General features: G+C 34.0%; 100 protein-coding genes and 1 tRNA gene (2 of these 101 cut by a window edge). 44 read left to right on the forward strand and 57 right to left on the reverse strand.

Translation table 11 applies throughout. The annotated features are described in order from the left end of the window. Positions 1-20: the end of a BamA/TamA family outer membrane protein gene (locus DXU93_RS08965; protein WP_123776097.1), read on the forward strand. Its footprint begins 1,672 nt before the window's first position; 20 of the gene's 1,692 nt are visible here — the last part of the coding sequence; its start codon lies beyond the left edge, outside the window; it ends in the stop codon at positions 18-20. Positions 21-72: 52 nt separating this feature from the next. Here DXU93_RS08965 and DXU93_RS08970 read toward each other — a convergent pair whose 3' ends face one another. The 6 genes from DXU93_RS08970 to DXU93_RS08995 form a co-directional block, all read right to left on the reverse strand. Beyond that, on the reverse strand, positions 73-1,164 hold the full coding sequence (locus tag DXU93_RS08970) for a BamA/TamA family outer membrane protein (RefSeq protein ID WP_165851373.1): 1,092 nt from the start codon (positions 1,162-1,164) through the stop codon (positions 73-75). Between the two features lie 78 nt (positions 1,165-1,242). Then, the gene (locus DXU93_RS08975) at positions 1,243-2,190 is read right to left on the reverse strand and encodes an alpha/beta fold hydrolase (protein WP_116880950.1); all 948 of its coding nucleotides are present in this window, start codon (positions 2,188-2,190) and stop codon (positions 1,243-1,245) included. Between the two features lie 237 nt (positions 2,191-2,427). Then, positions 2,428-3,285: a DUF5694 domain-containing protein gene (locus tag DXU93_RS08980; RefSeq protein ID WP_240623445.1), complete on the reverse strand. Its 858-nt coding sequence runs from the start codon at positions 3,283-3,285 to the stop codon at positions 2,428-2,430. Between the two features lie 254 nt (positions 3,286-3,539). Then, positions 3,540-3,941 (reverse strand): hypothetical protein, encoded by a 402-nt coding sequence (locus DXU93_RS08985; protein WP_116880951.1) that lies wholly within the window; start codon positions 3,939-3,941, stop codon positions 3,540-3,542. A gap of 3 nt (positions 3,942-3,944) precedes the next feature. Beyond that, positions 3,945-4,475, reverse strand: coding sequence for a YceI family protein (locus DXU93_RS08990; protein ID WP_116880952.1), 531 nt, complete (start codon positions 4,473-4,475; stop codon positions 3,945-3,947). Positions 4,476-4,565: 90 nt separating this feature from the next. Continuing rightward, positions 4,566-5,105, reverse strand: coding sequence for a Crp/Fnr family transcriptional regulator (locus DXU93_RS08995; RefSeq protein ID WP_116880953.1), 540 nt, complete (start codon positions 5,103-5,105; stop codon positions 4,566-4,568). Positions 5,106-5,815: 710 nt separating this feature from the next. Between DXU93_RS08995 and DXU93_RS09000 the strand changes: the two genes are divergently transcribed. Continuing rightward, complete coding sequence (locus tag DXU93_RS09000) at positions 5,816-8,344, forward strand: WG repeat-containing protein (protein WP_116880954.1); 2,529 nt, start codon at positions 5,816-5,818, stop codon at positions 8,342-8,344. A gap of 354 nt (positions 8,345-8,698) precedes the next feature. Here DXU93_RS09000 and DXU93_RS09005 read toward each other — a convergent pair whose 3' ends face one another. From DXU93_RS09005 to porZ, 11 genes are all read right to left on the reverse strand, one after another. Then, positions 8,699-8,944, reverse strand: coding sequence for a HipA N-terminal domain-containing protein (locus DXU93_RS09005; protein WP_116880955.1), 246 nt, complete (start codon positions 8,942-8,944; stop codon positions 8,699-8,701). Beyond that, on the reverse strand, positions 8,931-9,143 hold the full coding sequence (locus tag DXU93_RS09010; protein WP_116880956.1) for a helix-turn-helix transcriptional regulator: 213 nt from the start codon (positions 9,141-9,143) through the stop codon (positions 8,931-8,933). The genes DXU93_RS09005 and DXU93_RS09010 overlap by 14 nt, the downstream gene beginning before the upstream one ends. 258 nt (positions 9,144-9,401) lie before the next feature. Further along, positions 9,402-10,424: a HEPN domain-containing protein gene (locus DXU93_RS09015; protein WP_116880957.1), complete on the reverse strand. Its 1,023-nt coding sequence runs from the start codon at positions 10,422-10,424 to the stop codon at positions 9,402-9,404. Then, a complete protein-coding gene (locus tag DXU93_RS09020) occupies positions 10,417-11,625 on the reverse strand; it encodes a DUF262 domain-containing protein (RefSeq protein ID WP_116880958.1) in 1,209 nt (402 codons plus the stop codon). The genes DXU93_RS09015 and DXU93_RS09020 overlap by 8 nt, the downstream gene beginning before the upstream one ends. Positions 11,626-12,071: 446 nt before the next feature. Beyond that, positions 12,072-12,827 (reverse strand): DJ-1/PfpI family protein, encoded by a 756-nt coding sequence (locus DXU93_RS09025; RefSeq protein ID WP_116880959.1) that lies wholly within the window; start codon positions 12,825-12,827, stop codon positions 12,072-12,074. Between the two features lie 459 nt (positions 12,828-13,286). Continuing rightward, positions 13,287-14,717: a carboxypeptidase-like regulatory domain-containing protein gene (locus DXU93_RS09030; RefSeq protein ID WP_116880960.1), complete on the reverse strand. Its 1,431-nt coding sequence runs from the start codon at positions 14,715-14,717 to the stop codon at positions 13,287-13,289. A 120-nt stretch (positions 14,718-14,837) separates the two neighbouring features. Then, on the reverse strand, positions 14,838-15,515 hold the full coding sequence (locus tag DXU93_RS09035; protein WP_123776098.1) for a hypothetical protein: 678 nt from the start codon (positions 15,513-15,515) through the stop codon (positions 14,838-14,840). A gap of 830 nt (positions 15,516-16,345) precedes the next feature. Further along, the gene (locus tag DXU93_RS09040) at positions 16,346-17,113 is read right to left on the reverse strand and encodes an exodeoxyribonuclease III (RefSeq protein WP_116880962.1); all 768 of its coding nucleotides are present in this window, start codon (positions 17,111-17,113) and stop codon (positions 16,346-16,348) included. 405 nt (positions 17,114-17,518) lie between these two features. Beyond that, positions 17,519-18,529, reverse strand: coding sequence for an NAD(P)/FAD-dependent oxidoreductase (locus DXU93_RS09045; protein WP_116880963.1), 1,011 nt, complete (start codon positions 18,527-18,529; stop codon positions 17,519-17,521). A gap of 136 nt (positions 18,530-18,665) precedes the next feature. Next, positions 18,666-19,373 (reverse strand): DNA repair protein RecO, encoded by a 708-nt coding sequence (recO, locus tag DXU93_RS09050; RefSeq protein WP_116880964.1) that lies wholly within the window; start codon positions 19,371-19,373, stop codon positions 18,666-18,668. Positions 19,374-19,377: 4 nt separating this feature from the next. Further along, positions 19,378-21,696 (reverse strand): type IX secretion system anionic LPS delivery protein PorZ, encoded by a 2,319-nt coding sequence (gene porZ / locus DXU93_RS09055; protein WP_116880965.1) that lies wholly within the window; start codon positions 21,694-21,696, stop codon positions 19,378-19,380. A 207-nt stretch (positions 21,697-21,903) separates the two neighbouring features. Between porZ and DXU93_RS09060 the strand changes: the two genes are divergently transcribed. From DXU93_RS09060 to DXU93_RS09070, 3 genes are read left to right on the forward strand one after another with little or no spacing between them, the layout of a single operon-like run. Continuing rightward, entirely contained in the window at positions 21,904-23,226 is a 1,323-nt protein-coding gene (locus DXU93_RS09060) for a DEAD/DEAH box helicase (RefSeq protein WP_116880966.1), read from the forward strand. 11 nt (positions 23,227-23,237) lie between these two features. Continuing rightward, complete coding sequence (locus DXU93_RS09065) at positions 23,238-23,888, forward strand: hypothetical protein (protein ID WP_123776099.1); 651 nt, start codon at positions 23,238-23,240, stop codon at positions 23,886-23,888. Positions 23,889-23,906: 18 nt separating this feature from the next. Continuing rightward, the gene (locus DXU93_RS09070) at positions 23,907-24,518 is read left to right on the forward strand and encodes a hypothetical protein (protein ID WP_116880968.1); all 612 of its coding nucleotides are present in this window, start codon (positions 23,907-23,909) and stop codon (positions 24,516-24,518) included. Positions 24,519-24,521: 3 nt separating this feature from the next. On the opposite strand, the gene DXU93_RS09075 is transcribed toward DXU93_RS09070, so the two are convergent. The 3 genes from DXU93_RS09075 to DXU93_RS09085 form a co-directional block, all read right to left on the reverse strand. Further along, entirely contained in the window at positions 24,522-26,624 is a 2,103-nt protein-coding gene (locus tag DXU93_RS09075; RefSeq protein WP_116881120.1) for an amino acid carrier protein, read from the reverse strand. Between the two features lie 103 nt (positions 26,625-26,727). Next, positions 26,728-28,677: an ABC-F family ATP-binding cassette domain-containing protein gene (locus DXU93_RS09080; protein ID WP_116880969.1), complete on the reverse strand. Its 1,950-nt coding sequence runs from the start codon at positions 28,675-28,677 to the stop codon at positions 26,728-26,730. Positions 28,678-28,731: 54 nt separating this feature from the next. Further along, positions 28,732-31,365 (reverse strand): M1 family metallopeptidase, encoded by a 2,634-nt coding sequence (locus tag DXU93_RS09085; protein ID WP_116880970.1) that lies wholly within the window; start codon positions 31,363-31,365, stop codon positions 28,732-28,734. A 191-nt stretch (positions 31,366-31,556) separates the two neighbouring features. Here DXU93_RS09085 and DXU93_RS09090 point away from each other — a divergent pair, with 191 nt between their 5' ends. Next, positions 31,557-32,027: an acetyl-CoA carboxylase biotin carboxyl carrier protein subunit gene (locus DXU93_RS09090; RefSeq protein ID WP_116880971.1), complete on the forward strand. Its 471-nt coding sequence runs from the start codon at positions 31,557-31,559 to the stop codon at positions 32,025-32,027. A gap of 13 nt (positions 32,028-32,040) precedes the next feature. Here the strand turns inward: DXU93_RS09090 and DXU93_RS09095 are convergent, their stop codons facing one another. Next, positions 32,041-32,703 carry a DNA alkylation repair protein gene (locus DXU93_RS09095; protein ID WP_116880972.1) on the reverse strand — a complete coding sequence of 221 codons (663 nt, stop codon included), beginning with the start codon at positions 32,701-32,703 and terminating at the stop codon, positions 32,041-32,043. 241 nt (positions 32,704-32,944) lie between these two features. On the opposite strand from DXU93_RS09095, the gene DXU93_RS09100 reads away from it, so the two are divergent. From DXU93_RS09100 to DXU93_RS09110, 3 genes are all read left to right on the forward strand, one after another. Then, positions 32,945-36,355 carry a LamG-like jellyroll fold domain-containing protein gene (locus DXU93_RS09100; protein ID WP_116880973.1) on the forward strand — a complete coding sequence of 1,137 codons (3,411 nt, stop codon included), beginning with the start codon at positions 32,945-32,947 and terminating at the stop codon, positions 36,353-36,355. A gap of 43 nt (positions 36,356-36,398) precedes the next feature. Then, complete coding sequence (locus DXU93_RS09105) at positions 36,399-38,192, forward strand: tetratricopeptide repeat protein (RefSeq protein ID WP_116880974.1); 1,794 nt, start codon at positions 36,399-36,401, stop codon at positions 38,190-38,192. Positions 38,193-38,350: 158 nt separating this feature from the next. Further along, the gene (locus DXU93_RS09110) at positions 38,351-39,322 is read left to right on the forward strand and encodes a polyprenyl synthetase family protein (RefSeq protein ID WP_116880975.1); all 972 of its coding nucleotides are present in this window, start codon (positions 38,351-38,353) and stop codon (positions 39,320-39,322) included. Between the two features lie 2 nt (positions 39,323-39,324). Here DXU93_RS09110 and DXU93_RS09115 read toward each other — a convergent pair whose 3' ends face one another. After that, positions 39,325-40,506 (reverse strand): OmpA family protein, encoded by a 1,182-nt coding sequence (locus tag DXU93_RS09115; protein ID WP_116880976.1) that lies wholly within the window; start codon positions 40,504-40,506, stop codon positions 39,325-39,327. Between the two features lie 92 nt (positions 40,507-40,598). Between DXU93_RS09115 and DXU93_RS09120 the strand changes: the two genes are divergently transcribed. The 8 genes from DXU93_RS09120 to DXU93_RS09155 all read left to right on the forward strand — a co-directional run bounded on the left by DXU93_RS09120 (position 40,599) and on the right by DXU93_RS09155 (position 49,182). Beyond that, on the forward strand, positions 40,599-40,976 hold the full coding sequence (locus DXU93_RS09120) for a globin domain-containing protein (protein ID WP_116880977.1): 378 nt from the start codon (positions 40,599-40,601) through the stop codon (positions 40,974-40,976). Between the two features lie 81 nt (positions 40,977-41,057). Then, positions 41,058-42,584, forward strand: coding sequence for a bifunctional phosphoribosylaminoimidazolecarboxamide formyltransferase/IMP cyclohydrolase (gene purH, locus DXU93_RS09125; RefSeq protein WP_116880978.1), 1,527 nt, complete (start codon positions 41,058-41,060; stop codon positions 42,582-42,584). A 91-nt stretch (positions 42,585-42,675) separates the two neighbouring features. Then, positions 42,676-43,701: a rod shape-determining protein gene (locus DXU93_RS09130; RefSeq protein WP_116880979.1), complete on the forward strand. Its 1,026-nt coding sequence runs from the start codon at positions 42,676-42,678 to the stop codon at positions 43,699-43,701. Positions 43,702-43,718: 17 nt separating this feature from the next. Then, a complete protein-coding gene (gene mreC / locus DXU93_RS09135) occupies positions 43,719-44,552 on the forward strand; it encodes a rod shape-determining protein MreC (protein WP_116880980.1) in 834 nt (277 codons plus the stop codon). Next, on the forward strand, positions 44,549-45,064 hold the full coding sequence (locus DXU93_RS09140) for a rod shape-determining protein MreD (RefSeq protein WP_116880981.1): 516 nt from the start codon (positions 44,549-44,551) through the stop codon (positions 45,062-45,064). The genes mreC and DXU93_RS09140 overlap by 4 nt, the downstream gene beginning before the upstream one ends. Continuing rightward, complete coding sequence (mrdA, locus tag DXU93_RS09145; RefSeq protein ID WP_116880982.1) at positions 45,061-46,935, forward strand: penicillin-binding protein 2; 1,875 nt, start codon at positions 45,061-45,063, stop codon at positions 46,933-46,935. The genes DXU93_RS09140 and mrdA overlap by 4 nt, the downstream gene beginning before the upstream one ends. After that, positions 46,928-48,328: a rod shape-determining protein RodA gene (rodA, locus tag DXU93_RS09150; RefSeq protein ID WP_116880983.1), complete on the forward strand. Its 1,401-nt coding sequence runs from the start codon at positions 46,928-46,930 to the stop codon at positions 48,326-48,328. The genes mrdA and rodA overlap by 8 nt, the downstream gene beginning before the upstream one ends. Then, positions 48,328-49,182: a CPBP family intramembrane glutamic endopeptidase gene (locus DXU93_RS09155; RefSeq protein WP_116880984.1), complete on the forward strand. Its 855-nt coding sequence runs from the start codon at positions 48,328-48,330 to the stop codon at positions 49,180-49,182. Before rodA ends, DXU93_RS09155 begins: the two co-directional genes overlap by 1 nt. Here the strand turns inward: DXU93_RS09155 and DXU93_RS15045 are convergent. The 11 genes from DXU93_RS15045 to DXU93_RS09205 form a co-directional block, all read right to left on the reverse strand. Then, positions 49,179-49,340: a hypothetical protein gene (locus DXU93_RS15045; RefSeq protein WP_165851374.1), complete on the reverse strand. Its 162-nt coding sequence runs from the start codon at positions 49,338-49,340 to the stop codon at positions 49,179-49,181. The genes DXU93_RS09155 and DXU93_RS15045 overlap by 4 nt on opposite strands. Before the next feature lie 6 nt (positions 49,341-49,346). Further along, positions 49,347-49,865, reverse strand: a complete 519-nt coding sequence (locus tag DXU93_RS09160) for a c-type cytochrome (protein ID WP_240623446.1) — start codon at positions 49,863-49,865, stop codon at positions 49,347-49,349. A 28-nt stretch (positions 49,866-49,893) separates the two neighbouring features. After that, positions 49,894-50,760, reverse strand: coding sequence for an ISAon1 family transposase (locus tag DXU93_RS09165; protein WP_449374871.1), 867 nt, complete (start codon positions 50,758-50,760; stop codon positions 49,894-49,896). Next, on the reverse strand, positions 50,750-50,983 hold the full coding sequence (locus DXU93_RS15365; protein WP_449374872.1) for an ISAon1 family transposase N-terminal region protein: 234 nt from the start codon (positions 50,981-50,983) through the stop codon (positions 50,750-50,752). Before DXU93_RS15365 ends, DXU93_RS09165 begins: the two co-directional genes overlap by 11 nt. Positions 50,984-51,370: 387 nt before the next feature. Beyond that, positions 51,371-51,889, reverse strand: coding sequence for an ExbD/TolR family protein (locus tag DXU93_RS09175; protein WP_116880986.1), 519 nt, complete (start codon positions 51,887-51,889; stop codon positions 51,371-51,373). Positions 51,890-51,891: 2 nt separating this feature from the next. Then, a complete protein-coding gene (locus DXU93_RS09180) occupies positions 51,892-52,695 on the reverse strand; it encodes an ExbD/TolR family protein (protein ID WP_116880987.1) in 804 nt (267 codons plus the stop codon). 6 nt (positions 52,696-52,701) lie between these two features. Next, entirely contained in the window at positions 52,702-53,184 is a 483-nt protein-coding gene (locus DXU93_RS09185; protein ID WP_116880988.1) for a hypothetical protein, read from the reverse strand. Between the two features lie 43 nt (positions 53,185-53,227). Then, positions 53,228-54,100: a MotA/TolQ/ExbB proton channel family protein gene (locus tag DXU93_RS09190; protein ID WP_116880989.1), complete on the reverse strand. Its 873-nt coding sequence runs from the start codon at positions 54,098-54,100 to the stop codon at positions 53,228-53,230. Between the two features lie 76 nt (positions 54,101-54,176). Beyond that, positions 54,177-54,269, reverse strand: a tRNA-Ser gene (locus DXU93_RS09195). Between the two features lie 422 nt (positions 54,270-54,691). Next, positions 54,692-55,072 (reverse strand): hypothetical protein, encoded by a 381-nt coding sequence (locus DXU93_RS09200; RefSeq protein WP_116880990.1) that lies wholly within the window; start codon positions 55,070-55,072, stop codon positions 54,692-54,694. A gap of 64 nt (positions 55,073-55,136) precedes the next feature. Then, complete coding sequence (locus tag DXU93_RS09205; protein ID WP_123776100.1) at positions 55,137-55,514, reverse strand: hypothetical protein; 378 nt, start codon at positions 55,512-55,514, stop codon at positions 55,137-55,139. A gap of 295 nt (positions 55,515-55,809) precedes the next feature. Here DXU93_RS09205 and DXU93_RS09215 point away from each other — a divergent pair, with 295 nt between their 5' ends. Next, positions 55,810-57,822, forward strand: coding sequence for an LTA synthase family protein (locus tag DXU93_RS09215; RefSeq protein WP_116880993.1), 2,013 nt, complete (start codon positions 55,810-55,812; stop codon positions 57,820-57,822). Between the two features lie 93 nt (positions 57,823-57,915). On the opposite strand, the gene DXU93_RS09220 is transcribed toward DXU93_RS09215, so the two are convergent. Continuing rightward, the gene (locus DXU93_RS09220; protein ID WP_116880994.1) at positions 57,916-58,767 is read right to left on the reverse strand and encodes a glycerophosphodiester phosphodiesterase; all 852 of its coding nucleotides are present in this window, start codon (positions 58,765-58,767) and stop codon (positions 57,916-57,918) included. A 199-nt stretch (positions 58,768-58,966) separates the two neighbouring features. Between DXU93_RS09220 and pheS the strand changes: the two genes are divergently transcribed. From pheS to DXU93_RS09245, 5 genes are read left to right on the forward strand one after another with little or no spacing between them, the layout of a single operon-like run. Beyond that, the gene (gene pheS / locus DXU93_RS09225; protein ID WP_116880995.1) at positions 58,967-59,998 is read left to right on the forward strand and encodes a phenylalanine--tRNA ligase subunit alpha; all 1,032 of its coding nucleotides are present in this window, start codon (positions 58,967-58,969) and stop codon (positions 59,996-59,998) included. Between the two features lie 2 nt (positions 59,999-60,000). Continuing rightward, positions 60,001-60,372: a bacillithiol system redox-active protein YtxJ gene (gene ytxJ, locus DXU93_RS09230; RefSeq protein ID WP_116880996.1), complete on the forward strand. Its 372-nt coding sequence runs from the start codon at positions 60,001-60,003 to the stop codon at positions 60,370-60,372. Position 60,373: 1 nt separating this feature from the next. Next, positions 60,374-61,456, forward strand: coding sequence for a glutaminyl-peptide cyclotransferase (locus DXU93_RS09235; protein WP_165851376.1), 1,083 nt, complete (start codon positions 60,374-60,376; stop codon positions 61,454-61,456). Between the two features lie 13 nt (positions 61,457-61,469). Continuing rightward, a complete protein-coding gene (locus DXU93_RS09240; RefSeq protein ID WP_116880998.1) occupies positions 61,470-62,945 on the forward strand; it encodes an ArnT family glycosyltransferase in 1,476 nt (491 codons plus the stop codon). Continuing rightward, positions 62,929-63,879 carry a glycosyltransferase family 2 protein gene (locus DXU93_RS09245; protein WP_116880999.1) on the forward strand — a complete coding sequence of 317 codons (951 nt, stop codon included), beginning with the start codon at positions 62,929-62,931 and terminating at the stop codon, positions 63,877-63,879. Before DXU93_RS09240 ends, DXU93_RS09245 begins: the two co-directional genes overlap by 17 nt. Before the next feature lie 6 nt (positions 63,880-63,885). On the opposite strand, the gene DXU93_RS09250 is transcribed toward DXU93_RS09245, so the two are convergent. Beyond that, entirely contained in the window at positions 63,886-66,465 is a 2,580-nt protein-coding gene (locus DXU93_RS09250) for a lamin tail domain-containing protein (protein WP_116881000.1), read from the reverse strand. Between the two features lie 214 nt (positions 66,466-66,679). On the opposite strand from DXU93_RS09250, the gene DXU93_RS09255 reads away from it, so the two are divergent. Continuing rightward, the gene (locus DXU93_RS09255; RefSeq protein ID WP_116881001.1) at positions 66,680-67,684 is read left to right on the forward strand and encodes an aspartate-semialdehyde dehydrogenase; all 1,005 of its coding nucleotides are present in this window, start codon (positions 66,680-66,682) and stop codon (positions 67,682-67,684) included. A gap of 81 nt (positions 67,685-67,765) precedes the next feature. On the opposite strand, the gene DXU93_RS09260 is transcribed toward DXU93_RS09255, so the two are convergent. Next, positions 67,766-68,218: a hypothetical protein gene (locus DXU93_RS09260; protein ID WP_116881002.1), complete on the reverse strand. Its 453-nt coding sequence runs from the start codon at positions 68,216-68,218 to the stop codon at positions 67,766-67,768. A gap of 1 nt (position 68,219) precedes the next feature. Further along, entirely contained in the window at positions 68,220-69,029 is an 810-nt protein-coding gene (locus tag DXU93_RS09265) for a hypothetical protein (protein WP_116881003.1), read from the reverse strand. 230 nt (positions 69,030-69,259) lie between these two features. On the opposite strand from DXU93_RS09265, the gene DXU93_RS09270 reads away from it, so the two are divergent. After that, positions 69,260-72,115, forward strand: a complete 2,856-nt coding sequence (locus DXU93_RS09270; RefSeq protein WP_116881004.1) for a PD-(D/E)XK nuclease family protein — start codon at positions 69,260-69,262, stop codon at positions 72,113-72,115. 466 nt (positions 72,116-72,581) lie between these two features. Here the strand turns inward: DXU93_RS09270 and DXU93_RS09275 are convergent, their stop codons facing one another. The 11 genes from DXU93_RS09275 to DXU93_RS09330 all read right to left on the reverse strand — a co-directional run bounded on the left by DXU93_RS09275 (position 72,582) and on the right by DXU93_RS09330 (position 81,523). Next, entirely contained in the window at positions 72,582-73,253 is a 672-nt protein-coding gene (locus DXU93_RS09275) for a hypothetical protein (protein ID WP_116881005.1), read from the reverse strand. A gap of 61 nt (positions 73,254-73,314) precedes the next feature. Continuing rightward, positions 73,315-73,839, reverse strand: coding sequence for a M23 family metallopeptidase (locus tag DXU93_RS09280; protein ID WP_116881006.1), 525 nt, complete (start codon positions 73,837-73,839; stop codon positions 73,315-73,317). Between the two features lie 176 nt (positions 73,840-74,015). Then, complete coding sequence (locus DXU93_RS09285; RefSeq protein ID WP_116881007.1) at positions 74,016-74,546, reverse strand: GNAT family N-acetyltransferase; 531 nt, start codon at positions 74,544-74,546, stop codon at positions 74,016-74,018. 914 nt (positions 74,547-75,460) lie between these two features. Further along, on the reverse strand, positions 75,461-76,183 hold the full coding sequence (locus DXU93_RS09295; RefSeq protein WP_123776101.1) for a hypothetical protein: 723 nt from the start codon (positions 76,181-76,183) through the stop codon (positions 75,461-75,463). A gap of 99 nt (positions 76,184-76,282) precedes the next feature. Continuing rightward, positions 76,283-76,840, reverse strand: coding sequence for a hypothetical protein (locus tag DXU93_RS09300; protein WP_116881010.1), 558 nt, complete (start codon positions 76,838-76,840; stop codon positions 76,283-76,285). Between the two features lie 264 nt (positions 76,841-77,104). Next, positions 77,105-77,950 carry a hypothetical protein gene (locus tag DXU93_RS09305; protein WP_116881011.1) on the reverse strand — a complete coding sequence of 282 codons (846 nt, stop codon included), beginning with the start codon at positions 77,948-77,950 and terminating at the stop codon, positions 77,105-77,107. 91 nt (positions 77,951-78,041) lie between these two features. Further along, positions 78,042-78,329, reverse strand: coding sequence for a helix-turn-helix domain-containing protein (locus DXU93_RS09310; protein ID WP_116881012.1), 288 nt, complete (start codon positions 78,327-78,329; stop codon positions 78,042-78,044). Further along, the gene (locus DXU93_RS09315) at positions 78,319-78,663 is read right to left on the reverse strand and encodes a type II toxin-antitoxin system RelE/ParE family toxin (RefSeq protein WP_116881013.1); all 345 of its coding nucleotides are present in this window, start codon (positions 78,661-78,663) and stop codon (positions 78,319-78,321) included. Before DXU93_RS09315 ends, DXU93_RS09310 begins: the two co-directional genes overlap by 11 nt. Before the next feature lie 150 nt (positions 78,664-78,813). Next, a complete protein-coding gene (locus DXU93_RS09320) occupies positions 78,814-79,368 on the reverse strand; it encodes a hypothetical protein (RefSeq protein WP_116881014.1) in 555 nt (184 codons plus the stop codon). Between the two features lie 396 nt (positions 79,369-79,764). Beyond that, entirely contained in the window at positions 79,765-80,652 is an 888-nt protein-coding gene (gene ygiD / locus DXU93_RS09325; protein WP_205679251.1) for a 4,5-DOPA-extradiol-dioxygenase, read from the reverse strand. Between the two features lies 1 nt (position 80,653). Then, positions 80,654-81,523, reverse strand: a complete 870-nt coding sequence (locus tag DXU93_RS09330) for an SDR family oxidoreductase (RefSeq protein ID WP_116881015.1) — start codon at positions 81,521-81,523, stop codon at positions 80,654-80,656. 121 nt (positions 81,524-81,644) lie between these two features. Between DXU93_RS09330 and DXU93_RS09335 the strand changes: the two genes are divergently transcribed. After that, positions 81,645-81,998: a winged helix-turn-helix transcriptional regulator gene (locus tag DXU93_RS09335; RefSeq protein ID WP_165851377.1), complete on the forward strand. Its 354-nt coding sequence runs from the start codon at positions 81,645-81,647 to the stop codon at positions 81,996-81,998. A gap of 346 nt (positions 81,999-82,344) precedes the next feature. On the opposite strand, the gene DXU93_RS09340 is transcribed toward DXU93_RS09335, so the two are convergent. From DXU93_RS09340 to DXU93_RS09350, 3 genes are all read right to left on the reverse strand, one after another. Continuing rightward, positions 82,345-83,571: a type II toxin-antitoxin system HipA family toxin gene (locus DXU93_RS09340; protein ID WP_116881017.1), complete on the reverse strand. Its 1,227-nt coding sequence runs from the start codon at positions 83,569-83,571 to the stop codon at positions 82,345-82,347. Positions 83,572-83,573: 2 nt separating this feature from the next. Further along, positions 83,574-83,849 carry a helix-turn-helix domain-containing protein gene (locus tag DXU93_RS09345; RefSeq protein ID WP_116881018.1) on the reverse strand — a complete coding sequence of 92 codons (276 nt, stop codon included), beginning with the start codon at positions 83,847-83,849 and terminating at the stop codon, positions 83,574-83,576. Between the two features lie 127 nt (positions 83,850-83,976). Next, positions 83,977-84,468 carry a GNAT family N-acetyltransferase gene (locus DXU93_RS09350; RefSeq protein ID WP_116881019.1) on the reverse strand — a complete coding sequence of 164 codons (492 nt, stop codon included), beginning with the start codon at positions 84,466-84,468 and terminating at the stop codon, positions 83,977-83,979. 571 nt (positions 84,469-85,039) lie between these two features. Here DXU93_RS09350 and DXU93_RS09355 point away from each other — a divergent pair. From DXU93_RS09355 to DXU93_RS09365, 3 genes are all read left to right on the forward strand, one after another. Continuing rightward, complete coding sequence (locus DXU93_RS09355) at positions 85,040-85,816, forward strand: enoyl-CoA hydratase/isomerase family protein (RefSeq protein WP_116881020.1); 777 nt, start codon at positions 85,040-85,042, stop codon at positions 85,814-85,816. A gap of 587 nt (positions 85,817-86,403) precedes the next feature. Then, a complete protein-coding gene (locus tag DXU93_RS09360; protein ID WP_116881021.1) occupies positions 86,404-87,888 on the forward strand; it encodes an oligosaccharide flippase family protein in 1,485 nt (494 codons plus the stop codon). 35 nt (positions 87,889-87,923) lie between these two features. Continuing rightward, positions 87,924-89,267: a heparan-alpha-glucosaminide N-acetyltransferase domain-containing protein gene (locus DXU93_RS09365; protein WP_116881022.1), complete on the forward strand. Its 1,344-nt coding sequence runs from the start codon at positions 87,924-87,926 to the stop codon at positions 89,265-89,267. Positions 89,268-89,274: 7 nt separating this feature from the next. Here DXU93_RS09365 and DXU93_RS09370 read toward each other — a convergent pair whose 3' ends face one another. Then, entirely contained in the window at positions 89,275-90,126 is an 852-nt protein-coding gene (locus tag DXU93_RS09370; protein ID WP_116881023.1) for a hypothetical protein, read from the reverse strand. 202 nt (positions 90,127-90,328) lie between these two features. Between DXU93_RS09370 and dut the strand changes: the two genes are divergently transcribed. Genes dut through DXU93_RS09395 form a run of 5 tightly spaced genes read left to right on the forward strand, consistent with a single transcriptional unit; the run spans position 90,329 to position 95,597 of the window. After that, positions 90,329-90,763 carry a dUTP diphosphatase gene (gene dut, locus DXU93_RS09375; protein WP_116881024.1) on the forward strand — a complete coding sequence of 145 codons (435 nt, stop codon included), beginning with the start codon at positions 90,329-90,331 and terminating at the stop codon, positions 90,761-90,763. A gap of 3 nt (positions 90,764-90,766) precedes the next feature. After that, the gene (locus tag DXU93_RS09380) at positions 90,767-91,777 is read left to right on the forward strand and encodes a sugar phosphate nucleotidyltransferase (RefSeq protein ID WP_116881025.1); all 1,011 of its coding nucleotides are present in this window, start codon (positions 90,767-90,769) and stop codon (positions 91,775-91,777) included. Further along, complete coding sequence (locus tag DXU93_RS09385; RefSeq protein ID WP_116881026.1) at positions 91,777-93,510, forward strand: tetratricopeptide repeat protein; 1,734 nt, start codon at positions 91,777-91,779, stop codon at positions 93,508-93,510. The genes DXU93_RS09380 and DXU93_RS09385 overlap by 1 nt, the downstream gene beginning before the upstream one ends. Beyond that, complete coding sequence (locus DXU93_RS09390; RefSeq protein WP_116881027.1) at positions 93,491-94,303, forward strand: DUF4292 domain-containing protein; 813 nt, start codon at positions 93,491-93,493, stop codon at positions 94,301-94,303. The genes DXU93_RS09385 and DXU93_RS09390 overlap by 20 nt, the downstream gene beginning before the upstream one ends. Then, the gene (locus DXU93_RS09395) at positions 94,248-95,597 is read left to right on the forward strand and encodes a murein hydrolase activator EnvC family protein (RefSeq protein ID WP_116881028.1); all 1,350 of its coding nucleotides are present in this window, start codon (positions 94,248-94,250) and stop codon (positions 95,595-95,597) included. Before DXU93_RS09390 ends, DXU93_RS09395 begins: the two co-directional genes overlap by 56 nt. A 143-nt stretch (positions 95,598-95,740) precedes the next feature. Here the strand turns inward: DXU93_RS09395 and DXU93_RS15050 are convergent, their stop codons facing one another. Beyond that, a complete protein-coding gene (locus DXU93_RS15050) occupies positions 95,741-95,902 on the reverse strand; it encodes a hypothetical protein (RefSeq protein ID WP_165851378.1) in 162 nt (53 codons plus the stop codon). A 78-nt stretch (positions 95,903-95,980) separates the two neighbouring features. On the opposite strand from DXU93_RS15050, the gene fumC reads away from it, so the two are divergent. The 3 genes from fumC (at position 95,981) to lysS (ending at position 101,741) form a co-directional block, all read left to right on the forward strand. After that, positions 95,981-97,375, forward strand: a complete 1,395-nt coding sequence (gene fumC / locus DXU93_RS09400; protein ID WP_116881029.1) for a class II fumarate hydratase — start codon at positions 95,981-95,983, stop codon at positions 97,373-97,375. Between the two features lie 370 nt (positions 97,376-97,745). After that, a complete protein-coding gene (locus DXU93_RS09405; protein ID WP_165851379.1) occupies positions 97,746-99,863 on the forward strand; it encodes a M43 family zinc metalloprotease in 2,118 nt (705 codons plus the stop codon). Between the two features lie 162 nt (positions 99,864-100,025). After that, positions 100,026-101,741, forward strand: a complete 1,716-nt coding sequence (gene lysS / locus DXU93_RS09410; RefSeq protein WP_116881031.1) for a lysine--tRNA ligase — start codon at positions 100,026-100,028, stop codon at positions 101,739-101,741. A gap of 133 nt (positions 101,742-101,874) precedes the next feature. Here the strand turns inward: lysS and DXU93_RS09415 are convergent, their stop codons facing one another. Further along, positions 101,875-102,084 (reverse strand): hypothetical protein, encoded by a 210-nt coding sequence (locus tag DXU93_RS09415; protein WP_116881032.1) that lies wholly within the window; start codon positions 102,082-102,084, stop codon positions 101,875-101,877. 233 nt (positions 102,085-102,317) lie between these two features. On the opposite strand from DXU93_RS09415, the gene DXU93_RS09420 reads away from it, so the two are divergent. The 5 genes from DXU93_RS09420 to alr all read left to right on the forward strand — a co-directional run bounded on the left by DXU93_RS09420 (position 102,318) and on the right by alr (position 110,805). Beyond that, the gene (locus DXU93_RS09420) at positions 102,318-105,485 is read left to right on the forward strand and encodes a hybrid sensor histidine kinase/response regulator transcription factor (protein ID WP_116881033.1); all 3,168 of its coding nucleotides are present in this window, start codon (positions 102,318-102,320) and stop codon (positions 105,483-105,485) included. A gap of 133 nt (positions 105,486-105,618) precedes the next feature. After that, a complete protein-coding gene (locus tag DXU93_RS09425; RefSeq protein WP_123776102.1) occupies positions 105,619-105,972 on the forward strand; it encodes a hypothetical protein in 354 nt (117 codons plus the stop codon). A gap of 168 nt (positions 105,973-106,140) precedes the next feature. Further along, the gene (locus tag DXU93_RS09430) at positions 106,141-107,820 is read left to right on the forward strand and encodes a DUF262 domain-containing protein (RefSeq protein ID WP_116881035.1); all 1,680 of its coding nucleotides are present in this window, start codon (positions 106,141-106,143) and stop codon (positions 107,818-107,820) included. 130 nt (positions 107,821-107,950) lie between these two features. Further along, complete coding sequence (locus tag DXU93_RS09435) at positions 107,951-108,526, forward strand: thymidine kinase (protein ID WP_116881036.1); 576 nt, start codon at positions 107,951-107,953, stop codon at positions 108,524-108,526. Then, complete coding sequence (alr, locus tag DXU93_RS09440) at positions 108,523-110,805, forward strand: alanine racemase (protein ID WP_116881037.1); 2,283 nt, start codon at positions 108,523-108,525, stop codon at positions 110,803-110,805. Before DXU93_RS09435 ends, alr begins: the two co-directional genes overlap by 4 nt. A gap of 71 nt (positions 110,806-110,876) precedes the next feature. Here alr and asnB read toward each other — a convergent pair whose 3' ends face one another. Then, a complete protein-coding gene (asnB, locus tag DXU93_RS09445) occupies positions 110,877-112,709 on the reverse strand; it encodes an asparagine synthase (glutamine-hydrolyzing) (RefSeq protein ID WP_116881038.1) in 1,833 nt (610 codons plus the stop codon). A 36-nt stretch (positions 112,710-112,745) separates the two neighbouring features. Continuing rightward, the gene (locus DXU93_RS09450) at positions 112,746-113,375 is read right to left on the reverse strand and encodes a hypothetical protein (RefSeq protein WP_123776103.1); all 630 of its coding nucleotides are present in this window, start codon (positions 113,373-113,375) and stop codon (positions 112,746-112,748) included. A gap of 141 nt (positions 113,376-113,516) precedes the next feature. Here DXU93_RS09450 and dusB point away from each other — a divergent pair, with 141 nt between their 5' ends. Next, positions 113,517-114,515, forward strand: a complete 999-nt coding sequence (gene dusB / locus DXU93_RS09455) for a tRNA dihydrouridine synthase DusB (RefSeq protein WP_116881040.1) — start codon at positions 113,517-113,519, stop codon at positions 114,513-114,515. A gap of 38 nt (positions 114,516-114,553) precedes the next feature. Next, on the forward strand, positions 114,554-114,745 hold the full coding sequence (locus tag DXU93_RS09460; protein ID WP_116881041.1) for a YwbE family protein: 192 nt from the start codon (positions 114,554-114,556) through the stop codon (positions 114,743-114,745). Here the strand turns inward: DXU93_RS09460 and DXU93_RS09465 are convergent. Continuing rightward, positions 114,740-115,343, reverse strand: partial view of an FkbM family methyltransferase gene (locus DXU93_RS09465; RefSeq protein ID WP_116881042.1) — the 3' portion only. The gene runs 233 nt beyond the window's last position; the window shows 604 of its 837 coding nt (coding positions 234-837); the start codon falls outside the window, past its right edge; its stop codon occupies positions 114,740-114,742. The genes DXU93_RS09460 and DXU93_RS09465 overlap by 6 nt on opposite strands.

Consider the following 115,343-nt stretch of genomic DNA (forward strand, 5'->3'; position numbering starts at 1 on the left):
GATATGTGACTTATTTCTGATGCTGTAGGAATTAAGCCTAAAGCCTACTACTTATAGCTTATAGCGAAAAACCTAAAACGCCTCTCCGATTGTAAAGTAAAAACCGGTAGTTAAATCACTCGAAACACCGAAGTCTAGTCGGGCATTGATTTTTCTTTCTTCATCTATTTTAATTCTCAACCCTAATCCTGCGGTAGTACGAATATACTTCCATTGCATGTGATCCAATTGATCTGCAACAATAGCATTTCCCGCAAAAGCGACCATTCCAAGTCGACCATAAACGGGTGTTCTATACTCTGCTTGCCATCCTATTTTTTGTTTATCCATCCAGTAGCCATCATAGTAGCCACGCATTTGACTGTTTCCACCTATACTTGAAAGGTGATAAAAAGGAGCATCTCCATAGATGAATCGTCCATAAACATTTGCAGCAATAACTCTGTCTTTTTTCAAATCAAAATAGCGAATAACATCGATTGTGGTGAGGTCATAAGTGAAGTCACTTCCTACCCAATTGCCAAATCGTTCGTAGCTCGCACGGATAGAGTATCCCGTTGTAGGATAGAAATTATGATTTCTGGTATCGTATTTAATTCCCAAGCCTAATCCACTAATGATCCCTCCTTGACTTCCTGTAATCGTATTTTGAATCAACTGTCCTCCTTCTGCCCTTTTCACAATGTCAAAATCGTCAAAAGTGTAATGAATACCAGCATAAAAAGAAGAAAACAATTCGTAGTATCCTTTGAAACGGATGCGGGGATAATTGACAGAATATTGTTCGACATTTCTTGGCGTATTTCCTATTCCATAAAAATTGTAGAAGTAGCGGTAATAACCAAATTCACCATTAAAAACGAGCTTATTTTCCAACAACCACAAATCGTAAGATGCATAAGTAAGCACTTGTTTTTCGAGGGTGTAAGCAGCACCAACATTAATTTGAGAAGGTCGTAAAATGGTGTCATTAGGATTGGTCTTAAAACTAAAGAATCCAGCACCTCCAAACCCTAATCGCGTCTCTGGACCGTAAAACAAGATAGGAATTGCTACGATTCTAGGTTTATAGACTAATGCATCTGATTCGTTTTGTTCTTGCGCTTCCACTTGACGAGGCACAACAAGAAGCAATAACACAATTAAAATTAAATAGGTTCTCAAATTGCTATTTTTGATGTAAATGTACGAAATCTTAAAGTGCCAGAAAGGTGTTTTTTATTTGCGTAATGATTATTTAGATCAATTATCACCCTTTAAAAAAGTCACCATTTTTTCATTCACAGTTTCAGATTGATCAATAGATAAAAAATGTCCTGCGTTTTGAATAATTTCGCCTTTACCATGAGATAGTTCGATGGCCTTTTCAATCGTACTTTCATTATTCAGCATATCTTCATCACCAATTAAAACTAAAACAGGCATTTTTAGAGACATTAATTCTTCATTAGAGAACGGTCGCATACTCGACATGAATTTGTTTTTGGGAGCTATTTCTAATCCCAATTTATATTGTTTAATGTAGGTATCGCTAATTAAATCTGAATTGCTAGACATACTCTCTAAATTTTGCTCAATTCGTTTTTCCTCGGATGAAAATATCATGGCAATATTTTTAAATAAATCCTTACTCGGTTTAATCCAAGTGAAGGTTTGAGCAGGACTTAATAATATCAGGCTTTTTATATTTTTTTTATTATTCAAGGCTAGTTTAGTGGCCAACCATCCACCTTTAGAAGCGCCAATTAAGTGATAGTTTTCTAACTCCAAAGCCAAAATAACATCTTCATACCAATCATTAACTTCTTCAATACTTTCAATATCATGATTTAAATGAGATTTTCCAGGCTCTAAAATAAAGTCAATTGCAAATACGCGATGATCTTCGCTTAGCGACTCAATATTAGGATACCACATCGTTGAACTGGCATTCATACCATGAAGTAAAACAACTGGATCTGCTTTTTTTGGACCACTTACAATTACGTGAGCAATTCCGTACGTAGTTGGAATGTATAATTCTTCAAAAGACGAACTCCATAGCTTTAATGTTTCGTTGTATGCATTATAGTAAGCCTCCTTTGAATTAGATGCTTTTGAAATGTACTCTGGTGTTTTTTTATATTTATCGTACTTACCTGAACAACTCATAAACAAGAAAAAAAGAGGTATGAATAATAATAGTCTCATGGATGTGATTAATTCATTTATTATAAAGAAATAAACTTGAACTTAACACTCAAATATAACTTAAACAAATTGAACAAACTCGATTTGAAGAAATATTACACCTCATTTTCAAAAGAATAAATGAAATTTTGCTAAAACGAACGGTGTTTTAAAACCGTTTAAACAGCTGGGAAGTTAAAACGCTTGGTATGAGTTTAGCTTTTACAAATGGAACCTGTTTTGAACTGGACTTATATTCTATTTTAAATATTCTAAGGTGTTGACCATCTCAAATTTTGGACTTCTTTTCATAAACTCTCTTAAAAAGGCAGTATGAGCAGTCCCCATGAGTATAAATACCCTGTCGTCTTTTGTCATAGGAATTCTGTTCAAATTGGAAAATATTTTCATATTTCTGTGGTAAAAGATCGCTGCATTATCCGCGCCTTCAAATCCATCATTTATTCCTACATAGAGTAATTTATCAGCATTAGTGTTTATTGAGTAATCAAGATGATTGGGCTCATTTATTAATTTTAATTTTTCAAGTAAAGAGAGTGTTTCATATTTCGCTTCTCTTTTAGCAAGTTCAGGAAATTCTTTAAATGGCTCGTTTGTAAGTTGTAAATAGGTCTTGGAATCAATAGCGTTTTCAAGATCTGGACTGTTTTCAATAAAATCCCCAACACTATAATTATAACCCATATGATTGTCTATTCCATATATTTTCTTTACATTATTTAATCTTCCAACCTCAAAGCCGATCATACTACTTTCTCCATAATTTGTATTCAGTTCATCAGGGTTTTCTAAGAAATCTTGATACGCTTTATTAATCTCATCGTTATATTTGGGCAAGTTCTCGATACAAATAATTGTAGGTTTAAATTGAGCTAACATTTTAGAAATCTCTCGGATTTCTTTTTGTGATTCTTTACTATGTTCATCGAATTCTGTTTTGTTAGCGTCAGGAGTATACCCAAAGTGAAATGTTCCAAAGTTTAATACTTTTATTTTATCACTTTTATGTTCAGTTGACTTGTCGACTTTTAATTGATTATCCGGTGTATTACAACTAAAAAGTAAAACGGTGAATAGTAAGTAGATTTGCTTCATGATCGGTTATCTTAATTAAATTGGCTATAAAGATTCTGTGTACAAATTCCACTCAAATATAACTTTTACAAGTTGAACAAACTCGATTTATACGAAAATTAATTCTTCATTTCGAAAGAATAAGTAAGGTTAATTTTAAGATTTTGTTGAAAAATCATCATTGATTATACAACTATTGAGATATAAAAAAACGCGACCTAAAACGTATATTCAGACCGCGTATAAACAGATGTAAAACTATAATTGAATCTATTCTAATCATAAGCTTCTTTTGCTTTTTGGAAGAATGGAGCTAATCCGAAGAATGCCATCGCTGGGAAGAAGTGCATTGGAATAACCAGCCCTGGGAACATTTCTGGAAACTCAACTTCTAAAGGGAGGCTCATTGCCATTACAGGTACAATACTCAAAAATGAAAGCACCATAATGAGGATGTTCAACACACCGTAAAGATTTGGCTTTTTAACTTTATCGAGAATGATGTATCCTACACCCATCAGCACACTTCCAATGATTGATGAAAATACGATTGCAACTTCATCTATGACTGCAGTGAAGTCAAGGAAATAGAATTCCGAATAGATGTTAAAAAAGATGATACCTGCCACAGATGCTAAGATTCCAGCAACTCCTCCGTGAATTAAATGCTTTTTCATGGTCTATTTTGTTAATGGAATTGTTACATCCAACGAAATTTTGTCAGAAACTTTTTTCGACATTCCTTTCATTGTTCCTACTTTAAAATCTAAACGCTGCACAGAGAATTTAGATTTGATGGTGTTATCACTGAACGAAAAAGGAATCGTCATTTCTTTGGAAACACCGTGAATTGTCATTATCCCCTTTACTTTCATTTGATTCTCCTCTTTAAATACTTCAGAAGAGTTAAAGGTAATTGTAGGATACTTCTCTGCATCGAACCACTTGTCACTTACTGCGTGCTTGTTTTTCATTCCATTTCCGGTATTGATGGAATTTACATCTATCGTGAAAGATAATTTCGATGCTGAAAGATCATTTTGGTCCAAGATTACATCACCTTCTAAGGTTTTGAATACACCTTCAACTTCAGTTCCTGAAAATTTAACGGAATGTTTATCCGAAACTTTCCAGTTGATTGTGCTCGCAATTGTGAAGGCAGAAAAAAGAATTAATGCTCCTGCTAAAAATAAATAATTGATTGTTTTCATGACTTTGTTTTTATTAAAATTAATTGATGCAACAAAAGTCGGGACATTTTAAAGCCTGTGCATTAACCTAAATTAAGAAATCAAAAAAAGCTATTTATTTCTGCTCATGTTACCTCGAATTTTACTGAGGGCCTCAGGGGTGATGCCAAGATAGGAGGCTATCATTTTTTGAGGGAGACGGTTGGGCAGTTGTGGATATGTTTCTAAAAAGTGCAAATAACGTTCTTTTGCGGAAGCGCTCATCATTAAAATAATTCTACGCTGCATCACGGCCACTCTTTTCAATAACGGCTTAATTACATCTTGAAAATCCATTTTCTTGAAATAATCAGCCATTAGCGCTTCGCGATCTAGAGGTACAACAATAGAGGGCTCAATACTCTCAATATACAACAAAGCTGGTTCATTAAATTCGATGGACTCGACATCCGTAATGATCCAACCTTCTGAAGCAAACATAAAATTGTGTTCCCTGCCTTTTTCATCAATCGTGTAAGCACGTAGGAGACCTTCTTTAACATAAAAAGTCTTTATAGATTTATCGCCAGCATGCTGGATTATTTCACCCTTTTTGTAAGACTTTGTTGGGGTGCTATCGGTAATTTCAAATATTTCAGCGAAATTGTTCATATCATATATTCATTTATGCTCAGGTAAGGGTAAGTTTTTGAATAATCCATTTTCTAGGCTACCTCTATTTGTTAATGCTCAAAACTTTCAGGACTCTTGATAATGGTTCTTGTATTTGTCCCCAACAGGAGTCTGCGCACCCCCCCCCCTATTTCTCTCAAATATAACTTTTACAAGCTTAATAAACTCGATTTGAAGGAAGATTATTTATTGATTTTAAGAGAAAGGATAAGGTTTATTTTTGTGGAAAGGTGTTTAAAAACCGATTGAATAGCTAGGAAGTTGGGATACTTGGTATGAGTTTATCTTTTACAAAAAAAAAACTTAGTTAATTTGCCAATGCTATTATTTTCGAGCTAAGAATTCTTTCGCAGTCAAAATAGGAATTTTTGAGTTTTTAAGGTCTTTTTTACATTTAGGGAAATATCATAGTTTACTACAAACATTTAGATAAACGTACTGTGTCTAGCCAATCCTTCCCATCAAATATAACCATATTCTTATTTGAAAAGCCAAGGAATTCAAGCATTTTCAATGGCTTATATGGGAGATTCAAGACAACGGAATTATTAAGCGAATGTACTAATCGCATAACTATTGATTTATAATATTGCTACAAAAAAACTTCACAAGTTATTGATTAGAAGCATGTGCGAATGTTAAATCCATAAAATATGCATAATTTTAGGACCTAAATTAAAATTCTTAGCATGCATAAATTCATAGGCTCATTATTCTTTATTTTTATTTGTATTATTTCGTTTGGACAAGAGGTAAAATATAAAGGTTACATTGATTGGAATTCTAAAAATCAGTTTTGGGGACTGATCAAATTTGAAGAAGGAAAAGAGTCTGATACTGTTCTTAGAGATGTTTTTGAATACATCGATATTCGCAAGAACTCCATTGTCACTATTGAGCATTTAAATAAAAAAACGCAACAAGTTGCCACAAACATTAATATATATGATTACGATTTAAACTTATTAAAAAAATTCTCCGGTAAGCATGAGTATTATTACCACCAGATTTATATAAAGAAAGGAAATAAGACGAGTGTTTATGATGTTGACGCTAATAACTATATTTTAAAGGATGTTGTGAACGTTCAAAAAATTGATAATGTTGGATTTATCAGCAATCATAAACAAGAAGCCATTCTATACGATTTGGATGGAAACATTTTAGTAAGAACTCAAGGTAAAGGAAGCTTTGAATTTGATAAAGAGTACAACTGGTTTGTTTTAAAGAGAAATAAGGAATATGATATTTATTCACAAAACGGAAAGCCAATTGCAGCAAACGTAAAAAAGGTTACGCTTATTGAAAACAATAAAGAATTCAACTACAACAATCCCAATAACAATCTATTAATCAGTTTAACTCACGCTAATCTCACAGAAACAATTCTATTAAACACAGTTCACCAAGAAAAAGATGGCTATGGAAATTTACCTTATGATAACACTACCTTATCTTACCGTGTATTAATTAAGAAATTTCCAGGGACGTTTATTAAACAAACTAATCACTATGATAAACTTATTGTCAAAAAAGGAGAGGTTATGATGTTGGTAGACTCGAGTGGTAAGCAAATATTCAAAGAAAGCTTTCAAAAAATATATCCACAATCTTCTGACACAAAAGATGTTTATTTAGTAAAAAATAATGACCAATATCACTTCTTTTCTGGGAATAATAACCTCGTCACAAATAAAGATTCTATTGAATATTTTGACGAAGTAAAAGTGGTTGATGGAAATTACAATACTTACATGTACTTAATGAGACAAAAAGGTGTTGAAAAATACTATTTATACAATTCATCTGGTAAAAGATTAATTGAAAATCCAATTGAAGATGCCTTTTTTGGAGAAGAGAACCTTTTTCTAATAGCAAAGAATAATGGAATGTTTGCCTTTTCAGGTTTTGGTGATAGATTCACTTCATTTAAATATACGGGATACAATACCATCAATTATTTTGATTATGCTTTGGTGGAAGTTTTAGAAGGTGACAAAGCTAGTTTGTTTGTCTCAGACTTGGATTCTGTTATTCTTGCAGAATATAATTTCTCTCGAATCAAAGGAATTGAGGGAGATTCCGATATGATAAGTAAAACAGTAAGAGCTTTTAAAAAAGGATCTAACGAATTTGTGTTAGTTAGTATATTATTTTACAATTACGAAAACGATATTCAACTTCCATTCAAGATCATGGAAAACATCAGTTTTGAAGACTACATTTTTGATGCTAATCTCGTTGAAGAATATTTCTATGAATATGCTCCCTTGCTCGTGAAAAGTAATAGTAAATGGGGAATTATCAATATGAATACATGGAAAATGATTCTAAACCCAGAGTACGACAAATTAATATATAACGATTATAAATCATTGAATAAAGGTAGTATTGTGCTCAAAAAGGAGGGGAAATACGGACTGTTTAACATGTCGGGAAACCTTTCAATTTTTTCTAATAAAACAGTCAACAAAGATTCTTTAGGAAATGAAGATCGTGGCGTTTTAGAGCCAATATTTGAAGAAATCGAATTTCTTGATGAAGAATTTATGGTGACTAAAAAGGATGGCTTGTACGGGATTTGTTCATTAAGTTCAAACACAGTATGGTTCAATACTATTTTAAAAGATAAACCAAATAATATATATGAACTTATTGATTTGGATGATATTATCAATGCTCCTAACGCAGTAGTAGAAGGAAAAGAAATGCAGTGCTATTCTCAGTATGGTACAGTAACATGTTACGACAAGATTTACGCACCGGAATGGGGAAAGGAAGAGCAAATCAGAATAGCGCATAAAGAAGACTCCTTATTTGTGCTGAATTACTATGGGGGGATAATAGTGAAAGGAATATTTGAAAATATAAGAAGACATCCGAACCAAGATTACTGGATTACCAAAACAAATGGTAAATGGGGAATAAGGGGATATGACCTATCAGAAATCATAATTGAAGAAAAATATGATGAATTAATTAGTCAGAATGATGATAATGTAGATTTTCTTATGGCTCGCATAAATAAAAAGTATGGTGTAATACAAGGAGGTAAAGAAGTTATTCCTGTAGAATTCGATGAAGTAAAATTTGATGAGGATTATATATTTTTTCGAAAGGAAAAATTATGGGGTGGTAAAAAAGTATGGGGAGGAAAATCAATTCCCGCAGAACAATCATCAATTGATTCTGTGCGAGAGATACTTGAAAATCAATAATAGAATTTAAGGTATTTAAATTAAAGTGCTAATCTAATAGCTTGCCGAAATGGCTCCATTGAGCGTGCCGAAATGGGCTCTATTGAGCGTGCCGAAATGATGGACAACTTATAACGCAGCAACCTCACAACCGTAGGGCGTAAAACCACCAATTTACCCTTTAAAAACAGAAAAACTCGATGGTTTACAGTATTTGCAGCCTAAAAACACATGAATAGTGAGAATGAAACTTAAGAAATTCTAGAGCGGTTTTGGGTAAAAAGAACAGCTATTGTCAAAATCAATACTTAAAAACGCATTATCTCAGCAAATCAGAAGCTTAAAAGTGTTTCTGTTTGACAAAACAGCTTGTTTTTAAAAATAGAAAGTCCAATTTTTTTGAGCGATATCTAATAACCAGCCCTCTGGGATTAATCCGTCAAAAAAAGGGAACATCGTTTTGCTTTCGAATGCTTTGTCTGCAAGCGGTAAGGTTAAACTAACAGGTTCGGCTTCTTTTAATTTTAGATAAGATTGGTCATATAAAAAATGAAATCCATTTTCATCTTCTGTAAGTATTCCTGCCATTTCATCATACATATATACTTTAGCTTTCTTCATCTCTTTCTGATTGTATTGGACCCAGTTCATGGCCAAATAATGATAATATTTGATTCACTTTATCCATTTGCAAACTTTGTTTTCCTTGTTCAAGGTCTCTTACAAACCTCAGTCCTACACCAGCTTTGAATGACAAATCTTCTTGAGTTAACCCAAGATGTTTTCTTCTTTTTTTTACAAATTTGCTTAGTTTGTTCATCTCATCTATACCTTTTCGGGTATAATTTAACTAGTTACAACGGTTGGGGCTATAAGTAGTGCGTGGGTTAGCACTTAACTTTGCAAGTACACAACAAACTGAAAATCCAATTTTCAGAAGTACAATCACACCTTTTGGTATTGAATCTCCATAGTTTTTTTAGGCTTCGAAACCGCCACCAAAGGCTGAGTTCAACACCAAGCATGATGAATTCAACTTACTTGACCTCATTGATGCTTAATTGTTAGGGTTAGTTTTTTATTCAGTTATTAATTTAAAATTCATCGTGTTTTTAATTTTTTTGTCAACTAAGATTCCAATGTCAATATTGTCATTTTTCTCTGTATTTTCAATACTTATATTGTTATGTTGAATATCTTTAATATTTGCTAAAAAAACATTTGGTAAATGATTTTCTGATTTTACTAATATTTTGGAATTCTTGTCAATTTTTTTGCCCTTAGTATTAAAACACAATATTTCTTTATTAAAAATGCTAATTACTTCAATTTCATTATTATTAGATTCAAATATTTTCGATAAATAGTTGTCGTTTATTAATTCAAATAATGATGTGGCAAAAATTTTCATAAAATCGATATACTCAAATAGAATCGATTTATTAATCAATTGAACATTGTTTACTCCGTGTGCAATGTCATTTCTTAAGTCGCAAATATGTTCAAGAATTGGAAATACAATGCTGTTTTTTTTGGATGCAAAATCAGAAACATTAATTGTTAGAAAACCTTTTAATGGCTCATATTGTCTAATTAAACTTGATATGTTTTTAATACCTATTTCAGAAAAATAGATATCAATAACTGTAATTCTAAAGTTTGCGTTATGGTTTTTAAAAGCATCAATATTAATAACTGAAGAATTTTCATTTATATTTTTATGTAAAATTTCAATTAATTTTTCAGGTTTAACATTTTTATTTTTCCGATAATCTAACTGCTTAATAATTTCTAAAGTTTTATTCAAATTATTTTTTTGAATTTCTTCTGGAAGTAAATTATAACTTGTGACAATTGAACAAATCTCATTTAAGTATTTTACAAAAAGTTGTTCTACGAAATGTTCATATGCACCATAAATTGAGATGATATGAGAGTTAAAATCGAATTGCTTAATTTTTGATATCGTTAATGATTTTAAAACAGAGTCAGGTTTTAATTTTTCAATTTTAGATTGATTTTTATAACTCGAATTCTGAAAATCTATATATAATTTAAGCAAATCCATTTCCTTTTGGAAATCACTTAAAATACTATGCATTGATAAAACTATTTAGATATTCATTTAGAACTTTAATTCTTTCTAATACTTTAGTTTTATTAGTATCACGACCTTTAAATGAATCATACTGTGATTTATGAAAATCTGCTAATCCAGTAATGATTTCTCTTTTTTTAGCTAAAATCTCAGCTTTTTTATCTAAATTATTAGCTAATACTTGCATCATTGGGTCATACAATATTTTAGTAGGTCTTTCGTAGTGAAACCATTTGTCCTCTCTGCTTCTATGAAGCCAAAAAGCCTTTTCATCGAATAATTCAAATGCAAACTTTATGGTATCATTGAATAAATCTTTTAAATTATTTAAGACATCTTCATTAAATTGTTCATTGCCCTTTTTTAAGAATTCATCTAAAAAATATTCCATTGTGTTCCCTTGCCATTGGTCAATTTGACGATAAGCAAAAAATCTAAGAACGAGTTCAGCATCAGACATATCTTTAAAGTATTTGTCTTCAATGACTTCTTGTCTAGCTTGTCCTGTTGCTATTTCTGTTTCGTCAGGTTCTGGAATATTCCATAATTTGCAGAAATATTTGTTACGTGAAAGACTTATTGTCAAGTTGTTTAATCCACCTGGAAATAGGGCATTCCTTATTTCTTGAGCTTTTAGTTTTTCTCCACCACTATTAATTCTTTCGAAAACTAATTGTTTTAATCTGTTTGCTTCAGATTCAGATTTTGCAGTTTCTTGCAGTAATATTATTGACGATATGTATCTTCTGTCAATTCCTTTTCTTATTTGTTCAGGTAATTGAGAGTATTTTAAACCATTTAATTCTTTCCACTCGACCAAATCTTGTAATGCAAATTTGTCTTCGTAAAACTGAGATATTGCAGTAAGTCTTTGAAGGCCATCCATCACTTCGTAAACAGAATATTCTCTTTCATAAAGGAAGATTGGTGGAATCGGCACATTCATTATAAACGATTCTATTAGCTTCGATTTTCTAGTTCCATCCCATCTATGTCTTCTTTGAAATTCTGGATTCAGAATATAATCTTCACTATTCACCATATTTACAATGGTGTTTAGTGGATAACGAGCTTGTTCAGTTATAATTCGTACTTCACCTTTTTTATACTTTTCATTAATTTGCTCATTGGTTAATTTTATTTCATTTCCAGTAGCTTCTTGAAATAAATCAACTTTTTCATTTTCGTATAATTCGTTATTCATATTCTGTTATTTTATTGAATTTTGGTCGTTCTGTTCAAATTGCACACAACGGCAGTCTGTCTCAAAACCACCAATTTACCCTATAAAAGTAGAAAAAATTGACGATTTACAGCGTTTTCAACTTAACAATAAATGAATTGTGAAAATGAAGCTTAAAGAATTCAAAAGCGGTTTTGGGTAAAAATAACAGCTTTTGTCAAAATCAATACTTAAAAACGCATTATCTCAGAAAATCAGAAGCTAAAAAGTGTTCCTTCTTGATCAATCAGTATATTTCTAAAAACATAAAGGCAAATTTTTAGAAATACAATCACAAGTTTTCTTATTGAATCCCCATAGTTTTTTTAGGCTTCGAACCCGCCACCAAAGGCAGAATTCAACACCAAGCACAATGAACTCAAGTTTTACTTGAGTTTATTGATGCTTAATTGTTGTGCATAGTGCTTTTAGTTTTTCCAATTTTGAAGTCGGTCAAGATATAAATAACTTTCCACGAATTTTTTATGGTCCGAACTCGTCATTTTCTCCAATAAATTCAATGCTGAAATATAACTTGCTAAATTTCCATTTGACGAACTGAATTTTCCGTCCTCAACAAAAGTTACCAAACTATCGTTTTGCACTTTTAAATTCGGATATTCCTTTTGTAATTCTTTTCCGCCACCAATCCACGTTACAATTTTATATCCATCTGCAATTCCGGATTTTCCGATTAATTGAGCTCCAGCACAATTGCTTACAATATATTTAACTTCTTTATTTTTCTCTTTTATGAAATTTACGATTTTTTCGTTGTGGACTTGTGCGTACATATCGTAAGCACTTGGAACAAAAAGAGCAGTTAATTTCGGACAATTGTCAAAAGTGTAATCAGGAACGAAATGCATTCCTTCTTCAGATGTTATTGGATTTTCAGTTTCGGCTATTGAAATAACATTGAAAAGTTGTTTTCCGTTTTCGGTCGGTTTTGCGAAAACATCAGAAGTTGCAATTACTTCGCTTTGTAAAACTCCATTATACATCAAAAGTCCGATTGTTGGCAATTCTGGATTGAACGGTTTTAGATGTTTTGTAAGCGTATCAGTTTTCTGTTCCGCTTTTTCGATTTCAATATTTTCAACTTTTGTTTTTGATTTGTCGTTGTTACAACTTGTCAAAATAGTCGCAAAAATCAATGTTATAAATCCAAATTTTCTTATCATTCTCGTTTTTTTTTGTATTGTAGGCAACAGATTGCAAATAGGCACAGGCGGCTAACACGTGTGAATGTTTGCCGCTTGGGCTTATTTGTTGTTATGAGCACTTTTCAATTTCTTATTTCTAACTCTATTTCTTTATAATTTCCTTCGACAATGATAAGACTGCTTTGATACTCTGATTTATCCAGAGGAACTACTTTCAGTGTGAATTTAAAGTATATTATACACTTTACACCAAGGAGTATCTCATTTTTTTTTGTATGACGGAACTGTGTAGTTGCAACTAGATATTATTCAAGTTATTTGAACGGGATTATTGCTAATATTTTCGAATACAAAGAAACTTTCGAGAGAAGAGGTATCCATTACTTTTCCCAAATCCATTTTTATTGTGGAATACAATAAATCTGCCATTAGGCTAACTACATTCTGAAAAGCTGGAAGTACAATCAAATGTATGATTCATTTAAAAGTGACAGGTTGAAGTTTCCATTTACCATCAACTATGAATAAATTGGAACTTTTATTGTTAACTTTTAATTCAAAATGTTTAGCATCTATTTTGGTTAATGAATCAACACTCAGTTTTTCTAAAGTCTCATTAAAATGTTTGATTATTTGATTTTTATCCGTTTTAGAAAAGTAATTACCAGTTCTGATTTGATTATCCTCTAAAACGGTAATAAGAGTTTCTAGTTCATCATTTCTATAAACACATAAATATTTCATAGCATATATAATATCATCATTTTCAAATGCCGCAATTAGAGAGTTGAATAATTCAACAACACTTGATTGTGGATACTTAGATATGTCCTCTTCAATATTTTTAAATTGATCTAATTTTTGATTTTGTGGCTCGATATAATTTGGTTCTGCTTTTCCTTTTGGGAAGGATGCTGTTATATTAATACATGGCACTTGCAAAGTATGACCTTGCTTATCCACTTGTTGCATAAAATACGGTATCAGAGTATCATGAAGTTCATGTTTGTATTTAGCCTGGTATACAACCCATTTGAGCCACTCACCTTCAAATGGAAGTTTATACCAAATTTTATGCTTAGCATTTTGGTAAAGTTCGTATCTGGCTCCAAGTACAACACCATCACCACTTTTAGCTTTGGTAACGAGCGTGTCTTTGTGATCTTCACCATTAATCACAGTTGCCTTATAAATCAAGGTATCTTGGTAACGTTTTGAATCCGTATTGTCAAACCATTCAACACCAACAAAACACCCATTTTCCCCTATAGTTATGCGTTCATCAATTAAATCAAACTTCACCCACTCATTCCCCTTCGTTCCTGACTTCACAATGTTAGAAGAAGTGAGTTCTTTATCAGGTTTAATTTCTATCAAATTAACATCATAAACGTGTATTCTAAAATAAGCATCGGGATAACCATTATCTGTAATGTACACATTGACGTATTTTAATACCCCAGGAGCTGAATATTTATTTGGAATATGAACTGCTTGTATAGTTCCATTTTGAGATGTTATCCCGTATTGGGAAAATAATTTTCTTGGCTTTTTTGTAACACCAAGTTTCTTCAATTTATACTTGCCTTTTTTTTGAACAACAGCTACTTCTTCTAATTGTTGTTGTTTTGGAATTAAATGTATTTTACTCGAAGAATGTAAATTTTTTATTGCAATTTTTTTTGTCTCAAAACCAATACTTGAAATGATTAAAGAATCAGTATTAAAACGTAATGTATCCAAAAAAAAGTAGCCGTTGTGATTGGAGATTACATTTTTATCATTCTTAACAGTACGTATATGAGTAAACGGGACTGGTTCAGAACTTAAACTGTCAACAACTTGAATTTGAGCAAATTGACAACAGTGGATAATTAAAAAAATAGATAAGGTCAATAATTTAAACATAAAATCAGTATTTGAAAAAAGATTATTAATAAATTTAATTTCACATTTTTTAAGTTTCAGTAAATAACAGTGGCTGCATGTTAAAAGCAGCCACTGTTCAAATTTAAATACCTTCAGGTTTTAACAAGGAACAAGCTCAGTATGTGATCCTACTTCTATCCAAAAGATATACGTCTTAGTGGTCTTATTTTGAAGTTTTAAGAGGTCATCACATGGTCCAAAATCTTCAGTTGTTCCAATAAATGGCCTCGCTGGAGGGAATGGTCCAAAAATGTCAGTATCGCCATTGTCAGAGAAAAAAGTTGTTTTATTACCTAGTATCTCATGATATGGTGCAAAAACAGCTGCAATTCTTACAATTATATTGTCGTCTGTTGAAATGCCATTTGGAAAGCTCTCTTTTGAATATTCTCCAAGTTCAGAAATGGAAAGGATACCATTCTCAATATTTATTGTAACCTCATATTCAGTATTGGTAGAAGCATCATTTATTACGAATTTGGATTCATTATTAACATTGAAATAATCTACGGTAATTTCAAAGTTAGTTGTGTAGTCGTGCGAAGTCACCTTGTACTTTTCAGATGAATGATCATATTTTATCTCTTCTAAATTCGCAGCTTGGGCAAGACTTGTAACCTGAGTGGTAGGATTCGAAAATCCTGATTTCTGTGGCAAATCTTTAGCATCTTCAACTTTAGATGTACTGTTGTCTTTTAATATTTCTTCTTTTTCACAAGAAGTAAAACCAATTCCTACTAAGGCAAGGAGCAAGCCTCCATAAATTAACTTTTTCATAATTATAGTATTTAATTTTCGCCCTACTTTGTTTTCGGGAGTGTTCAGGTCAACTTTTTCTCCCGCTACAAGCAAAATATTCTTGGCAGTCGCTAAATCGGTCTGTTTGGTTTCTTACTAAAGCAGTGTCCTTTACCGTTATTGAGTGCGTATTACCTTGCTCATAACAATTGGCTAATCGTATTACGATTAGCCATACTGTATCTTTTCCTTCAAATATAGCATTAATTCCATAAACAAATCCCAGTTACTCCACGCATTTTCATTAGCTTATAGGAAGATGATGAAATTAGACCATTCGCATAGCCGTATAATTATTCGAATAATATACGTTTAATTCTACGGCTAAAACCCAAACTCGAAGCATCGTTTCCCACCCCGACGAAGACCGGTAGCTACATCCCGAATTAATCACCAATTTCCTATTCCAAAGCCAAACTGGCTGCTACCTTTGATAATGCTCAAAATTTTTATTCCTCAAAATTGGATTTACAATTCTAAACAATAAAAACCTCTGTGCTCACCAAATCTATTGCCATTTTGGCTTTTCATTTACAAAAACTCGTAATTAATTCGGGATATGAACTTCTTTTTGTATGCTGGTAAATCTGTTTACACAGCGACCTTGTGAAGCTCGTGAAAATGATATAACCAGCACAAAAGAAGGAATAAACTTGAGGACGTAGGCGGAAAAGGTGGTCTAGAAATAAGTTTTAAGTTATTCCATGAAGGCCTATGCTTAGAATTATTGACAAAACTGAGGAATTGTATTTAAAATCCTCCCCCTTTATCCCCTTCCAAAGGGGGAACATCAGAGCCCTAAACAAGCCTTACCCCAACTCCAGTAAAACTGGACAATGGTCTGATCCCATCACGTCATTTAAAATGTCGGCATTCTTGATATTGGATTTTAGGGATTCGCTCACTAGGAAATAATCGATTCTCCAGCCTACGTTTCGTCCTCTTGCTCCACCGCGGTAACTCCACCAAGAATATTTAACTTCTTCGGGATGCATTAATCGGAAAGTATCCAATAATCCATGACCTGTAAAGGCATCCATTCCATCGATTTCTTTTTGGGTGTATCCTGCTCCTTTATTGTAATTCGCTTTTGGTCTGGCGAGGTCAATATCTCTATGGGCAACGTTGAAATCACCACACACAACAACAGGTTTTTTGGCTTCAAGGTCTTTTAAGAAGTTTAAGAAGGATTGGTCCCAAGTTGTGCGGTAATCTAATCGTGATAAATCATTTTTGGCATTGGGAACATAAACAACCACAACATAGTATTCTTGAAATTCAGCAGCAATCACACGTCCTTCTTGGTCATGCTCTTCTACTCCTATTCCATAAATGACATCCAGAGGTTTTTCCTTGCTCAAAATAGCGGTTCCAGAATATCCTTTCTTCATTGCAGAATTTGACACAATATGATAATCTTCTTTAAATGAAACGAGGGCTTCCTGCACTTGATCGTCTTGTGCTTTCGTTTCTTGTAAACATAAAATATCTGGGTTCAAAGCTTTCATATCTGCTTCGAAATCCTTTTTCATGATTGCACGAATTCCATTTACATTAAAAGATATTAATTTTGCCATAATTCTGATTTTTTGTCGTGTTTTACCTTCTGTTTCACCCCTTCAGGGTTTGTAACCATGGATTTACATCCTTAGTTACAAAAATTTCATCCTTTCAGGATTATTTAAAGTTCTGAAACAGAACGTCTAACTCTATTTCTTGTGTTTTACCTTTTGTTTCACCCTTTCAGGGTTTGTAAATCATATTATTCATTTTAACCAAGGATTTTCATCCTTGGCTAATAAAATTTCATCCCTTCAGGATTATTTTAACTTCTGAAATAGAAAGTCTCATTCTATTATATTGCGCTAGAAAATCGAATAGCAAGGCGCACTTATTTTTTTATTATAAGGAGTTGACAAATGTCAATGACTGAATAAAAAATAGGTGCAACGCCGATAGTCGATTTTATAGCGCAATATAATTTAGAAGCCTTTTACTCCATTTACTGTGGTGTACTTTAAAATATTCTTTTTATCAGGATAAATCCTTGCAAAAGCAGACTGAACAGCGATTGTTCCTTCATGGAATCCACACAAGATTAATTTTAATTTTCCAGTGTAAGTATTCACATCACCAATGGCATAAATACCTGGGATATTTGTAGAATAATCTGTTGTGTCAACTTTAATGGCATTCTTTTCAATTTCTAATCCCCAGTTGGCGATAGGACCAAGTGAAGGTTTCAAACCAAACAAAGGAATAAAGTGATCTGTTGCCAATACTTCTTCCCCTTCTTTTTTGTGTTTGATGGTCACGTTTTCCACTTTTCCATCTCCTCCAATTCCAACAACTTCACGCTCTGTAAGTAAGTTGATTTTTCCAGCTTCTGCCAAATCCATCACTTTTTGAACAGAATCTAAGTGTCCACGGAAAGAACTTCTTCTGTGTACTAAAGAAACTTTTGATGCGATATTTTTCTCTGTAAGGAAGATTGCCCAATCTAAAGCAGAGTCACCTCCTCCAGCGATTACACATTCTTTACCTCTGTAAAATTCAGGATCTTTAATGATGTATTCTACACCTTTATCTTCGTAACTTTCTAAGTTTTCGATAGGTGGTTTACGTGGTTCAAAAACACCCAATCCTCCGGCAATCATCACTACAGGAGCTTCGTGTTTTGTTCCTTTATCTGTAGTTACGATAAATTTATCTTCAGCTACTTTTTCGATATCTACTGCAGCTTCACCTAGAGTAAAACCAGGTTTAAAAGGCGCTGCTTGTTCCATTAAGTTATCTACAAGATCACCAGCCAAAACAGACGGGAATCCTGGGATATCATAAATTGGTTTTTTAGGATAAATCTCTGAACATTGTCCTCCAGGTTGTGGTAATGAATCTATCAAATGACATTTCAGCTTCAACAATCCTGCTTCAAAAATGGTAAATAGTCCAACTGGACCTGCACCTATAATTATTATATCTGTTTTAATCATATTTTCTATTCTATATCGTAAATCGAATTGACATACAAATTTAACTATTCTTTACTTAACAGTAATCAGCTTAGATTGTTTTCCTTTGAAAAGCTAATGAATTTACCGTAAAGAGGGGAGAGATATTCGTATTTATTTACTCAAAAATTGTTTGCATTACAGCCATTGACTTTGGGGTTTTAAATCCATTGATGTGTAATTTAAAATAATCGATAAGATGATCTGTAATTTGAGAACGCAGTAATCTATGAATACTTAGCGCCAGAAATTCATTTTTATCACTATTTAAAAGTTCAATTAAAAGGGCAACTGTTTCATCATTTACAAAGAGGTGACTACTTGGTGTTTGATTGGCAATTACTCCATCTTGCAGGTCGAAAATTGCTCCATTTGGATCTGCAACATGAATTCCTATTCCAATTTGGTTGGCGAGTTTAAGCAAGAACCATAAGGGATAATTGGTGTATTCTTCTGAATTGTCTAACCATTTAATTTCGTGTTCTAAAAAGGCAAACATACTTTCATCTTGATCGCTACTTTTTAACACTTGAGCCAAAACTTCGGTAATAAAAAATGCCAATCCACTTTTGATGGGATGATAGGGAATGCTTTGCGGATTGTATAAGGAATTGATTTCTGTAATCTTTCCCAACTCACTATCCTCTCTGCGATATGCTGTGATTTCGACAAGACTTAAGGCTTGCAACATATTACCTTTTTTCTTTTTTCCACCTTGAAAAATATAGGCTTGAAATCCGTTTTCTAGGGTGAAAAAATTAAGGATTAAACTTGTTTCGCTGTAATTTAGTTTTCTTAGTAAAACCCCGTGTTGAATGCTTTTCATTTACCTAGTTTATGAGTACGACTTTCCCTACTTGTCTACCTTTCACTTCGGCATCATCAACACTCGTCCAGATCAAATAAACACCTGTTGAAGCGCGTTCACCATCCATTGTTTTTCCTGACCAAGTTGCAGTTCCACCATTTGAAATGGTTTTATAAACGAGTTTTCCTGAGATATCTGTGATTTTTACATCAGAATTATAGGCAATTCCTTGAATCGTAATAGGACCGGAATATTCTGGATGAACTGGATTTGGGAATACATTTACACTCTCATAATTCAAGTCTCCTTGTGAAGCATCAGAACGGTAAGAGATCATTCCTTCTTCTGTTAAGAAAAACACTTCTCCAGTGGTATGATTAATTGCAATATCCATGATTACATTACTCAACAATGGACTATTTGAAGTGGTGAAGTTTTGTTCTACTTCTAATCCATCTGGAGAAAGTAAGAATACACCTGCGTTTGCTGTTCCGACCCACTTTCGATTTGCACCATCAATTTGAATAGAGGTTATATGCGTTGTACCTAAAACGATTTCTACATTTTCTCCAAACTCAATCAATAGTTTTTGGAAATTATACTCTCCAGCAGAAGCGTTAAAGACATTTGCCGCGTTATAAAGCACACGCATTCCTTCGGTTGTTCCAACCCAAATATTTCCATCTAAATCTTCTTCAATGGCCTCTACATCAGATGTTGGTAAAGCTCCTGAATTTGCTCCTGTATTCAGTACACGATAATTGTCGTCACTTGCGTCGTCGATATTCTCTCCTTCATTAAATGCTAAAAGTCCAACACCTTCTACGGTCATCCATTTTGTATTATTGCCATCAATGATTAAACGCTTGGTTATGCGATTGGTAAAACCGCCTCCCACATTAAATTCGAACCAAAGTCCGTCCTCTGTTCTTACTTTTAAAGGTTTACTTGCGTTGGCATTGGCAACCCATAAATTCCCATCGATATCATATTCAATGTCAGAAATATATCCCCAACCAACATTTCCAGTTTCTTCAATTAAGCTATTGGTAAAACCGAATGTATCCGTAACCACTCCATCATTTGTAATTACTAATGGAACTCCAGCATAACTTCCGTAGGCTACTTCCGCTGTATTTTTAGGATTAATTGCTGCTGAGATAAAACCCCAGGATTGAGCACCTTGTAACATCGCTTGATTTGAGATTATGGTAGATTGCCATTCTTCATTTTCCATGGTTGTTCCACCGTTTCTTGTAAACATTGGTGAGTTTCCATTGAATCCTCCACCAGCAATGGCTAGCTTCCCTTTTTTCCACTTTGCACGAAACATACTGTTATATCGTGGCCCGCTAAATCCAATAAGGCTCGAGTTAAAGGCGTTGGTTGCTTTCACCAATCCAGAGTTTTGGTCTGCTATATAGTAAGTTGACCCCACCAAAATTGCATGACTAGGTTCTGGAAATGATGCACCTTGATATTGATAAATATTATCAACTTGTGTTAGGTTTTGATCATAGCTAAAAACCGAACCAGAGCAAGAAACCAATAAGTTACTTTCAAATCCATCTAAGCCATTAATTTCTATTGCATCAAGTAATTTAGTAGGTATACCATTTACAATTTGGAATAAAGTATCTCCAGCGTAAAATTCATGATTAAATGAAACGAATAATTCTTCATTGAAAACTTCAAGCTCATTATATCCTCCATCAGCGGTATAATCGTTTACGTTGGACATTGCCTCCCACTGACTTGGATCAGCTAAAAAGGCGTTTTCTTCCTTAGCGGCATAAATACTGCTTTCTGTCAATACATAAATACTGTCTTGATGAAAAGCGATATCCAAAAACAGATCTCCATTGGTAGTAGGATTGTAAGTATCTCTAATTTCATTTTTATCGAGATTCAAGACAACAATACCCACGCCAGTCGCAATAAACGCTTCGTTATCTTTTACTACTATTCTGTTCACAGATTTAATTCCATTGACAGTGGATTGCACAATTGCGGGAAGATTAAAAACACGATTATTTTTGATTAAATCAAGGTTTCCACTTTCGTAACCAACAATCAAGGTTTTAGAAACCTCATCGTATGCAATTGCAGAAGGCGCTACATCAGAAAGGTAATTGGCCACGGTCCAAATGCTTTGTTCTCCTGCCTGAAGGTCATATTCCAACATTCCATTTTCCAAAATCGAAAAAATAGCTCCATCTCCTTTCACTACATCAATACCAGAGTTAGGTGAAATATGCATTCTCCATTGCTCCATTCCTACTTGGGAAAATACAGCGAAAGAAAATGACAATACAGTAAGTAATAATCCTATTTTTTTCATGTTGATGAATTAACGCTTAAAATTAATTTTTATTTGAATTTTGGACTTAAATAAAAAATGAATCTGGTCAAAATTATACGAAAATATGAATTGAACCGAAGGAAGTTGAAATCATTTATTTCGTAAAAAGTGCAACAAAGTACCAACATTAAAAAGGAATTTACGTTAGTAAAAGTGAATCTATTTGTTTATTGCTAACTTTAGACCATGAAATTTACAACGCTCGGACTAGACGAACAACTTATTGAGGCAATTGGATACATGGGATTTGAAAACGCAACCCCAATCCAAGCGCAATCCATTCCAGAAATATTGAAAGGAAAAGACATCATTGGATGTGCACAAACTGGTACCGGAAAAACGGCAGCTTTTGTTTTGCCGATCTTGCATAAAATTGCTCAAAAACCGACAGACAAAATCAACACCTTAATCATTGTTCCAACCAGAGAATTGGCGGTTCAAATTGAACAACAAATTCAAGGACTTTCTTACTTTATTTCTGTGAGTTCAAAAGCTATTTATGGTGGTGGAGACGGAAAAGATTGGTCGGAACAAAAAGAAGCTTTGGTAACAGGAACAAATGTTATTGTTGCTACACCAGGAAAATTACTGTCGCATTTAAAAATGGGATACACAGATTTTTCTTCCTTAGAACACTTGATCTTGGATGAAGCGGATCGTATGCTAGACATGGGATTTGTTGATGATTTAAAAATGATTTTTAAAAATCTTCCAAGTAAACGTCAGAACTTGATGTTCAGCGCAACAATGGCCAAAGAAATCAGGAATTTTGCACGTACTTTATTAAAAGATCCGGTTGAAATTAACTTGGCGCTTTCCAAGCCTGCCGAAGGTGTTAAACAATCTGTTTATTTATGTTTTGATGAGCAAAAAAATGCATTGATCAAAAGCATGCTCGCCGAACGACAAGACTATAAACGTATCATTATTTTTTCTTCAACGAAAGAGAAAGTCGGTACGATTGTGAAATATTTAAAGCAAAACAACTTTAAAGCCAGCGGTATTTCTTCCAACTTAGAACAAGATGAAAGAGAAGAAGTGCTCAGAGGATTTAAATCGGGAAGAATTTCACTTTTAGTGGCTACCGATGTGATGAGTAGAGGAATTGACATTAAGGAAATCAACATGGTCATCAATTATGATGTACCGAGAGATGCTGAAGATTATGTTCACCGTGTAGGAAGAACAGCCAGAGCGAATACTAAAGGAGAAGCGGTTTCTTTGATTAATCCTAAGGACATGCCGAAACTTTCAAAAATCCAAGATTTAATTGGTTCTGAAATCCCTGTTTCTAAACTTCCTGAGGCACTTGGTGAAGGTCCTGAATGGAGAGAAAAGCCAAAATCAAAGCCGAAGAAAAAGTATAAAAAGAAGTGGAACAATAAAAAATCAAAGTCTGGAGGACCAAAGAAAGGTGGTGACCCCAAAAAAGGGAAAGGTCCAAAACCAAAATCTTCAGGTGATAAAAAAACACCTAATAAACCAAACAATAACAGTCAAACAAAATAATTAATCAGCAAATGAAAAACGCATTCTTCATCCTCTTTACAATGGCATTCTTCTTTTCATGTACCAATGAAAAAGCAACTGATGGAAAAACAAATGAAAACGAAAATAAATCTGCATCAGAAGTAACCACAGTTGACAGTTTACCAGACGCAAAATGGAATGGCGAATACATGAAAATTGACAGTGCTGAAAAAAAGGAAAATAAACGTAAGAGCAGAGGTTCGGAGTTCTACAGTATGGGAAGCGTTAAACTTTCAATTGGAGACAAAGCACATGACATCACCGTCTTTGAGCGTAAAAAGAATGGTTTAACCTTTACCACTGAAAGCATTCAAGCTTTTATCACAAGTGCCTACAACGAAAACATCAAAATTCGATTTAACAAACAAAAAATCGTTACAGAGCATCGCGTAAAATATACCGCTGATCCTACTGAGCAAGCAAATCAATCTTTTTCAATGACAATAAATATGGGAGATCAAGAAAAAGATCAAGAATATAGAATGGAAAAAGGGACTGCCGAAATCTTGGATTTTTCACCGCGAACTGGTGTATTGCATGTAATGTTTGAAGGAACTTTCACGGACAAAGACGGAAATAAACAAAAAGGTAAAGGTGCGATTAAAATGAATTTTGAAGGCGCTGTGATGACGGCAGGATAGTCGTTAAATTACTACACCATGAAGGATTTCAATCAATTAATTCAAGAATTTGAACAGCTATTAAAATCTGATGACTTAGTAATGATTAAGTTTTATGAATCAAATATTGATTTAATTGAAAACACTCCCTATCAACCCCAAGAATTTGACCAAAAACTTAAAATGACAGGTGAATATGGACTAAGTTTAGTTTCTGCCGGACTATATTCCAAGGCGACTAAAGTTTTAAAATCCGTTATTCAACAATTCAAAATAATCGCTGAAAGAAAGGATAAAGATCCTTATGAAATCACTTATTTTGAGCATTTACTATGGAATTACGGAGTGGCCCTATGGGAAATAAAAAATACAAAAGAAACAAAAATTGTTTTTGAGAAATTGGTTAAACACTATCCAAAAAATGAAAAATACCATGCATGGCTGAATGGACTAAAAGCCAATAAAATACAGAAAATCAACAATGTGTTTCTTGTTATTGGAGCCTTTTATTTAGTCGGAAATTATACCTTCTTCGATAAATTAAATGAAGATGTTCAAAACATCCTCTCATGGTTGTCAATTCCTATTCTAACTACCTTTCTTGCACTCGAACTTTACATTTATCTCTTGAAGAGAAAAAAAGCCAATTAAAAGTTACTTATCCTTAAACTTCGGATTAATAAATAGTTCTCCATTTTTAAGTTTAGAAACATAGCTTTTCAAATCGCCACGAACTTCTGAAGATAGAAAGTACAATCCTATGATATTTGGGAAGGACATTGCTAAAATCATCATGTCTGAAAAACTCAGTACTGCACCTAAACTCACGGAAGCACCGACAACCACAAAAATCAAGAAGAGCACTTTGTAAATTACTTCAGATTGTTTGCTTTTTCCAAATAAGAAAGTCCAAGAACGCATTCCATAGTAGGACCAAGAAACCATCGTAGAAAATGCAAAAAGGAAGACTGCGAAAGCTAATATTACAGGGAACCACGAAACGACACTTCCAAATGCATCAGAAGTTAATTCAACTCCTCCAATACTATCTACTTCATGCATTCCTGTAAAAATCAATACTAAGGCTGTCATTGTACACACCACCATCGTATCAATAAAAGGTTCAACCAAAGAAGTAAAACCATCGGCGATAGGGTTATTTGTTTTGGATGCACTGTGGGCAATTGCTGCAGAACCTACTCCAGCTTCACTTGAAAACGCTGCACGTTGCAATCCAATGATCAAAACTCCAATAAATCCACCTTTTAAAGCATCAGCTGATAAAGCACCGTTGAAAATTGCAGCGAATGCGTTTCCAACATTTTCGATATTGGTACCTATCACAATCAAACAACCCACCACATAAATAATGGCCATAAAAGGCACCACTTTACTGGTCACTTTTGCAATACTGTTGATTCCTCCCAAGATTACAGCACCAACCAAAAGAGCAAAACCAACACCGAATAAGAAACCATATTCTTTCAAGAATGGAATTTGTTCGGATACAATTGAAAAAGCTTGATTTGATTGTAGCATATTTCCACCTCCGAAGGAAGCTCCAACACCAAGTATCGCAAACAATGTTGCAAGAACTCTACCCAACCATTTTAAATTTTTCTTTTCTAAACCATACCTTAAATAATGCATTGGTCCACCAAAAATTCGTCCTTCTTTATTGATGTGACGGTATTTTACACCTAATGTACATTCAACAAACTTAAGTGACATGGCAAAAAATCCTGCGATAAACATCCAAAACGTTGCTCCTGCTCCACCTAAAGAAATCGCCACGGCTACACCGGCAATATTTCCTAAACCAACAGTTGCTGAAACCGCTGTTGACATAGCTTGAAAATGAGTAATTGTTCCTGGAGCGTCTGGATCGTCATATTTTCCTCGGGCAAGATCAATGGAGTGTTTAAAACCTCGAATATTGATGAATCCTAATTTAAATGTAAAGAAGATACTTCCAAGAATCAGCCAAATCACAATAAAAGGTATCGCATTGGTGATCACATCTCCGTTAGGATGTTTTAATGGAATAGGTTCATCATATTCAACTCCTGCTAAAAAATGAGCTCCTTGCTCTATCACATCTTCTTTGTCATTAGGATTATAGATTTCCTTTCCTTCTTCAACGAGATGCGATAAAGTTCCATTAGTTGGAGAATAAACTTTTATTTCACGACCTTGATTGGTTTCTATCACCGCAATTTGATCGCCTTCCTTCACTTTTTCATTTTCGGCAACTGTCCAATCCTTTAAAGTGTAAACTTCTTTTGTTTCGGCATCCCAATCGGGAATAGAGATTTGCTTTTCCTCAGAATAAGCTACTGGATCATAAATTCCAATGGCTGCAAAAGGATCCCAAAACAATATATTTCCTAAAACTTCTACAGCAGGCTGAACATTACTATTGAACTTTTCGGTTATTGAACTGGCTTTAATTGTAAAAGACTCTTCAACCTTATTTCCATTAGCGTCTGTAACAGTTAATTGATACTCCAAACCTTCAATTAAATCGAGAGAACGAGATGAATCTAGGCTTGTTAATTGATTAGACCATTTGTATTGATAAGGTTTTACTCCACCTTTAACTTTCGCTGTTGCAATACCATTGTCGATTTCTCGCGTTGGATTTTCTAGTTTGATTTCAACTTGTAATTCTTGATTTCTGCTATCTAATGATTTTTGCGCTTGAGTATTTAAGTTAATTCCAAGTAAACAGAATAAAAACAGTAAATAGTTCTTCATAAAAGTTATTTTAATTTTATTGTCCAATGACGATAAGGGTAAAATAAAATCTTTTATAGAAAAAACAGAAAAAAACACCGTTTTTGTGAAAAAACGTCAATTTTTACAAATTTTCGAGCGAATTTGTGTCATTATCCCAAGATTCCATGACCTCATCCAACTCGGTTTTTAAGGCGTCATAATCTTTTAGAATTGCCGCAGATTTTTCTTCATCGGAATAATCTAGATTAGCAACAACTTTATCCATTTCTTCGATTTCATTCTCCAATTCTTCAATGCGTTTTTCTGCTTTTCGAATGGCGTTTTTCAATCGCTTTTGTTCTCTTTTCTGTTCTTTTTCTTCGGCGTAAGAAAGTGTAGATTTTGACTTCTCCTCTTTTTTCTCTTCCACTTTTGGGTTGGCTTTTTCTTTCGCACTTTTCCCCAATTGTTGTGCTTGTTCGAAGGCCTCAGATTTTTTTGCTAAGTATTCCTGTACAGTATAATGGTGAATTTTCAAACTTTTGTTTTCAATATCCCATATTCTGTTGGTTAATCCTTCCAAAAATTCACGGTCGTGAGAAACAATGATAAATGTTCCGCCGTATTGCTGTAAGGCTTGTTTTAAAACTGCCTTACTTTGAATATCAAGGTGATTGGTTGGCTCATCGAGAATTAAAACATTGGATGGACTCAACAACAATTGACAAAGAGCTAAACGCGTTCTTTCTCCTCCTGACAATACACCCACTTGTTTATCTACATCTTCTCCACTGAACAAAAACGCACCAAGTATAGATCTTAGTTGTTTTCTAATTTCACCTTTAGCTACTAAATCTACAGTTTCAAAAACTGTTCTTTTTGGATCTAGTTTTTCTGCTTGATCTTGGGCAAAATAGGTCACCTCAACATTGTGGCCATAAGTCACTGTTCCTTCTCCATCTTCAGCTTTGGTAATTCTCTTTAATAAAGTAGATTTACCCACACCATTTGGACCAAGTAATGCGATTTTTTCACCTCGTCCAACAGTCAAATTAATGTTTTTGAAAAGATTCAAGTCCCCGTAAGATTTCCCCAAATTATCCATGTCCAACACCGCTTTTCCAGGCTGAACACTTAATGGGAACGAAATCTTCATATTGGCGATTTCATCTGTTTCTACTTCAATCAACTCTGTTTTATCGAGTTTTTTCATCAAAGATTGCGCAAAAGAAGCTTTACTTGCTTTGGCACGGAACTTATCAATCAGTTCTTCTGTCCTTTTGATCTCTTTTTCTTGCTGTTTTTGTGCATTGATTAAGACTTCAATTTCTTCCGCTCTTCTTTCTTTATAAATAGAATAAGGATAAGGGAAGTTCAATATTTTACCTTTTGTGATTTCCAAAGTTTGCTTGGTCACATTGTCCAAAAAGTACCTATCGTGAGAAATCGTAATTAATGCTCCATCGAATCGCTTCAAATAATCTTCCAACCAACCAATTGAAATAATATCCAAGTGATTTGTAGGCTCATCCAAAAGTAAAACAGAAGGATTATTAATTAAGATACGCGCCAATTCAGCACGCATTTTCCAACCTCCAGAAAATTGATTGAGCGACTTTGTAAAAACACTTTCTTGAAATCCAAGCCCTTTTAATGTTGACGTGATTTTCTCTTCCCATTGATAACCTTCAAAAAGATTGAATTGTTCATTGGCAAAATTCAAATCATCCAACAATTGTAAGTAAGAATCACTTTCGTAATCCGTTCGTGTTGTCAATTGATGATTAATGTCGTCGATTTGTGTTCTGATTCTATTCAAATCATCATTCGAAAAATCGAGGTAATCAAAAACACATTGATTGGTATCAATGACAATATCTTGAGTTAAGTAACCAATCGTTGCGTCCTTCACTTTGTGAATTCGACCATCAGTAGGTTGTTCTCTTCCAGAAAGCAAGCGCAACAAAGTTGATTTTCCTGCACCATTTTTCCCTACCAATCCGATTTTATCACCGGCATTGATTTGCAAACTAACCTCTTTAAACAAATACCCTTGTGGTAAATGAAAACTTAAATTCTCAAGATTTATCATGCCGCAAAAGTACTAAAAAGATGTTGGATGAAAGATGAAATTACACAAAGGGTCTTAGTTCATAATCTCATCCAACTTTTCTTTGTATTCCTTTTCTTGATTTATTGACTTCTGAAGCAGTGTCGCTTCACCTGATTTCCCAGCTTCTTCCAATTTAGCTTGCTCCTTTTCCAACTCGTTTATGTTATAATTCACTTGATTAGAAAGACTTCTATAAACCATTGGAAAAACAGCACTAATGTATGCTCCTTCATCTTTCGAAAGCGTTTCAAAAACATCAAAATATTCCATTCGTGTTTTAAAATCTTGAACTTTATAATGATTAGCGAAGTTGAATACACCACCGATTAAATCATACCCTGAGATTTCTCTGTTTAAAATGGTATTGGCCATAAACGCTAGGTTAGATGTATCTCCATGGTTTTTATAAATGCTAATCAGTTGTGATTTTAACGGAGAAGACTTTTCATTTTCTAAATTTTCGGCATATTTCAAAGCAGTTTGAATGTCACTATCCGTTCCATTTGTCAAGCCTTTCAACCCTTTTGAAATCACTAAGTATGAACTATCAACTTCAATTGCATTGGTCAATACAGAACGTGTTTCGTTGGCGTATTTATCTTTAAAAAAGTCTTGAGACAATGCTAAAAGTGCAGCGGCACGTACTTGAGATTTTTCATCAGAAGTTGACATTGATTTTAACTTTTCAAAGGCCAAGTCATGTTGTTCTACTTTTAATCTATTCAATTTAGAAATTGCTAATTCACGGATATACCAAAAATCATCTTCTAATCCATCCAAGATCAATTGTTGACCAGCTTCTGTTCTCAAACGTACTCCCTTGACCAAAGCTTGTTCTCTATCTTTATAACGTGGTGCATTGTAATATTGGTGAATGTACCATTCTTTTGGTTTATCATGATTAAAGTCACCTAATATCGTTCTGTCTTCGTCCACAACAATATTTTCCAATTCACCATTGAATTCGAAAGTAAATCTATTGATGTTTTTATCTACAATAACTTCATGGGTTGTTTTTTCTCCGTTGGCATAAACTCCAATTTTCATTGGCAACTTATATAGCGGTGCTTTATCTAAATCTTGTTTTTGTTCAATTTTCACCACAACTTCGCCTTCCTTCACTTCTTGAGAAATATCAATAATTGGATGATGAGAAGACAAGAACCATTGTTCAAAAAACCAGTTTAAATCTTCTCCTGAAACTTCTTCGAAGGCCAATCGTAAATGGTGAATTTCCACAGCTTGAAAAGCATTATCAGTAAGGTATTTATTCAATCCGGCGAAAAACGCTTCGTCTCCTAAATAATAACGCAACATGTGTAAAATTCTTCCTCCTTTATTGTAAGAGTGAGCATCAAACATATCCTCTTTCTCTTCATAATCAAACCAAATCATATCATGGTGTCCCATTTGTTCTGCTGTTTGGTAATAACCGTCGGCTTCAGATTCTGCAACATAATCTGCATGATCTCTACCAGAATAATGTTCGTCCCACAAATACTGAGAGTAGTTAGCAAAGGCTTCATTCAATGGTAAATTCGCCCAACTTTCACATGTTACAAGGTTTCCAAACCAATGGTGAAATAATTCATGGGCTATAATTGAATGGTCATTGTGGTCGATCAATTCACGCTTTGATTTATATACGAAATCACCAAAAACTACAGCTCCTGTATTTTCCATTGCGCCAGAAACATATTCTCTCACAACAACTTGATGATACTTATCCCATTTATACTCTACACCCAAAAGTTCAGAAAAATAGGCAATCATTTCAGGAGTTTCCCCAAAAATCGCTTGGGCATGTTCCTCCCATTCTGGTTCAACATAATAATGCAATGGAATTTCTGTTCCATCTGGTTTTACATAAACATCTTCTATTACAGCAAATTCTCCTACAGCCATCATAAATAAATATGGAACATGTGGTAACTCCTGCTTCCAATAATCGGTTCTTGTTCCATCGTCATTTTGAGTAGAAGAAATAAACATTCCATTAGAAAGTGTTTTGTATTTATCTTCAACAGTAATGAAAATCTCTTGTGTAGTGTTTTGATTTGGTCGGTCAATTGTAGGAAACCAAACAGAACTTGCCTCCGTTTCACCTTGTGTCCAAATATGTGGCATTTGTCTTTCATTCTCCCCTAGAGGATTGATGAAATACAAACCTTTGTCACTCGTAATTGCGCTAGAGCCACCTTGTTCTTTCTCTTCAGGTTTTGCTGTATAATTAATAACTACGGTATATTCTTCCTCTCTGGAATATGTTTTATCTAATTTTATCCTTAAAAATTTAGCATCATTGTATTTATAATCAAGCGCTTCTCCATCCATTTCAACACTATGAATATCCATTGCTTTAGCATCTAAAATAAGGCTATCCGTAGCATAAAAATGAGGCGAACAAGTAATTGTTGCAGTTCCATTCAATTGTGATTTTCCCCAATTAAAATCTACTTCTAATTTAGTATGTATTAAATTGGTTAAGATTGTAGCGGAAGGATTGTAATGATCACGCTCAATGACGATTTCTTCCTTTTCAACTGGTGCAGTTTCACTAACCTCCGGTTTCGTGCTTTCTGCTTTAGTTGTTGTGGTAGTATTTTTACTTGTCCCACAAGAAAGGAACAAAGCGGTAGATAAAATTAAAGTATATGTCTTTTTCATAAATCGAATAAAATTTTTGGATAGAAGTGGTTGGTGGATTAACAAAATTAACTTTTTTATTAGGACAATCAAATCATGAATCACTGAAAGTCATGATTAAAAAGATGCTGAATAGAATTGTTGTATGCATTTGCGTAATTAATTCCACTAGAAAAATTATATTTGTGGTGATTGATTAAAAAAACCTCAAAATGGCAGAAGCAAAATTTATCGTTGACGGAAATGAAGTAAAAGGAGAAAAAGGATTCAGTTCAGTAGAATGGATTGATGACACTTATTTTACTATTCACTTTATGGGGAAAAAGTTTCATGGAGAAATCGTTGAAGCGGCAACGGAAGATCAGAAGATGACCATCAAGGTAAATCAACGCACATTTGAGGTTAAAAAAGAACGTCCAATTGACGAATTGATTCGTGAAATGGGATTAGACAAAAAGAAAGTCAAAAAACTACATCAGTTGAAATCTCCAATGCCGGGAAGAATCCTTAATTTTTCAATTGAAGTTGGTGATGAAGTAACTTTAGGCTCTCCGCTATTAACATTAGAAGCCATGAAAATGGAAAATGTGATTAAAGCTGAAGGAGAAGGAATCGTTAAATCAATCGTCAAAGACAAAGAAACAGTTGTAGAAAAAGGTGAGTTGATTATTGAGTTTGAATAATTAAAACTCACAATTAGCTAGTAATCAATCGCAAGGCTTCCTTTTTAGAAAGTGGTTGTAGTTCATGTTTGGCTACAAAATCAATCACCCACTTTTCATTCATTCGACTGTTTTCTCGCAGTACCCAACCAATGGCTTTTTTGATAAAGAATTCTTTTGAGTGGTTTAATTTCAGGATAATTTCTTCCAACAATTCAAGATCTGTATCCTTTTTATATTTCAATTGAAAAAGCAAAGCACTTCTTTGTAACCAAATATTTTCAGATTTCAACCATCGATCAACAGCCGGATTTATTTCTTCTGGATATTGTTTAAAATAATAAGCCAAGGATTTTGTTGCTATGAAATCAATTGTATCCCACCACGAATTTCGAACAATCAACCATTCAATCAATTTCAAATCTTCTTTTGCTAATTTCTTCATGTATTTGGCCAACAATTCTTGAGCAAAATAATGCAATTCGCGTTGAGGTTCATTCCAAAGCTGTTGAACAAAATCAAAAGCTTCCGCTTTGGTTGGCAAATTCTCTTTAAGCAAAAAGGGTTTCTGTAAATCTCTACGAAAAGGTGTTTTTAGTCCAAAATATTCAAACCTATTCTTCATATAGGCCGATTGCTGTTTTGCAATTTCAGCATTTCTTTCATTCTCAAAAACCGAAATAATTGGATGTTTCATTGCTCAAAAATAATCATATAATTTCGAAAAATAATCTTGATTTTCTCGAATTTAAATAGACATGAAACCGGACAAAAACGTTACAACCTCATCCTTCAAAACCATTCGAAAAACCACCAAAGGCCTTAAAAAACAAGCCGTAACAAGCTAAAAACCACCATCTGTAGGCTATATGTAGTCGCCACCTCCACAATTAATTATGTATAATTATCATTAAATTAGCATCAAATTATAAAACTCTATGAAAAAAAGAATCGTTAAAAGAATTTTAGCGTTATCTCTATTGGTGACGTCACAATTCTCTTTCGGCCAAAACCCTGGCGATACAACAATTGTACAAGGTTTCAATTTTAACAGTACTGTTCGAGACACTCAAATTGTATTTCCCGATTTTAACTCAAACGAAGTAGAAAGAATTTGGATGAAATACACAATGCGTTGTAAAGACGGATTAGTATCTCCAGGTGTACCAGGACAAACGAATATTGGATGTGGAGAATGGGATTATTCATGTAATACTTACATCACTGATTCAACACGTATTGATTCAATCAAGGCGAAAATTGACGAATTTATCGTTTACCCTCAAGCCTCTTCGAACAATACATACAGCACAACAGGAAGTTACAATTTGTATGAAAACAACCATTATGATGTTCAAATTACATCAACAACAAACGAAACAAATGCTGATGTAACTACATCTGCAGGACAAACTTCTTCTGCATTATCTCATACAGAAAGAGGAGGTAGATCGTTTGTTTTACTGACAGCTTCACAATTAACAACTGCAGGATTAACAGTTGGAGATATTGATGCATTATCTTTGTATAGCAATGGAAGTACAAACAATTTGAATCACTTAGTATTCAAAATGAAAGAAGTTGCTTTCACGGATTTAGATAATGTTGGACTTACAGACTTAACTGGAGGTACGGAAGTATTTCACGGTGATTGGGCTTTAAGCAATGGACAAAATAAAATCCCATTTTACCAAGCATTTAACTGGACTGGAGGAAATTTATTGATTGAAGTAATCTCTTCTTCTAACAATGGTACAACAGCAGTATCTTTAGATGGAACAGACGTTAGTGCAACACAAGCATTAAACAATGAGGAAAACCAATATGCAACACTTTTCCCAGGAAACTATATTCAAGCCGACAGTTATCTAGGTGTTGGAGGATCAACAAACAGAACTGTTGAAGCATGGATTAAAACAACAGGTACAAATGGAACAATTCTTTACTGGGGTACAAATGCTGAAGGAGAAAGATTTACTGTAAAAGTAGATACAGACGGTAGGCCAAGACTTGAAGTTCAAAATGGTTCTGTAAGAGGTAATTTCTTAATTAACGATGGTGAATGGCATCATTTAGCGATAACTACAGAAGGGATTAGTCTGACAGGAACTAAGATGTATGTTGATGGAACATTAATCAACAATATCGATATGAACAATGTTATTGTGAACACAAATTTGAGTGCTCCAGTTCATATTTCTAAAGGTCACAATAGCAAGTTTTTCAATGGAAGTATTGATGATGTAAGAATTTGGGATGTTGATTTACCACAAACAACAATCCAGGAAAACATGAATACACGCGTCAACAGCTCACACCCAAACTACACAAACCTTCAATTAAACTATGTTTTTGACTCATCAACAGGAATTGTTGAAGACCAATCAGGAAACAACAACGATGGTCAATTCATAAATGGAGCTGCATTTGGAAATATCTCATCTAGTAACCATATGTTTGATTTTAAAAGCAACACCGTAATTCCAGATATTACATTACATCAAGCCGACTATGTATTATCAATCAACAATACCCAAGAATACGATTCAATTTTAAAAGATCATTATACAGTTGCACACAATATTATAGATCCAGCAAATGGGACTTACTCCTCTGACATTATAACCACCTACTTCACCTATTATCCAGATTCAAATACTGTTTATGACATCAATGGAAATGTAACTGGAAATACACTTGCACAAAACTTATTTACAATCAATAATACAATTGTAGATTACTACTTGCGTTCACCAAGTCAATTAGAGATTTTATCATTGGTTACGCCTTATGGAATCAACTTAGACCTAGGTGATGATGGTGTAGCGTGGTATTTTGATGTAACAGACTTCTACCCTGTCTTAAAGAACAATCGAGGTCTTAAAATGACAAGAGGAGGACAATGGCAAGAAGACATAGACATTAAATTTTTGTTTGTGCACGGAACTCCTACCCGTGAAGTGTTAGACCTTCGTCAAATTTGGAATGTAGACAAAAGAAGCTATGCTGTTATAAATAGTGATCAATATTACGAACCAAGAACAGTTGAACTTCCTTCCAATACGGTTGAAGCCAAAATCAAATCAGCCATCACCGGTCACGGTCAAGAAGGTGAGTTTATTCCTCGTCAACATTATCTAGACATCAATAACGGACAAGAATATAAAGAATGGCAAGTTTGGATGAAATGTGCTAACAATCCAATTTACCCTCAGGGAGGGACATGGATTTATGACAGAGCAGGATGGTGTCCAGGAATGCCAACTCAAGTCGAAGAACTAGATGTTACAAACTTTATCACAAATGATCAAATCGAGGTGGATTATGGGATTACCTCAACTTCAGGAACGTCTAACTACATTGTAAATCACCAAATCATTGCTTATGGTGCAAAAAACTTTGCTACAGATGCTAGAATCCAAATGGTAAAAGAGCCAAATGATGCAATTTCACACCTGAGAACAAATCCAACTTGCAGTCAGCCAGTGGTTACAATTCAAAACTCGGGAAGTAATACGATCACTTCAATGACGATTGAATATTCTATTAATGGTGGAACGCCAGAATCATTCGATTGGACAGGATCAATTGACTTCTTAGACGAAGAAGAAGTTGTTTTACCAGCAACGGTATCTTTTTGGAGTGCAGCCAATCAAAATTCTTCAAATAGATTTACAGCAGAAATCGTATCTGTGAATGGCGCAAGCGACGAATATGCGCATAACAACGCCTACACGTCAACATTTGATGTAACAGATATTGTTGAACCAGAATTCGTTCTAGAAGTCAAAACAAACAGTGCTGCAAGTCAAAACAACTATAGAATTGAAGATGCAGATGGAAACATCATTATGGAAAGAACAAGTTTATCAAACAACACTACATATACAGATACACTTGGTTTAACAATTGGATGTTACCGTTATATCATTGAAGATTCAGGAGAAAATGGAATCGATTTTTGGGCAAACAATGAAGGAACGGGTTACATGAGATTCACAGACTTAAATGGTGGAATCATCAAACCTATGGAGGGTGACTTTGGAACAAGTTATATTTATGAATTTAGTGTAACTGAGGATCTTTCAACTGCAAACCAAACAAAATACACTCCTTCAATTAACATTTCCCCAATTCCATCAAACAATCAAATCAAAATTGAGATGAAAGGTATTGAGGACGGAACATATACCATTTACAATGTTCAAGGCAAGGAAATTAAAAATGGATCAGTCCAAGACTTGATTTCAAATCCAACAATTTCTATCAATAATTGGGATAATGCAGTGTATTTTATACACTTTAATTCAAAAAACACAACAACAGTAAAGAAGTTTATTAAGAATTAATTTCTCAAGGATTAAAAATCCATTATTTTAGCCCAACAGAAAAATGAAAAGAGGCCTTTTAAATATCATTTTTCTGTTGGGCTTCTTTATGACCTCAACAGAAAGCTTTGCTCAAAACAAAGAGCAACTATCAGACAGCTATAATAAATTCAAGGAAAGCCTCAAACAAGAAGATCTTGAAGTTTTCAAGAAAGACTTCGAACAATTTGCGAACCAAGCCATTGAACAAGATCAAGACTCTTTATTAATCGAAGGAGTGCTTCTTGCGGGAAGATATTTTAAAAACAAAAATGAATACATCACTCGAATAAAGTGGTTCCAATACGCTATTGACTCTCTATGTCAATCTGGCGCCGTGAAATGTGTTAACATACAACGTGATTTCGCAGCAATTTATAGCTATATCGGTCAATATGACAAAGCCAATGAACTTCTATTCGAAGGATTAAACTATTTAGCCGATAACAATCACCCACTAATGGCTGTTTTCAACCATAGTTTAATTGCAAAAAATTATATTAAAAGTGAGCAATATGAACTTGCTGAAAAACATTACCTAAAAGCAATAGAACTTAGTAAGTTGAAAGAAAAAGTATTCTTCACAGTTCACACTTACAACAATATTGGTGTATTTTACGAGAATATCAAAGATTACGAAAAAGCAATAACCTATTACAATAAAGGGATTGAGTTATTAGAAAACAGAAATTTAACTACAAAACTTAGGACACAACTGGTTCTACTTAAAGGAAACCTTGGCGGAGTACTTCTCAATCAAAAAAGTGAAGAAAAAAGGGGATTGACATATTTATATGAAGATTTGAACTTCAACCTCAAACAAAGGGAATTTAATATTGCAATAAATGCGGCGAGTAGACTCGCTTTACATTATAAATCAAAAAAGAAATATACCAAAGCTATTGAAGTTTTAAGTTATTGTTTAGAAAACATTGACAGTTCATACATCAAAAATGGACACAGAAATAACACTACCAATCTATATGATTGGCTTTTTAAAATGAACCTTCAGAATCAAAACAATAAAATGGCACTACACTACTTTGAAAAGTATGACGCGCTAAGAACAAAAAACCAAGAAATTCGAAAAGAAAACCGTTACAAAATTGAGAAAACCTTGCTTGAAAATATATTGACTGCACAATTGAATATTCAAAGGCAAGAAATCAAATTTAAAGACATAGAAAACAAAAGATTAAAACAAAAAAATGAAGATTTTTTCTATCGGATTGTTTTGGGTTCTATTTCATTTATAATTTTATCTGTGGTCATTATATTTTATAGTCGAAAACGCATTGATTTAATGCGTACAAAAAAAGAACTGGCAGAAAACAAATTTGAAGTTGAAAAACTGGAAAAGGAAAAAGCAAAAATTGAATTGAACTATAAAAACAAAGACATTACAGATTTTGCAATTGATATTTCGAGAAAGCAAGAAATTCTTACAGAATTAAAATCAAAATTGAATGAAATAATCGAGAAACAACCAAAGGATACTCCAACTAGCGCCGAACTTAAAAGCTTAATACGTTACGCCAACAACAATCTAATTATTGATGATCAGTTAAACAAATTCCAACAGAATGTAGAGGAAGTCAATTACCAATTCTTTGACGTTTTGAAAGAGAAATATCCAGAGCTAACTGAACTTGACAAAAATATTTGTGGATTAATTAGATTGGGATTATCCAATAAAGAAATAGCAACCATGCGGAATGTAAGTTACAAAGCAATCCGTATGTCTCGTTATAGAATTCGTAAAAAACTTAATTTGCCGCCAGAAGTAAACATCGTAGAATTTTTAAAATCGATAGAGTAATCATCATTTTTATTTAAAAACACGACAGCCTGATATTCTTACACAGACACTGTATTACAGCTCTTTATCAACCACTCCTTTTCACTATCATCGTCTTTTATTCGTTCTCTTCCAATGAATAAATGTTTTACCACTCATTATTTATATATTTGCATACAATGATAAAAGTGAGCGATATTAAAAGTCCTATTGCACCAGAACTAGAAAAGTTTGAGGAGCACTTTAAGGAAAGTATGAATTCTAAAGTTCCACTTTTAGATAAAATCACCCATTATATCATTAAAAGAAAAGGTAAGCAAATGCGACCGATGTTTGTCTTTCTTTCTGCAAAAATGTTGGGCACAGTCAATGACGACACCTTCAATTCTGCTTCTTTAATTGAGTTGTTACACACCGCAACCTTGGTACATGACGACGTGGTAGATGACGCCAATGAGAGACGAGGATTTTTCTCAATAAATGCCTTATGGAAAAATAAAATTGCTGTACTTGTTGGTGATTTCCTCTTATCAAAAGTGCTTTTAATGAGCATTGAAAATAAAAAATACCGCTCCTTAGAAATTGTTGCACGCGCCGTTCGAGAAATGAGTGAAGGAGAATTATTACAAATAGAAAAAGCCCGTCGTTTAGACATTGATGAAGCGACCTATTTCGAAGTAATCAGACAAAAAACAGCTTCATTAATAGCAACATGTTGTGAAGCTGGTGCGGTTTCAGTTGAACGCGAGGACGAAGCAGAAAGAATGCGACTTTTTGGGGAAAAAGTTGGACTGGCTTTTCAAATTAAGGATGATATTTTCGACTATGGAACACCCGGAAAAATAGGTAAACCAACTGGAAACGATATCCGCGAACAAAAAATGACGCTTCCACTTATTTACACTTTAAACAAGGTAGATTCAAAAACCAAAAAGGAGCTCATCAATATTGTGAAAAGACACAATGAAAATCCAAAAAAAGTAAGACGTGCAATGCAATTGGTTATCGAAAATGGAGGTATTGATTACGCCTATGACTACATGATGAGGATTAAAGATGAAGCATTAAAATTACTGGAACCAATCCCTGATTCTCCAAGTAAAAAATCTTTAATTATGTTGGTAGAATACACAACCAGCCGAGAAAAATAAGCTTAATTTTTATTCGTAATTCTGATTTCAACCCTTCTATTGGCCTGAACTTGAGGAATGGATTCAGCTTTTGGGTATAGCATTTGCGAATTCCCGAATCCTTTGATCGTCATACGCGACTTATCAACTCCACTATCTACAAGGTATGAACGCACTTTTTGAGCACGTTTTCTAGACAGTATTTTGGCCCGAAAAGTGTTTTTACCAAGTAAATGAACATGTCCTTGAATTTCAATTTCTACTTTCGGATTCAAGACCATAAAATCTTTTAATCTTCTTAATTTCGAATAAGCAACTGGCAATAAGACATCAGATTGAGAAACAAATTCAAGACCTTCCAACTCTATAGATTGATTAGAGTGAATAGGAAGTAAATAAATCACTACAGTATTGGTATCCAATTGTCTCAAACTAATTTCTTCATCTTTGAAATAATACCCTTCGAGATCAATTTTTAAATTCATTTTTAATTGCTCCTTATATGGAAAAACAAAATCAGAAACCATATACAATGCATTATTGCTTTTGGTTTCAGTAAGTATAACTTTCGCTACAACAGGCAGTTTCGTTTCAGCATCACGGATTTCAACATAAAAAGCTTCCTCAGTACGATTTTCTCTAAAATCGTATTTCTTTTTCATAGACTCAATTTCTTCAGCAGAGATTTCTTGCGAAAATGAAGTAATAACTTGAAAGGAAGATTTTTCCTTTTGCTCTGAATTTACACACAAAACAAGTTCATGATCACTGTCCAACTGTACAGAATCCATTAAAAAATTAAGCAAAGATTCTCCATTATTTCTCCCTTGATAAATAGGTTTAAGTGTTCCATCTACAATAGATTGACAGTCATAATTTTCTGTCAACAAATAGGCTGAATATTGAAATGGGAAATCAACACCTTCTAGTGTAATGGATAAATTTCCAGGAATATCTGATCGACATGCAAACCACAAACTATTTTTTTCCTCAGAAATGATTTGTTGATGCTTAGAGAATTCGTCAACATCTCCTCCATGCCCCTGAAATTGAACATTTGAAGAAACATTCGTCTCTATTTGAATCGCACCTATACAATCTCCTATATTATACAATCCAAGCTCTTCATGGTTTTCTAACCTCTCATCCTGCCCCATCAAAAATGCGGAGATAAACAGAAAATAAATTACAAATCTAAAAGTCATTAATACTTTACTTAAAATTATAAGAAGACAATTGGGATATCATCGGGATATTAAAATTGTAGTTTAAGACAAAAATAATTAAATTTGAAATCATGCAACATAACTTTGAAAATACCCTCTATGAAAAATTAGGAGAATCTAAAATAAAAGCCCTTGTAGATGCTTTCTACGAACGTGTTTATCAAGATCCTGTTTTAATTCCTTTGTTTAATAATGATATTACTGAAATAAAGGATAAGCAATTTCGGTTTTTAACTCAATTTTTAGGAGGTCCCCAACTATATATCGAAAAGTATGGCCCACCAAGAATGCGCATGAGACACATGCCTCACAAAATCGATCAAAAGGCAATGGTTTGCTGGCTTGCATGCATGAAGGAAGCCATAGCAACATTAGATATTTCTGAAGATTTAGGCACAGAATTATATCATAAATTTCCACAATTAGCACATCACATGGTAAATAGTTAAATTCTTCCATCAAATTGCTACTAAAAAGAGACCTATTTCGGTTAAACTATTTATTTTTGTACGCTTAATATCAAATGGGTTATGAGTAATACAAAAATTAAAAGTGCAATCATCTCTGTTTTTAATAAAAACGGATTAGAACCAATCGTAAAAGAACTTAACAATCAAGATGTTAAGATCTATAGTACTGGAGGAACACAAACTTTCATTGAAGATTTAGGAATTGAGGTTGAACGCGTAGAAGATTTAACATCTTACCCTTCCATTTTAGGAGGTCGTGTAAAAACATTACACCCAAAAGTTTTTGGAGGAATTTTAAATCGTTCGAACAACGAAAGTGATCAAGCACAACTTGCCGAATTTGAAATACCATCATTCGACTTGGTAATTGTAGACCTTTACCCTTTTGAAGAAACGGTAGCAGCAGGAGGAACACACGAAGAAATCATCGAAAAAATAGACATCGGTGGAATTTCTTTAATCCGTGCAGCAGCGAAAAACTACAATGATGTTACTTTGATTTCTACAAGAACTCAATATTCAGATTTCCTTTCAATTTTAACAGAGCAAAAAGGAGAATTGACAATTGAGCAAAGAAAATCATTTGCTAAAGATGCATTCAACGTAAGTTCTCATTACGATACACACATTTTCAATTACTTCAATGAAGACAATGACGCTGTTTTCAAACAAAGTATTACTGATGCACAAGTATTGAGATATGGTGAAAACCCACACCAAAAAGGAATTTTCTACGGCGGATTAGATAGTGTTTTTGACAAACTACATGGTAAAGAATTATCTTACAACAATCTTTTAGATGTTGATGCAGCTGTAAATTTAATGGAGGATTTCAAAAATGACGATCCAACATTTGCGATATTAAAACACAACAACGCTTGCGGTTTAGCTACAAGACCAACTATTCAACAAGCTTATGAAGATGCTTTAGCTGGTGACCCTGTTTCTGCATTTGGAGGAATTTTAATTGCCAATTCAAAAATTGATACAGCAACTGCTGAATTGATCAACAAATTATTCTGTGAAGTGGTTATTGCTCCAGCTTATGATGAAGAAGCAATTGAAATCTTAAAATCAAAAAAGAACAGAGTTATTTTGGTTCAAAAGGCTTTTGAATTTCCAAAAAAGCAGTTCAGAACGATCTTGAACGGTGTTTTAGAACAAGACAGAGATTTAATTACAGACCAAATTGAAAACTTCGAAACGGTAACGAAAGTTGCACCAACTGAGGCCCAAAAATTAGATTTAGCTTTTGCAAATAAATTGGTTAAACACACAAAATCAAACACAATTGTAATCGCTAAAGATGGTCAATTATTGGCAAGTGGTACTGGACAAACTTCTCGAGTTGACGCATTAAATCAAGCGATTCACAAAGCTAAATCATTCAACTTCGATTTAAATGGTGCTGTAATGGCATCTGATGCATTTTTCCCTTTCCCTGACTGTGTAGAAATTGCAAACAAAGAAGGAATCAATACAGTGATTCAACCAGGAGGATCGATTAAAGATGAACTTTCTATTAACTATTGTGATGAGCACGAAATGGCAATGGTCTTTACAGGAAATCGTCACTTTAAACATTAACAAAAAATAATTGAAAATAGTAGGTAATTTTCGCTAATTTTGGGAAAACATTTACTATACTTAAAGACACTTTTAGCGCGGCATAAACGATATGGGATTATTTGGCTTTTTAACACAAGATATTGCAATAGATTTAGGAACTGCAAACACATTGATTATCATGGATGATAAGGTGGTTGTAGACGAGCCTTCTATTGTTGCAAGAGACATACAGAACGGTAAAATCGTTGCAATCGGTAAGAAAGCACAACAAATGCATGGTAAAACCCATAAATTGATTGAGACAATTCGTCCACTTCAAGATGGTGTGATTGCTGACTTCCAATGTGCTGAACAAATGATTCGTGGAATGATTAAAATGATCAAAAAACGTAAGAGTTTGTTCAATGCTTCATTGAGAATGGTAATTTGTATCCCTTCAGGAATTACAGAAGTTGAGAAAAGAGCTGTTCGTGATTCTGCTGAACATGCCGGTGCTAAAGAGGTCTATTTAATTCACGAACCTATGGCTGCCGCAATAGGGATTGGAATTGATGTTGAAGAGCCAATGGGTAATATGATCATTGATATCGGAGGTGGTACATCTGAAATTGCAGTTATTGCTTTAGGAGGTATCGTTAGTGATAAATCAATTCGTGTTGCTGGAAATGACTTTACCAAAGACATTGAAGAATACATGCGTCGTCAGCACAACATTTTGGTTGGAGAACGTACTGCAGAGCAAATTAAAATCGAAGTTGGATCTGCTTTACCTGAGTTAGATACTCCTCCTGAAGATTTTGCTGTACGTGGTCGAGATTTAATGACAGGTATTCCAAAGGAAATTGTCGTAAGTTATGTTGAAATTGCTCATGCTTTAGATAAATCAATTTCTAAAATTGAAGAGGCCATCTTAAGTGCACTTGAAATGACTCCTCCAGAGCTTTCTGCTGATATCTATAAAACGGGTATCTATTTAGCTGGTGGTGGTTCGATGTTGCGTGGACTTGACAAAAGAATGTCATTAAAGACAAAATTGCCAGTTCATATTGCTGAAGATCCATTAAGAGCTGTGGCAAGAGGTACAAGTATAGCATTGAAAAATATAAACCGTTTCCAATTCTTGATAAGAGATTAAAAAAGTCAAAATAATTCATGCTAAAGTTCATAGCATTTTTCAGAAGATTTAGGGTTTTCCTTGTCTTCCTTTTCTTCCAAGTTGTTGCACTAAGCTCTTACTTTTCAGTAATGAGTTTTCCAAGAACTAAATTCTTTAATTCATCTTCAGCGATAGTAGCAACATTATTATCTTGGGAAAGAGATGTTGTTAAGTATTTGTATTTAGACGAAGCAAACCGCAAACTACAGGCAGAAAACGCTCTTTTAGAAAAGCGCATTCAAGATAATTTCATTTCAATTGATTCCAGTACAGCAAAAATAAATGATACTTTAAACAAATTGAGTTTCGAGCATATTCCAGCTACAGTTATCAATTCTTCTCATGACTATGCCAATAATTATTTTACAATCGATGCGGGTAGTGAAAAAGGAATTCAAAAAAAGATGGGGGTTGTCTCTTCGGATGGAATTGTCGGCATCGTTTATGACGTATCTAAGTCTTTCGCAATAGTCAAATCTATTTTAACCAAAGACATAAATATCAGTGCATCTATTGATGATTCCTATGCCCATGGTTTAATAAAGTTTGATGCAAAAGACCCTAGAAATGTAATGCTCACCGGTTTTTCGAATGATATTGAAGTCGAAATTGGATCAAAAGTTATGGCCCGAGGAAGTGGAGGATACTTTCCACAAGGCGAACCTATTGGATTAGTAAAGAAAGTTGAGCCTGTTGAAGGAAAACCGATGTGGGATATCACAGTAGAACTACATCAAGATATGAGAAAATTGAGGTATGTTTATGTGATTAAAAACATTCATCAATTGGAATTAAACAACTTAGAAAAAGATATTGAACAATTACAATGAATTCAATCTTGAAAAATATCATTCGTCTCATCATCTTTGTACTTGCGCAAGGATTGATCTTTGGTCAACTCAGTTTTGGCTATGGAATCCATCCGATGATATATCCCTTGTTTATTTTAATGTTGCCTTTTGACACTCGTCCAGTAGTGCTTATGATTTTGGCTTTTATTGCCGGAATAGGAATTGACTTTTTTATGAATACCTTCGGACTTCATGCAAGTGCTTCCGTTCTAATTGCCTACCTGCGCCCAGCCATATTTAGACAATTCGCTCCACGAGATGGCTACGATGTATTAAAAGAACCTATTGCACGTGAATGGGGATATCCATGGTTCATCAAAGTTTCATTGTTGACCATTATTGTACATCATCTTTGGTTTTTTAGCTTGGAATATTTCAAATGGTCGTCCTGGAATGATATTCTACTGAACACCCTTTCAAGTAGTTTAATTACCTTAATCATCTTTATTTTAATTCAGGTTTTATTTTTTAAAAAATCTAAAACAATATGAATTTAGAAGCAAGAAGACTGGTTTTTATTTTACTATTTTTATTTGTGGGCGTCGTCTTCACAGCGCGACTATTCTACATGCAAGTAGTTGATGACAAATGGATTGAACGAGCGGGGGAAGTTGCTAAAAGAAAAATCACCATCAAGCCGCCACGTGGAATTCTATATGATAGAAATCGTAAAAAAATTGTTGCCAATAAAACCTATTATAATCTAATGTTTGTTGAGGACGACATTGAAGATTTTGATACGGTGGCTTTTTCTAAGTTAATTGGAATGAGTGTTGACTCCATTCATTTAAGATTTGAAGAAATACGAAAAAACCTCGACAGAAAAACGAAAAGTAAAGCAACGGGCAATGACACCATTGTAAATGACTATCGTACCTACATGCCAAACGCATTTCTGAGTGAATTATCTGCAGATGAAATTTCAAGAATAGCAATGGATTTACCTGATTTTAAAGGATTCTATGAAGAACCTATGAGTATGCGTGACTATCCATACAATAGTGGGGCTAATATTTTTGGTTACCTCAATGAAATTAGTGGAGAAGAATTGAATAAAGACCGTCAATTTTACAATGTTGGAGATTTTATTGGTCGTTCAGGACTTGAGAAATATTATGAACATGAATTACGGGGGAAGAAAGGAACAAAAGTTATTCTTGCTTCAGCCCGAGGTAAACTAGTTGATAATTTTGCCGATGGAAAACTAGATACCAATGCACAACAAGGCCCTCCTTTACATTTAGGAATTGATATCGATCTTCAAGCGTATGGAGAAGAATTAATGAAATACAAATTAGGGTCTGCAGTTGCAATTGAACCTTCAACTGGTGAAATTTTGGCTATGGTTAGTGCTCCAAGTTACGATCCCAATCGAATGGTTGGAACGCGAAACATACGTAGCAATTACATGAAGTTATACAAAGATACACTGAAGCCATTTTATCCTAGACCACTGGCTGCAGAATATCCTCCCGGTTCTATTTTTAAGGTCATTCAAGCCTTGGTTTGTTTAGAGGAAGGAGTAATTGAAGAAGACGCAACATTTCCGTGTACCAAATCTTGGGTTGGATGCCATAATCATCCAACTGCAAATAGTGTATCAAAGGCCATTCAATTTTCTTGTAATCCTTATTTCTATTACGCAGTTAAAAAACTTATTCAACAAGGAAAATATGAAAGCAATTTTAAAGATGCTGCTGTTGGATTAGAATTATGGGAAAAATACATGCATAGTTTTGGTTTAGGACAAAAACCAGAAACGGATATCTATGGATTGCGAAGTGGTGTGATTCCTAACGTTGATTTTTATGACCATTGGTATGGAAAATTAAGATGGGCTTTTTCTACCATTCGTTCAAACAGTATTGGTCAAGGAGAGGTTAAACTTACACCTCTACAAATGGCTAATTTGGCTGCAATTGTTGCCAATGATGGATATTATTACGAACCACATTTGGTGAAAAGTATAGGCGATCAAGGTCCTGCCGAAAAATACAAAGTAAAGAAACACACGATGGTCGACCCAAAACATTATGGTGTAGCCAAAGAAGGAATGCGAGCAGCTGTAAATGACCCTTATGGAACAGCAAGAAGAGCAAGAATTAATGGAATTACGGTTGCTGGAAAAACGGGAACAGCTCAAAATCCACACGGAGAAGATCATTCAGTTTTTATGGCCTTTGCTCCTTATGATAATCCAAAAATTGCGATTGCTGTATTTGTTGAAAATGCAGGATTTGGAGGGACGTGGGCTGCACCAATCGCCAGTTTGATGATGGAAAAATATTTGACTGGAGAGATATCTGACACGTTGAAGGAGCAAAGAATTCTTGACAAAAGATTTACACACATCAATGAATAATTTAAGAGACAAAACTGTTGGATGGGATTGGCTAACTATTTTAATAGTTTCTGCTTTAATTTTGATGGGAATCACTAATATTTATTCGGCTGCATACAACCCAGAACGTCCATTTCTATTTGATTTAAAAACAATGTATGGAAAGCAAATCATGTGGATTGGTGTCGGACTTTTCCTTGGGATTGTAATTTCACTTATTGATGCAGAATATATACGTAAACTCACGCCTATTGCCTTTGTTACCGTCATTATTCTTTTGGTGTTAGTCTTATTCACAAAACCCATAAACGGAGCACGGTCTTGGCTCGGAGTAGGGCCATTTGGTGTCCAACCTTCCGAATTTTCAAAGTTTACAACAGCTTTGATGCTTGCATACTTATTTTCACAAGACAGAGGAAAAATCATTACCAAAAAGTCTTTATTTCTAGCCTTAGGAGTTGTTTTCATGACTATGCTATTGATTTTGATTCAGAATGATACTGGAACATTCCTTGTTTTTACAGCATTCTTTTTTGTCATGTATCGAGAAGGAATCACCTTCGATCCTATTATTTTATTCTTTTCCAATCGAATTTTAGGAATGAGATTTAAACAAACATGGGTCGGAATTCACTTTATTCCAGTACTTTTTATCGTCATCTCTTTTAGTATCGTTACACTTTATCTTACAGATTCAAAACATACCTTTTCCTTTCTCCCAGGTTATGATGTCCCAGGTTGGATATTAATTTTATCTGTGATCACCCTTATCTTAACCATAGCCTTTTTCTTGAATCAAAACTTCTCTTCTCAGCGTTCGAAAGGTAAATTAAGATCTGTAATCTTAATCGTCTATTTTGTATCGATTGGATTGGTCGGAGTGGTTTCTTATACCTATTTAAACGTTCTACAATCTCATCAAAAGGACAGAATAGATTTGTGGTTGGGTAAAATTCAAGATAAAGATGGAAAGGACTATAACAGAAATAGAGCCTTAGCTGCTGTAGGATCCGGTGGATTTTCAGGTGTTGGATATCATGATGCTATCTTATCAAGTCCAAGAAGTCAGCACGTACCAGAAAGCGAAACTGATTTCATTTTTTCCGTTTATTCTGAAGAATGGGGCTTTTTGGGATCAGCAACCTTAGTCGCTTTATTCACAATTCTGATGATTCGTATTGTTGTGATTGCAGAGCGGCAAAAAAGTCGATTTGCCAGAGTCTACGCAAATGCTGTTGCCATGATTATTTTCTATCACTTTTCAATAAACATTGGAATGAACATAGGGATAATTCCGGTGATTGGTATTCCTCTACCCTTTTTCAGTTATGGAGGCTCTTCTATGATGTCATTTCTTATCATGATCCTGATTTTATTGAAATTAGATAGTCAACGTAAAGAAGTTTTGGCCTAATGAAAGAAAAATTTAAACTTTTAAACCCTTTTTCACAAGCCTTGATGCTCGTGATTATCGGTGTTGTTTCTTTTATTCTACTTTCAATCATCCTAAACTTAGCTTATCAAACTGCATTTCCGGAGTTACCAATGAACAAGGTTAATGAGCTAATCGAAAGTTATCCTATCCATTATATGATTCTCAACTTTCTACCTTTACAAGTTGGCTTTTTTCTTATTCCTGGTATAATTTATTGGTCTCTTTCAAGACTGAATAAAAGCATAACACTTAAAACTAACTCTACAGTTTATGTTTGGTCTATTTTGTTGTTCCTATGTGCATTTTTTCTATTGCCATTTTTTAGTGAAATCAACATTGAAATCGTCCAGTTCAATTTTGAATCATTATTAAAACAAAAAGAACAATCAGATCTTCAATTAAAAAAATTAGTTGGTGAAGTAGGTTCAACATCATTTTATGTTGCGATTTTAACAATAGGTCTACTCACTGGTATTGCAGAAGAATTGGCCTTTAGACGTTTTCTTTTCCATCACATGTTCACCAACACCCAATCCCTAAAAAAGGCTTTATTCTCAAGTGCGTTTATCTTTGCGCTTTTGCACTTTAATTACCTACAAATATTACCTCTATTCACTTTTGGATTAGTCCTTGGCATGATGTATTACGTTACCGGAAGTTTAATTCCTGGAATAATTATGCACGCCGCAAACAATATGATTAACGTATACTGGTTAGCCAGTGATAACTTTCCTGAATGGATGGAAGAAATTAATTTATACACAACAATTCCAGCAACAGCAGTATTACTATTGCTGGTCATATTATACAAAAGGAAAAAAGGTAATATTTAATATAAGCCTTTTATAAACTCATAATCTTTCTCCATTTCATTTTCAACCTTTGCCAAATGTTGTTTCGAAATCTTAAATGTCAATAAATTAATATCAATTAATAACTTCACTACATATGCAGCCATTACGACTACAGAAATAACGATAAAACCTTCCATAACTTTTTATTTGATAATATATTTTGATAATTCTTGTAATTCTTCATCTGACAATTGAGGAAATCCTGGCATTTGAGGGAAGTCTTCGCGCTTCTTACCGGGTTCTCTTATCCAATCAATTAATGCTGTTTCATTGTTTATATAGATTTCAGCCATTTCAGCAATAGGAGGACCAACCAAAACCTCTTTCTCTTTATGACAAGCAGTACAATACTGACTAAATATAGCAGCTCCTTTAGCATACTCCCCTAATGATTCATCTACTAGGAGTTCATTAGATTCATCAACAGGATTTTCTCTTGCTTTCTTACTTAATTTCGCGAAGTTATCTGTATGAACTGCTACTAATTCTTGATGTTTCTCTAAACTATAGTGACGATACATTTGTCTACTCCCTCCATAAAAATCATAAAGGATCAAGACTAATTGTTGGGGATTAGGCATAAATTTCAGATAAACGGAATAAAAAAAAGTCAACATTTCTAACACCTCTAAATTGAGATCTGAAGGCTTTAATTTTAGCATAAAAAGACTCTGCTGAAGCATTAGTGCTTCAGTTCTCAAAGTAATTTACAATCGTTTGATAGTTTAGATGGAATGTATTAACGATTGTATTAAAACTCTTAAACTGGGATTCTTCAACATCTTTATACCAATGCGCTAGCTTGGTTAAAGCCACTCTTTTTTCCGTAGTATTGTTATAAATCAGTCTAAATTTTTGAGATAAGTCGTATGCAGTTTTAATCCTTGGGTATTCCTCAAATAATATCTGTGCTCTTAGCTCCTGATTCTCTGTCCACTTTTCACGACTTTTATATAATAAATATCTTCCTCTAGCCAACAATTGTTTTCGAGTATCTCCATTACTATAAGTTTCTGGAATATAGTTTAGTCCTTTCAATTTCGCCTTGATGAGCTGTTCATTTTCCTCGTCCATGGCTTCCCATCTATGTTTAATTCCAATTTCTTGAACAGCTTCCGCACATAGTTTTTGAACATGAAAACGATCAATAACCTGAGTTGCGTTTGGGAAGCACTTTTTTGAAATCAGCTTCATACTATTAGCCATATCCAAGGTGATCTCCTTGACTTTATTACGTTTAGAAACATCTATTTTGTTGATGTGTTCAATAACTTTTTCCGCTTTGGTACCTTCGACTATTGCAACTATAGAGCCTTTTATACCCTTTGATTTTTTATTGGTGAGAACTGTATAAAGTTCACCTTGAGACAAAGCAACTTCATCAATTGATAAATATTTTCCAATGTTTTCGGGGTAAATCAACCATTCAGAAGCATGGGATTTATCCTTCCATTCATTAAAGTCACTTAAGAAATCTCGATATTGTCGTTGTAGTTTTTTACCAGAAACCCCAAAGAAATTACCAATAATGCTACAGTCTACGGCCTTAGTATTGATTAATTTCTTTTAAAAAAGACGCGAATTCCACAGTCATTCTCGTCCCTTTAGCTACAACATTCCAGTCTCGTTGAACCACCTTTCCACTAGCTTTATCAGTCCATCTACGTCGTTTCACATGTAAATAAACTAACTTTCCTCGCAAAGGAAAATCTTGTATGACAACTTCTTTATGAAATCCTTTAGATACTAAGGATAAATCGCTGAACTCTTTAGGTTGAATACTTTTTCCTCAAAATACAACGCTAACTTATCTGTTTTCTGCTCAGAACGAGTAAAGTCAAAATGCGCTACGATCATCTCGGGTAAATCAACTTTAATAAATCAAGATAGTTTTCCATTTGCTCTACTTTAACACAAAGAAATGAAATTTAGTCTAATTCCTCCCCAACTTTTGTGACTGATCCCTTTTGTGACTGATCCACACTATCACAGCTAAACAAGAAAATTGATAGGACAACGAAACCAAATACTTTAAGCATGTTTTTCTCATTTTAAACAAAATTAAGAATTTAAAAACTTAATAAAGTCATTGTTATCAATTTGTATGACAAAAAAATTCCATCTACTAGAGAGCAGATGGAATTGTTCAATATTAAATCAAGAGTATTTATTGTACCCTAATGCTATAATTGCTTTTGTTCCCCATTTCTGCTGCAGAGTATGCAATAGAATTGAAGTTGTTATCTCTTAAGATTTCACGAGCAGTAAAGATAATACCCATAGGTACTTTTTCATCTGCCTTAAAACAAGTGATTACATTCTCTTTAGGGTCAGTCATCTCCGCTGGCTTATCATTAAATTTAGCCAACTTCCATTTACCGATATAATTAATTCCATCAGGGTGAAGTAGTCCATCATATTGAACTGCAACACCTTTATCGAATTTTGAAGCGTCTCCTTTGATAGGTGTCCCAAGGTAAACAAAATCAACTGTTGATCTTTGTTTAAATGGTGTTAAATCAGTTACTCCTACACCTTGTGCTGGGGTAATTTTCACCAATGGATCTATCTCTTTAGTTGTTGTTGCAACCATGAAGAAGAACAATAACATGAAAACGATATCTGGAAGAGAAGATGTATTAATCGCCGGAGCAGATTTCCCATCCTTTTTTCTAAATTTTGACATAGTTAACGTTTTGGTTTAACCTCAATTAATCTTAGAGGATACAATGTTTCTATTAATTCGACGTGTTCTTGATAAAGACGCAACTCTGGAGTGTCTTCTAGCTTATTTTGTTGAATGTAACGGTTCATTGCCGTCCATGTTATTCCAAATAAAGCCATTGCCTCTTCGTCACGTAATTCTGTTACTGCACGTTGAACTTCAGACTGAACAGCAACATACGCTGAGTAGTCGGTATCGACAAATGATTCAAGACGAATATGAGCCTCAAAAGCTATCTCTGGCATCTCTTTTTTACCACTAAACTCGGTATAAAGATTCATCATTTCTAGCTTTTCATTCCATTTTTCGATCGCTACAAGCGTTTGATCAATCATTTTAGATGTTTTATCGTCAATCACCTTACGGTTTTCAAGTGCATCTAATCTGTTTTGCTGTGTAATCAAGTTATTTGAATACAATTCTTTTGTACCAAATGCATAGTAAGGATAATCTAAGGCACGATCTGTTTTTCTATCTCTATTCACAGTATAGAAATGCTTGATTCTACTGTTAAGAGTAGAAATATCTTCAGGTTCGATAATAGAATCACGTGCCTGAATTACCTGTTTACTATTGATAACAATCTTATAGATATTCTTTTCTTCAACCGGTGGTGGTTGAATTTTAGATTCAACTTTCTTTGGTATTTTACGCAAGTAAGCCGTGTCCTTGTCCATTGTTGTTGTAACAAGAAAAAAGATTAGCAATAAGAAGGCGATATCCGCCATCGAACCTGCATTAATTTCCGGTGCTTCTCGCTGTGCCATTACTGTTTAGTTTCTAAATAATTTAACAATTAGTCCCATGAACATCGCCAATACAGAACAAATACCCAATCCAATGATCGCAGTATAAATTCCGGCATGCGTAAAGTTCATTGTGGCTTCACTTGCTGTAATATCCCCTTGTACATTTAAAGATTCAACTGTATCTGTAGTTCCCATAGAATACAATACAAAGAATAACAATGCGGCTACAATAATTCCTAAAATAGATTTTACTGCTTGAAGCGGACGTGTAACGAGCAAGATAACAAAGAACAATAGAACCAGTATAACGGCAAGAATAATTGCGTAATAGCTGATATTCATAACTCCATTAAACGCGAAGCTTTCCATAAAATTTTGCTTTACCGTATCATCACTATCAGCATTTACTCCTGATGTCATTACGATAAAACCGAATATCAAAGCAGGAACAGCAATTACAACTTTTATTATAAGCCCTAAAATGTTCAATTTCTTTTCATTATCCATGATATATGGTTTTTTTAATGTGAATAAATTCGATGAATAAAAATTACTTAGAAGTAACTTTATATTTAATCATCATGTCCACCAATGAAATTGATGAATTCTCCATTTCATTTACAATTCCGTCAACTTTTGCAACGATGTAATTGTAAAAAATCTGTAGAATAATCGCTGAAATCAAACCAAATACTGTTGTTAAAAGTGCTACCTGAATACCACCAGCAACTGTAATTGGAGATACTTGACCATCCTCAACAATTTTCTCAAAGGCTTGGATCATCCCGATTACCGTACCCATAAACCCAAGCATTGGTGCTAGTGCGATAAATAACGAAATCCATGAAACACCTTTTTCTAAAAGTCCCATTTGAACTCCTCCGTAGGCAACAACAGTTTTTTCAACCGCTTCAACACCTTCGTCAACACGTGCAAGTCCTTGGTAAAAAATAGAAGCAATTGGTCCTCTTGTATTTCTACAAATTTCTTTAGCTCCTTCAATATCACCTTTTGCAATTGCTGCTTCAACTTCCTCTAAGAATTTCTTTGTATTAATAGAAGACAAATTAAGGTATACAATTCTTTCGATACATAATGCAATACCAATAATCAAAGCGATCAATACGATACCCATCCAAAATGGATCTCCTTCAATAAACTTCTTCTTAAGTGTAGAAGTAAAACCTTTTTCAACTTCAACTTCTTCTTGAGCCTCTACAGTTTCCTCTACAGGTTCTTCCTCAACTACAGTTTCTGGCTGAGCGTCTTCATTCATCAATGAATCTCCCTCTACTCCTTCTTCCTGAAGTTCTACACTTTCTTCATTTTGATTTACAGCTTCTTGTTGGTCTGCAAATGATACCGAGCTAAATCCGAATGTAAACATTCCGATGATTGCTAAAGAACTAACTATTTTTTTCATGTTCCAAAGATTAAAAATTAATCGTTTTAATAAATTATTTAATATTCCTAATTTAATCAAAAATACACAAGTTTGATGGCGGAGAGAGAGGGATTCGAACCCTCGGTTCCGATACAATCGGAACACTCGCTTTCCAGGCGAGCCAGTTCAGCCACTCCTGCACCTCTCCTTATTTCAAATTGCGTCTTTTCGACGGGCTAAAGTACAAAAAAAAATTTATTCTGAAAGGAAAGTTCTGTTCTTCTTGTCATATTCAACAAATAATTAGAAAAATATGACGAATCTTTAGGAATACACTGGAAACATAAGCGTTTATTAAAAAAATATTAAATTTTCTTAATCATCATTTTAACTTTCATATTTCAGCTTTAAAAACAATAAAACGAGCCTAGAATAGCTATAATATAAATCGTATTAACCCTGAGTCTAATAAAAAAACACTTCAATTGAATCTTTCGCTATTGCACACAAAAACAATATGATGACGAAATTAAAAAAGTGAACGATTATGTTATAAATTAACAACTTTAAAAGCATAAAAAAAACCCTAACCAATTAAGGATAGGGTTTCATTCAATATTATAAATCTAACTACGGCTGAATAAAAACAGTAGCTACGTTTGATTCTTCTTCTTCAATTTTTATAATTCCTTCTCCTTCTTGATCTCCTTTACTTGCAATAATATCTAATACCGCAACCCCAGCTTGACCAGTTTGATAGATGTCATTATAGTTGAAAATCGCAATACCTGAAGAATTTGTATATGCTGTATCTCTTCTTTCGACTGCTTGTTGTGGAATTGTCGTAGATGTTCCGTACAAAATAACACGAGCACCAGATACGTATGAATTCGAAGTATCACGCACCATGATTTTTGCCGTTGTGTCAATTTTCTTATCGCATGAACTAAAACTAAAACCGATAAAACCAGTCAGTACTATAGTTAACGCGAAAATGATATAATTTTTCATTGTAATATGCTTTTATTTCTTTTAATAATCTTGTGTGTTTAACGAAAAACGAAAGAAAAAGTTGCTATTCTTCCAAAACAATTGTCTCAGTAGATGTCAAATATTGTTTCGCTCTCGCTTTATCTTTTGTGTAAAATTCTGCAGTATCTTTAGCATACACTGAAAAGTAAGCTACTTTATCATCCTTTTTACCATACTGATCAAACAATTCCCCTAAATTAAAAATCGCAACACCTGACTCGTTAGTAATTGTTTCTGATTGATATTCAGGAGTACCTTGGTCAACATCACCAACAATCATTACTCTTGCATCTGGTGTCAAAACATTATTGCTTGAACGTACAAAAATCTTTAAAACAGATTCGTCCTCATTTTCACAAGATGTCATGAAAACAGCACTAAATCCTACAATTAGAGATAAGAATATATTTTTAAATTTCATAATACCACTTTTTTTAATGACGCTAAGTTATGGAATAAATATTATTATTCTCAAAGGAAGGAAGAATTTTCCCAAAAAAATAAAATTTAACAGTGTATTAAAAGTCAGATACTTTAATAATAAAGCCGTTTCAATTCAGCTAAACTAGCTCTTTAAATATCCGAATGCCAACAACCAGGAACTAAAAGCGCTTTACATTGAGGTTTTGTACTAAAACAACTTATCTATTAAAATCGTATATTGTTCTCCAAAATTTAATTATAAACTAAAAACTTTCTAAAATCCATTCAACTTTATGCAAAACTTGCGCTCAACATTTGTATCTTTCCTTAAAAGCTATACTTCGCTATTTATTCTACCTATTTTGTTTTTAGTGGTTTTTAGAATTATTGAATTCACGCTTCTTATAGAAAATGTACAGGTATTTCATAAACCGTTTAGAAGTTTTACATACAGTGTGGAGTTTGACCTGATATTTTTAGCCCTATACTACCTCAGCTTCTTTTTGATTTTCTATCTACTTTACAAAATTTCAAGAAGATTATTTCAAGTCACATTCAGTGCGTTATTTATTATTTTGACTTTTATACATTTGGCTTTAAATCAATTCTTTTATACCAGTGATATCCTACTAGATAAAACCTTTTTCTATTTTAGTTTAACAGAATTGAAAATCATTTTAAGTGGAGAATCAGGAGGGGTTTTTAGTACATTCTTTTGGCCATACCTCATTAGCATCATCCTTGTTGCTTTTAGTTTTTGGTATATAAAACCTCAATTAGAGAAGAACAAGACCTTGCGCATAATCGGACAATCATTCACTATTCTCTCATTATGTTTATTTCTTTTTCGAGGTGAAGTACATCCAAGAACACTTCCACACTATAGTCATTATGAAAAACAAATTCACACCTCTAAACTAAGTTACTTTTTCACAAGTCTTTATCAATTAATATCTCCGGAAGAGTCGAAAGAAAAAAAGCCTTTTGAGGCAATCGAAACCTACAAAGAAATAATTGGTAGAGAAAGCAATTTGACAAATGAGGACTATCCATTTACCTATTCATCCGATGATCTCATAAAAAACAATTGGGCTGAATACATAAATGATCATGAAAAAATAAAAAATGTGGTTTTGATCATCTCGGAAGGTCTTTCATCGAGGTTTTCAGGGGAGGAAGCAAAATTTGGAAGCATGACTCCTTTTATTGACTCTTTATCCAAACAATCGCTCTACTGGCCCAATATGTTAAGCATAACCGACCGAACACACGGAGTGTTTGCCGCAGCTTTGGCAGGCTTGCCTCATGGTTTTGAACGTGGCTTTTTAAATTACAAAGGAAAACAACCTAAATACAATTCTGTATCGAAATTTTTGAAGGATAAAGGCTACTCCACAAACTTTATTTATGGTGGCTGGTCTCATTTTGACAATTACCATAGCTTCTTAGTAGAAAACAAATTTGATGGCATCGTAAACGAAAGCTACATTAATGAACATTTCAATTTAAAGACATCGAATTCAGACCAAAAATTTTCATATGGTTATCATGATCAATCTACAGTCGATGCATATTTTCAATTTATGCAAAACGCACAAATAACTTCTCCTTATTTTAATCTTTACCTTACCTTAAGTCTACACACGCCATATGATATTCCTGACAAACAACATTATATTGAAAAAGCGAAGAAAAATCTAACCAATTTGGATGCTGATTTTTTTGATCAAAATAAAGAGATAATTTCTACAGTGTATTATGCAGATCAATCATTAAAGAAATTCTTCAAAAAATATGAAGAGCGAGAAGATTTCGAGGAAACTATATTTATGATTATGGGAGATCACAGCGTAACAGCACTCGATTTACACAGTGAATTGGGCGGATATCATATTCCTTTTATTCTTTACTCCCCAAAAATAAATAAACCACAAAAGTTTAATGAAATCATTTCTCATTGGGATATTCCTTCAACCATTATGGATATTCTTCCAAATTTAAATTGGAAAACAAAGAACAAACTTACCCATTGGCTAGGGAATGGTGTGTCTTTTAAAAATGATATACGTTCTAAAAATCCAATTTTTCTAGGAACATTTAGAGGTGATATTATTGGTGTTGTATGGGAAGAATATGCTTACATACATGAACGTCTATACCGCATTAAAGAGGGACTTGAACTGGAACCATACGAAGATGTTAAAAGAGAAAAACGCTTTTCAAAACTACTGGAAACATATATTATCTTGAATAAGTACAGTATTAAAAACGACAAAATAACTCCGTTTTTCAAAACATCAAATTAAACCTTATTGTACGGAAAGTGAAATAAGTTTTGTCAAAACAAAATACTATCTTTCAAACAAATAGATGAACATTATCTTCAATCTAATGGAGAATCAATCAGCAAACTTCAGTTTACTGATTTGCATAGAAAATGGTTTCATATCCATGGCTTTTTGGAGCAAAATGGAATCATTTATCGGCCATACTTGAACTTCTAGCCCTTTGTTTTTTACTTCTTCAACCGCCTCTTTAGAAATTGATTCGTCAAACAAACTAAAAGAAACACCATCATAGTCATGCTCAATGGCACGCATTGAAACCTCTTCAAAATTTTCATAACCAATCAAGTGACATCGAATATTTGAATTCGAATTTTTCACCTCATCTAAGAAAGTGGTGTATGCTGTTTCAACGATTATCTGATTTTCCAAATTGTAATGCTCAACCATTCTAACAAGCTCCTCTCCCATTTGAGTAAAATAAGTTTCAGGAGCATTTCTGGAAGGAAAACAGAGCGAATCAAAATATCCTTTTACATCCAAAGACAAAAATGATTGTTTATATTCTGGTTTACATAACAGTTTCAGGACCTCCTCAAGTTTATAAATCCTATCTTTAAGATCACCTCTACATTGTTCGATACTTTCTATTGTCACGTCATTCGTCGTTGGTATACATATAGGATGAGTTTGCACAATATCACAGAAATGTCCTAAATTATCGTCATGATACAACCAAATCGTACAATCTTTACTCATCTGTATATCCACCTCACAACCATCTAACATATCCAAAGCATTAACTACAGAAGTTAAGGTATTTTCAATATATTTTCCATCATACACATCTGCTCCACTTCCACGATGACCAAAAAACAAATTTTCAGTTGTAATTGGTGAATTATCCTTTGTTTTGCAAGCGCTTGATAGCAACAATATTAAAAATAGATATTTGAATTTTGACATAGCACTAAATTACTAAGAATAAATTAGTCAACCTTTAAAGTTTTTGTAGAAAAACAGTTCTAATTCAGTATTTTTAATCCTCTTAAATTAAGGAATACCCAACTTTTTGAAATGGAAGTCGTAATATGAAAAAATACTACTAAATTTGCAGTAATACAAGTACACTTGTATTCAATTTAAAGTAAAAGAATAAGGTAAAATGTCAGATCTACAACATAAGCTTGAAGAGTTATTAAATGAAGTAAACTCAGCTTCAATCACTGATTCAGCACAATTGGAAGAATTTAGAATTCGTTTTCTAGGTTCAAAAAACTGTCTAAAACCATTGTTTTCGGAGTTAAAAACAGTTCCGAATGAAGATAAAAAAATGGTAGGTCAGAAAATTAATGAACTAAAAAACACCGCTCAATCAGTTTTTGATCAGTTTCAAGATCAACTTTCGAATGAAACACAAAACGAAGAAAAGATTGATTTCTCTAGACCAGGTGAGCCAAGTGAAATTGGTTCTCGACACCCAATTAGCGTGATTCGTAAGGAAATCATTTCTATTTTTGAGCGTATTGGCTATGGTGTTTCAGAAGGACCAGAAGTAGAAGATGATTGGCACAATTTCTCTGCATTAAACTTCCCGGAAGAACATCCAGCAAGAGACATGCAAGATACATTTTTCGTTAAGACAGACGATGAAGAAATGGCCCTAAGAACGCACACTTCTTCAGTTCAAGTACGTGTGATGGAAAATAGCAAACCACCAATTCGTACAATATCTCCTGGACGTGTTTTTAGAAATGAAGCAATTTCTGCACGTGCACACTGTTTCTTTCATCAAGTGGAAGGATTATTTATTGATAAGGATGTTTCTTTTGCCGATTTAAAACAAACGATTTTGTTTTTCGCACAAGAAATGTTTGGAAAAAAAGCAAAAATAAGATTAAGACCTTCTTACTTCCCGTTTACTGAACCAAGTGCAGAAGTAGATGTCAGTTGTACAATTTGTAACCAAGAAGGGTGTAACGTATGTAAATACACAGGATGGCTGGAAATTTTAGGTTGTGGAATGGTAGACCCAAGTGTTTTAGAAGCTGCTAACATCGATCCAAAAGAATACAGTGGTTTTGCATTTGGAATGGGAATTGAAAGAATTGCTCAATTAAAATATCGTGTAAACGATTTACGCTTATACTCTGAGAACGATGTTCGTTTTCTAAAACAATTTAAATCTACATTATAATTATGGGACTTTTCTCTTTTGGCAAAAAATCGAATGATAATAAAATCAACTGGGTGAATATTTCATCAGTTGACGAGTTAAATCAAGCAATTGCAGATACGCAAAACAAAGCGGGTGTTTTCTTTAAACATTCAACTAGATGCAGTATTTCTTCAATGGCATTAAGTCGATTTGAGTCACAATGGGAGGAAAATGAAAACATACAATTATACTTCATTGATTTAATTGCAAATCGTGACGTCTCTAATTTACTTAGTGAACTATCAGGAGTTATGCACCAGTCTCCGCAGGTTATCGTAATTCAAAATGAAAAGGAAGTGTACAATGCTTCACATAATGGAATTTCGGCAAGTGAAATAAAAAATGCACTTTAAAATGATGAAAAAGCTTTCTTTCTATTCTGTTTTAATCGCAGTTTTATCTGTATTGGTATTTTCATGTACAGAAGAAGATAAAGTCGTAACGGGAAGTTTGGTCCCTGCAAGATTTGAACTCCCTTTCAACAATACTAGTGTTCAAAAAGGAGAAACAATTGAAGCAGTCATCAGTATTGCAAACCCGTCAGATTTAAAGTCTATTAAAGTCTACAAAAGTGACTCTATTATTTTCGAGGGACCTGTTTCCAAAAATAAAATGAACTTTCAGTTAAAGACCAACAATTGGAAATTTGGAACCAATCAACTTTCGCTTGAAACCATTACCAATAATGGAAGAAAAAGAGTCGATCACCGCATCATCAAACTTTTACCAGACATATATCCTAAAGAGTATTCAGCAGAAGTACTCACAGTATATCCTCATGCCACAACTTCTTACACTCAAGGCTTAGAGTTTGACAATGGTCAACTTTACGAAGGTACAGGTGGAACGGGTGCAACAGGAAAAAGCATGGTTGCTAAGGTTGATTTGAATTCTGGTAAAATTCAAGAACAAAAATTACTAGACGAAAAATATTTTGGAGAAGGAATCACAATTTTAAATGACCAACTGTATCAATTAACTTGGCAAGAACATACATGTTTTGTTTACGACAAAAACACATTAGAACAACAAGAGACTTTCACTTACACTGGTGAAGGTTGGGGATTATGTAACGACGGCAATCAACTAATTATGTCTGATGGTTCTGAACGTATTTATTTTAGAGATCCTAAAACATTTGGTTTAAAAAGAACCATTGAAGTGTACACCAATGAAGGTCCAGTAAAAGGACTAAATGAATTAGAATACATCGAAGGAAAGATTTACGCGAATGTTTACACTAGAAACAAAATCGTGATTATTGACCCAGCAACAGGTGTTGTAACAGGAAGAATCGACGCAAGCATATTAGCCCTAGATTATCGTAAAACAGGTGAAGTTCTTAATGGAATTGCCTACGACAAAAACAGTAAGCAATTATTTGTCACAGGAAAAAACTGGCCAAATTTATTGGAGATTGGTTTGGTACAAGAATAAAAGCTAAAGTGATTTGAAATTTAACTCCAAAAATCAAACCTATCTACAATACCTACTCTTAGGTATCATTGTTACGATACCTTTATTTTCATACCTAGGAACCCTTCCAATTCGAATTTGGGATGAGTCAAGATTAGCCATTAATGCCTATGAAATGCTTCATAATAATGACTATATCGTAACTCATTATGAAGGTTCTCCTGATATGTGGAATACCAAGCCTCCATTGTTAATTTGGCTTCAGGTATTATTCATGAAATTGATTGGTACAAATGAATGGGCTGTTAGACTCCCTTCGGCTATTTCAGCATTTATTACATGTTGCATTATTTTTCACTTCAGCAAAAAGAAATTATCCTACTCAACATTAGGTTTTATTGCTATCATCGTTCTTATTACTTCTCAAGGATTTGTTGGATATCATTCCGCTAGAAATGGAGACTACGATGCATTACTTACACTCTTTACAACATTAAGTGCTTTATTGTTTTTCAATATTTGCGAGAGTAAAAAATTCAAACATCTATATTGGTTATTTCTGATTCTCGCCCTAGCAGTGCTGTCAAAAAGTATCTCAGGATTACTTTTTCTACCAGCATTTTTCCTATATGCTTTATCTCAAAAACAAGTACTACCTCTTTTAAAAAGCAAGCACTTCTATGGTGGAGCACTTCTATTTTGTGGAATGATAGCTAGTTATTACGGAATAAGAGAATTAAATAATCCGGGCTACCTAGAAGCTGTTTATCAAAATGAACTTGGAGGAAGATACTTAGAGGTCATTGAGAACCATCAACATGGATTCTGGTATTACCTAAAGAATTTAACAAGTTATCGTTTTGAAAACTGGTATATGCTCGTACCATTCGGAATACTATTTGGGTTATTAAGTAAAGATCAACTGATCAAACGCTTAACATTATTCTTAACGCTTCTTACAATGACTTATTTCTTAATTATTTCAGGAGCACGAACTAAACTTGAATGGTATGATATTCCAATGTATCCTTTCATGGCTATCTTAGCTGCTATTCCAATATATCGAGTTTACACGCTACTTAAATCTACATTATCCAATACAAACAAAATAACTTCTAAAGTACTTCCTATCTTATTCTTTGTTATTGTTTGTGCAATTCCATACCACACAACATTCAACCGAATCAATCGTGGAACTGAAGAGCTTTGGGATGAAGAGTTTTATTCACTTAGCAATTACCTACAAGAAGCTGTAGATGGGGAGCATGATTTAAATAACAAGTCAATAGTTTACCATGGCTATAATGCACATTTGTTATTTTACGTCAACATTCTTAATAATCAATCAATAAATCTTAAGTTTAAGGATTGGAAAAATTTATCTGCAGGGGACGTCGTAATTACAAATCAAATCGACATCAATAAAAATATTGAAGAAAATTACAATCATGAAGTGTTAGAAACCCAAGGATATATTAAAACACATATTATTTATGGATCTAAAGACTGAGCAACCTGTAATTTCGATTATTGTACCAATATATAACGAAGAGGAAATTATTCCTGAGCTATATGAACGCTTACAAAATGCCGCTTTAAAAATTTCTGAAAACTATGAACTTATTTTCGTTAATGACGGAAGTAGAGATAATTCATTATTCGAATTGATTAAGTTAACAGAAAAAGACCATCGTGTTTATTATATCAACTTCAGTCGAAACTTTGGTCATCAAATAGCAGTTACTGCAGGTCTAGATGCATCGAAAGGTGATTGTGTAGCCATTATCGATGGAGATTTACAAGATCCACCAGAAGTCATTCCAGAACTTCATTCAAAATACAAAGAAGGATATGAAGTTGTTTATGCTAAACGTAAAAAGCGTAAAGGAGAAAGTGTTTTTAAATTGGTCACTGCAAAACTTTTCTACCGTATACTCAAACGAATCACCTCTGTAGATATTCCTGTTGATACTGGTGATTTTAGATTAATTGATAGGAAAGTGGTAGACTACCTCAAGCAAATGCCGGAGAAAAACAAATTTTTGCGTGGACAAATTGCATGGCTAGGATTTAATCAAACTGAAGTTTTATTTAACAGAGATAAACGAAAGTATGGTAAAACAGGTTATTCAATCAGTAAAATGTTTCGCTTTGCAATGGATGGAATTACTAGCTTTTCAGACAAACCATTACAGTTTGTAACGAAACTCGGTTTTTTCTTTTCTATGGTTTCTTTCATCATAATACTTTATGCTTTTTATTCGCATTTTATTCTTGGCAACACAATAACAGGATGGACTTCTTTGATCATTAGCACAATGTTTATTGGAGGAATTCAGCTGATTTCCATTGGTGTCATCGGAGCATATGTAAGTAGAATAAATACGAATATTATGGATAGACCCCTTTACATTATTGAAAAGAGTAATCTACCCAAAAAATGATAGGCCCTACAATCGCCCAGCCAATGTCACCACCTTTTTTATCGTTTCAATCTTACTTGATTCTAAGTCGAAGATTTCAAACATAATAATGTAAGGTCCGATTGAAGCTTTTGTTCCATCTTCGCGGGTTCCCTCCCATTTTACTGTACCTTCATTTCCTAGTAAGTGATTTTTAAAGACTTCTTTAATCATTCTACCTTTGTCGTCATATATCACTATATCACCCATTAAATCAGGTGAAGAAACTTCATAGGTCAATAAAAGCGCATCCTCAAATCCATCTCCATCTGGAGAGAATGATTTTGAAGACAAACTCAATGTTCCGCCTTCTTGATTCGGATTGATGTTTTGAGAGTTCACTCTTCCTGGCGTAGCAAATCCAACTGTTTCACTTGCACTGTGCCAATTTGCAGCCGAATTTGACTCCTCTTCTGCAGAAAAACGCTCTAAACTCACACCTTTATCATCATTTATTAACGAAAAGTGCCATTCATCGGTATACGCTACTTTGTCCATTACAGTATCATCATATATCAAATAAACAGTTGAAGAATCATTGTTGTAACTTGGTAAACTCGACATTTCGATAAATTTACCCGGTATCGCAAAAGGATAATTCATAATTTGAAAAGTAGTGTCAGTTGTTAACACCACATAATCATCTGGACTTAAAACATAAGATTGTTCAACAGCTTTTTGACTTGCAACAGTATCGTCATCAAACTTTGCTAATTCCCAATCCAACAAGTCAATGAATTTATCTGATTTATTGTAAATTTCAACAAAGTCTGCTCCTCCAGTTAGTGGATTAAACAAGATTTCATTGATGATTAAATCTCCTTTTTCAGGTGTTTGTGGTAAAACAAAAGATCCACTGTAATCATTTGAATTTCCGGAACAATCTGAAAAACCAATCAAGTCATAGGAATATAATTCTCCAGGAACCAATGCTTCCACAAATTCAAAAATCACTTCACTTGGATATTTTTCATCTACAATTCGTGTAGCAATTGTTAAAGAAGGATTAGATGAAAAACTAGCATTTTCAATACTCAAGGAATCTAACCCTTCAGAAAAGAACAGTTTTAAACGATTCGGTAATTCTGTTTCAAACCCTACCACTATTGGAGCGTCTTGATCAGGAGCGTTACTGTACACACTGTTTTGGGTTCCTGGCGTTCCACCATTTAGATCTACAGAAGCCATCCAATTATCAGCTGAAGAACATGGTAATTCAGGGTTTATTCTTTCAATACTCCATCCCCCGTCTTCTTTGTTTTCATCTTGATACCAAGCATTAGTGTAGGTTAATTTATCTACAATTATTCCATTCTCTGTTTTTAACTCAATATCATCGCCTGCATTGTTTAGAGAAGCCCAACTTGTAACTCCAACACCTTGTGGATAATCCGTTAAACCGCTCGTTGGCACCAAAACAAGGTATTCTCCTGGCAACAACCAAGCATCTTGAATTGTACCTGTCGAATTATTGTCACTCAATTGCCAATTTTCTAAATGGAAATATTTCTGACTTCTATTGTATAGTTCAATGTATTCTACTTCTGCCAAACCAACAACTGGCGATTCGTCTGCTAAAAATTCATTGATAATAATGTCTCCAAATTCAGGTATTTGGGCTACAACATATTGGAATGTTTCTGTTTGTTGCCCCATGGCATTTCCAGAAATATCTTCTACATTTTCACTCGTCAACGTATAGACATCTCCTACATTAAAAGGTGTAGAAAATGTAAGTATAAACTGTGAAAAATTACTTGCGTCTTGCTGAACATTATTTGGCGATCCGATTCCATTATCTACTGTGTAATTATTAAGGTCTTCACCCGAAATTTGATCAATTCCTTCATCAAAAGTCACTGTTAATTCCGTAGCAGAGATTGCCGCAACACTCATTAAATTTGGCGGTGTGTTATCCACTTGAATTGCCCCAACATAAATATTATCAAAAGCAAATTTATCGGCACGTGTTGCAGAATATTCAAGGTTTACACCAATATGCTGCCCTAAAATATTAGCTGTATAATTTGCAGATCCTTCTAATTGATACGCTGTTCCACCCGTCATGTCAACGAACAATTCCCAGTCGTTGTTGGCATGATAAATTACCTTAACTGCCATATCAAAATCTCCTGAAACCAAACCAGCAGAACTCGTTAAAATGGTCGTTTCTGTTCCTCCAACACGTTCTATCAAATAAATAGGGTCGCTGCTTCCATTTTCTCCAATTTGAAGGAATATTCCATCAGGATCTGTTGATAAATCGGCATCTGTTGATGTTAAAAATGTTTCGCCATTATTACTTGCCGAAGGGGAAAAATCATAGTTCAAGTTAAAGCGCCATTCGCGGTCTTCAAGTTGAGAAAGGTTATGTGGTGTCGATAAATAACTTGTTCCGGCAGCTCCAGCATCCAATTGTAAAGCATTGTTTCCGTTGACAATAAAATCAATTCCATCTCCAGTCCACGTAGGATTATTGGTGAAATCTCCATCATCAAAATTGTCAGAGGTTTGTCCCCAAGAAAACAAAACAGAGAAAGCAGAAAAAAGCAGAATTAAATGTTTCATAATTAAATTTATTCAGTAGTGCAATCTACAAAATGTATTACAAATATAACCCGCTTTATTCACCAATCTTGTATTTTAAGACCTTAAACATTGTATATTCATTTATTTAGATGCGTTTCATTTAGTTTTAAGAATCCGGGGTAAGCGTATTCCATTCACTGATTCTGTTTTAAAAGAATGGAAAATCCTTACTTTTGTAAAAAACAGAAAAAATATGAAACTTGCAATTGTTGGAGTAACAGGAATGGTGGGTCAAGAGATGCTAAAAGTAGTAGCAGAAATGAACCTACCAATAACAGAATTAATCCCTGTAGCATCTAAAAAGTCGGCTGGAACAAAAATTACTTTTGGAGGTCAAGAACACACAGTAGTAGATCTAGAAAAGGCGCTTGAGATGAAACCCGAGGTAGCACTTTTTTCTGCTGGTGGATCAATTTCTTTAGAATGGGCTCCAAAATTTGCAGCAATTAAATGTAGGGTCATTGATAATTCTTCAGCCTTTAGAATGGATGAGGACAAGAAACTAATTATTCCTGAAATCAATGGAGATGAATTAACAGCAGATGATTACATTATTGCAAATCCGAATTGCTCTACGATTCAAATGTTAATAGCACTGGCTCCATTGCATGAAATGTACACTATCAAACGCGTAGTTGTTTCTACTTACCAATCAATATCTGGAACTGGAGCTCAAGCGGTGAAACAAATGGAAAATGAGCGTGAAGGTATCAACGGAGAAATGGTTTATCCTTATCCGATTGATCAAAATGTTTTACCTCATTGTGATATTTTCATGGACAATGGCTATACTAAAGAAGAAATGAAATTGGTGAATGAAACCAAGAAAATTTTGGATAATAAAATTGCGGTAACGGCAACTGCAGTGCGTGTACCTGTACAAGGTGGGCATTCAGAAGCGTTGAATGTGAATTTTGAAAAAGATTTCGATTTAACCGAAATTCGCAAGGCTTACCATGAAAATCCAGCCATCACTTTACAAGACAATCCTGAAACGAACACCTACCCTATGCCTTTGTATGCTAAAGGAAAAAATGATGTTTATGTTGGCCGATTAAGAAGAGATGAAAGTCAAGACAATACTTTAAACATGTGGGTTGTTGCAGATAATTTAAGAAAAGGAGCAGCGACAAATACTGTTCAAATAGCACAAAAATTGATCGAGAAAAAAATTATTGAGATTGGGAGGTTTGCGTAGGTTTAAATGAAGAGTGAAGAAATATAAATGAAAAATGATAAATGAAAAATTGTGTTGACGCACCTTTTTCATTCTTCATTCTCAACCTTTCTCCACACGTATCACCGCTTTTTGACCTTCGAAACCAAGGGTGTTATAGCTTTCAAATGTTTTGGATTTACGCTTGTTTTTGGTTACATCGTATTCTCCGCTGAATTTAAAGGTTTGTTGCTCTACTTCTTCGGTGTAAAAATCTTCGCAATCTTCAGGGGCTACAACACGAGAAATGGTGAATGTTTGGGCTTTATCGTTAAACTGCCAATAGAACCGACTTTGCGTAGTGTCACTCGTCCAAGTACCTTCACAGACTGTTTCGTAAATATCACAGTCTTTGATTTCCCATGTGGGAATTAAGGTTTGACTCACGCCATCAACAGAAAGTTCTTTCACTTCCCAGTTGCCTGCTTTCATAAGGTGTTTGGAAGCACGTTTGTTTTTATCGCATGCGGTGAATAAAAATGCTGTTGTAAGTAATAAAAATGTTAGTTTTCTCATATTAATATAATTTTCTTCCTTTGTATTGCCACTCTTTTTTAGTTACATCTCCATTAGCTTCTATAACACTTGATCTAAAGTCAAGAACACTAACTCCATCCATTTTGTTGAGAATTTTTACACCTACACTTTTGCAAAAATCCTCGCTAGTAAACCATTCTGTTAGTAGAGTTCTATAAGACCAATATTCAACACCTTTACTTGTGTTTTGCAATTCACAATTCACACCACTGCCATCTGGATTTCCAATATCTGTAGTTCTAACGCCAAAATAATCTCTAAAGTTAATTGTTACTTCAATGCTGTCTGACAGACCATCTCCAAAAACTTTATAAACACCTTCTAGCCCTCCGTGTTCAATATTTCCCCATGTTCCATTATATATTGGATATTTAGACACATGAAAAGTTTTGGTTATTGAATCATAACCATCGTCATTCGGCAAACAAGTTTTATTTGGTTCTTTTTTCACCACCAAAGTAATAGGAATATCATGACCTATCCATTGGTCTGAAAAATATCGACTAATACTTTTTGTGTCAAATTCCTCAATTCCGATATACCAAGTATATTCAGCGTTATCTTCTAAGGCTCTAAATTGAACATTACTATCATGCAAACTGGTATCTGTTTCAACATAAATATTTGAAATTGGTCCAGTATATTCCTCAATCACAAAATCCGCACTCACCTCACTTGCACAATCACAAGGGTCTTCTGCGTTTAAAATTTCGGGTTGTTCTTTTTTACACGCAAATAATGCAAGTAGAAAGAGGAATGATAGTAGTAAAAATTTTAGTAATGTTTTCATAGCTTTTTGTTAATAATGAATGAAAAATGATAAGTGAAAAATGAAAAATAGGGTTGACGCACATTTTTCATTCTTCGTTTTTCATTCTTCATTGAATTCAAGACATAAAAAACCCAAGTTACGTATTATTTCGATAATTCTAAAATCAATTCCTCTAATCTTTCATTTTTAGTTTTTCGTTCATAATTATTTAGAAATCCTTATTTTTCGGTAAAATTCCAGAACACACCATGAGTTATTTTATCGACCGTATTGCACAGCACATTTTTGAAAAAGAATTACCCCTTGAACATCTCACTATAGTTTTACCTTCACAAAGGGCAAAAAAATACTTGCAAAGGGCTTTATTTAGTACTTTCGGAAAACCGATTTTCTCTCCGAAAATTATTACGATGAATCGTTGGGTGCAGGAATTGTCTCCACTTCCAATTATTGAGCCTACCCATGCTTTGTTCAAATTATACGACGTTCACTTAAAGGTGGATCTTGAAGAACCTCAAACTTTGGATGAGTTTTTTAAATGGGGGAAAACATTACTCAGTGATTTTGATGAAATGGATCGCTACCTCATTGACAGTAAAGATTTGTTTAGGAATTTGGCCGACATCAAAGACATAGAGAATTGGAGCTTCAATAGTGAGGAAGAACTCACTGAGGGACAACAACGATTTATGCGTTTCTGGGATTTATTATCTGATTATTATATCGAATTCAACAAAAAACTGGCAAAAGATGGTGAATTGTACATGGGGAAAGCCTATCGTAATTTAGCAACTAATATTGATACTGTTTTTAACGAAGATAAAGAAAGGAAATTCATTTTTGCGGGATTCAACGCCTTGTCACCTGCTGAGATTTCAATTATGAAACAACTCCGAAATATGGGGAGAGCGGACATTTTTGTTGATGCTGACGAATATTATCTCAACGATAAAAACCATGAAGCGGGAAGATTTATTCGTGATTTATTTCATGAACTCAAGGTAAAAACATTGCCAACCGTTGTCAATAAAATTAAAACGGAAGCTAAAAACATCAATATTGTTAATTGCGCTCAATCCACAGGACAAGCCAAAGTCAGTGCAACAATTTTACACCAAGACATTCCGCATCATGAACTTTCAGAAACATTGTTATTGCTGGCGGATGAAAAATTGGTGGTTCCGGTGATGAAAAACATACCCAAGAATGTTGGAGAAACTAATATCACACTGGGTTTACCATTAAAAAACACGGCGATCAAATCGTGGGTTGACACTATTTTTACAGTGCAAGAGCATTTTCAGCAATTCAAATCAAAACAAATCTATCATAAGGACTTTGTTCGATTTATCAAACATCCTTTTATCACAGGCTATTGCACCCAAGAAGAATTGAAAGCCATTGCTCAAGTGGAAAAGACCATTTTGAGCAAAAACTGGACCTTTATTTATCCGCAGAAATTATCGCTTGGTCAAAGAATTACAGATTTATTGGAAATGTTTTTTAAACCTTGGAAAGCGGATAACAATATAGATGCTTTAGCCCAAATAAGGGAATTAAACCAACAAATTTTCCAAGGATTGAACAATGATAAAAATGCGATTGAACGTTCTATTCTCTTTCACTTTGATCGTTCTTTAGTCAAATTAGAATCTGTTTTAACAACGTTTAAACCCCATTTAAAACTAGGAACATTTAAATCCCTGTTTAATCAACATTGGGTCAATGAAAGTATCGCATATTATGGAAATCCACTAGACGGATTGCAAGTTATGGGATTATTAGAAACACGTTTAATTGACTTTAAAAACATGATCGTCGTGGGACTAAACGATGGAAGTATGCCGCCCACCAATCCTGTTCAAACCATTATTCCAATGGATTTAAGAAAGTACCATCATTTGCCAACGCCAAGGGAAAAACAAGGACTTTTTGCGCATCACTTTTACCGCTTATTGCACCATGTAGAAAATTGCTGGATTACCTATTCCTCTGCCGATAGAGATATGGGTGGCGTAGATGAACCTTCGCGTTACATCATGCAATTGCAACTTGAATTGTCAAGAGTAAATCCACAAATAGCATTTAAAACATTTGACTATACCTTATCTAATGAAGAAGAAGAAAGTGAAGTGCTCACGATTCCAAAAACGGAAGCCGTAAAAAACAGATTGGATGAATATTTTATGAAGGGAACATCGGCTTCAGCAATGAAAACAGCTTTACGTTGTCCGATGGATTTCTATTATAAATATCTCCTTGGATTTGGGGAAGAAGACAAAGTTGAAGAAGAAATTGAAGCAAGCACCTTTGGAAATTTTATCCATGAAACATTGGAAACCTTATATCTTGATTTTGCACAATTTGATGATAACGGAAATAAACGCGACAACCACAAATCCTTGTCATATATCGATATAGATGAGATGATTCTCAAGCAGAAAGGCGTTATGAAAAAACACTTTTATGACCACTTTAATTTGAACGAAAATCAATCCATTGAAGGTAAGAATTATTTGAGTTTGGAAATTGCACAACACCTCACAGAGCGATTTTTAAAGAAGGAACGAAAAGCGTTAAAAGACAATGATGGTCATTTATTCATCGTTGGATTAGAGATGGAATTAAAGTCAACATTACAACTCAACATTCATGGAGTGGAAAAGACGGTTAATTTTGTTGGGTATATTGACAGAATCGATGATTTTGATGGGAAAAAGCGCATTATTGACTATAAATCCGGAAAATGTACCGAGGCTGATGTGAAAATCACCAAAGTATCAAAAAAACTAACAGAAGAAGAGGATATCGTAAATGAGCTGATTAAAAAATTGAAAAGTAGTAAATATGCATTCCAAATGTTAGTCTATAACATGCTTTTCCACGATAAATTTGGGCATTATCCAGAAAAGGTTGGAATTATTTCCATGGTAAATTTAAACGATGGACCTTTCTATTTAAATAATCAAATGACCGAAACCACAGAAGAATTAATGGATTTGTTTAGAAAGGCATTAACCAAAATCATCAGTGATTTATACGATGATGAAATAGACTTTGAACACGATGCGAAGAGTGAGTATTGTGGGTATTGTGGAGGATGATTTATGATTGCCTAAGAATAGCATTCAACTTCGAAACAAGCATTACTTGAAGATTAGCTTTTTACTTTTTGGCATCACCCCAAAAAGTAAACAAAAAAGTCTAGCGCTTAATATTTTTTATTGACTTCACTCCTACAAGTCGATAAAGCCAGTGATCTCCGCCGCAAGCTATGGTCCCTGCACTAACGCTTGGTCTTCAAAAGCATTGCTTTTTCTCTGTCATTATTAACGACTTATAGTTCGTTACATCTTCAAAAAAAGATAATGCGCGTCCGAAATCAAATTAGCATATCAATTAAGAAATATAATTTTCAACGAAGCGATTACTGTGACCCCGAAAATATTTGGAATCAACCCACAGTAATAAATGAGGAGTAATAACGTTTTTTGGCGCATATTTTTTGGAAAAATCGTGACATAAAAACAGTTGAAAATTGTTGATGTGGTGTTATAAATAGCCAACTATTTAAAATGGAATTGTTGTAATTCTTTGTTTAAAAACACCCTTTTCAATAATCCATAAAACTGAATAGCCCCCAGCACCATCACTATTTAATGCAGAAATATAAATTGAATTATTCCTTTCATCATAAAAAGCAGAAGTAAAGCCAAAATTGGGTTCAAATAAATTATCAGTTGGTAAGATTACTTTCTCATTATTTAGCTGTAAACTGAATATTCCATATTTCATTTTTGGAATTTCTCCATCTGTCCCCCAGATTTCTTTACCATTAATTTTTTCTAAATATTCAGCTTCATTTATTTCATGATATTGTAAGCTATTTGATTTTGCATTAAATGCTCTTTTTGTTATTTGAATACGTATTGAATCCAAACTGAAAACTATTGAAGTATCAGTTAATTGATTAGAATAAAAAGGATCAAAATTTTCAATAATTCTCACACGAGATTTATGAACATAGCCGCTTCTGTTTTGCCGACTTAAATCATAATCAATTCGAAACCATTCTCCTTCCAAATCAAAGCAGTAAACTATTTCTTCACTCGATAAGGTGTCAATGATATTCTTGGCTGAATTTCTAATATTAACATATCCGTCTTTGTCCTCAATAATTCCAAACTGTCCAATAATTGTTAGGTTTAATGTAAGTAAAAGCACTGTTAAAATTCTTTTCATAAACTTGTCACTAATTTGTTAATATGCTTGATAGCCTGCTTTCTTCCTATTCAACATGGTTTCAATCTATTTTAATCCAGTTGGCTACCTTCATTTTATTTCCTTTGAAATACAATTCATAGTTAAGAACCGTATTTAGGTTTTTTGTTTTCACTACTCCAATGTCCTGTTTTTCATTTACATCCTCACCTTCTTTAACTGAAACAGATTCTAAGTTGGAATAGACTGCTCCATATTTACCATGTTTTATTACAACTGTATAAGCACCTTCTGTTTTTAAAACTAAGGCCACCTTTCCATCTGCTACAGAAATAGCTTGAGTATTTTCTTTACACGTTACTTTAAGAATTTCCTCTTTAGGATTTCTAGTTGAAAAAGAATTCTCCTTTAACTTTTGATTATACTGCTCAACACAGCAAACATCTAGAGAAATATAACTTTTAGCGGGTACAATTAGCCGTCCTTTCTTTTCTTCAAATTCAGTAGTAAGTACACTATCTTCAATATTTACTTCAATTAATGAATCCTGTTGAGCGAACCCAGTAAATATTATCAAGTAAAATGATAAAAAAGTGATTATTCTCATTTTCTTTAGAAACTGTAATTTCCGAAATAATACAATACTTAAATTTCAAATGTAGTTAAAAAATGGGCAAATCACCATTCAATTTGTTACAAATTGAAGTCAGTGAAGTTAACAGATAGGGCTAGTATTGGGTATTACAACCACTTCTTGCTCTATTTGTTACCTATTTAGTGTATTTATTGCTTCCATTCACGCTTTAACAAAGCATAAATAAGATCATCCACCCATTCACCATTTATAAAAAGGCTTTCTTTAAAATGGGCTTCTTTTCTAAAACCTAATCTTTCTAAAAGTCGGATGGAAGCACTGTTTTTTGGATCAACCGAAGCTGTAATCCTATGTTTATTTAGTGAAGAAAATAAATAATCAATTGTAATTTTCATTGCTTCAGTCGCGTATCCTTTTCCGTGGTGTTGTTTACTTAATGTACAGCCTAGTTCACATTGAAATCCATCATCTCCAATAAAATGTATACCTAAATCTCCAATAATTTCGTTGGATTCTTTTTCAATGATAACCAATTGAAACCAAGATTCAGGTTGATTGAATTCCGTTGGATTTTTAGCGATAAAGGCATCTACTTCATGCAATGCTTTTGGCACAAAACCTTGATATTTATTCGTTACAGCGTCTCGTCTGTAACTAAAGACTTTGGCGTTGTCTTTTGCCTCGATTGGTCTTAATTTAATGTTGTTTGATGCTATCATTTATTTTGAAGATAAGTTAGCTAAACTGAGTTTCAATGAAGTTTAAATTTAATCAGAATTTCTTTATTTCTAGTCGTCACAAAAAGATTCTTGTCCATCACAATAAGTATGAAGTCTTCCCTTGTAGGTCACACTGAATTGATCATTCAATTTAAATGCATAACCTCGTAAATAGATACAAGGGATTTCTTGATCTAAACTTTTTTTCTCTTTTATCTTAAGAAAATTTTTATCGAATGGAGAGTCTCCCATCAATTCTATATTACCATCATTATCAACACTATAACTTCCTTGAAACTGAAATTTATTTCGAAATACAGAAAAATTATCCTTTTGTAATAGAGAAAGCTCTATGAAATAAGTTGAATCAGAATTAAACCTGGATCCAATATGGTTGTATCGATTTTAAGACGTGTCAAGGCTAGCGCTAATTGTTTTATCTGTTGACTTGAATTCGCATTCAAAGGAACAGTATGAATATTTCAAATACGGATTTCCACTAGAAAAGTATTCCTCGGCTTGCTGTGCTGTTGTGGAAACTGCAATAATTAATGTGAAAATTATACTAAATATTTGTCCCATAAGTAATCTCCTTAAAGTCTAGTGTTTGGTGTCGCAGCATCCCGAAGGGTGTTATGCTCTATACGTTTTGTTGAACTCAACCTTCGTTAGCTAAAGTACAAAACTCTTCGTACACATCAATAACATAAAACATATTGATACGGAAAAGAAAAACAATCGAAACCGGTATCCTCCTACAGATGATGGGACAATCTATGAGTACTTCGTAGTTCAGCGATTCCCATTTCGAAATGTTGGCCGACTTGGCGAAGCGACTTCACAACCGTAAGGCGTAATTGGCACGACGAATGCTTAGTTATTGGCATGTCGTTTTATTTATTTTGTAAACTACTTTAGTTATAAAAAACTCCCTTACTATCTAATTTATCAATTAATATCTCAAACAATCTTTTAGCATAAACCTGGCAGTTGTCAAAAAATCCAACCTTAACAGTGAAGTTTGAAGTTTCGTCCATTTTAATCAATTTCTCCTTCACAAATAGTAAAGTGTCGTCCTTTGTCTCTTCATCCAACGGGAAATTTAAATAGAAATTGGCATTTTCACCTTCATAAACTGTATGTGTAATTAAAACAGCATAGGTTTTTATTGAATTTCTAAGGAGTCTCGATATAATTAGGAAATCTCCACCTTCTTGAATTGTATCAATAATATCCTTGTCAAAGTCATAAGTCCCTTTCAAAAGATTGATGATCTTTTTTGTACTGCCATTCACAGATAAATCTGGCAACACATTGGCTACTTTTTCATAGCCAAGAATTTGTTTACTTTGATATAATGCTCTAAAGTACTTTGAGATAAATTGCCGGAAGACAAATAGGAATGTTTTGCATTTCAAATTGATATTTAACTGAATAGGGTCTTCTAATAAGTTTAGATATCTAATTTGTGGTTTCTCTCTCCTTGTGCCAATTAGATTCTTTTTTTTCTCTAATCCATTTTTAATCTCATCTAGAATAATGTCAATTTCTGCATTCAGTATTTGTATTTTGCCCAAGTTAGTTTCCAAATCCTCTTGAACTCTTACATCAATTGAAATATTGTTATCTGCCATCATTTTTGAATTTTTATTCTTGTGTGCTTTGGAAGTAATACACTTAACGTTCTGCATTAGGGAATGTGGTGCTTTCTCGAGTGTAATTGTGCGCCATATTGCTTACTGCGTGTTATGTGTATTTTTTAATTCAACTTTGTTTTTCAGTTCATGCCATTCAGACCAAAATTTAAAGTATGCTACTTTATCATATTCATCGTCCGGCAATATTCTATCCTCACTGTTATTAAAGAGGTATTCAACTGCATTTACTAATTTTAACACCTCATTTTTATATACAATCCAGGGTAGCGTTATAGCTTGATTGGGAGTTATCAGTCTAACGTTATCATTATCATGTTCAACCCACCAATTACTTCCTAAATCGTATGCGCCTCCAGTTTCAATGTGCACTCTAGAATTAGGATGATGGTCAAGATGATGACCCTCAAATGGCACTAAAACATCTCCAACTTGATGGTTGGAAGTATGATTTTCGAATAGTGTTCTTAATAAATGTAATCCGGCAGCACTTAAATTCCACCAATTGTCACGCTGCATCATTGATTCATTACCAATAATGACATTAATATTACCATGGGCGCATCTGTCCAAAGCACCCATTTCATCATCGATCCAGTGGACCTTTTTAATATCTATTTTAAAATTTTGGTTTGTCATGGTTCATTACACATAACAGTTGGTTATACGCATTGCGTATATATCATCTTTATTTCAACCCAAATTTAACAATTAAAACGAAACATCAATTCTTTGATCATTTTGATTTACAAGGTAATTCGCGATTCATAAATGATAATAGTCGTTTGTAAACGCACGCTCAATATCAAAGCGTAAATCAGCAAGTTAATCTTCAAAAACAAGGTAATAAATCGTTTTCACCATGTGTTTGTCAAGCTTACTTGTGGGTTTCTGGCTTTATTTTTAATATTTCATTTCTCGTCTTTCAAAATACCAAGTTATATAGTCATTCACTAAAGCTTCATTTGAAATGGTTTCTTTCAACAAGAAGTTTTTTGGCAGTAATTCACTCAAACTTTGGTTAATCTTGAGATTAAGTATGGGTTGTTCAAGAGTCAATGAAGTGTCACTATGATTGTACCAAGGTTGCTTAACTGGGTTTGGATATTTTCCTTCAAATCTGTACTCTGCCGTGCTGGTTGATATCCAAATATTGATTATGTTTGAATAATCAGTAACGATGACGTAACCTGAAGTGTCAAATCTTTCTTTCAGGTAGATTTTCAGCGTATCCATGGATTTACAGCTATTAAAGAATTCATCATTTTGCTCTTTAGTTGAATACCTTCTCTTAAACTGCCATGCAATATCATTCCGTTTAGCAACCTTGCGAATTTGTTTTTCAGTGATAAAGACTTTCAGTTCTGTTGTGTCAACTTGCGTGAATAAGTTCCTATTACTGACATTTGTTGATAATGCAGTCAATAGTGATTCAATTTTGTTCAAGTCGGTCTCCTTTCCAATTTCGGATTTGTAAACATTAGTCTCAAGAGTTATCGTGTCAGGTTTAAAAGTCCGTCTGTATTCGTCTCGATAAAATTGGTGTATTACGTACTGATTTTGATTACTGTCAAAAGTGAATGAGATAATATCTGCTATTCCTTTCGTTGTTCCCTTATCGTCAAATTGATACACACTTCTGTGGGACTTAATAAAAACTGTATCAACCAACTGTCCGTTGAATTGCAGTTGCTGTCCGAATACCGAATAGGACAAAATGGTAAATATTAAAGTCAGAGTGTTCTTCATTTTAGCTTGCTGCCAATGGTTCGCAAAAAGGCAAAGACCCCTACCCAAATATAATCTTTATGCCTATTTTGTTTACTTGTTTATATGCCTATCATCCAATCGAAATGTTTAGATTTTTACCTAAACCTATCTCGATTAACTTATTATACGTTGAAATTTGGATATCACTTAGACCTCTTTCAATCCGAGAAATATAACTTTTCTTAGTACCTGTTCTTTTAGCTAATTCTTCTTGAGTGAGTTTAGCTTCTTTTCGCGCTTCCTTTAACATAATCCCAAGGCGAAAAGCAAGTGATTCCGCATCATATTGATCTCGTTTTTCAGTCCCTTTTGGTCCGTAATTCTCATCAAGAAGCTGACTTAATGTTTTAGTTTTCATCTTCCTTTAGTTTTAAATATTCTTTCTTCAATTTTTCAGCGAGTTTAATTTCCTTTTTAGGTGTCTTTTGGGTCTTCTTTATAAAACCGTTTGTCAAAACTATTAAGTTCCCATCATCCTGAAAACAAAGAATTCTGATACTTTTTTGCGAAGTAATTATCCGTACTTCATAAATACCATTAGTGTTTTCAAGTTTTTTAAAGAACTTATTTGGAACTCTCTGTTCGAACCGAACCAAGTCCAGTACATATTCCATCTTAGTTTGAACTTTAGATTCTTGAACACTATAAAAGTCTAAAACCTTGTCGCCGAAAAATATTATTTCTCTTACCACACCAACAAAGTTAACTAATTAGTTCACTTTATCCAATTTTTTGAGAATAATTCGAATCCTTATACATGGCATACAACGTCCTAAAATAAGCAAAGTAGCGCAAACCTTGAGCCCTATCGACGGTATTTTGTTTATTTGTTGTTATGTACCTTATTTAATTTCTTCAAAGCTGCAACCTTCCAGTCCTGCTTTTGTTATCGCAACTTTCAACTTTTCTGATACACATAGTATTGAGTGTTTTTTTTCTTTTACGAACTGAACGTCTGTTTCACAATCGTCTCCAGAATCAGGGAAAAATAGATATCCATAGTTATCAAATCTCTTTCTTCTCTTTATGAGTGGTACCTCGAAGAATAAATTCTTAGGCAACTTATGATCTCTAAAAGTACCGAGCAGTTTTTTACTCATAAACAATCCACGCCTGCTATTTATAAAGTCTCCTTCTATCAAATCTTTCGGTGTATTAGATCCGATTAAAACTGCTTCACCCAGATATGTTCCTTCAGAGGGTACTTCTTCTGATGAAAATAAATTTTGTAGTTGCCGAACTAAAGGAACGAAATTCGATTCTAAAGAAACCGAAAATGACCCATCTTCATTTTTAATGATTTCTGATTCTGGTTTTGGCCAATGAGTAAACTCCCAATCATCTATATATGCGACCTTTTCATCGCTCAGGTCTGGCTCTATTTGGTATAACTTCACGTCTAATTACATTGTAGTTTTTGAGTACAAGTGGTACACAACAATTGGCTATCAACCATGGTCTATATCCAACCTGTATCTTTTCCATCAAATTTAACAATTAAAAGGAAATATCAACTCTTTGATCATCTTGATTTATAAGGTCATTCGCGATTCGTAAATGATAATAGTTGTTTGTAAATGAATAATTCTACGGCTATCATTATTGGTGAGGTTTATGACTCGGCAAGAATTACTCATGAATTGTCTCAACTATAAATTGAAAATTACATGAGTATAAAGCAGTAGTGGGATTAAATCACTTCCCATTTGGAGTAAAATATACGAATTAAAAAGCAAAACGATTTGAGTTTAAACCCAAACCGTTATTGCATTTATACCTTATTGTTTGCTTTTTTATCCAAACTTTACACTTGTCATAGTCAGTGAACCACCTATAGGATTATCGTTAAAGATTGTGGTATTATCCTTTTCGTCTCTTAATCCTAATGTGTACAATAAAGGCAAATAATGCTCAGACGTTGGAATAGCTAGGTTAAACGCTTCTCCTTGCTTTTTGAAGTCAATTAAATTTTGATGATTTCCCTGCAAAATCCATTTCTTCATTTTGCTATCTGCTTCTATTGCCCAATCATAACCGTAGTTCTCATTAATTTTTCTAAAATCAACTTTTCTTAAATTATGAACCATATTACCACTACCTACTATAAGCACGCCTTTATCTCTTAATTTTTTTAATTGTTGCGCTAACTCGTAATGTTGCTGAGGCGTCATATTATAATCCAAGCTAAGCTGAATAACAGGCACATCTGCTTCTGGAAATAAATGCTTAACTACAGTCCAAGCTCCATGATCCAAACCCCATTTATCATCTAAGTGAACACTTCCTAATGGGTTTATAAATTCTGAAATTTCTTTAGCCAGTTTTGGATGTCCAGGCGCTGGATATTGTACATCATAAAGTTCTTTAGGGAATCCACCAAAGTCATGAATCGTTCTTGGATTTTGCATGGCTGTGACAAAAGTTCCGTTTGTTTCCCAATGGGCTGAAACCACAATAACAGCATTGGGTTTGTCCAATTGCTGCCCTTGTTTTTTAAACGCTCTAACAAATTCATTGTCTTCGATACCATTCATGGGCGAACCATGTCCTAAAAAAAGGACTGGCATTCGCTTAGAAGAATCAAAAGAATCCGTTATGTTTTCTAATTTATTTAACGCTGATATCATAGGAATACTTAAAGCTGTTAGTCCTGCAATCTTTAAAAATTTTTTACGCTCCATTTTAAGCGTATATCTTGGTCAAAAATTCTTTAGCTGTAGTTGGTTTTCTTCCCAATAACTTCTCTAATGAATTGTCTGACATTTCTAATTCACCATTGGCTTGAGCTACCGAAAATGCGGTGAATATTCCAATATATTCATCAGGAACACCATAAGTTTTCAGTGTGGCCTGATAATCTTCTGGTGAAGGCGATTGATAGGTGATGTCTTTGCCACTTATTTGTGCAATTGTTTCAGCTACCTCATTATATGTAATTGCTTGATTGTTGACTAATGGATACTCCTTATTCTCGTGCCCGTCTGAAGTCAATACTACTGCTGCTGCTTCTGCCAATTCTTGTCTTAATACTAAACTGGATTTTCCGTTTTGTGCAGGTTGCATAATAACGCCTGTTTCCATTACTTGTTCTCCTATAAACATAGGCAACATGTCCATATATGTGGCGTTCTGTAAAAAAGTATATGTCATACCACTTTCTTTTATCCAGTTTTCAGTTTTTAGATGTGAATCCTGTAAGAATGCGATAGCAGAATCATCTCTCTCCTGATTTCTCATAAATGAAGTATAGACAATATGCTTTACTCCAGTTGCTTTGGCTGCTTTAACCACATTTTGATGTTGAGCGGCACGATCTTCTATTTCACTACTCGAGACAAATAATAATTTATCTACACCTTCAAAGGCTTTTACTAAAGAGTCATAGTTACTATAATCTCCTATTTTAACTGTAATTCCATCTGCTTTATAATTGTTTGCCTTTTCCAAACTTCTAGAAAGAACCGAAATATCAGAGGTGTTTACACCCTTTGCTATTAATTGCTGAACGGCATGTTTACCAAATTCGCCTGTTGCTCCTGTTACTAATATCATTTTTTAAAACTTTTAATCGTTAATAATGATACAAATGTATTACATTTGCTATACAAAATATAGTAAGTTATTAATTAATATCGCTATACTTTTGTATAGTTAAAGTTTAAAATTTTTGATAATGAGTGATTTGCAAACTATTTCTGAGATAAAAAAATGCCCTGTACAGTACGTTTTGGCGATTAATGATACTTTAAACGTAATAAGTGGAAAATGGAAGTTACCTATACTTGCTTCTATTCTTTACGGTAATCATAGGTACAAAGATATACAGGCCAATATCGATAAAATTACACCTAGAATGTTGTCTAAGGAGTTAAAAGAATTAGAGCTTAATGGTGTCATTATAAGAAACGTTTATGATTCAACACCAGTTCGCATTGAATATAAAATGACCGAATCAGGAAAAAATATTCTCTCAGTTCTTGACGCAATGGTTGACTGGGGTGTGTCCCATAGAAAATCTACACTCTAACAGTTGTTGGTAAAGTTTCAGGTGGCAATTCACAGCTAAGCGATAATATTAAAAGTATTTACACACTATGGATCAGCATAACCTGTCGTCTAAATCATCTGTGAATTTGAAAATTTTCCATACTTTATGTTTCGACTGACCTTTGAGCACAAAATGTGAATATACACAATCAAGCATACCCAACTTACATATTTTCTCAAACATAACAATTAAAACGAAACATCAATTCTTTGATCAGCTTGAATTTTGAAACTCCTGAATGTTTAAAAATTGAAGTGGAATCCAATCTTGATATTGATTGGAATTATTCACCTTAGGTTTTTCAAATCACTATACTTTTATCATTTTAAAACCGCTCAAAAATTACTTTCATGCTTCTTTCAATAGTTTTAATGGAATCGTTAGAAACTCCCGACAGTCCAGCATATTTCCTCCAATCTTTAACAACGCTTTTTACCTCTTCAATTATTTCCTTCGCATTGTTTATTGAAAACACATCTGCTAATTCCATTAATTCTTTCTTTCCAGGGTTTACATAGTTTTTAGCGCAAGCCGTGCTATGATAACCTTGAGATGAAGAAGAAAATGTTAAATCATAAGCAGGTGCAAGAGACCATTTCCCTTCATCATCCATCAAGAAAGCAAAGTTTTTAGAATGGTCCTCACGGTTATGTGCCATTACATTGAATACCGCTCTTCTAAACATTTGCTCAACAGCTTGGTTACTTTTTGTAAGCTTTTGAGTTTGAAAAATTAAGTTTCCATAATCCAAGGTACTGCGCTCATAATCATCATGCAAAAGACCAGCAGATGAAATCATGTGAAGTTTATCATTCCCAAGACGATCGAATCTTTTGGTTCCAAAATAGCTATTGCCTTCTTCACTAATGAAAATTTTACTTTCAGACATTTCAATTCCAGAAGCCAACGCCATTTTATAATAGGCCGCCTCAATATTGGCGACATCTTTCGGATCTACATTTGCCGCGAACTTGATAATCCAATGTTCGTAACCATCAGGAAGGATAGCAACACCACTGATAAGAGAATCTGTCTTCGGATTATATCCGGCATATACTTTTGGACGTGCCCCACCAGGACTTCCTCCTCTACCGAAAATCTCATCAATTACGGCACTACTTTCACCTAAAAGAATATCAGAGACATTGTCATTCAACACATCTAAATCAATGCTAAATGTCTCATTTTCTTCACCAGAACTTGGTCTGTATATGAGTGCTCCTAAACTATTCTTCCCTGAAAATGTCAAATGATCTAATGCGTTTAATGATTCATATGCAATTTGATCAGCACTTAAGCGTTTTTTTATGAGTAAATTTCCCCAAGCATCTGGTAATGAATCAGCGAATACACCAAAAAGTCCATTGAATGGGTTTTGTTGCGCGAATTGAGGTGTGTTGTTGAATTTCAATTGATTTGGCGAGAGATTATTACCTGTTTTTAAATAAGTGTCACTGTATTTGAAGACAATCTTTCTATCCACCAAAACCAATTGGCCCACAAGTTCTTCTTCTCTATTAAATTGTAAAAAAACGTCGAGTTTTGTTGTCATAACTAATAATCAAATAATTTCTTCATACGCTCCATTTCATCTGGAAGCAGCAGTGATTCAAATTCTTCCAATCGGCCTAAGGCATTACAAATTTTCAATAAAGATTCAAGCGAAATAATTCCTGTGGTTTCAAATTTTCGAACACTCGCATAGGCCACTCCAGATCTTTCGGACAACTCCTTCTGAGTGAAACCTTGCTCTTTTCTTAAATCTATGGTGTTTTTCGCCAAAAGAAGCATTACTTCTTTGGGTGTGTTTTGATCTCCGTACTCTCCCATTTCTTATCTTAGAATTTAAAAGTAAAGATAAGGAATTAAATCAGATTATCGCTATTATAATAGCAATATGTGTAATTTAAGCACATTATCGATACCCTGATAGCGATTTTTAAATCACTTACAAGGTCTAAATTCCCATAACCATCCAAACATCACAAGCAAAATGCCCGGAATCTCCCAATGGTTTTTCTACTCTTTCAAATCCGATTTTCTCATACAAAACTATCGCTTCCTTTAAGCTAGGGAAAGATTCTAAATACAAATGAGTATAGCCTTGTTCTTTTGCGTAAGCGATGCATTTATTCATCAATTGTTTGCCAATTCCCTTTCCTCGGTATTCGTTTTTGAGGTAAATCTTCACCAATTCAGCATAGCCGTCCGGAAGGTTATTGGTTGGAAATATGCCACTTCCTCCAATAATTTCACCATTCAATGTGGCAATGAAATACACGCTTTTATCGATGTTTTCAAAGGATTCAAATAAAGCATCTGTTGTTGGATCCGTGTAAACTGTTCCTGGTTTAGCTAAATCATATTCCTCCAATGACTGACGGATGATTTTAGCAATTTTTGGATTGTCTTTAGGTTGGATTTTACGGATGTGAATATTGTTTTTCATTATTGCTTATTGGAGAAGCAAAAGTAGTTATTTTAGGGTGGGTTTTGTGTTAAGGAATGATTTTTAACCGCTGAGATTTTAGCTTGCTAAGTTTTACTCGTGTTTGCTCAAGACTGTTTTAACCGCGGAGATCGCAAAGTTTTCGCAGAGTTAAACAGAGGTTTTAGTTCGCTAAGTTTTCAACTGCGTTGATCGTTAAAACCATCATTCTCGTTCTCTTTCTCACTCTGAAACGCTGTATGCTCTTGCTCTAAACTCCAAACTGTTTTAACCGCAGAGATAGCAAAGTTTTCGCAAAGTAACGCAAAGATTTGGTGGTGGTTGAGTTCGCTAAGCCTTCAACTACGTTGATCTTTAAAACCATCATTCTCGTTCTCTTTTTCACTCTGAAACGCTGTATGCTCTTGTTCTATGCTCTAAACTGTTAACACCGCAGTGTAAAAATTCACCTCCTTTGAAATCCATAAAAATCTGCGTTCCATCATACACATCATACATTCGTAATCTGTTATTAGCAATTTCCCCATTCGTAATTAATTTCGATTCCTTATTTTAGCACAAAAAACGAATTATGAGTTACGAAAATATAACAACAGACCAAAAGGAACGTGTTCATTACATTACAGTGAATCGTCCAAAACAAATGAATGCACTCAACAAAGCAACAATCCAAGAATTGCACGATGCGTTTAAAGCGGCTAATGCAGATGCTGGAACACGTGTAATTATCTTAACAGGAAGTGGTGACAAAGCTTTTGTTGCTGGAGCTGACATTAAAGAATTTGCAGATTTTGACACTGAAAACGGTAAAAAATTAGCTGCTGAAGGTCAACAAAAATTGTTTGATTTTATTGAAAATCTATCTACTCCTGTTATTGCAGCGGTAAATGGTTTTGCTCTTGGTGGCGGACTAGAATTGGCCATGGCTTCTCACATTAGAGTTGCTTCAGAAAACGCTAAACTAGGTTTACCTGAAGTTTCGTTGGGCGTAATTCCAGGATACGGAGGAACACAACGTTTGTCTCAATTGGTTGGTCGTGGAAAAGCAATGGAAATGATTACAACAGCAGGAATGATTACAGCAGATGATGCTCAAAACTGGGGATTGGTAAATCATGTTGTTGCACAAGCTGACTTAATGGCTTTGGCAGAGAAAATCGCAAGCAAGATTTGTAACAATTCTGGTGATGCAATCGCTTCTGCAATTAAAGCGGTTAACGCCAATTACACTGATGGAGTGAATGGTTTTGAAACTGAGATTACTGAGTTTGGAAATTGCTTTGGTACGGAGGAGTTTGTTGAAGGGACTACTGCTTTTATTGAAAAACGTAAACCTTCCTTCAAGTAGTTTTTGTTTATTTTGGCAATAGCGGCGTTGAACTCTATTTTTTAAACAGTTATTAACCATTAGTTAACGCCTTCGGTTTAAAAAATAAAGTCCGCCTTGCTATTGCCAAAATAATTCAAAAACTACAATATAATCTACATAACGCCGAACTCTAATTAAAAAACAGCTGCTAACCATTTGTTAGCACAGCGCGTTAAAAAAATAAAGTCCACCTTGCTATTGGCTAAATAATTCAAAAACTAATCTCCATGAAAACCCGAAAACTCTGATTTTTTTTAAACAATTACTAACCATTTGTTAGCGCCTTTACTTCGGTAAACTCAGAACAGCGCATAAAAAATAAAGTTTGCCTTGTTCTTGAACTTTATAATTCAATAACTAATGCTCTGTCAAACAATTTCAATCTCGACTGAAATTCTAAAAGTAACTCTTCCATTTTGCTTTATTTAAAAAGCAAAATATCATTAAAACTGCTTTAACAAAAAAGCACAAAGACCAATCGAATTAGGATTCCAAAACCACAAAAAAAGCTTCAGTTTATCCCATTTAAAAGAATCCAATTATCTTAGCGTTAATATTAAACGCAAATGAGTAATCCATTAAAGAAATTAGCAGGACAAACAGCCGTTTACGGACTATCAAGTATTGTTGGTCGTTTGCTGAATTACTTGCTCGTTCCTTTGTATGTAAGCGTCTTTGTTAACACTTCCGATTATGGAGTGGTTTCAGAACTTTATGCTTGGATTGCTTTCTTGATGGTTTTATTAACCTTCGGGATGGAAACCGCATTTTTCAAATTCCTTTCGGATCACCCCAATAAAAAGGAAAGCATTTTTAGAAATTCGATGCTCAGCGTCAGTGTCATCAATCTTGCATTTTTAGTCTTAATTTTACTTTTTAATGGATGGATTGCAGACAAAATGCTCTTCCCTTATAATCCAGAATACATCATTTTATTAGCGCTGATTGTCGTTGTTGATGCCACATCAGCACTTCCACTTGCCAAACTTAGGGCGGAAGACAAAGCCAAAAAGTTCGCCATTATTCAATTAAGCGGAATTGGTGTAAACATTGGGTTAAACCTTATCTTAATGCTGTTTGTTTTTCAACCAGAAACACAAAATCCGGAAGTGGGAATTCGCTTTATCCTGATTGCTAACCTAGTAGCTTCACTCATCAAACCCGCATTTTTATACCGCGACTTTTTAAACCTGAAATGGATTTGGGACACGACCTTAGTAAAGTCAATGTTTAAATATAGTTTCCCACTTGCCTTGGCAGGGTTTGCATTTATCATCAATGAAACGGTGGATAGAATTCTATTAAAACACCTCACCTATCAAAGTAATATTGGAGAATTTACAACTGAAACCGCTCTAAAAATTGCAGAATCTCAAGTAGGAATTTACAGTGCAAGTTATAAATTAGCCATGTTAGTCACGATATTTTTACAAGCTTATCGCTATGCTGCTGAACCATTTTTCTTTGTTCAAGCGAAAAATAAGGACCGAAATAAAACCTACGTTAAAGTCATGAATTACTTCGTTGGAGCGGTTTTCTTAAGTTTCTTAGGTGTTGCGCTAAACCTCGATATTTTCAAATATTTTATTCCAAATCCTGATTATTGGGAAGGACTAAAAATTGTTCCAATCCTTCTATTGGCCAACGTGTTTTCGGGTATTTACATCAATCAAAGTATTTGGTATAAGTTGAGTGGTCAAACAAAGTTTGGCGCATACATCGCACTTGGTGGAGCAGCGATAACACTAACATTGAACTTTATTTTTATTCCAATTTATGGCTACATGGCCTGTGCTTGGGCAACCTTTATTGTTTATGGTTCACAAATGGTGGCTTCCTACATGCTCGGACAAAAGCACTACCCAATTCCTTATAATTTAAGAAAGTTTGGATTGTACAGCATAACTGCAATTCTCATTTACTTCTTACTATCTTGGATTGATATAGAAGCCGGCATTCTTCAAATTATCGTTCATAATTTCTTCATTCTATTATACGTTGCATTGGTCTATTGGATGGAAAAACCACGGACAGTTGCAAAAACCAATTAATTCAGATTATCTTTGCACCTTATTATTTCTAAAAGTTGGCAAAGCAAAAAGTTCATAATCGTTTAGTTTTTATTGATATTGCACGTTCTATCGCAATATTGATGATGTTAGAAGGTCATTTTATTGTAATGGCACTCACAGAAAACCACCGTGGAAATGACATATTTCTTTATGACATTTGGCGTTTTACCAGAGGACTTACAGCTCCACTTTTCTTCACGGTTTCTGGTTTAGTTTTCACCTATCTTTTAGTCAGAAAAAAAGAACCCTTTTTCAAGAACATAAGGGTAAAAAAAGGACTCACCAGAGGAGTAAAACTGATCCTTTGGGGATATGCTTTGCAATTGAATTTGTTCTATCTAATTAAAGGATTAGACGAAAATGGATCCTATACTTTTAGCGGTTATGTTTATATATTTCACGTTTTACAATGTATCGGAGCTTCGTTGATTACCGTCATTTTACTTTATGGATTGCAACGCATCATAAAAGTGGTTCCCTTAACGTGGTGGCTTGGTATTTTTGGTGCTTTAGCCTTTATTTTGCGCCCAACAATTTATGCCTTAGATTGGTCAGGTTTTCCAGAAATAATTGAAAACATATTTGTTGTCACTTCAGACGACCGCTCATTTAAATCGATTTTCGCTTTATTTCCGTGGGTTGGTTTTGTTCTTTTAGGAGCAATGCTTGGAGCCTACGTGAGTAAAAACCCTGGTCAAGTTTACACGCACCGTTTTACCTTAATTCTATTTATTTCTGGTTTATTCTTAAATGTTTGTTCTGATTTAATTCTTGGTTTTCTCCAACCCATATTATTGCAACTTGGCGGCAGACCATGCTACGGATTAGGTTATCTCTTTGCACGTTTTGGTCAAGTAATGTGGGTTTTGGCACTCATCATTTTCCTTGGCAAGCACAAACGTTATTTACGCGTGTTGTATCACCGAAAATTTGCTTATCTCAAAAATTGGAGTATACCCATTGTATCTGGAATTCTAGGAATATCCATCATCGCATACACACTTTTCACAGGTGATAAAACTTACCTTTTCCCTACCTTTACGTTAAATGCATTGGGCCATTTGTTGCTTTTTATTGGTGTAGTCATTACCACCGTAAAGCTGGTCAATTGGAATTACGATTTATTCATTAAAATTGGACAAAACACACTTTCAATCTACATTGTTCATGTCATCATTTTATACAATGGATTGTTTGGTTTTGGACTCAGCACTTATATAGATAGAAATCTATCCCCGTGGTTTTCTATCGTTGGTGCTATTGGATTTATTTTGGTTTTTACCTACTTTGTAAAATACATTGAAGTATTTCAGAAATACTATAATAAGTTATTCTTCTGGGAGAAAAAAAGCAAGTAATAATTAGTTACACGATTACAAACTCTTTTTTGTGAATCACTTTATCACCTATTCTAAGCTGAACACTATAATTTCCGCTTTCCCATCCTTTAACTTTCAGTGAAAATTTGAAACTATAATTCCCTGTTCTTGAAATAGGGGAACCACCATTTAAGGTTCTGTGTACATCTCCATTTTCTTTACAAATTTCCATTTTTAGAAGACCAGTATTAGACACAATATAATCAAGCATACCTTCTACTTTTGTCATCTCTTGAACAATATTTCTATTGGCGTCAATCGAATAAGAAGGATCTGAATTGTACCATACATTTTCCTTTCCAGTAATTGAACAAACGTATTCACGCAAAGCATCAACAGATGCTTCATCATTATGAATTCCTGATACATTCATATCATCTGATACAGCCCAAACTGCAGTTTGAATAATATTATCCTCTATTGATTTTCCATCGAGATAATTCGCCAGTTTAATTAACTGATCATTTCCCTCTTTGGCCAAATAAAAACTACTTCCTTCTGATGGAGAGAGGTTATCTTGTTGAACACAAAACCCTTTGATTATATGTTCAGTACTTCCATTTTTCAAGACTATTAACTCCTCCTCTACTGTGATTAAATCTTGATCTTCCCCATTCTCACTAATAAATCGGGTTCCTGCTGGAATCACAATACCTGACAATCTCCCAAGCTTGTTAATTTTTAATATGATGGCTTCTCCAGAATGATTCCCGTTAGAAGTAGCTGCTAATTCAATTTGATTATTTTTTATGGCGTCAAAAACGTTGATGTTGGATTTTGAATTAACATTAAATGAGATGGTAAAAATCACTAAAAAAAAGATGGCTGCTATTTTCATAATAAAGGTTTTAATTTATAACACAATAAACAGCAATAGGTTACAAACAATAAACAACTTTTTTCTTTAAATCCTGCAATTGATTATTGCCTTCAATAAAACCCAACGATTCACCAAGAATGTCAGGAAAAAAAGCTACTTTTGAAGATTATATAAATTTGTTTGAGCACAAAACATCTTTTTAATTTACAAAAGAAAATAAATGAAAGTTAAAATCATTAATCGTTCAAAACACGATTTGCCAAAATACGAAACTAAGGCTTCTGCTGGAGTAGATTTACGTGCAAATATCGACGAGCCATTCACACTACAATCATTGGAAAGAACCTTAATCAAAACAGGTTTGTTTATGGAAATTCCAGAAAAGTATGAAGCACAAGTTCGTCCAAGAAGTGGATTAGCAATCAAACATGGTATTACAGTACTCAATAGTCCTGGAACTATCGATGCAGATTATCGCGGAGAGATTGGAGTCGTTTTAGTGAACCTTTCACAAGAACCCTTTGTAATTGAAGATGGTGATAGAATTGCTCAACTTGTTTTTTCAAAAGTAAAACAAGCTGAATTTATTGACACAGTAGAATTAACAGAAACCGACCGCGGAGAAGGCGGATTTGGAAGTACAGGAAAAAAATAAATCATGAAAATAATCGTACCAATGGCGGGAAGAGGTTCTCGCTTAAGACCACACACCTTAACAGTACCAAAACCACTTGTACCTGTTGGTGGAAAACCAATCGTTCACAGACTTGTTGAAGATATCGCAGGTGTTTGTAGCGAACCAATTGACGAAATAGCTTTTGTTATTGGTGATTTTGGTGAAGAAGCAGAAAAAGAATTAATCGCTGTAGCTGAAAGTCTTGGCGCAAAAGGAAGCATTTATCACCAAACAGAACCTCTTGGAACGGCTCATGCTGTTTTATGTGCAGAGGAAAAGCTTGACGGTCCTGTTGTTGTAGCATTTGCTGACACACTTTTCAAAGCAGATTTCAAAATCGATCCAAATGATGATGGAATTTTATGGGTAAAACAAATTGAAGACCCAAGCGCTTTCGGTGTAATTAAAATGAATGACAAGGAAGAAATCGTTGACTTTGTTGAAAAACCACAAACTTTCGTTTCTGACTTAGCCATGATTGGAATCTACTATTTCAAAGAAGCTGCCGATTTAAAAACAGAATTGAATTACTTAATTGAAAATGACATCATCAAAGGTGGTGAATATCAATTGCCAGATGCTTTGAGAAGATTAACTGAAAAAGGTAAAATCTTTAAACCTGGAAAAGTTAACGCATGGTTAGACTGTGGAAACAAAGTTGTAACTGTTGATGCAAATAAAAACATCTTGAATTTTGATCAGGAGAAAAATGCTGATTTAGTTGACCCTTCAGCTAAAATCAACAACAGTGTGATTATTCCACCGTGTTTTATTGGCAAGAATGTTGTTTTAAACGACAGCGTTGTTGGTCCACATGTTTCTATTGGAGCCAATACAGAGGTGAATGGAAGCGTTATTAAAAACACAATTATTCAAGCTGATTCATTGATTGAAAACATTACGTTGAAAGATTCAATGATTGGAAATAAAGCAAATATTAGAAAAACACCTCACAATTTAAGCGTTGGTGATTATACCACAATGGATATTTAATGAAAAAACTAGTCTTCATATCATCTTTAGTTCTGCTTACAGTGACGCACTCCTTTTCACAAAAGGAAGAGTCATTGAAGGAGCAAGCTATAGATGATATTGAATCCCTATCTTCAAAAAACTATCCTTATATCGAACAGTTTCACGAAGCAGTTCGTGAAAAAATGTCGGGTAATTACGAAGAAGCAAAACGACTCTTAGACAATTGTTTAACTATAAAACAAGATGATGATGCAGTATATTTTGCATTGGCTGAAATCGCAAAAAAAGAGAACAATGCTTCTGTTGCCTTACGTAATTTAAAAAAAGCCTACGCCATAGACTCTTCTAACATTGCGTATTTACAGGAATTGGCTTTCACTCATTTTGAAAGAGCTAATTTCGAAGAAGCTGAACTTTTGTTTAAATCATTAATTGAAAAAGAACCTAGGAATTTGGATATTCGCTATGGCTACAGTAAAATTTTGATTTATAACAAGGCTTATGAACTAGCAATAGACGAATTAAATACGCTTCAAGATCAAGCTGGGATTGTTCCTGAATTGATGAATATGAAGGCCGACTTATATGTTGAGCTAAAGCAATTTGACAAAGCTGAGGAAACGCTTTTAAAACTCAAATCAGAATATCCAAACAATAAAGATGTCATCGATAATATTGTACATTTTTACAAAAGTCAAGGTGAAGAAGAAAAAGCAAAAGAACTCATAAAGACATTAGCAGAAGAAAATCCAACAAATAAAACTGCGCAACTAGCCTTGGCCAATGACCTTTATGAACAAGAAAAATTCAGCAAATTTCTTGAGCTCACACTTCCTATTATCGAAAGTCAAAATATTAGTGTTAAAGAGAAATTAACTGTACTGAATCAAATCAGGGAAGTCACTAAAAAAGATGATGAAATTCGATTAACCGCGGCTAAATCATTATTCGAATCTCACCCAAAAGATGTTGAAACAGCCGAACAATATGTCAATGCACTTATTAATCAAGGAGATTCAAAAAAGGCATTAACTATTGCACGCCAATCCGCTAAAGACAATCCTGAAAATTATGATGCTTGGCATAGGGTCTTGATTATCGCTACAGTTTTCAATGATTTTCAAGCACTTTATGATGATGGTAAAACGGCACTTGAATATTTCCCTAGTCTACCATCTCTTTACTTTTTCACAGCTGAGGGTGCCTTAAAACTAGATAAACCTGATGAGGCGATGCAACTACTTGCTGGAGGAGAGATTTACATTTTAGACGACACACAACGTGAGGCCTTATTTTCGATGCGTAAAGGAGAGATTTTCTTCTATAAAAAGGAATATAAAAAAGGTATTTTGGCCTTTGAAAAAGCATTGAGTGACAATAAAAAAGAGGTAAGCATTCCATTAAGCTATGCGCGATGCTTAAGCGAAGCCAATATTGCTACGGAGGTTGCACAAGAATTACTATCAACCATTCCACCAGAAAGTCAAAGCACAGATTTCTACATTGCAAAAGCAAAATTGGCAATGCACAAAGGAGAACTAAAAGAAGGAATTGATATACTAGAAGACGGTATTAAAACACTTTCAAACAATGCTGAACTTTATGATTTACTTGGAGACTTGTATTTCAAAAAAGAATCAATCAACAAAGCCAAAGAAGCCTGGAACATGGCTTTAACCAATGAATCAAGGAACAAAAATTTAACTAAAAAGATAAACGAAGAAAAACTATATGCTCCAAAATATTACTAAATATATTTTCTTTTTTGCACTCGCATTATTTTTTACAGCTTGTGGAACAAAAAAGAATGCAGAGGTAGAAAATACTGTCAAATTACCAAAGGTAAAAGAAGAAGTGTTGATCAACCGATTGGATAGTCTTTCAAAGCAACGACCTGAGCATTTCTATACAAAATTGAGCTCCAAATATTCAGATAGCAAATACAATGTTTCATTCAAAACTTCAATTCGAATGAGAACAGACAGTGCTTTACACGCATTAATTACATTTGCTAGAATTCCGATTTACAATACAATGGTCACTCCCGACACCTTAACAATGGTTGATAAAAGAAACAATTGTTATATGAAGGAAGACATGAATTACCTTAAAACGACATTTGGTGTTGATTTTAAACATGAAAACATTGAAGAATTGATTCTTGGAATGCCTATTGCCTGGGATTCTTCTATAGAATATCAACAAGTAAAAGACCCATACAACTATGTCGTATCTATGCTTTCTAAAAGAGAAATAAGAAAACTTGATGGGGATGATGATGTAAATGTTCGGTATTTCATGACAGAAGACACCAAATCATTAAAGAAAATGATTATCGACAGTCCACAAGATTCAACAACAATTAGCGTTAATTATTACGAAAGAGAAATGGTTAACGGTTATAGTATTCCTTTAGAAGGAGACATCACTGTAGACACCCCAAACGACAATCTGTTCATTAATTTCGAGTACAATAAAACGAGTGTAAATGACCCAAGAGTGTTATACTTATCAATTCCAAGCAAATATGAAAGGTGTGAGTAAAATTCTATTTTTATTGCTTATTGTTACTTCTTTTATGTCGACACCATTGTGGTCTCAACCAGGATCTCAACGGCTAAAAAATGAGCAAAAAGCTTTAGAAAAGCAGATTTCTACCACCAAAGACTTACTTGAGAAAAGTAAGAAAAACACCAAGTTATCACTTGAAGAAGTCAACCTTATTGAAAGACAAGTTCAATACAGAGAGCAATTACTTCGCAATATTGATAACCAAATCCGTTCGTCGGAATTAAAAATTGAACAGAAGGAAGGAAGAATACAAGAACTTAATGCTGAAATTGAAAGGCTAAAAAAACAGTATGCTGATTTATTACTTTATGCCTATAAGAAACGAAATAAATATGGTGACTTAATGTTTATTTTTAGTGCCAAGACAGTTGAAGAAGCATTAAAGAGAAAGTTATACCTCGAAAAGTTAGCGGAAATTCAGAAAAAACAGATGCGTTTAATACAACAAAATACTGTTTTGTTAGAAGAAGAAATCATTGCGCTGGATGAAGAAAGAGCACAACAACTTCAATTGGCTGAACAAAAGAAAATTGAACGTGCAGAAATCATCAAAACCAAAAAGGAAAAGGAAAAAATTTACAAGCGTTTTAAAGAACAAGAAGATGAATTGTTGAAAGAACTAAAACAACAAGAAAAAGCGAAAGAGAAATTAAAACAAGAAATTGCCGCAGCGATTCAAAGAGAAATTGCAGCTGAAAGAGCACGAATTGAAAAAGAGCGTCGTGAAGCAGAAGCAAGAAGAAAAGCAGAGGAAGCGAAAAATGCTGCAAATACACCTACAGTAGAAGCGGAAAAACCGAAAGAAAAAGATTTCTCTTTAACTGCAGAAAATGTCCTTATTGGAAAAGATTTCGCATCAAACAAAGGAAAGCTACCTTGGCCAGTAGAAAAAGGAACCATAACACAAAATTATGGTAAAAATAAGCATCCGAGTTTACCAAACGTTTATACTCAAAACAACGGAGTTGATATTAGTACACCACGAAACGCAAATGTTCTTGCGGTATATAAAGGTGAGGTAACCAGTGTAATTAACATTCCTGGGGCAGGAAAGGTAGTAATCATTAAACACGGAAATTACAGAACGGTATACTCTAATCTACAAGATGTATATGTTACAAAAGGAAGTATGGTAGATACAAAAACCAAGATTGGTTCTTTGTTACCGAATCCCTCAAACGATATTTCTGTAGCTCACTTTGAAGTACATCATGTCAAAGGAAATTCTGTGAGTCAATTAAATCCAAACCTCTGGATTTCTAAATAATTCTATTGAAAATCATCAGTTAAAATCCTAGGAATAATCTTCCTAGGAATTTGCTATGTTTTTTAGTTATAAAATTGAATAAAAACCAACAAAAAAAGGGAATTCAATGAATTCCCAGTAGCATTACTTTCTAAAAACAGGATTTAAACTGTCTCTTGATCTTCTTCAAAAATTTTCTTTGGACGCAATTGCTCAATTGCACCTAATGTAATCCAATATGGAATTACGAAAGCCATAAGGAAAATTAACAACCAAAAGGCCATTCCCCCAATTAAAAGAAACATAACAATACCGAAAATACTCATGATATATTATTTTTGTAAACTATTATTGTAAAGTACGCCGTAAAAATAAAAAAATAAATCAATATAAAACGATATCCTATGGAATATAGAATAGAAAAAGACACGATGGGTGAGGTAAAAGTACCTGCTGACAAGTATTGGGGTGCTCAAACTGAGCGTTCTAGAAACAATTTTAAAATTGGACCAGAAGCTTCAATGCCTTTAGAAATTGTTTATGGTTTCGCTTATTTAAAGAAAGCTGCCGCTCACACTAACTGTGAATTAGGTGTTTTATCAGAAGAAAAACGTGATTTGATTTCAAAAGTTTGTGATGAAATCATAGATGGTCAACACGATGATCAATTTCCATTGGTAATCTGGCAAACAGGTTCTGGAACGCAATCAAACATGAACACGAATGAAGTTATCGCCAACAGAGGACATGTTATAGAAGGAAAAAAACTGGGCGAAGGAGAAAGAACTTTGGCTCCGAATGACGATGTAAATAAATCTCAGTCTTCAAACGATACTTTCCCTACAGGAATGCACATCGCTATTTACAAGCGTATTGTTGAAACAACTGTACCAGGAGTGAAACACTTACGTGATATTTTAGACCAAAAAGCAAAAGCATTTGCTGATGTTGTAAAAATTGGACGAACTCACTTAATGGATGCTACACCACTTACATTAGGACAAGAGTTTTCAGGATACGTTGCGCAATTAGACCATGGTTTAAAAGCACTAGACAACACAATGGCTCATCTTTCAGAAATTGCATTAGGTGGAACTGCTGTAGGAACAGGAATCAATACACCAAAAGGATATTCGGAATTGGTAGCAAATAAAATTGCAGAGTTTACAGGTTTACCTTTTGTTACTGCAGGAAACAAATTTGAGGCTTTAGCAGCTCACGACGCATTAGTTGAAACACACGGAGCACTAAAGCAATTGGCCGTTTCTATCAACAAAATTGCAAATGACATTCGAATGATGGCTTCAGGACCGCGCTCTGGAATTGGAGAAATCATTATCCCAGCAAATGAACCAGGATCCTCAATTATGCCAGGAAAAGTAAACCCAACACAAGCAGAAGCAATTACTATGGTTGCTGCACAAGTAATGGGGAATGATGTTGCAATAACAGTTGGCGGAACACAAGGACACTATGAATTGAACGTTTTCAAACCAATGATGGCAGCAAACGTACTTCAATCTGCTCGATTAATTGGAGAAGCTTGTGTTTCGTTTGCAGACAACTGTGCAGCAGGAATTGAACCAAATCAAAAACGTATTGATGAATTAGTAAACAACTCATTAATGCTTGTTACTGCTTTAAATACAAAGATAGGATATTACAAAGCAGCTGAAATTGCAGGAAATGCACACGAAAAAGGAATCACACTTAAAGAGTCTGCTTTAGAACTAGGGTATTTAACAAGTGAAGAGTATGACGAATGGGTTGTTCCTAAAAATATGACTGGAGCACAATAGTCAAAACTCAATTAGACAGAAAAGCCGTTTCGAAAGAAATGGCTTTTTTTGTTTAACAGCAATTTAAAAGAGAATTAACAAATGAAAGAAAACTCAAGCATCCTATATACATCTCCTAGCCCATACACATATATTTAGCTAAATAACAAACACTTAGGCTTTAGGATTCAAATATAAAAGGAATTTAACACCAAAATCAACTCCCTTTGAAATTTATCATTTGAACAAAATTACATAGTTTTACGTTTAAGACTTTGTCATTTTCAATGAGTAAACCACTCAATCAATGAAAAAGACTATTTAAAACATGCATTGTGGTAGCCAGAATATTATCTGTACATTACCATCGCTAAAAACATATAAATTAATTATGAAGAAAATATTACTTTCGTTAACGTTATTTATAGGTGCTTTTTCAACAAGTCAAGCGCAAGAGGTTCACCCTTGTCATACTGTTGAAAAGACACAAGAGTACTTGTCTACCTTGTCACCTTCCGAAAGAGCAGAATACGAAGAAGAACAAGCTGAATATCAGCTAGACATTCAGGAATACATTGACAACAATCCACATTTATTAACTTCAAACAATGGAAATCAAAGAGCGATTCAATATACGCTTCCAGTAGTTTTCCATATTATCCATGAAGGCGGTCCAGAAAACATTTCGAATGAGCAAGTGATGAATGCCTTAAACCACATGAATGAAGATTATCAAAAGAGTAACGCAACTTGGTCTTTTGTAAATTCTCAATTTTTGCCAATCGTTGCCGATGTTGAAATCGAATTTAAATTGGCGAAACTTGACAACAATGGCAACTGTACAAATGGAATAACAAGAACATATTCTTCTATTACAAATGGTGGAAGTGGAACAGATAGAATTGCAGCTGTTCAAGCACAACACGGAAACTGGCCTGGTAATAAATACATCAACATTTTTGTTGCTAAGGACATTGGAGGAGCTGCTGGATACACATACAGACCAAGTAATTCTGGTTTTACAGGAACGACAATGAACAATGGTATTCACGTTCTACACAACTATGTAGGTAGTATAGGAACTTCATCTTCTTCAGGAACACACACTTTAACGCATGAAGTAGGACACTGGCTAGACTTACCTCACACTTGGGGAGGAACTAACGATCCAGGACTAGCTTCTAATTGTAATGATGACGATGGTGTAGCCGACACTCCTCAAACAATTGGATGGACAACTTGTAATACGAATGGTACTTCATGTGGATCTTTAGATAACGTAGAAAACTTCATGGAGTATTCTTATTGTTCTAAAATGTTTACAAATGGCCAAAAAGCACGTATGCATGCTGCTCTAGACAACTCAGTTGGTGGTAGAAACAATGTACATTCTGCAGCCAATTTAACGGCTACAGGAGTTAATCTTCCAGACGTAATGTGTCAAGCAGATTTTATGGCTGACAGATTAGAAGTTTGTGCTGGAGGAACTGTCAACTTCCAAGACCTTTCTTACAGTGGACCAACAGGTTGGTCATGGACTTTCTCAGGAGGTAGCCCTTCTACATCAACAAGTCAAAACCCTTCTGTTACCTACAACACACCAGGAACATACGAAGTTTCTCTTACAGCTGATGATGGTTCTAACTCTAGAACAGAAACTAAAACTGGATACATCACTGTACTTCCAACACCAGCAACACTTCCTGTAATGGAAAGCTTTGAAGGAATGAATTCATTGACAAATTCTTTCTGGAACGTTGCTGATCAAGGTAGTAATGCTAGATTTGACATTTCTACAAGCGCTGGTTATACAGGTTCAAACTCAGTCGTATTGAGTAACTTTGGTCAAGTAGCTGGAAACATTGACGAATTAATTTCTAACCCAATAGATTTATCTCCAGTAGCAACTGAAACAACTTTAAGTTTCCGTTACGCATACAGAAAAAGATCTGACTCAAACGACGAATGGTTAAGAGTATTGATTTCAAACAATTGTGGTGATAACTGGACAACTAGGAAAACACTAAGAGGAGATGGTATTTCTGAACTAACTTATACAAGTGGATGGACACCTTCTTCACAAGAAGAATGGGTAACTGTTCACATGACAAACATCACTTCTGCATATTGGACAAGTAATTTTAGATTTAAATTCCAATTTGAGTCTGATGGCGGTAACAACTTATATTTAGATGACATAAACATCTATGAAGGTTCTGAAGAAGACGAACCATTATCAGTTGAAGACGAAGGATTAATCAAAGCATTTAATGTTTATCCTAATCCAGCTGACGAAGAAGCAAACGTGACTTTCTCATTGGAAAACAGTCAGAACGTAAATGTTACTTTAACCAATATGATGGGACAAACAATCCAATCAAATACAGTTCATGCAAACACAGGAAAAAATCTAGTGATGATCAACACTTCTAATGTTGAAGCTGGTATTTACCTTGTTAGTGTAAACATTGGTGGATCAAAACAAGTAAAAAGATTGATTATCAAATAATACAATCCTAAAAGTAATCGTTAAAGCGGACTCAATTGGGTCCGCTTTTTTTTGTCAATAATTCAAAACCTTTTTTCTTTTTGACTAAATACGATTTCTTATCTTTGCACCTTATCAACTGCATTGTGCAGTAATTTTTTAAATCGGTTAATTAATTAAGCTATGAGCAATCCAGAATTGTCTGATCAAGAAGTACAACGTAGAGCAACGTTGACCAAATTACGTGAACAAGGTATCGATCCTTATCCAGCAGCCTTATATCCTGTGAAGGACAAAGCCAAACAGATAAAGGACAACTTTGAAGAAGACAAGGAAGTTGTGATTGCAGGTAGATTAATGCGTCGTAAAATTCAAGGGAAAGCATCTTTTGGAGATTTACAAGATGATACTGGAAGAATTCAAGTATACTTTAACCGTGATGAAATTTGTCCCGGAGAAGATAAAACACTTTACAACGATGTGTTTAAAAAATTACTTGACTTAGGAGATTTTATCGGAATCAAAGGAAAAGTATTTAAAACTAAAGTTGGAGAAATCTCTGTTAAAGTTTCAGAGTTTACAATGCTTTCTAAAGCATTACGACCATTACCGCTTCCTAAAACAGATGCGGAAGGAAACGTACATGATGCATTTACAGATCCTGAAATGCGCTACCGTCAACGTTATGTTGATTTGGTAGTGAATCCAAATGTAAAAGAAGTTTTTGTTAAACGAAGTAAGCTTTACACAGCAATGCGTAACTACTTCAACGAAGCTGGCTATATGGAAGTGGAAACTCCAGTTTTACAGCCAATTCCTGGTGGTGCAGCAGCTCGTCCGTTTATTTCTCACCATAACGCATTAGACATTCCATTGTACATGCGTATCGCGAACGAATTGTACTTAAAACGTTTAATCGTTGGTGGATTTGATGGTGTGTATGAATTTTCTAAAAACTTCCGTAACGAAGGAATGGACAGAACACACAACCCAGAGTTTACGGTAATGGAAATCTATGTTCCTTACAAAGATTACAACTGGATGATGGAGTTTACAGAAAACTTACTCGAACATTGTGCTGTAGCAGTAAACGGCTCAACAAAAAACACTTTCAATGGTCAAGAAATTGACTTTAAAGCACCTTATGCACGTGTTACAATGCGTCAGTCAATTATTGATTTTACAGGTTTTGACATCAAAGGAAAATCAGAAGACGAAATAAGACAAGCGTGTAAAAATCTTGGGCTAGAAGTTGATGAAACAATGGGGAAAGGAAAGCTTATTGATGAAATTTTTGGCGAAAAATGTGAAGGAAACTACATTCAACCAACATTCATTATCGACTATCCAAAAGAAATGTCTCCATTGTGTAAGTCACACCGTGATGATCCAGAATTGACAGAGCGTTTTGAGTTGATGATAGGAGGAAAAGAAATTGCCAATGCCTATTCAGAGTTGAATGACCCAATTGACCAAAGAGAACGTTTTGAGGAACAAGTTCGTTTGGCACAAAAAGGAGATGATGAAGCAACAGGATTAATTGATCAAGATTTCTTACGTGCATTGGAATACGGAATGCCACCAACCTCTGGATTAGGAATTGGAATGGACCGTTTGATTATGTATTTAACAGATAATCCAGCAATTCAAGAAGTACTTTTCTTCCCACAAATGAAACCAGAAAACTTCGGAGCAAAAAAAGGTCCTGAGTTAAAAGAAGACGAACAATTAATCTTTGATTTATTAGCTAAGGAACAATCTATGGACCTTAATGTGTTGAAAGAAAAAGCAGGATTGAGTAATAAAAAATGGGACAAAGGCGTGAAAGGTCTAACCAAAAATGGATTGGCTAAAGTTACAAAAGACGAAAATGGTTTGACAATTGAGATGATTGGGTAACTAGGCAATTAAACATATGTCAAGTCCTAAATAACCGATACAGATTATTAAAGGACTTGACAAAACTCATTCTAAATAAAAATCCGCCTTAAACTCAAGTTTAAGACGGACGATAGTGATAGGTTAATAATTATTAATCAATTTCTTGAACTTTTCCACCCAATGCCTCACATTGTTCAACAAAACCATACTGGTTTCCATTTTCTGCTGCGTCAGCTTTGTGCTGTTCTTCAGTGTATAATAAACCACCATTTTGGGTGTAACATCCTTGTTCTTTCTTTAGACAGGATGTAGTAAACAACGTGAAGCTTCCCAATGCCATTACTAAAAATACCTTTTTCATTTCATCAATTTTTAAATTAAACAGTGCCGCAAAACTACCTCTAATTACAGTTGTCAATGGGGTGATTTTTCGTCATTAATTGGTGATTTTAACGCATTGTATTTTTATAAAAACCCCAACCAAAATGACTTTCAAGTAATTAGGCGCGATTCTTTTATCACCTTTATTTTCATGTTTTATATCAAAAAATATAAATTACTATACTTACTTTTGTAGATCAAAAAATGTAGATTTTGACAAAATCCATCCTGCTCATAATTTCGCTCGTTTTCTTTGTTTTTAATCTCTTCGCCCAAGAGAACGTGTTTGAACCTATTCAAGTAAATAAGATCAGAAAACTTGAAAAAGAGATCGACCCTGATAAAAAAAATGCTGACTATGCTTTTCAACTGGCTGAACTTGCCCGACTGTATTCTACCATAAAACAATTTGACACAGCAATATCGATAGCTGAGTCAGCTATGCATTTTGCGAAAAATCATAACTTTAAAAAAGCAGAATCTTCAGCACTTTCATCTCTTGGTTCTATATATTTTGATCAAGGTCTATTTGAAAAGTCTCAAAAAACATTGCTTTTAGCTGAGATAAGTTTACAAAATAACCATCAAGAAGAAGAGTTGGGGTTTATTTATCGTTTCATGGGTCAGAATAGTATTCAACTCAAAGATACTGTTGAAGCCTTACATTATTATCAAAAAGGTCTGGCAATTAGTAAGAAACACCAAGATTCTATAAGAATAGGTTTTTTCTACGATTTAATGGGCTACACTTATTATTGGAAAAGAGATTATGAAAAAGCTATTTATCATTTCAAGTTAGCACTCAACATCTTTAAGACCATTAATGTAAATCATCGAATAGCATTAGCAGCCGGAAATATTGGTTTATGTTATTTAGAGATTGGCGATAGACTCAATGCTGTTCAACATTATATAATTGCGGCTAAACATTATCAAATAGATAAGAATAAATCTGGAGAAAAACTCACCAATAGTAAGATTTCTGATATTTATAAAGACATTGGAAGTTTTGACTTAGCTTTTCAATATAATCAGCGCAATAAGGAACTCTATAAACATGAAAAGAATCGACTTATTGATGTAATTACCACAAGAAAGGACGGAGAGATTTATCTTGCTCAAGGAAACTATAAGAAAGCAGAACAATTGCTCTTAAACGCTTTTGACGCTGTTAAAACTATTGATAATTCAAAAGAAAAATCAGATATTACCCTAGAACTTGCAAAACTATATTTTGAGATTGAACAATTTGATAAAGCGATTGATTTTGCCAAAGAAAGTCAAGGTTATGCTAAAAAATTAAACTTAAGTTATGCCTCAATGGAAGCTGAAATTCTTGTTGCAGCTAGCTTCATCCATCAAGGCCAGCACCACAATGGTAAAAACATATTAATGAAGGCCCTAAACTTTTGTTTGAATTCTAAAATAACAGAACAATTACCGTTTATTTACAAAAATCTATCTCATGTAGAAGAGGTTTATGGCAACAATGATATAGCTCTTCAACATTATAAAAAGTACGCTCATTTTTCTAAAGCAGTTGATAAGAACATATACTTAACAAGCAAAACAATAAACCAATATGAACAAGAAAAGAGAGAAGCGATAGCAAAAGCAAAATTAGAGCAGGAAAAATCAAGACGAAACTATTTATTTATCGGCCTTGCTGTGGCCGTCATTTTATTTCTTGTGTTTATCCGACTTTACTTTTTGAATAGAAAAAACATAAAACTTGAAAAGAAGAATGTAAAGCTTCAAAAACAAAGGGTTGATGAACTTGAAAAAATGGAAGAATTCAAATCCAGATTCCTCACCAATATAACGCATGAATTCAGAACTCCATTAAGTTTAATTAAAGGTAATATTGAAATATTAAGTGAAAGGCATAAAAATGAAGGTCTAGAAGAACATTTCAAGGAAATTCAAGATTCATGTAATAATTTATTAGCGCTTATCAACCAGCTCATGAAACTATCAAAAATCGAAAACAAACAATATCAATTAGAATTTACCCAAAATGGGGGGTTAATTGATTTTATAAATACAACGCTAAATCTCTTTTATTCTTATTTCCATCAAAAGAATATTGATCTCAATTTTAAAAACCTGACAGACTCCAACTTCAAGGAGGAAGATTTTATTTATTCTGAAGAGGCTATAAAATCAATTTTATCGAATCTATTATCTAACGCATTAAAGTTTACCCCAAAAAATGGTCAAGTAAATGTAGAATTGCACAATGAGGGCACTGAATTTATTGAAATAAAAGTTATTGATACAGGGGTTGGCGTTGCAAAAGAACATACTGAGTTTATTTTTGATCGCTTCTATCAAGCTAACCAGACCCGTCAAAAGACGTATGAAGGATCGGGAATAGGTCTAGCAATGGTAAAAGAAATGGCCTTATTGCATGGTGGTATGGTAAAAATAGAAACGCAAGAGGGAAAAGGTGCAACTTTTATTGTTCGACTTAAATCTAATAAGGAAGCGCAAAGACTATTGTCCAATGAAGTCAAAACGGATGACGTAATAAACGCACCAACACATAGTGAACAGCCATTTGAATCAATAGAAAAGTCAGAAAAAGACGTATTAAACAAAGATAAACCAATTGTTTTAGTTATTGAAGATCATCTTGAAATACGAAAACTCATCACCCAAAATATTGGAAATCAGTATCAATATTTAGAAGCAGATAATGGTAAAACTGGAGTAGAACTAGCGCAAGAGTATCTTCCAGACCTCATCATTAGTGATATCATGATGCCTAAATTAGATGGTGTTTCCTTGGTTAGAAACCTAAAAGAGAATATGTTAACTTCACATATTCCGATAATATTACTCACTGCCAAAAGTTCGTTTGATGATAAAATCGAAGGTCTAGAAATAGGAGCTGATGATTATCTCACAAAGCCTTTTTCAATTAAAGAACTTAGACTTAGGATCAAAAATATATTAAAGCTAAAATCAGCTTTAAAAAGGGCTTTTTCACACGCTACCAAAATTTCTAAAGAAAAATCGTTTAAATCTCTCAGTAAATTAGATAAAGAGTTTATTGAAAAAATTGAAACAACAATAAGTACTAACTTAGATAAGGTGTTATATGGGGTCAACGACTTGGCGGATGAAATGTGTCTGTCAAATAGTCAATTAACAAGAAAAATCAAGGCTTTAATTAATCAAACACCAGCTGCACTCATTAAAACTGCTCGAATAGAAAAGGCTAAGGAACTTATACTAGAAGGTTATAGCGTTGCCGAAGTCGCTTGGAAAGTTGGTTATGAAGATCCTGGATATTTTAGTAAAGCATTTAAGAAAATAGTAAAAAAATCCCCCTCGAAATTTAGAGAGGAGCAAATGAAGCAAAATAAAACAATTTAACACCGAAGAAGCTTTTTAGTTATTGCTTATTCTATAACTAAAGATGACAAAACTCATCTTCGAAAAGTGCAAATGTTATACTTTAAAGGCACGCTATTTTCTAATTTCGCATATTCAATAAATCTTTATGAAAATGGGTAAACAATTTTTATTTGCTGGTCTATCAGTTTGTGTTTTGTTATTTATGATTCGTTGTTCTAGCGATACATCACTAGAGAATGGTCAAAAGGTCCAAAAAAGTTCAATTATCAAGCTTGATTTAAAAGAAGAGGTTGAAAAACTCGTCGACTTACATTGTAAGGCCATTAATGTTTTAAGAAAAGTAGAAGAAGGCGACAGAACCGCTTTAAATCGCAGTAATGCCTATAGGAAGAAAGCAGATAAACTTGCAAAGCAACTTCAGCAAAAATACACTTCTCCAGAGGAACAAGAGCAATTCTCTACAGTCTATCAAGCTGCACTTGTAAATTGTCCTTATGAGCAGTAATCAATCACAAAGTAATGATGCTTTTTCGAACCTAAGTGGTTTATTTAATGATCAACGTCTACAGAAAGATTTTTAAACAATGAGATATTGTATTACCTAAAAAGCAAGGAATACTAAAATGTTTATCTTTACAAATCAGAAGTAATAACGATATAAAAAACCTTTAACATGGAAGGCATTAAAGATACATCTACATTGACATTTCGTAAAATTCTTGGAAATGGTTTGACTTATGAAGTGCCAAAATTTCAAAGAGACTATTCATGGGAGAATGAACATTGGGATGATTTATGGCAAGATCTTGAAGCATTATATGATGATATTGAGACTTCGCATTACATGGGATATCTAGTGCTTCAAACCTCTGATCAAAAAACACATAGAATAATTGATGGGCAACAGCGAATTACAACAATGAGTTTATTAATAATTGCTGCAATCAAGAAATTAAAAGAATTAGTTGACAAAGGAATTGATGCCGATAAAAATCAACTAAGGAAAGAACAAATTCAAAACAGCTATATTGGTTACTTAGATCCAGTAACCTTAGTTCCAAGAAACAAACTAAAACTTAACAGAAACAATGATAAGTTTTACAAGACATATATTGTACCATTAGAGTATATACCTCAAAGGGGAACAAATTCCTCTGAGAAATTGATGCGAGGATGTTTTGAGTGGTTTTTTAATAAATTATCAAAACGATTCACTACTGGTGAAGAATTATCATCTTTTATAGATAAAATCGTAGATAAACTTTTCTTTACTGTTATTACGGTTGGAGACGAACTCAATGCATACAAGGTTTTTGAAACCCTCAATGCAAGAGGTGTTCAATTGTCATCATCTGACTTATTAAAGAATTATCTTTTTTCAATTGTAGATAGCGATGGGGCGCATGATGAAGAATTTAATCAACTCGAAACGCTATGGAATGAGATATTGAGCAAACTAGGAAGTGAAAAATTACCTGAATTTTTAAGATACTATTGGAATAGCCGAAACAAAACAACCAGAAAAAATGATTTATTTAAAACAATCAAGAAAAGTATCAATAGTAAAGAAGAGGTTTTTAGTTTACTGAGAGAACTAACACATAAAGCTGACATATTCATTGCTCTAAAAAATCCAAATGACGAACTTTGGAATGAGAATAAAAATGCCAGAGAATTAATAGAGGAATTAAAACTTTTTGGAGCTAAACAACCAACTTCACTTTTAATTGCAGCTTATGACAAATTAAAAACTCCACAGTTTAATAAAATACTCAAAATATGTTCAATTATTTATTTTCGATATAATATAATTGGAGGTTTAAATCCAAATGATCAAGAAATTGTATTTAATAAAATCGCAAATTTCATTTCAACAAATTCTGACTTTAACAAAAGTGATTTTGAAACAATATACCCTAAAGATGATGAGTTCGAAATAGACTTTGCGAATAAAGAACTAAGAAATACGGCTAGAAACAGGAGGATCATTAAATATGTGCTCACAAAAATAGAAAATGACATAAGTGGGACTGATTATGATGTAAACAGTGACAGAAATTCCATTGAACACATAATGCCAGAAAACCCAAGCGAACAATGGGATGTGTCAGATGAGGAGATCTTAAGATCAAAATATAGATTAGGCAATTTAACTCTCTTAGAGAAATCGAAAAACAACAATTTAAAAAACGTCCTTTTTCAAGAAAAGCAAGAGGTTTTTAGAATCAGTGAATTCAAAACCACAAAAAAGCTTGCAACAAATTACGAAGAATGGAACGAAGATACAATTATTAGACGTCAAAAGGAAATGGCAAAACGTGCGAAATCAATATGGAAAATTCAATTTAATTGATTAGTGTTGTTCTCTTTCAAAAAAGTGTTGTATAATATTTCTTTCGTTCATAACTTTTCATTTTCTTCTTCCTTAAAAACTGGGATAGCTTTCTCAACTTTATATTTTTGTAGGAAATCAAATGTAGCGTATGTTTTTAGAGCAATTTCCCGAAGATGGTCAACGTAGAGGATGGATTGAAGTCATTTGTGGCTCCATGTTTTCTGGTAAAACAGAAGAATTAATTAGACGTTTAAGACGTATCAATTTTGCGGGACAAGAGTTGCTTTTGTTTAAACCACGTATCGACAAACGCTATAGTGAAGAAAGTGTGGTGAGTCATAATGGTGAAAGTTTTGAAGCAATTCAAGTGGATTCGTCGAAAGAAATTTTAGAACACTGGAAGAAAGAACGCATCGTAGCCATTGATGAAGCTCAGTTTTTTGATGATGAAATCGTTGAAATTGCAAATCATTTGGCTTCACGCGGGGTACGTGTAATTTGTGCTGGTTTGGATATGGATTTTAAAGCAAATCCTTTCGGACCAATGCCATTTCTGATGGCTTCTGCAGAATATGTCACAAAAGTTCATGCTATCTGCATGTCTTGTGGTAATTTAGCTCAATTTTCACACCGAAAGACAAAACAAACAGAACAAGTACTTGTGGGTGCAGTAGAAGAATACGAACCGCTTTGCCGTGCTTGTTATAACAAAATAAAACATTGAAATTAAACCTTTCACATTCAAAACTCATCGAAGTTATTGGAGGATCTTCGAATCAAGATTCTTCCCAAATTGTTGATGTTATTTACTACGATACACGTTTAATTAACACCAGCAGAAACGGTGTGTTTTTTGCCTTAAGTGACAGAAGAAATGGACATGATTTTGTTGAAACAGCATACGATAAAGGCATTAGAACTTTTGTGGTAAGTGAAGCTGTTCAACTTCCAAGTGATGCAATTGTGATTACGGTTGAAAACACATTACGCGCTCTTCAACAAGTAGCCAAATATCATAGAAATCAATTCTCTTACCCTGTACTTGCAATTACTGGAAGTTTAGGAAAAACAACCATTAAAGAATGGCTTTACTTCTTGCTTTCTGAAGAATTCAATATTGTAAGAAGTCCAAAAAGCTACAATTCTCAAATTGGCGTTGCCATTTCTTTACTCGAAATGACCGACGAACATGATTTTGCAATTATCGAAGTTGATATATCTCATCCGAATGAAATGGAGTTTATCGAAGACATGGTTTCTCCAGCTTTAGGGATATATACTGGTGTAGGACATTATTATGCCGATAATTTTGAATCGCAAAAAATGCATGCTGCAGAACACTTGAAATTGTTCAAATACACCAACATTACCTTTACACTTACCGAACATAAGAGCGCATTGCGTCGTAATAAAATTAATGCTGAACTCATTGATGTGAACGAATGGAATGCAGTCGATTTCACACAGTTATCTTATGCAAACAACAGAATCATAGCGATGCATGTTGCGGCATTTCTTGGCGTTCAAAAAGAAGAATTAAAAAAGAAAGCTGATCAACTTCCTGTTTTATCCAACAGAATGGAAGTTTTCGAAGGACAAGATAATAACCTCATCATCAATGATTCTTACAATATTGATATTGACGCATTAGAACAAGCCCTCTCCTATCAATTCTCTTCAGATGAACGGAAGGATAAAATTGTGGTACTTGACTTATCTTATGTTGATGAAAACCGCAGAAAAGCCATTCTAGAAGTTGTGAACAGTTACCAACCTACACAATTATTCATTATAGAAGACAACTCCATTCCAAAGGAACTCTTGAAAGTTAAAGATGCAAGTATTCTTTTTAAAGGATCTTATCGCTCTAACTTAAAAGAAACAGTTCAACTTTTTAAAAATAGAAAGCACGAAACTTGGGTAGAATTTGATTTGAAATCAATAGAACACAATGTCTCGACTTTGCAAAAAAAGCTTCCTGAAAACACCAAAACATTGGTAATGGTAAAAGCTTCCTCTTATGGAACAGGTGATATGAATATTCCGCATTTCTTGCAACAATTAGGAATCGATTATTTGGGTGTTGCTTATACTGATGAAGGAACAACATTGAGGGAAAACGGGATTAAATTACCGATTCTCATTATGAACACAGAAATGGATGCATTTGAAGATGTGATTCGCTTTAATTTAGAACCTTCTCTTTTCTCGATAAGACAATTAGAAGCTTTTTGTAAGCGATTAAGCGAAGACAATATTACAGATTATCCAATTCACATTACGGTTGAAACAGGAATGAATCGACTTGGGTTTTACCCTGAAGACCTTCAAGAATTAATTGAGAAATTAAAACAAAGTCCGGAAGTCAAAGTAAAATCAGTTTACTCTCATTTGGCTGATGCAGACAATACAGATCCTGGATATACACTGCAACAGATCGAAAGATTCAAGGCTATGAAAAATGAATTTGAGCAAGGTTTGAACGACGATTCAATATTATTTCACATTCTCAATAGTGAAGGAACCAGTAAATTTGGAAATATCGCTGCGTTTGACATGGTACGTTTGGGAATTGGCGTTTTTGGATACACGTCCACTTCTGAAGATGATGGACTATTGCCTTCAATTCAATGGAAAACAACAATTTCTCAAATTAAATCCCTGAATGCAGGTGAAACAGTTGGATATGGTCGCACTTTTAAAGCCGAAAAAGCTATGGAAATTGCTACGCTAAGAATTGGTTATGCCGATGGCTTCAGAAGGAGTTTAAGCAATGGCGTTGGCGCAGTTTTCATTAATGGGGTTAGTTGTCCTGTGGTTGGAAATGTTTGTATGGATATGACCATGGTTGATGTTTCAAACACAAATTGTCAGGCAGGTGATGAAGTCGAAATTATTGGAGAAAATATAACGATTAAAACGTTTTCAAAACGATTAAATACGATTCCATACGAAGTAATGACAAGTATAAACAAAAGAGTAGCAAGGGTTTACCTTAAGTGAATGAAGAATTAAAAATGAAGAATTAATTGTAATGAATGAAAAGTTCAATTCAAGCAATTCGTAATTCGTAATTATTTTTCACTCCACATGTTAAACATAATCACAAGCCACAACTGATTGAAAAGATACGTTTGTCCATCGAGGTAGCTTTGCTTTATTTTCATTATTTCTTGGACATTGTAAAAAGAGTATTTAGCCAATATTTCTTCATTGACATATTTATCCAACAAGGGTTTTAATTCATTGCTTAACCATTTGTTCAATGGAATTCCAAATCCCCATTTGGGTCTATCGAAGACTTCCTTCGGCAAATATTCATACAAGACTTGTTTCAGTAAATATTTACTCTCTCCATGCTTACGTTTTAGTTTTTCATCTAAATTCAATGAAAACTCAACCAATCGGTGATCCAACAGAGGAACTCTCCCCTCCAATCCATTTTGCATGGTTGCTCGATCTACTTTCGTCAATAAATCTCCTGGCAAATAAAATTTCAAATCATGAAATGACTGTTTTTCACTCACCAATAATCTACGATTCGTTTTGCCTAACATTAATGGCGCATAATCATCGGCAAAAGAAAAACTTTGCCTTATTTGTTTGGCATTGAAAAAACCTTGATCAACAGAGAAAATATGAGATGGTAAATGTGTTTTTTCACCATAATTAAAATATTGACTTGCTCTTTTCTTATTGACGTTCGAAGACATTGAAAGTCCTTTTTTCAAAAACCAACGCATGGTGTTTAAAGTCGTTAGTCGGTCGGCCCAAGTGTACATTCCGTATCCCATAAACTGCTCATCTCCCCCATCACCTGTTAAAACCATGGTGACTTTTTCACTGGCCATTTTAGAAACCAAGTATGTAGGTAAAGCTGAGGCATCTGCAAAAGGTTCATCATACCAAGTTGGAATTTGTGGAATTAAATCTTGAATATCTTTATGAGAAAGCACAAATTCATGGTGTTTCGTTCCCAATTGTTCTGCTACTTTTTTCGCATATTCACTTTCATTAAAAGAAGCCTCCTCAAACCCAATTGAAAAAGTCGAAATAGGTTCCTTTGCAACCGATTGTGCAACTGCTGCTACGGTAGAAGAATCAATCCCACCACTTAAGAAAACACCAAATGGCACATCAGATTGCAATCGTGATTGAACACTTGATTTCAACAAATCATGATAAGTCGTTTTCGCCTCATTTGCGTTAGAAACAGTCGTTTTTCGGACCTTTTCTTCTAAATTCCAGTAGTTTCCCACCAAAAAATCGGATTTATTCAACTGAATATAAGAACCCGGTTCTAATTTTTTCACTCCATCATAAATCGTAAATGGAGCCGGAATATACCCTAAGCGAAAATAGTGTTGAATTGCAGTTTCATCCCAACTTTCCTGATTAATAAAAGGAGCAATTGCTTTTAACTCAGAAGCAAAGTACAGTGTTTCTTCATCCCAAGCATAGTAAAGCGGTTTGATTCCAATTCGATCACGAAAAATAAAGAGCTCCTCATTTTTTTCATTCCATACAGCAAAAACAAACATTCCATTAAAATGATCAACACATTGCTTTCCCCATTTGATAAATGCTTCAAGCACAACTTCTGTATCTGAAGAAGTCGTAAATTTTACACCATCCTTTTCTAAAGAATCACGAAGTTCTTTAAAATTATACAGTTCGCCATTGTAAACCATGGTAAAATTCCCACATTTTGAACGGTAAGGCTGATTAGCTGCTTCACTTAAATCAAGAATACTTAATCTACGGTGTCCTAGTCCACATGTTTTATAATTATTCACGAAAATAGCACTTGCATCTGGCCCACGGTGCTCAATTAGCTTGGTCATTTGGGTTAGCTTGTCCGCGTCTACTTTCGCTCTTCTATTTACAATTCCAGTAATTCCACACATTGCTTATCCTATTGATTTTGATTGTTTAAGGTTGACTTACTCTAAAGAACCGGCAGTAATTCCGAGATGAAAATTATCATTATATGCATGTTCAATTATAGAGAATGCAAGTTCTTCTTTATGATAAGCTACTTTAATCCAAGCCATTTTATTGCCTGTTAATCGAACGCCAATTAATTTATTTCCTGCAGATAAAGGATATTGTTCTTCAGCAGAATAATCATCTAAAAAGATAATAGCACTATCAGAAACAGTATTTGTTTTTTCTATATCATCACCTTGCTCAAAAATTAAAACTTGTTGTTTGAATTCGTCTTCAACAATAACTTTATTGCTTGCCCCAATTGCTTTAATTGAAATACTTGAATTATAATTCTCACAAGAATCTACTGAATTTTGATACACATAGAAAGTGGTGTATGTAAATTCAAAATCATCAATTTCATCTTTATCAACATCAATACGAATTGACTGTGTTGAATCAGTTGGAAAAGGTAAGTATTCGAAACAATTTGAATTATACATATAACTCAAGCTATCTACAGGATTAAGCCGCAAGTTAGGGTTATATTTACGAAATGAAATGTCTGGTTCAAGTTTTTCCACTTTCCCACATGCAGAAATTAAAGCAAAGAATAGGATAGCGAAAAATATAAGAGGCTTCATAAAAACAGGACTTAATGAATTCAAAAAGTTATAAAATGAGATGTAAACAGTAAAAAATTCAATTTCAAATTTAATCATTTATAACTGTTAATTCAAAAACTATTTTGCTGTTGTTAAACTAAGCAGTAATTTTGTAGCGATATGGCAAAAATTCGAGATATTGAGTTAGGGGACTTCCCTCTTCTACTCGCTCCAATGGAAGATGTTAGTGACCCACCTTTCCGTGCATTGTGCAAGGAAAATGGCGCTGACTTAATGTACACTGAATTTATTTCTTCGGAAGGATTAATTCGCGATGCAGTAAAAAGTGTTGAAAAATTAGATATTTTCGAATATGAACGTCCGGTAGGAATTCAAATTTTCGGGAATGATATCGAGAGCATGAAACGTGCTACGGAGATAACAGCAAAAACCAATCCTGATATTATTGATATCAACTATGGTTGTCCCGTTAAGAAAGTAGCCTGTAAAGGTTCTGGAGCTGGAATTTTGCAAGATATTCCCAAGATGGTGAAGATGACGGCAGAAATCGTAAAAAGTACTTCTCTTCCTGTCACTGTAAAAACCAGATTGGGTTGGGACGACAATACGAAATACATTGTTGAAGTTGCTGAACGTCTTCAGGATGTTGGAATTGAAGGAATCTCTATACACGGTCGTACACGAAAACAAATGTACAAAGGTGAAGCAGATTGGTCTTTAATTGCAGATGTGAAGAACAATCCAAGAATGCACATCCCTGTATTTGGAAATGGAGACATTGATTCTCCAGAAAAAGCAGTTTTATACAAAGAAAAATATGGTGTTGACGGACTAATGATTGGCCGAGCATCAATTGGTTATCCATGGATTTTCAACGAGATTAAACACTATAGAAATACGGGAGAACACCTTCCTGCGCCAACATTAGACCAAAGAATTGATGTAGCTAGAAGACATTTAGAAATGAGTGTAAAATGGAAAGGTGAAAAATTGGCCATTGTTGAGATGAAACGTCACTATTCGAATTATTTCAAAGGTATTCCACATTTCAAACCATTTAGAACAAAATTGGTCACCACTTTTGACTTAAACGAAATTTATGATACTTTAGACGAAGTTGCAGAAAAATTCAAAGGAGTCGAATTACTTACCCAGTAAGCAAGTTGAGCACAATTATTTAATCAACGATTGAAATCATGGAAGGAAAAAACCGAAATAACATTCACATTGGTGCTGAAGTTAGGATTGTACTAAAAAAGGATCAGAGGTCAGGCAAACTAACAGAAGGAATTGTTGAGAAAATTTTAACGAGCTCTCCCAATCATCCACACGGCATAAAAGTACGTTTAGAGAGTGGTGATGTAGGAAGAGTGAAGGAGATTTTATAATTTCTCCTTTATAAATAAGTAATTCTTACGGTGAATACATGTTGGTGCAGATGAAATAATACCCTCATCGCTAATATAAAATTTGTGGTATCCTAAATCATACAGGAACTCATGGACTTTTTGATAATTATCCTCACCTGCTACATCGTCTAAAATTTCAATTAAAATTTTTGGGGAAAAATTTTGAAGGGTTTTTCGCATTCCTTCTAACGTAGCCAATTCAAAACCTTCGGTGTCTATTTTTATAAAGTTTACAGTTCTTAAGGTGTGTTGCTCAACATAATTATCAATTGTAATAACATCAACAAGTTCTTTTTTAGCATTCTCTACAAATTTTGCCGTCACCATTCCTAGATTCCCTTCTTGTTCATCATTGTACATGGTCAGTGTACCTAATGCATTTCCTACTGCTTTTCTTTCGACCACTATATTATGAATCGAATTGATTGAAACATGAGTTTTAAGCGCAGAATAATTAGTAGAAAATGGTTCAAAACTGATGATTTTACCATTCTCCCCTACCATTTTAGAAGCATGTAGAGAGTACCAACCTAAATTTGCTCCGACATCCAAAAAGACTCCACCTTTTTTCAAGTAT

The organism is Brumimicrobium aurantiacum (genome assembly GCF_003402975.1).
In the GTDB taxonomy this organism is placed as follows: Bacteria; Bacteroidota; Bacteroidia; order Flavobacteriales_D; family Crocinitomicaceae; genus Brumimicrobium; species Brumimicrobium aurantiacum.

Bases quoted from the DNA above. Each gene is read 5' to 3' on its own strand.
- DXU93_RS08975 (WP_116880950.1), bottom strand. From the start codon at position 2,190: ATGAGACTATTATTATTCATACCTCTTTTTTTCTTGTTTATGAGTTGT.
- DXU93_RS08980 (WP_240623445.1), bottom strand. From the start codon at position 3,285: ATGAAGCAAATCTACTTACTATTCACCGTTTTACTTTTTAGTTGTAAT.
- DXU93_RS08985 (WP_116880951.1), bottom strand. From the start codon at position 3,941: ATGAAAAAGCATTTAATTCACGGAGGAGTTGCTGGAATCTTAGCATCT.
- DXU93_RS08990 (WP_116880952.1), bottom strand. From the start codon at position 4,475: ATGAAAACAATCAATTATTTATTTTTAGCAGGAGCATTAATTCTTTTT.
- DXU93_RS08995 (WP_116880953.1), bottom strand. From the start codon at position 5,105: ATGAACAATTTCGCTGAAATATTTGAAATTACCGATAGCACCCCAACA.
- DXU93_RS09000 (WP_116880954.1), top strand. From the start codon at position 5,816: ATGCATAAATTCATAGGCTCATTATTCTTTATTTTTATTTGTATTATT.
- DXU93_RS09005 (WP_116880955.1), bottom strand. From the start codon at position 8,944: ATGAAGAAAGCTAAAGTATATATGTATGATGAAATGGCAGGAATACTT.
- DXU93_RS09010 (WP_116880956.1), bottom strand. From the start codon at position 9,143: ATGAACAAACTAAGCAAATTTGTAAAAAAAAGAAGAAAACATCTTGGG.
- DXU93_RS09015 (WP_116880957.1), bottom strand. From the start codon at position 10,424: ATGCATAGTATTTTAAGTGATTTCCAAAAGGAAATGGATTTGCTTAAA.
- DXU93_RS09020 (WP_116880958.1), bottom strand. From the start codon at position 11,625: ATGAATAACGAATTATACGAAAATGAAAAAGTTGATTTATTTCAAGAA.
- DXU93_RS09025 (WP_116880959.1), bottom strand. From the start codon at position 12,827: ATGATAAGAAAATTTGGATTTATAACATTGATTTTTGCGACTATTTTG.
- DXU93_RS09030 (WP_116880960.1), bottom strand. From the start codon at position 14,717: ATGTTTAAATTATTGACCTTATCTATTTTTTTAATTATCCACTGTTGT.
- DXU93_RS09035 (WP_123776098.1), bottom strand. From the start codon at position 15,515: ATGAAAAAGTTAATTTATGGAGGCTTGCTCCTTGCCTTAGTAGGAATT.
- DXU93_RS09040 (WP_116880962.1), bottom strand. From the start codon at position 17,113: ATGGCAAAATTAATATCTTTTAATGTAAATGGAATTCGTGCAATCATG.
- DXU93_RS09045 (WP_116880963.1), bottom strand. From the start codon at position 18,529: ATGATTAAAACAGATATAATAATTATAGGTGCAGGTCCAGTTGGACTA.
- recO (WP_116880964.1), bottom strand. From the start codon at position 19,373: ATGAAAAGCATTCAACACGGGGTTTTACTAAGAAAACTAAATTACAGC.
- porZ (WP_116880965.1), bottom strand. From the start codon at position 21,696: ATGAAAAAAATAGGATTATTACTTACTGTATTGTCATTTTCTTTCGCT.
- DXU93_RS09060 (WP_116880966.1), top strand. From the start codon at position 21,904: ATGAAATTTACAACGCTCGGACTAGACGAACAACTTATTGAGGCAATT.
- DXU93_RS09065 (WP_123776099.1), top strand. From the start codon at position 23,238: ATGAAAAACGCATTCTTCATCCTCTTTACAATGGCATTCTTCTTTTCA.
- DXU93_RS09070 (WP_116880968.1), top strand. From the start codon at position 23,907: ATGAAGGATTTCAATCAATTAATTCAAGAATTTGAACAGCTATTAAAA.
- DXU93_RS09075 (WP_116881120.1), bottom strand. From the start codon at position 26,624: ATGAAGAACTATTTACTGTTTTTATTCTGTTTACTTGGAATTAACTTA.
- DXU93_RS09080 (WP_116880969.1), bottom strand. From the start codon at position 28,677: ATGATAAATCTTGAGAATTTAAGTTTTCATTTACCACAAGGGTATTTG.
- DXU93_RS09085 (WP_116880970.1), bottom strand. From the start codon at position 31,365: ATGAAAAAGACATATACTTTAATTTTATCTACCGCTTTGTTCCTTTCT.
- DXU93_RS09090 (WP_116880971.1), top strand. From the start codon at position 31,557: ATGGCAGAAGCAAAATTTATCGTTGACGGAAATGAAGTAAAAGGAGAA.
- DXU93_RS09095 (WP_116880972.1), bottom strand. From the start codon at position 32,703: ATGAAACATCCAATTATTTCGGTTTTTGAGAATGAAAGAAATGCTGAA.
- DXU93_RS09100 (WP_116880973.1), top strand. From the start codon at position 32,945: ATGAAAAAAAGAATCGTTAAAAGAATTTTAGCGTTATCTCTATTGGTG.
- DXU93_RS09105 (WP_116880974.1), top strand. From the start codon at position 36,399: ATGAAAAGAGGCCTTTTAAATATCATTTTTCTGTTGGGCTTCTTTATG.
- DXU93_RS09110 (WP_116880975.1), top strand. From the start codon at position 38,351: ATGATAAAAGTGAGCGATATTAAAAGTCCTATTGCACCAGAACTAGAA.
- DXU93_RS09115 (WP_116880976.1), bottom strand. From the start codon at position 40,506: ATGACTTTTAGATTTGTAATTTATTTTCTGTTTATCTCCGCATTTTTG.
- DXU93_RS09120 (WP_116880977.1), top strand. From the start codon at position 40,599: ATGCAACATAACTTTGAAAATACCCTCTATGAAAAATTAGGAGAATCT.
- purH (WP_116880978.1), top strand. From the start codon at position 41,058: ATGAGTAATACAAAAATTAAAAGTGCAATCATCTCTGTTTTTAATAAA.
- DXU93_RS09130 (WP_116880979.1), top strand. From the start codon at position 42,676: ATGGGATTATTTGGCTTTTTAACACAAGATATTGCAATAGATTTAGGA.
- mreC (WP_116880980.1), top strand. From the start codon at position 43,719: ATGCTAAAGTTCATAGCATTTTTCAGAAGATTTAGGGTTTTCCTTGTC.
- DXU93_RS09140 (WP_116880981.1), top strand. From the start codon at position 44,549: ATGAATTCAATCTTGAAAAATATCATTCGTCTCATCATCTTTGTACTT.
- mrdA (WP_116880982.1), top strand. From the start codon at position 45,061: ATGAATTTAGAAGCAAGAAGACTGGTTTTTATTTTACTATTTTTATTT.
- rodA (WP_116880983.1), top strand. From the start codon at position 46,928: ATGAATAATTTAAGAGACAAAACTGTTGGATGGGATTGGCTAACTATT.
- DXU93_RS09155 (WP_116880984.1), top strand. From the start codon at position 48,328: ATGAAAGAAAAATTTAAACTTTTAAACCCTTTTTCACAAGCCTTGATG.
- DXU93_RS15045 (WP_165851374.1), bottom strand. From the start codon at position 49,340: ATGGAAGGTTTTATCGTTATTTCTGTAGTCGTAATGGCTGCATATGTA.
- DXU93_RS09160 (WP_240623446.1), bottom strand. From the start codon at position 49,865: ATGCTAAAATTAAAGCCTTCAGATCTCAATTTAGAGGTGTTAGAAATG.
- DXU93_RS09175 (WP_116880986.1), bottom strand. From the start codon at position 51,889: ATGTCAAAATTTAGAAAAAAGGATGGGAAATCTGCTCCGGCGATTAAT.
- DXU93_RS09180 (WP_116880987.1), bottom strand. From the start codon at position 52,695: ATGGCACAGCGAGAAGCACCGGAAATTAATGCAGGTTCGATGGCGGAT.
- DXU93_RS09185 (WP_116880988.1), bottom strand. From the start codon at position 53,184: ATGGATAATGAAAAGAAATTGAACATTTTAGGGCTTATAATAAAAGTT.
- DXU93_RS09190 (WP_116880989.1), bottom strand. From the start codon at position 54,100: ATGAAAAAAATAGTTAGTTCTTTAGCAATCATCGGAATGTTTACATTC.
- DXU93_RS09200 (WP_116880990.1), bottom strand. From the start codon at position 55,072: ATGAAAAATTATATCATTTTCGCGTTAACTATAGTACTGACTGGTTTT.
- DXU93_RS09205 (WP_123776100.1), bottom strand. From the start codon at position 55,514: ATGAAATTTAAAAATATATTCTTATCTCTAATTGTAGGATTTAGTGCT.
- DXU93_RS09215 (WP_116880993.1), top strand. From the start codon at position 55,810: ATGCAAAACTTGCGCTCAACATTTGTATCTTTCCTTAAAAGCTATACT.
- DXU93_RS09220 (WP_116880994.1), bottom strand. From the start codon at position 58,767: ATGTCAAAATTCAAATATCTATTTTTAATATTGTTGCTATCAAGCGCT.
- pheS (WP_116880995.1), top strand. From the start codon at position 58,967: ATGTCAGATCTACAACATAAGCTTGAAGAGTTATTAAATGAAGTAAAC.
- ytxJ (WP_116880996.1), top strand. From the start codon at position 60,001: ATGGGACTTTTCTCTTTTGGCAAAAAATCGAATGATAATAAAATCAAC.
- DXU93_RS09235 (WP_165851376.1), top strand. From the start codon at position 60,374: ATGATGAAAAAGCTTTCTTTCTATTCTGTTTTAATCGCAGTTTTATCT.
- DXU93_RS09245 (WP_116880999.1), top strand. From the start codon at position 62,929: ATGGATCTAAAGACTGAGCAACCTGTAATTTCGATTATTGTACCAATA.
- DXU93_RS09250 (WP_116881000.1), bottom strand. From the start codon at position 66,465: ATGAAACATTTAATTCTGCTTTTTTCTGCTTTCTCTGTTTTGTTTTCT.
- DXU93_RS09255 (WP_116881001.1), top strand. From the start codon at position 66,680: ATGAAACTTGCAATTGTTGGAGTAACAGGAATGGTGGGTCAAGAGATG.
- DXU93_RS09260 (WP_116881002.1), bottom strand. From the start codon at position 68,218: ATGAGAAAACTAACATTTTTATTACTTACAACAGCATTTTTATTCACC.
- DXU93_RS09265 (WP_116881003.1), bottom strand. From the start codon at position 69,029: ATGAAAACATTACTAAAATTTTTACTACTATCATTCCTCTTTCTACTT.
- DXU93_RS09270 (WP_116881004.1), top strand. From the start codon at position 69,260: ATGAGTTATTTTATCGACCGTATTGCACAGCACATTTTTGAAAAAGAA.
- DXU93_RS09275 (WP_116881005.1), bottom strand. From the start codon at position 73,253: ATGAAAAGAATTTTAACAGTGCTTTTACTTACATTAAACCTAACAATT.
- DXU93_RS09280 (WP_116881006.1), bottom strand. From the start codon at position 73,839: ATGAGAATAATCACTTTTTTATCATTTTACTTGATAATATTTACTGGG.
- DXU93_RS09285 (WP_116881007.1), bottom strand. From the start codon at position 74,546: ATGATAGCATCAAACAACATTAAATTAAGACCAATCGAGGCAAAAGAC.
- DXU93_RS09295 (WP_123776101.1), bottom strand. From the start codon at position 76,183: ATGATGGCAGATAACAATATTTCAATTGATGTAAGAGTTCAAGAGGAT.
- DXU93_RS09300 (WP_116881010.1), bottom strand. From the start codon at position 76,840: ATGACAAACCAAAATTTTAAAATAGATATTAAAAAGGTCCACTGGATC.
- DXU93_RS09305 (WP_116881011.1), bottom strand. From the start codon at position 77,950: ATGAAGAACACTCTGACTTTAATATTTACCATTTTGTCCTATTCGGTA.
- DXU93_RS09310 (WP_116881012.1), bottom strand. From the start codon at position 78,329: ATGAAAACTAAAACATTAAGTCAGCTTCTTGATGAGAATTACGGACCA.
- ygiD (WP_205679251.1), bottom strand. From the start codon at position 80,652: ATGGAGCGTAAAAAATTTTTAAAGATTGCAGGACTAACAGCTTTAAGT.
- DXU93_RS09330 (WP_116881015.1), bottom strand. From the start codon at position 81,523: ATGATATTAGTAACAGGAGCAACAGGCGAATTTGGTAAACATGCCGTT.
- DXU93_RS09335 (WP_165851377.1), top strand. From the start codon at position 81,645: ATGAGTGATTTGCAAACTATTTCTGAGATAAAAAAATGCCCTGTACAG.
- DXU93_RS09340 (WP_116881017.1), bottom strand. From the start codon at position 83,571: ATGACAACAAAACTCGACGTTTTTTTACAATTTAATAGAGAAGAAGAA.
- DXU93_RS09345 (WP_116881018.1), bottom strand. From the start codon at position 83,849: ATGGGAGAGTACGGAGATCAAAACACACCCAAAGAAGTAATGCTTCTT.
- DXU93_RS09350 (WP_116881019.1), bottom strand. From the start codon at position 84,468: ATGAAAAACAATATTCACATCCGTAAAATCCAACCTAAAGACAATCCA.
- DXU93_RS09355 (WP_116881020.1), top strand. From the start codon at position 85,040: ATGAGTTACGAAAATATAACAACAGACCAAAAGGAACGTGTTCATTAC.
- DXU93_RS09360 (WP_116881021.1), top strand. From the start codon at position 86,404: ATGAGTAATCCATTAAAGAAATTAGCAGGACAAACAGCCGTTTACGGA.
- DXU93_RS09370 (WP_116881023.1), bottom strand. From the start codon at position 90,126: ATGAAAATAGCAGCCATCTTTTTTTTAGTGATTTTTACCATCTCATTT.
- dut (WP_116881024.1), top strand. From the start codon at position 90,329: ATGAAAGTTAAAATCATTAATCGTTCAAAACACGATTTGCCAAAATAC.
- DXU93_RS09380 (WP_116881025.1), top strand. From the start codon at position 90,767: ATGAAAATAATCGTACCAATGGCGGGAAGAGGTTCTCGCTTAAGACCA.
- DXU93_RS09385 (WP_116881026.1), top strand. From the start codon at position 91,777: ATGAAAAAACTAGTCTTCATATCATCTTTAGTTCTGCTTACAGTGACG.
- DXU93_RS09390 (WP_116881027.1), top strand. From the start codon at position 93,491: ATGCTCCAAAATATTACTAAATATATTTTCTTTTTTGCACTCGCATTA.
- DXU93_RS09395 (WP_116881028.1), top strand. From the start codon at position 94,248: ATGACCCAAGAGTGTTATACTTATCAATTCCAAGCAAATATGAAAGGT.
- DXU93_RS15050 (WP_165851378.1), bottom strand. From the start codon at position 95,902: ATGAGTATTTTCGGTATTGTTATGTTTCTTTTAATTGGGGGAATGGCC.
- fumC (WP_116881029.1), top strand. From the start codon at position 95,981: ATGGAATATAGAATAGAAAAAGACACGATGGGTGAGGTAAAAGTACCT.
- DXU93_RS09405 (WP_165851379.1), top strand. From the start codon at position 97,746: ATGAAGAAAATATTACTTTCGTTAACGTTATTTATAGGTGCTTTTTCA.
- lysS (WP_116881031.1), top strand. From the start codon at position 100,026: ATGAGCAATCCAGAATTGTCTGATCAAGAAGTACAACGTAGAGCAACG.
- DXU93_RS09415 (WP_116881032.1), bottom strand. From the start codon at position 102,084: ATGAAAAAGGTATTTTTAGTAATGGCATTGGGAAGCTTCACGTTGTTT.
- DXU93_RS09425 (WP_123776102.1), top strand. From the start codon at position 105,619: ATGGGTAAACAATTTTTATTTGCTGGTCTATCAGTTTGTGTTTTGTTA.
- DXU93_RS09430 (WP_116881035.1), top strand. From the start codon at position 106,141: ATGGAAGGCATTAAAGATACATCTACATTGACATTTCGTAAAATTCTT.
- DXU93_RS09435 (WP_116881036.1), top strand. From the start codon at position 107,951: ATGTTTTTAGAGCAATTTCCCGAAGATGGTCAACGTAGAGGATGGATT.
- asnB (WP_116881038.1), bottom strand. From the start codon at position 112,709: ATGTGTGGAATTACTGGAATTGTAAATAGAAGAGCGAAAGTAGACGCG.
- DXU93_RS09450 (WP_123776103.1), bottom strand. From the start codon at position 113,375: ATGAAGCCTCTTATATTTTTCGCTATCCTATTCTTTGCTTTAATTTCT.
- dusB (WP_116881040.1), top strand. From the start codon at position 113,517: ATGGCAAAAATTCGAGATATTGAGTTAGGGGACTTCCCTCTTCTACTC.
- DXU93_RS09460 (WP_116881041.1), top strand. From the start codon at position 114,554: ATGGAAGGAAAAAACCGAAATAACATTCACATTGGTGCTGAAGTTAGG.